Annotated in this window: 108 protein-coding genes, 2 rRNA genes and 1 pseudogene (2 of these 111 running past the window's edge); 61 read left to right on the top strand and 50 right to left on the bottom strand. The window is 74.5% G+C overall.

Annotation, left to right across the window (positions count from 1 at the left end; all coding sequences use genetic code 11):
• The 6 genes from H7X46_RS08700 to H7X46_RS08725 form a co-directional block, all read left to right on the top strand.
• Positions 1–2762 (top strand): 23S ribosomal RNA (locus H7X46_RS08700) (it extends 325 nt beyond the left edge of the window).
• Positions 2763–2878: 116 nt separating this feature from the next.
• Positions 2879–2995: ribosomal RNA gene (rrf, locus tag H7X46_RS08705) — 5S ribosomal RNA — on the top strand.
• Positions 2996–3179: 184 nt separating this feature from the next.
• Positions 3180–3611 carry a VOC family protein gene (locus H7X46_RS08710; RefSeq protein ID WP_186358922.1) on the top strand — a complete coding sequence of 144 codons (432 nt, stop codon included), beginning with the start codon at positions 3180–3182 and terminating at the stop codon, positions 3609–3611.
• Positions 3612–4295 (top strand): GntR family transcriptional regulator, encoded by a 684-nt coding sequence (locus tag H7X46_RS08715; protein WP_186358923.1) that lies wholly within the window; start codon positions 3612–3614, stop codon positions 4293–4295.
• A 4-nt stretch (positions 4296–4299) separates the two neighbouring features.
• The gene (locus tag H7X46_RS08720) at positions 4300–4695 is read left to right on the top strand and encodes a zf-HC2 domain-containing protein (protein WP_186358924.1); all 396 of its coding nucleotides are present in this window, start codon (positions 4300–4302) and stop codon (positions 4693–4695) included.
• A 164-nt stretch (positions 4696–4859) separates the two neighbouring features.
• Positions 4860–5354, top strand: coding sequence for a hypothetical protein (locus H7X46_RS08725; RefSeq protein ID WP_186358925.1), 495 nt, complete (start codon positions 4860–4862; stop codon positions 5352–5354).
• Positions 5355–5406: 52 nt separating this feature from the next.
• On the opposite strand, the gene H7X46_RS08730 is transcribed toward H7X46_RS08725, so the two are convergent.
• Positions 5407–6054 (bottom strand): TetR/AcrR family transcriptional regulator, encoded by a 648-nt coding sequence (locus H7X46_RS08730; protein ID WP_186358926.1) that lies wholly within the window; start codon positions 6052–6054, stop codon positions 5407–5409.
• 55 nt (positions 6055–6109) lie between these two features.
• On the opposite strand from H7X46_RS08730, the gene H7X46_RS08735 reads away from it, so the two are divergent.
• The 4 genes from H7X46_RS08735 to ygiD all read left to right on the top strand — a co-directional run bounded on the left by H7X46_RS08735 (position 6110) and on the right by ygiD (position 9021).
• On the top strand, positions 6110–6574 hold the full coding sequence (locus H7X46_RS08735; RefSeq protein ID WP_370588664.1) for a VOC family protein: 465 nt from the start codon (positions 6110–6112) through the stop codon (positions 6572–6574).
• 85 nt (positions 6575–6659) lie between these two features.
• The gene (locus H7X46_RS08740) at positions 6660–7547 is read left to right on the top strand and encodes an alpha/beta fold hydrolase (protein ID WP_186358928.1); all 888 of its coding nucleotides are present in this window, start codon (positions 6660–6662) and stop codon (positions 7545–7547) included.
• Positions 7507–8130, top strand: coding sequence for a TetR/AcrR family transcriptional regulator (locus tag H7X46_RS08745; RefSeq protein WP_186358929.1), 624 nt, complete (start codon positions 7507–7509; stop codon positions 8128–8130). The genes H7X46_RS08740 and H7X46_RS08745 overlap by 41 nt, the downstream gene beginning before the upstream one ends.
• A gap of 21 nt (positions 8131–8151) precedes the next feature.
• Complete coding sequence (ygiD, locus tag H7X46_RS08750; protein WP_370588665.1) at positions 8152–9021, top strand: 4,5-DOPA dioxygenase extradiol; 870 nt, start codon at positions 8152–8154, stop codon at positions 9019–9021.
• Between the two features lie 7 nt (positions 9022–9028).
• On the opposite strand, the gene H7X46_RS08755 is transcribed toward ygiD, so the two are convergent.
• Positions 9029–9475, bottom strand: coding sequence for a MarR family winged helix-turn-helix transcriptional regulator (locus tag H7X46_RS08755; protein WP_370588666.1), 447 nt, complete (start codon positions 9473–9475; stop codon positions 9029–9031).
• 48 nt (positions 9476–9523) lie between these two features.
• Here H7X46_RS08755 and H7X46_RS08760 point away from each other — a divergent pair, with 48 nt between their 5' ends.
• Genes H7X46_RS08760 through H7X46_RS08775 form a run of 4 tightly spaced genes read left to right on the top strand, consistent with a single transcriptional unit; the run spans position 9524 to position 12826 of the window.
• Positions 9524–9916, top strand: coding sequence for a DUF5313 family protein (locus H7X46_RS08760; RefSeq protein ID WP_186358930.1), 393 nt, complete (start codon positions 9524–9526; stop codon positions 9914–9916).
• A gap of 59 nt (positions 9917–9975) precedes the next feature.
• Complete coding sequence (locus H7X46_RS08765) at positions 9976–11190, top strand: aminotransferase class V-fold PLP-dependent enzyme (RefSeq protein ID WP_186358931.1); 1215 nt, start codon at positions 9976–9978, stop codon at positions 11188–11190.
• On the top strand, positions 11187–11978 hold the full coding sequence (locus tag H7X46_RS08770) for a PaaX family transcriptional regulator C-terminal domain-containing protein (RefSeq protein ID WP_186358932.1): 792 nt from the start codon (positions 11187–11189) through the stop codon (positions 11976–11978). Before H7X46_RS08765 ends, H7X46_RS08770 begins: the two co-directional genes overlap by 4 nt.
• Positions 11975–12826, top strand: coding sequence for a tryptophan 2,3-dioxygenase (locus H7X46_RS08775; protein ID WP_186358933.1), 852 nt, complete (start codon positions 11975–11977; stop codon positions 12824–12826). Before H7X46_RS08770 ends, H7X46_RS08775 begins: the two co-directional genes overlap by 4 nt.
• Positions 12827–12832: 6 nt before the next feature.
• Here the strand turns inward: H7X46_RS08775 and H7X46_RS08780 are convergent, their stop codons facing one another.
• The 4 genes from H7X46_RS08780 to H7X46_RS08795 form a co-directional block, all read right to left on the bottom strand.
• Entirely contained in the window at positions 12833–13558 is a 726-nt protein-coding gene (locus H7X46_RS08780) for an alpha/beta fold hydrolase (protein ID WP_186358934.1), read from the bottom strand.
• A gap of 101 nt (positions 13559–13659) precedes the next feature.
• On the bottom strand, positions 13660–14586 hold the full coding sequence (locus tag H7X46_RS08785) for an AraC family transcriptional regulator (RefSeq protein ID WP_186358935.1): 927 nt from the start codon (positions 14584–14586) through the stop codon (positions 13660–13662).
• 72 nt (positions 14587–14658) lie between these two features.
• Positions 14659–16044 carry a M20 family metallopeptidase gene (locus tag H7X46_RS08790; protein WP_186358936.1) on the bottom strand — a complete coding sequence of 462 codons (1386 nt, stop codon included), beginning with the start codon at positions 16042–16044 and terminating at the stop codon, positions 14659–14661.
• Positions 16041–17324, bottom strand: a complete 1284-nt coding sequence (locus H7X46_RS08795) for an MFS transporter (protein ID WP_186358937.1) — start codon at positions 17322–17324, stop codon at positions 16041–16043. Before H7X46_RS08795 ends, H7X46_RS08790 begins: the two co-directional genes overlap by 4 nt.
• Positions 17325–17452: 128 nt before the next feature.
• Between H7X46_RS08795 and H7X46_RS08800 the strand changes: the two genes are divergently transcribed.
• Entirely contained in the window at positions 17453–18349 is an 897-nt protein-coding gene (locus H7X46_RS08800; protein WP_186358938.1) for a LysR family transcriptional regulator, read from the top strand.
• Between the two features lie 3 nt (positions 18350–18352).
• Here the strand turns inward: H7X46_RS08800 and H7X46_RS08805 are convergent, their stop codons facing one another.
• Genes H7X46_RS08805 through H7X46_RS08825 form a run of 5 tightly spaced genes read right to left on the bottom strand, consistent with a single transcriptional unit; the run spans position 18353 to position 23258 of the window.
• Entirely contained in the window at positions 18353–18724 is a 372-nt protein-coding gene (locus H7X46_RS08805) for a thioesterase family protein (protein ID WP_186358939.1), read from the bottom strand.
• Positions 18721–21015, bottom strand: a complete 2295-nt coding sequence (locus H7X46_RS08810) for a bifunctional salicylyl-CoA 5-hydroxylase/oxidoreductase (protein ID WP_186358940.1) — start codon at positions 21013–21015, stop codon at positions 18721–18723. Before H7X46_RS08810 ends, H7X46_RS08805 begins: the two co-directional genes overlap by 4 nt.
• The gene (locus H7X46_RS08815; RefSeq protein WP_222131243.1) at positions 21012–21908 is read right to left on the bottom strand and encodes an acyl-CoA thioesterase II; all 897 of its coding nucleotides are present in this window, start codon (positions 21906–21908) and stop codon (positions 21012–21014) included. The genes H7X46_RS08810 and H7X46_RS08815 overlap by 4 nt, the downstream gene beginning before the upstream one ends.
• A complete protein-coding gene (locus H7X46_RS08820) occupies positions 21905–22360 on the bottom strand; it encodes a cupin domain-containing protein (protein ID WP_186358941.1) in 456 nt (151 codons plus the stop codon). The genes H7X46_RS08815 and H7X46_RS08820 overlap by 4 nt, the downstream gene beginning before the upstream one ends.
• Entirely contained in the window at positions 22353–23258 is a 906-nt protein-coding gene (locus tag H7X46_RS08825) for a fumarylacetoacetate hydrolase family protein (protein WP_186358942.1), read from the bottom strand. Before H7X46_RS08825 ends, H7X46_RS08820 begins: the two co-directional genes overlap by 8 nt.
• A gap of 212 nt (positions 23259–23470) precedes the next feature.
• On the opposite strand from H7X46_RS08825, the gene H7X46_RS30570 reads away from it, so the two are divergent.
• Both H7X46_RS30570 and H7X46_RS08835 read left to right on the top strand, forming a co-directional pair.
• A complete protein-coding gene (locus H7X46_RS30570; RefSeq protein WP_186358943.1) occupies positions 23471–24799 on the top strand; it encodes an AMP-binding protein in 1329 nt (442 codons plus the stop codon).
• Between the two features lie 21 nt (positions 24800–24820).
• Positions 24821–25078: a hypothetical protein gene (locus H7X46_RS08835; protein WP_186358944.1), complete on the top strand. Its 258-nt coding sequence runs from the start codon at positions 24821–24823 to the stop codon at positions 25076–25078.
• Between the two features lie 43 nt (positions 25079–25121).
• Here the strand turns inward: H7X46_RS08835 and H7X46_RS08840 are convergent, their stop codons facing one another.
• From H7X46_RS08840 to H7X46_RS08850, 3 genes are read right to left on the bottom strand one after another with little or no spacing between them, the layout of a single operon-like run.
• Positions 25122–26090, bottom strand: a complete 969-nt coding sequence (locus tag H7X46_RS08840) for a C-terminal binding protein (protein WP_186358945.1) — start codon at positions 26088–26090, stop codon at positions 25122–25124.
• On the bottom strand, positions 26087–26857 hold the full coding sequence (locus H7X46_RS08845; RefSeq protein ID WP_186358946.1) for an aldolase/citrate lyase family protein: 771 nt from the start codon (positions 26855–26857) through the stop codon (positions 26087–26089). The genes H7X46_RS08840 and H7X46_RS08845 overlap by 4 nt, the downstream gene beginning before the upstream one ends.
• On the bottom strand, positions 26854–28146 hold the full coding sequence (locus H7X46_RS08850) for an MFS transporter (RefSeq protein WP_186358947.1): 1293 nt from the start codon (positions 28144–28146) through the stop codon (positions 26854–26856). Before H7X46_RS08850 ends, H7X46_RS08845 begins: the two co-directional genes overlap by 4 nt.
• 145 nt (positions 28147–28291) lie before the next feature.
• On the opposite strand from H7X46_RS08850, the gene H7X46_RS08855 reads away from it, so the two are divergent.
• The 4 genes from H7X46_RS08855 to H7X46_RS08870 all read left to right on the top strand — a co-directional run bounded on the left by H7X46_RS08855 (position 28292) and on the right by H7X46_RS08870 (position 33490).
• Positions 28292–28978: a GntR family transcriptional regulator gene (locus tag H7X46_RS08855; protein ID WP_186358948.1), complete on the top strand. Its 687-nt coding sequence runs from the start codon at positions 28292–28294 to the stop codon at positions 28976–28978.
• 194 nt (positions 28979–29172) lie between these two features.
• The gene (locus tag H7X46_RS08860) at positions 29173–31338 is read left to right on the top strand and encodes an indolepyruvate ferredoxin oxidoreductase subunit alpha (RefSeq protein ID WP_186358949.1); all 2166 of its coding nucleotides are present in this window, start codon (positions 29173–29175) and stop codon (positions 31336–31338) included.
• Entirely contained in the window at positions 31338–33086 is a 1749-nt protein-coding gene (locus tag H7X46_RS08865; protein ID WP_222131244.1) for an indolepyruvate oxidoreductase subunit beta family protein, read from the top strand. The genes H7X46_RS08860 and H7X46_RS08865 overlap by 1 nt, the downstream gene beginning before the upstream one ends.
• A complete protein-coding gene (locus H7X46_RS08870; RefSeq protein ID WP_186358950.1) occupies positions 33083–33490 on the top strand; it encodes a RidA family protein in 408 nt (135 codons plus the stop codon). The genes H7X46_RS08865 and H7X46_RS08870 overlap by 4 nt, the downstream gene beginning before the upstream one ends.
• Before the next feature lie 116 nt (positions 33491–33606).
• Here the strand turns inward: H7X46_RS08870 and H7X46_RS08875 are convergent, their stop codons facing one another.
• Positions 33607–34056, bottom strand: coding sequence for a nitroreductase/quinone reductase family protein (locus H7X46_RS08875; RefSeq protein ID WP_222131245.1), 450 nt, complete (start codon positions 34054–34056; stop codon positions 33607–33609).
• A gap of 82 nt (positions 34057–34138) precedes the next feature.
• Between H7X46_RS08875 and H7X46_RS08880 the strand changes: the two genes are divergently transcribed.
• Both H7X46_RS08880 and H7X46_RS08885 read left to right on the top strand, forming a co-directional pair.
• The gene (locus tag H7X46_RS08880; protein WP_222131246.1) at positions 34139–34612 is read left to right on the top strand and encodes a MarR family winged helix-turn-helix transcriptional regulator; all 474 of its coding nucleotides are present in this window, start codon (positions 34139–34141) and stop codon (positions 34610–34612) included.
• Between the two features lie 87 nt (positions 34613–34699).
• A complete protein-coding gene (locus H7X46_RS08885; protein WP_186358952.1) occupies positions 34700–35293 on the top strand; it encodes a dihydrofolate reductase family protein in 594 nt (197 codons plus the stop codon).
• A gap of 18 nt (positions 35294–35311) precedes the next feature.
• Here the strand turns inward: H7X46_RS08885 and H7X46_RS08890 are convergent, their stop codons facing one another.
• Together H7X46_RS08890 and H7X46_RS08895 are read right to left on the bottom strand one after the other, a co-directional pair.
• The gene (locus tag H7X46_RS08890; protein ID WP_186358953.1) at positions 35312–36184 is read right to left on the bottom strand and encodes a PaaX family transcriptional regulator C-terminal domain-containing protein; all 873 of its coding nucleotides are present in this window, start codon (positions 36182–36184) and stop codon (positions 35312–35314) included.
• A 37-nt stretch (positions 36185–36221) separates the two neighbouring features.
• A complete protein-coding gene (locus H7X46_RS08895; RefSeq protein ID WP_222131247.1) occupies positions 36222–37559 on the bottom strand; it encodes an MFS transporter in 1338 nt (445 codons plus the stop codon).
• A 200-nt stretch (positions 37560–37759) separates the two neighbouring features.
• Between H7X46_RS08895 and H7X46_RS08900 the strand changes: the two genes are divergently transcribed.
• On the top strand, positions 37760–38902 hold the full coding sequence (locus tag H7X46_RS08900) for a thiolase family protein (protein ID WP_186358955.1): 1143 nt from the start codon (positions 37760–37762) through the stop codon (positions 38900–38902).
• Positions 38903–38916: 14 nt separating this feature from the next.
• Here the strand turns inward: H7X46_RS08900 and H7X46_RS08905 are convergent, their stop codons facing one another.
• The gene (locus tag H7X46_RS08905; protein WP_370588667.1) at positions 38917–39714 is read right to left on the bottom strand and encodes a cyclase family protein; all 798 of its coding nucleotides are present in this window, start codon (positions 39712–39714) and stop codon (positions 38917–38919) included.
• A gap of 224 nt (positions 39715–39938) precedes the next feature.
• Between H7X46_RS08905 and H7X46_RS08910 the strand changes: the two genes are divergently transcribed.
• The 3 genes and pseudogenes from H7X46_RS08910 to H7X46_RS08920 form a co-directional block, all read left to right on the top strand.
• Complete coding sequence (locus H7X46_RS08910; RefSeq protein ID WP_186358957.1) at positions 39939–40757, top strand: IclR family transcriptional regulator; 819 nt, start codon at positions 39939–39941, stop codon at positions 40755–40757.
• Between the two features lie 55 nt (positions 40758–40812).
• Positions 40813–41145 (top strand): hypothetical protein, encoded by a 333-nt coding sequence (locus H7X46_RS08915; RefSeq protein WP_186358958.1) that lies wholly within the window; start codon positions 40813–40815, stop codon positions 41143–41145.
• An 8-nt stretch (positions 41146–41153) separates the two neighbouring features.
• Positions 41154–42698 (top strand): annotated as a pseudogene (locus H7X46_RS08920) (ATP-dependent acyl-CoA ligase); the annotation flags it as partial.
• Here the strand turns inward: H7X46_RS08920 and H7X46_RS08925 are convergent.
• Positions 42632–44305, bottom strand: coding sequence for an NAD(P)/FAD-dependent oxidoreductase (locus H7X46_RS08925; protein WP_186358959.1), 1674 nt, complete (start codon positions 44303–44305; stop codon positions 42632–42634). The pseudogene H7X46_RS08920 and the gene H7X46_RS08925 sit on opposite strands and share 67 nt — an antisense overlap.
• A gap of 15 nt (positions 44306–44320) precedes the next feature.
• Entirely contained in the window at positions 44321–45100 is a 780-nt protein-coding gene (locus H7X46_RS08930) for an SDR family oxidoreductase (RefSeq protein ID WP_186358960.1), read from the bottom strand.
• A 122-nt stretch (positions 45101–45222) separates the two neighbouring features.
• On the opposite strand from H7X46_RS08930, the gene H7X46_RS08935 reads away from it, so the two are divergent.
• The 3 genes from H7X46_RS08935 to H7X46_RS08945 all read left to right on the top strand — a co-directional run bounded on the left by H7X46_RS08935 (position 45223) and on the right by H7X46_RS08945 (position 48678).
• The gene (locus H7X46_RS08935; protein ID WP_186358961.1) at positions 45223–46200 is read left to right on the top strand and encodes an AraC family transcriptional regulator; all 978 of its coding nucleotides are present in this window, start codon (positions 45223–45225) and stop codon (positions 46198–46200) included.
• An 85-nt stretch (positions 46201–46285) separates the two neighbouring features.
• Positions 46286–47059 (top strand): cyclase family protein, encoded by a 774-nt coding sequence (locus tag H7X46_RS08940; RefSeq protein ID WP_186358962.1) that lies wholly within the window; start codon positions 46286–46288, stop codon positions 47057–47059.
• Positions 47060–47061: 2 nt separating this feature from the next.
• Positions 47062–48678, top strand: coding sequence for an NAD(P)/FAD-dependent oxidoreductase (locus tag H7X46_RS08945; protein ID WP_186358963.1), 1617 nt, complete (start codon positions 47062–47064; stop codon positions 48676–48678).
• A 118-nt stretch (positions 48679–48796) separates the two neighbouring features.
• On the opposite strand, the gene H7X46_RS30575 is transcribed toward H7X46_RS08945, so the two are convergent.
• The 7 genes from H7X46_RS30575 to H7X46_RS08980 all read right to left on the bottom strand — a co-directional run bounded on the left by H7X46_RS30575 (position 48797) and on the right by H7X46_RS08980 (position 55911).
• Positions 48797–49759: an AraC family transcriptional regulator gene (locus tag H7X46_RS30575; RefSeq protein WP_186358964.1), complete on the bottom strand. Its 963-nt coding sequence runs from the start codon at positions 49757–49759 to the stop codon at positions 48797–48799.
• 10 nt (positions 49760–49769) lie between these two features.
• Positions 49770–50870, bottom strand: a complete 1101-nt coding sequence (locus tag H7X46_RS08955) for an LLM class flavin-dependent oxidoreductase (RefSeq protein ID WP_186358965.1) — start codon at positions 50868–50870, stop codon at positions 49770–49772.
• Positions 50871–50980: 110 nt separating this feature from the next.
• The gene (locus H7X46_RS08960; protein ID WP_222131248.1) at positions 50981–52270 is read right to left on the bottom strand and encodes an aromatic acid/H+ symport family MFS transporter; all 1290 of its coding nucleotides are present in this window, start codon (positions 52268–52270) and stop codon (positions 50981–50983) included.
• Positions 52271–52374: 104 nt separating this feature from the next.
• Entirely contained in the window at positions 52375–53031 is a 657-nt protein-coding gene (locus tag H7X46_RS08965) for a maleylpyruvate isomerase family mycothiol-dependent enzyme (protein ID WP_186358966.1), read from the bottom strand.
• Between the two features lie 118 nt (positions 53032–53149).
• Positions 53150–54379: a nitrate/nitrite transporter gene (locus H7X46_RS08970; RefSeq protein ID WP_186358967.1), complete on the bottom strand. Its 1230-nt coding sequence runs from the start codon at positions 54377–54379 to the stop codon at positions 53150–53152.
• Positions 54380–54400: 21 nt separating this feature from the next.
• Positions 54401–55195 carry an alpha/beta fold hydrolase gene (locus H7X46_RS08975; RefSeq protein WP_186358968.1) on the bottom strand — a complete coding sequence of 265 codons (795 nt, stop codon included), beginning with the start codon at positions 55193–55195 and terminating at the stop codon, positions 54401–54403.
• A 233-nt stretch (positions 55196–55428) separates the two neighbouring features.
• Complete coding sequence (locus H7X46_RS08980) at positions 55429–55911, bottom strand: MarR family transcriptional regulator (protein WP_186358969.1); 483 nt, start codon at positions 55909–55911, stop codon at positions 55429–55431.
• Positions 55912–56169: 258 nt separating this feature from the next.
• Between H7X46_RS08980 and H7X46_RS08985 the strand changes: the two genes are divergently transcribed.
• Complete coding sequence (locus H7X46_RS08985) at positions 56170–57327, top strand: NAD(P)/FAD-dependent oxidoreductase (protein WP_186358970.1); 1158 nt, start codon at positions 56170–56172, stop codon at positions 57325–57327.
• A gap of 269 nt (positions 57328–57596) precedes the next feature.
• On the opposite strand, the gene H7X46_RS08990 is transcribed toward H7X46_RS08985, so the two are convergent.
• The gene (locus H7X46_RS08990; RefSeq protein WP_186358971.1) at positions 57597–57797 is read right to left on the bottom strand and encodes a hypothetical protein; all 201 of its coding nucleotides are present in this window, start codon (positions 57795–57797) and stop codon (positions 57597–57599) included.
• A 308-nt stretch (positions 57798–58105) separates the two neighbouring features.
• Here H7X46_RS08990 and H7X46_RS08995 point away from each other — a divergent pair, with 308 nt between their 5' ends.
• The 4 genes from H7X46_RS08995 to H7X46_RS09010 all read left to right on the top strand — a co-directional run bounded on the left by H7X46_RS08995 (position 58106) and on the right by H7X46_RS09010 (position 61748).
• The gene (locus tag H7X46_RS08995) at positions 58106–59518 is read left to right on the top strand and encodes a fatty acid desaturase (RefSeq protein WP_186358972.1); all 1413 of its coding nucleotides are present in this window, start codon (positions 58106–58108) and stop codon (positions 59516–59518) included.
• 1 nt (position 59519) lies between these two features.
• Entirely contained in the window at positions 59520–59714 is a 195-nt protein-coding gene (locus H7X46_RS09000) for a ferredoxin (protein WP_186358973.1), read from the top strand.
• Between the two features lie 73 nt (positions 59715–59787).
• The gene (locus tag H7X46_RS30580; protein ID WP_186358974.1) at positions 59788–61008 is read left to right on the top strand and encodes a helix-turn-helix domain-containing protein; all 1221 of its coding nucleotides are present in this window, start codon (positions 59788–59790) and stop codon (positions 61006–61008) included.
• A gap of 155 nt (positions 61009–61163) precedes the next feature.
• Entirely contained in the window at positions 61164–61748 is a 585-nt protein-coding gene (locus H7X46_RS09010; protein WP_186358975.1) for a hypothetical protein, read from the top strand.
• Here the strand turns inward: H7X46_RS09010 and H7X46_RS09015 are convergent.
• Positions 61718–61987: a hypothetical protein gene (locus H7X46_RS09015; RefSeq protein WP_186358976.1), complete on the bottom strand. Its 270-nt coding sequence runs from the start codon at positions 61985–61987 to the stop codon at positions 61718–61720. The two genes, H7X46_RS09010 and H7X46_RS09015, sit on opposite strands and share 31 nt — an antisense overlap.
• A 156-nt stretch (positions 61988–62143) precedes the next feature.
• On the opposite strand from H7X46_RS09015, the gene H7X46_RS09020 reads away from it, so the two are divergent.
• Positions 62144–62722, top strand: coding sequence for a type 1 glutamine amidotransferase domain-containing protein (locus tag H7X46_RS09020; protein WP_186358977.1), 579 nt, complete (start codon positions 62144–62146; stop codon positions 62720–62722).
• A 74-nt stretch (positions 62723–62796) separates the two neighbouring features.
• On the opposite strand, the gene H7X46_RS09025 is transcribed toward H7X46_RS09020, so the two are convergent.
• A complete protein-coding gene (locus tag H7X46_RS09025) occupies positions 62797–63153 on the bottom strand; it encodes a TraR/DksA C4-type zinc finger protein (protein ID WP_186358978.1) in 357 nt (118 codons plus the stop codon).
• 243 nt (positions 63154–63396) lie between these two features.
• Between H7X46_RS09025 and H7X46_RS09030 the strand changes: the two genes are divergently transcribed.
• Positions 63397–64194 carry an SDR family oxidoreductase gene (locus H7X46_RS09030; protein ID WP_186362535.1) on the top strand — a complete coding sequence of 266 codons (798 nt, stop codon included), beginning with the start codon at positions 63397–63399 and terminating at the stop codon, positions 64192–64194.
• 25 nt (positions 64195–64219) lie between these two features.
• Here the strand turns inward: H7X46_RS09030 and H7X46_RS09035 are convergent, their stop codons facing one another.
• From H7X46_RS09035 to H7X46_RS09045, 3 genes are all read right to left on the bottom strand, one after another.
• Complete coding sequence (locus tag H7X46_RS09035; RefSeq protein ID WP_255426101.1) at positions 64220–65137, bottom strand: SigB/SigF/SigG family RNA polymerase sigma factor; 918 nt, start codon at positions 65135–65137, stop codon at positions 64220–64222.
• A gap of 89 nt (positions 65138–65226) precedes the next feature.
• Positions 65227–65412: a DUF1508 domain-containing protein gene (locus H7X46_RS09040; protein WP_186358979.1), complete on the bottom strand. Its 186-nt coding sequence runs from the start codon at positions 65410–65412 to the stop codon at positions 65227–65229.
• A gap of 105 nt (positions 65413–65517) precedes the next feature.
• Positions 65518–66717: a DNA glycosylase AlkZ-like family protein gene (locus H7X46_RS09045; RefSeq protein ID WP_186358980.1), complete on the bottom strand. Its 1200-nt coding sequence runs from the start codon at positions 66715–66717 to the stop codon at positions 65518–65520.
• Between the two features lie 88 nt (positions 66718–66805).
• Here H7X46_RS09045 and H7X46_RS09050 point away from each other — a divergent pair, with 88 nt between their 5' ends.
• Both H7X46_RS09050 and H7X46_RS09055 read left to right on the top strand, forming a co-directional pair.
• Positions 66806–67876 (top strand): SDR family oxidoreductase, encoded by a 1071-nt coding sequence (locus H7X46_RS09050; protein WP_186358981.1) that lies wholly within the window; start codon positions 66806–66808, stop codon positions 67874–67876.
• A 147-nt stretch (positions 67877–68023) separates the two neighbouring features.
• On the top strand, positions 68024–68440 hold the full coding sequence (locus H7X46_RS09055) for a DUF3040 domain-containing protein (RefSeq protein ID WP_186358982.1): 417 nt from the start codon (positions 68024–68026) through the stop codon (positions 68438–68440).
• A gap of 36 nt (positions 68441–68476) precedes the next feature.
• On the opposite strand, the gene H7X46_RS09060 is transcribed toward H7X46_RS09055, so the two are convergent.
• Entirely contained in the window at positions 68477–68878 is a 402-nt protein-coding gene (locus tag H7X46_RS09060; RefSeq protein WP_186358983.1) for a VOC family protein, read from the bottom strand.
• An 87-nt stretch (positions 68879–68965) separates the two neighbouring features.
• Positions 68966–69958: a LysR family transcriptional regulator gene (locus H7X46_RS09065; protein WP_255426102.1), complete on the bottom strand. Its 993-nt coding sequence runs from the start codon at positions 69956–69958 to the stop codon at positions 68966–68968.
• Positions 69959–70073: 115 nt separating this feature from the next.
• On the opposite strand from H7X46_RS09065, the gene H7X46_RS09070 reads away from it, so the two are divergent.
• Positions 70074–71330 (top strand): Glu/Leu/Phe/Val dehydrogenase dimerization domain-containing protein, encoded by a 1257-nt coding sequence (locus H7X46_RS09070; protein ID WP_255426103.1) that lies wholly within the window; start codon positions 70074–70076, stop codon positions 71328–71330.
• Positions 71331–71413: 83 nt separating this feature from the next.
• Here the strand turns inward: H7X46_RS09070 and H7X46_RS09075 are convergent, their stop codons facing one another.
• Complete coding sequence (locus tag H7X46_RS09075; protein ID WP_186358984.1) at positions 71414–74362, bottom strand: AAA family ATPase; 2949 nt, start codon at positions 74360–74362, stop codon at positions 71414–71416.
• A 233-nt stretch (positions 74363–74595) separates the two neighbouring features.
• Here H7X46_RS09075 and H7X46_RS09080 point away from each other — a divergent pair, with 233 nt between their 5' ends.
• From H7X46_RS09080 to H7X46_RS09095, 4 genes are read left to right on the top strand one after another with little or no spacing between them, the layout of a single operon-like run.
• The gene (locus tag H7X46_RS09080; RefSeq protein ID WP_186358985.1) at positions 74596–74838 is read left to right on the top strand and encodes a hypothetical protein; all 243 of its coding nucleotides are present in this window, start codon (positions 74596–74598) and stop codon (positions 74836–74838) included.
• A gap of 37 nt (positions 74839–74875) precedes the next feature.
• Entirely contained in the window at positions 74876–75727 is an 852-nt protein-coding gene (locus tag H7X46_RS09085) for a M43 family zinc metalloprotease (RefSeq protein WP_186358986.1), read from the top strand.
• A gap of 17 nt (positions 75728–75744) precedes the next feature.
• On the top strand, positions 75745–76935 hold the full coding sequence (locus tag H7X46_RS09090; RefSeq protein ID WP_186358987.1) for an acyltransferase: 1191 nt from the start codon (positions 75745–75747) through the stop codon (positions 76933–76935).
• A complete protein-coding gene (locus H7X46_RS09095) occupies positions 76932–77645 on the top strand; it encodes a hypothetical protein (protein ID WP_186358988.1) in 714 nt (237 codons plus the stop codon). The genes H7X46_RS09090 and H7X46_RS09095 overlap by 4 nt, the downstream gene beginning before the upstream one ends.
• A gap of 13 nt (positions 77646–77658) precedes the next feature.
• Here H7X46_RS09095 and H7X46_RS09100 read toward each other — a convergent pair whose 3' ends face one another.
• Positions 77659–78069, bottom strand: coding sequence for a DUF5313 family protein (locus tag H7X46_RS09100; protein ID WP_186358989.1), 411 nt, complete (start codon positions 78067–78069; stop codon positions 77659–77661).
• 341 nt (positions 78070–78410) lie between these two features.
• Here H7X46_RS09100 and H7X46_RS09105 point away from each other — a divergent pair, with 341 nt between their 5' ends.
• The 5 genes from H7X46_RS09105 to H7X46_RS09125 all read left to right on the top strand — a co-directional run bounded on the left by H7X46_RS09105 (position 78411) and on the right by H7X46_RS09125 (position 84178).
• A complete protein-coding gene (locus H7X46_RS09105; RefSeq protein ID WP_186358990.1) occupies positions 78411–79319 on the top strand; it encodes a crotonase/enoyl-CoA hydratase family protein in 909 nt (302 codons plus the stop codon).
• Between the two features lie 12 nt (positions 79320–79331).
• Positions 79332–79613 (top strand): rRNA adenine N-6-methyltransferase family protein, encoded by a 282-nt coding sequence (locus tag H7X46_RS09110; RefSeq protein WP_186358991.1) that lies wholly within the window; start codon positions 79332–79334, stop codon positions 79611–79613.
• Positions 79614–79813: 200 nt separating this feature from the next.
• Positions 79814–81136, top strand: a complete 1323-nt coding sequence (locus H7X46_RS09115) for an MFS transporter (protein WP_186358992.1) — start codon at positions 79814–79816, stop codon at positions 81134–81136.
• Positions 81133–82497 (top strand): LLM class flavin-dependent oxidoreductase, encoded by a 1365-nt coding sequence (locus H7X46_RS09120; RefSeq protein WP_186358993.1) that lies wholly within the window; start codon positions 81133–81135, stop codon positions 82495–82497. The genes H7X46_RS09115 and H7X46_RS09120 overlap by 4 nt, the downstream gene beginning before the upstream one ends.
• A gap of 124 nt (positions 82498–82621) precedes the next feature.
• Positions 82622–84178, top strand: a complete 1557-nt coding sequence (locus tag H7X46_RS09125) for a phosphodiester glycosidase family protein (protein WP_186358994.1) — start codon at positions 82622–82624, stop codon at positions 84176–84178.
• Here H7X46_RS09125 and H7X46_RS09130 read toward each other — a convergent pair.
• The 4 genes from H7X46_RS09130 to H7X46_RS09145 all read right to left on the bottom strand — a co-directional run bounded on the left by H7X46_RS09130 (position 84159) and on the right by H7X46_RS09145 (position 88738).
• Positions 84159–84761 carry a TetR/AcrR family transcriptional regulator gene (locus H7X46_RS09130; protein ID WP_255426104.1) on the bottom strand — a complete coding sequence of 201 codons (603 nt, stop codon included), beginning with the start codon at positions 84759–84761 and terminating at the stop codon, positions 84159–84161. The two genes, H7X46_RS09125 and H7X46_RS09130, sit on opposite strands and share 20 nt — an antisense overlap.
• A gap of 152 nt (positions 84762–84913) precedes the next feature.
• Positions 84914–85933, bottom strand: coding sequence for a PDR/VanB family oxidoreductase (locus H7X46_RS09135; RefSeq protein ID WP_186358995.1), 1020 nt, complete (start codon positions 85931–85933; stop codon positions 84914–84916).
• Positions 85930–86826 (bottom strand): metal-dependent hydrolase, encoded by an 897-nt coding sequence (locus tag H7X46_RS09140; RefSeq protein WP_186358996.1) that lies wholly within the window; start codon positions 86824–86826, stop codon positions 85930–85932. Before H7X46_RS09140 ends, H7X46_RS09135 begins: the two co-directional genes overlap by 4 nt.
• Positions 86827–86845: 19 nt before the next feature.
• Positions 86846–88738: an SDR family oxidoreductase gene (locus H7X46_RS09145; RefSeq protein ID WP_186358997.1), complete on the bottom strand. Its 1893-nt coding sequence runs from the start codon at positions 88736–88738 to the stop codon at positions 86846–86848.
• Positions 88739–88791: 53 nt separating this feature from the next.
• Between H7X46_RS09145 and H7X46_RS09150 the strand changes: the two genes are divergently transcribed.
• Positions 88792–89574 carry a crotonase/enoyl-CoA hydratase family protein gene (locus H7X46_RS09150; RefSeq protein WP_186358998.1) on the top strand — a complete coding sequence of 261 codons (783 nt, stop codon included), beginning with the start codon at positions 88792–88794 and terminating at the stop codon, positions 89572–89574.
• Between the two features lie 28 nt (positions 89575–89602).
• Here H7X46_RS09150 and H7X46_RS09155 read toward each other — a convergent pair whose 3' ends face one another.
• From H7X46_RS09155 to H7X46_RS09165, 3 genes are all read right to left on the bottom strand, one after another.
• Positions 89603–90229, bottom strand: coding sequence for a YigZ family protein (locus H7X46_RS09155; protein ID WP_186358999.1), 627 nt, complete (start codon positions 90227–90229; stop codon positions 89603–89605).
• 385 nt (positions 90230–90614) lie between these two features.
• The gene (locus H7X46_RS09160) at positions 90615–90911 is read right to left on the bottom strand and encodes a hypothetical protein (RefSeq protein ID WP_186359000.1); all 297 of its coding nucleotides are present in this window, start codon (positions 90909–90911) and stop codon (positions 90615–90617) included.
• A 16-nt stretch (positions 90912–90927) separates the two neighbouring features.
• Positions 90928–92613 carry a sodium:solute symporter family protein gene (locus H7X46_RS09165; protein ID WP_186359001.1) on the bottom strand — a complete coding sequence of 562 codons (1686 nt, stop codon included), beginning with the start codon at positions 92611–92613 and terminating at the stop codon, positions 90928–90930.
• 342 nt (positions 92614–92955) lie between these two features.
• Here H7X46_RS09165 and H7X46_RS09170 point away from each other — a divergent pair, with 342 nt between their 5' ends.
• Together H7X46_RS09170 and galT are read left to right on the top strand one after the other, a co-directional pair.
• Entirely contained in the window at positions 92956–93759 is an 804-nt protein-coding gene (locus H7X46_RS09170) for a DeoR/GlpR family DNA-binding transcription regulator (RefSeq protein ID WP_186359002.1), read from the top strand.
• A gap of 8 nt (positions 93760–93767) precedes the next feature.
• Positions 93768–94847 (top strand): galactose-1-phosphate uridylyltransferase, encoded by a 1080-nt coding sequence (gene galT, locus H7X46_RS09175; protein ID WP_370589060.1) that lies wholly within the window; start codon positions 93768–93770, stop codon positions 94845–94847.
• A gap of 64 nt (positions 94848–94911) precedes the next feature.
• Here the strand turns inward: galT and H7X46_RS29065 are convergent, their stop codons facing one another.
• Entirely contained in the window at positions 94912–96093 is a 1182-nt protein-coding gene (locus H7X46_RS29065; protein ID WP_222131251.1) for an NlpC/P60 family protein, read from the bottom strand.
• Positions 96094–96649: 556 nt separating this feature from the next.
• Here H7X46_RS29065 and H7X46_RS09185 point away from each other — a divergent pair.
• Positions 96650–98287 carry a glycosyltransferase gene (locus H7X46_RS09185; RefSeq protein WP_186359004.1) on the top strand — a complete coding sequence of 546 codons (1638 nt, stop codon included), beginning with the start codon at positions 96650–96652 and terminating at the stop codon, positions 98285–98287.
• Between the two features lie 56 nt (positions 98288–98343).
• Here the strand turns inward: H7X46_RS09185 and H7X46_RS09190 are convergent, their stop codons facing one another.
• Positions 98344–99504 (bottom strand): glycosyltransferase family 4 protein, encoded by a 1161-nt coding sequence (locus tag H7X46_RS09190; protein WP_186359005.1) that lies wholly within the window; start codon positions 99502–99504, stop codon positions 98344–98346.
• A gap of 102 nt (positions 99505–99606) precedes the next feature.
• Here H7X46_RS09190 and cobF point away from each other — a divergent pair, with 102 nt between their 5' ends.
• Both cobF and H7X46_RS09200 read left to right on the top strand, forming a co-directional pair.
• Positions 99607–100401 (top strand): precorrin-6A synthase (deacetylating), encoded by a 795-nt coding sequence (cobF, locus tag H7X46_RS09195; RefSeq protein ID WP_186359006.1) that lies wholly within the window; start codon positions 99607–99609, stop codon positions 100399–100401.
• Positions 100402–100605: 204 nt separating this feature from the next.
• Complete coding sequence (locus H7X46_RS09200) at positions 100606–101112, top strand: DUF5709 domain-containing protein (RefSeq protein WP_186359007.1); 507 nt, start codon at positions 100606–100608, stop codon at positions 101110–101112.
• A 4-nt stretch (positions 101113–101116) separates the two neighbouring features.
• On the opposite strand, the gene H7X46_RS09205 is transcribed toward H7X46_RS09200, so the two are convergent.
• Together H7X46_RS09205 and H7X46_RS09210 are read right to left on the bottom strand one after the other, a co-directional pair.
• The gene (locus H7X46_RS09205) at positions 101117–101527 is read right to left on the bottom strand and encodes an SsgA family sporulation/cell division regulator (protein WP_186359008.1); all 411 of its coding nucleotides are present in this window, start codon (positions 101525–101527) and stop codon (positions 101117–101119) included.
• A gap of 206 nt (positions 101528–101733) precedes the next feature.
• On the bottom strand, positions 101734–102432 hold the full coding sequence (locus tag H7X46_RS09210) for a hypothetical protein (RefSeq protein ID WP_186359009.1): 699 nt from the start codon (positions 102430–102432) through the stop codon (positions 101734–101736).
• Between the two features lie 186 nt (positions 102433–102618).
• Between H7X46_RS09210 and H7X46_RS09215 the strand changes: the two genes are divergently transcribed.
• A complete protein-coding gene (locus tag H7X46_RS09215; protein ID WP_186359010.1) occupies positions 102619–104340 on the top strand; it encodes an AMP-binding protein in 1722 nt (573 codons plus the stop codon).
• Between the two features lie 16 nt (positions 104341–104356).
• Here the strand turns inward: H7X46_RS09215 and H7X46_RS09220 are convergent, their stop codons facing one another.
• The gene (locus tag H7X46_RS09220) at positions 104357–104986 is read right to left on the bottom strand and encodes a flavin reductase family protein (protein WP_186359011.1); all 630 of its coding nucleotides are present in this window, start codon (positions 104984–104986) and stop codon (positions 104357–104359) included.
• Positions 104987–105038: 52 nt separating this feature from the next.
• On the opposite strand from H7X46_RS09220, the gene H7X46_RS09225 reads away from it, so the two are divergent.
• Positions 105039–106211, top strand: a complete 1173-nt coding sequence (locus H7X46_RS09225; RefSeq protein ID WP_370588668.1) for a cobalamin biosynthesis protein — start codon at positions 105039–105041, stop codon at positions 106209–106211.
• Between the two features lie 265 nt (positions 106212–106476).
• Here the strand turns inward: H7X46_RS09225 and H7X46_RS09230 are convergent, their stop codons facing one another.
• A complete protein-coding gene (locus H7X46_RS09230) occupies positions 106477–107415 on the bottom strand; it encodes an SURF1 family protein (protein WP_370588669.1) in 939 nt (312 codons plus the stop codon).
• Positions 107416–107456: 41 nt separating this feature from the next.
• On the opposite strand from H7X46_RS09230, the gene H7X46_RS09235 reads away from it, so the two are divergent.
• The 4 genes in view from H7X46_RS09235 to H7X46_RS09250 are tightly spaced (at most 16 nt apart) and all read left to right on the top strand, a layout consistent with a single transcriptional unit that may run on beyond the window.
• Positions 107457–109004: a cobyric acid synthase gene (locus H7X46_RS09235; protein WP_186359013.1), complete on the top strand. Its 1548-nt coding sequence runs from the start codon at positions 107457–107459 to the stop codon at positions 109002–109004.
• The gene (locus H7X46_RS09240) at positions 108989–111211 is read left to right on the top strand and encodes a putative cobaltochelatase (protein WP_370588670.1); all 2223 of its coding nucleotides are present in this window, start codon (positions 108989–108991) and stop codon (positions 111209–111211) included. Before H7X46_RS09235 ends, H7X46_RS09240 begins: the two co-directional genes overlap by 16 nt.
• Before the next feature lie 16 nt (positions 111212–111227).
• Complete coding sequence (cobO, locus tag H7X46_RS09245; RefSeq protein WP_186359014.1) at positions 111228–111842, top strand: cob(I)yrinic acid a,c-diamide adenosyltransferase; 615 nt, start codon at positions 111228–111230, stop codon at positions 111840–111842.
• On the top strand, positions 111836–112921 hold the 5' portion of the coding sequence (locus H7X46_RS09250) for a cobyrinate a,c-diamide synthase (RefSeq protein WP_370588671.1). The gene runs 291 nt beyond the window's last position; the window shows 1086 of its 1377 coding nt (coding positions 1–1086); the start codon lies at positions 111836–111838; its stop codon lies beyond the right edge, outside the window. Before cobO ends, H7X46_RS09250 begins: the two co-directional genes overlap by 7 nt.

Genomic DNA, 112921 nt, shown 5'->3' on the forward strand with positions numbered 1-112921 from the left:
GTGTCGTTCGTCCTCTGCCGGGGGCGGGACGGTGTGGGTCGGTGTTAGCGGAACGTCTCTGGGATGGGCGGCCGTAGTGGGTGAGAGCCCCGTACGCGAAAACATTCGATTCTGCTGTGGGCGTGTTCTCGAGTAGCAGCGAGCTCGTGGAATTTGCTGTGAATCTGGCGGGACCACCCGTCAAGCCTGAATACTACCTGGTGACCGATAGCGGACGAGTACCGTGAGGGAAAGGTGAAAAGTACCCCGGGAGGGGAGTGAAAGAGTACCTGAAACCGTGTGCTTACAAGCCGTCAGAGCCTTGTGGGGTGATGGCGTGCCTTTTGAAGAATGAGCCTGCGAGTTATGCTTCGTGGCGAGGTTAACCCGTGGTGGGGTAGCCGTAGCGAAAGCGAGTCCGAATAGGGCGTGTGAGTCGCGGGGTGTAGACCCGAAGCGGAGTGATCTACCCATGGCCAGGGTGAAGCGTCGGTAAGACGTCGTGGAGGCCCGAACCCACCAGGGTTGAAAACCTGGGGGATGAGTTGTGGGTAGGGGTGAAAGGCCAATCAAACTTCGTGATAGCTGGTTCTCCCCGAAATGCATTTAGGTGCAGCGTCGTGTGTTTCTCGCCGGAGGTAGAGCACTGGATGGCCTAGGGGGCCGACAAGCTTACCGAAGTCAGCCAAACTCCGAATGCCGGTGAGTGAGAGCGCGGCAGTGAGACTGCGGGGGATAAGCTTCGTGGTCGAGAGGGAAACAGCCCAGATCACCGGCTAAGGCCCCTAAGCGTGCGCTAAGTGGGAAAGGATGTGGGATCGCCGAGACAACCAGGAGGTTGGCTTAGAAGCAGCCATCCTTGAAAGAGTGCGTAATAGCTCACTGGTCAAGTGGTCCTGCGCCGACAATGTAGCGGGGCTCAAGCGTACCGCCGAAGCCGTGGCAATGACACTGTTTGGTGTTGTTGGGTAGGGGAGCGTCCTGCGTCTGGTGAAGCCCGGGAGTGATTTACGGGTGGAGGGTGTGGGAGTGAGAATGCAGGCATGAGTAGCGAATGCAGAGTGAGAATCTCTGCCGCCGGATGACCAAGGGTTCCTGGGCCAGGTTGTTCCGCCCAGGGTGAGCCGGGACCTAAGGCGAGGCCGTCAGGCGTAGTCGATGGACAACGGGTTGATATTCCCGTGCTCGTGATAGTGCGTCCATGCCGAGGCTGGTGATGCTAACCATCCGATCCCACCTCGGTTCCTTCGGGAGCCGTGTTTGTGGGGGAGCGTGGGGTCCGATCTGGTAGTAGGCAAGTGATGGGGTGACGCAGGAGGGTAGCTCCGCCACGCGGTGGTTGTCGTGGTGTAAGCCTGTAGCCTGATCTTCCAGGTAAATCCGGAGGGTCGTGACGGGTGAGAGGTGATGCGTAGCCGTTGAGGTGAAGAGGGTGATCCCATGCTGTCGAGAAAAGCCTCTAGCGAGTGCTGTTGCGGCCCGTACCCGAAACCGACACAGGTGGTCAGGTAGAGAATACCGAGGCGATCGAGCGAACTGTGGTTAAGGAATTCGGCAAAATGCCCCCGTAACTTCGGGAGAAGGGGGGCCACCTGCCTTGAAGCTCTTGACGGGCTAGGGGTGGGTGGTCGCAGAGACCAGGCCCAAGCGACTGTTTACTAAAAACACAGGTCCGTGCGAAGTCGCAAGACGATGTATACGGACTGACGCCTGCCCGGTGCTGGAACGTTAAGAGGACCCGTTAGCCCTTTTGGGGGCGAAGCGGAGAATTTAAGCGCCAGTAAACGGCGGTGGTAACTATAACCATCCTAAGGTAGCGAAATTCCTTGTCGGGTAAGTTCCGACCTGCACGAATGGCGTAACGACTTGGGCGCTGTCTCGACCACAGACTCGGCGAAATTGCATTACGAGTAAAGATGCTCGTTACGCGCGGCAGGACGGAAAGACCCCGGGACCTTTACTATAGCTTGGTATTGGTGCTCGGTTCGGCTTGTGTAGGATAGGTGGGAGACTGGGAAGCGGTCACGCCAGTGGTCGTGGAGTCGTTGTTGAAATACCACTCTGGTCGAATTGGGTGTCTGAACCTCGGGCCATGATCTGGTTCAGGGACAGTGCCTGGTGGGTAGTTTAACTGGGGCGGTTGCCTCCTAAAGGGTAACGGAGGCGCCCAAAGGTTCCCTCAGCCTGGTTGGTAATCAGGTGTTGAGTGTAAGTGCACAAGGGAGCTTGACTGTGAGACTGACGGGTCGAGCAGGGACGAAAGTCGGGACTAGTGATCCGGCACCTCCTGGTGGAAGGGGTGTCGCTCAACGGATAAAAGGTACCCCGGGGATAACAGGCTGATCTTGCCCAAGAGTCCATATCGACGGCATGGTTTGGCACCTCGATGTCGGCTCGTCGCATCCTGGGGCTGGAGTAGGTCCCAAGGGTTGGGCTGTTCGCCCATTAAAGCGGTACGCGAGCTGGGTTTAGAACGTCGTGAGACAGTTCGGTCCCTATCCGCCGCGCGCGTTGGAGACTTGAGGAAGGCTGTCCCTAGTACGAGAGGACCGGGACGGACGAACCTCTGGTGTGCCAGTTGTCCCGCCAGGGGCACGGCTGGTTGGCTATGTTCGGGAGGGATAACCGCTGAAGGCATCTAAGCGGGAAGCCTGTTCCAAGATGAGGTCTCCCACCACCTTGAGTGGGTAAGGCTCCCAGGAGATGACTGGGTTGATAGGCCGGAGATGGAAGCCTTGTGAGGGGTGGAGTTGACCGGTACTAATAGGCCGAGGGCTTGCCATGACGTGTTGTTCGCATCCACTGTGTGACCCTGAGTCCACAACCGTGCCCGTGTCGGGGTGGTTGTGTGGGTTGGTCCCTGCGGGGTTTCTTGTGGGGTTTATTTTTGGATAGTGTTGTCGGTGGTTATGGCGGTAGGGGAACGCCCGGTCCCATTCCGAACCCGGTAGCTAAGCCTTCCAGCGCCGATGGTACTGCACTCGTCAGGGTGTGGGAGAGTAGGTCGCCGCCGACATTCAACCTCAGAAGGAGCGCCCCGGAACCGGTGAACGGTTCCGGGGCGCTTTTTCGTGTGTCCAGGACCGGGCCGGGCGGGGCGCGCCGGTGCCGGGGCGTGGCTGACGGCCACTGATGTATGCGGATCGCTCATTTGTATACTTGTGCTGCCGGAGGGTCCGGCACCGCGTCGAAAGGCCGTCATGAGCACCGCAACGCCCGCCCGTCCCTGCTTCCACCTCGCGATCCCGGTCGACGACCTCGTGGCGGCCCGCCGCTTCTACGGCGAGGTCCTCGGGCTGTCCGAGGGGCGCTCGTCGGACCTCTGGGTCGACTGGAACTTCCACGGCCACCAGGTCGTCACGCACGTCGCCCCGCGTTCGACGCTGCCCGCGCACAACCCTGTCGACGGCCACGACGTGCCCGTCCCGCACTACGGGCTGGTCCTGTCCGTGCCGGCGTTCCACGAGCTCGCGGACCGGCTCCGGTCGGCCGGCACGCGGTTCGTCATCGAGCCGTACCAGCGGTTCGCCGGCGAGCCGGGGGAGCAGTGGACGATGTTCCTCACCGACCCGGCCGGCAACAACCTCGAGTTCAAGGCGTTCGCCGACGAGTCCCAGATCTTCGCGAAGTAGATGCCACCGACCAAGGCCGACGCGATTCACGACGCGCTGCGCGACGACATCGTCGCCGGCCGTCGCGCGCAGGGGTCGGTTCTCGACGAGGCCGAGCTCGCCTCGACGTTCGGCGCCTCCCGGACCCCGGTCCGGGAGGCGCTGCGCCGCCTGCAGAGCGAGGGCCTGCTCACGACCGGCAGCCGCCGCCAGATGCGAGTGGTCGACCTGTCCGGGCACCGCAGCGACGCCCAGCGGCGCGAGGTCGCGCTGCTGCGCGTCGCGCTGGAGGGTGCCGCGGCGACCGAGGCCTGCCGGGTGCACGCCGACACGGATATCGACCCCCTGCGCGTCGCGGTGCTGCGGCAGCGACGGACGGCGGCGACCGGTGACGTCGAGGCGTTCCTCGCCCTCGACGAGGAGTTCCATCGCGAGCTCGCCGCACTCGCCCGGATGCCGACGCTCTCCCTGCTGCTCGACCAGCTGGGCGCGTTCGTCCGGCTCGCCCGGCAGGGCGTCCCCACCGACACCGGGCACATGCTCGGGCTCGCCGACGAGCACGAGCGGCTCCTGGACCTGCTCGAACGCCGTGACCCGGCCACGCTGCGGGAGGCGCTGGCCGCCCACATCGACGACGTCGGACCACGCGGCGCTGCTCCGAACGGGGGTCGGGTGGAACCGGACGGGCCCGGTGTACGACAGTGAGGGCATGACCTGTCAGCAGTGCCGCGAGGTGGTGTCCGCGTCCCTGGACGGTGAGGCGGGCGCCGCCGATCGGGCCGCCGCGGCCGCCCACCTCGAGGGGTGCCCGGCATGCCGCGCCTACGCGGAGGGAGCCGAGCGGGTCGGCCGGCTCGCCCGGGTCGGGCCCGCGGAGCAGGTGCCCGACATCGCGGGGGCGCTGCTGGCCTCCCTCGGGATCTCCGCGCCGGAGCCGGTCGATGCGCCTCCGGCACCGCCCGCGCTGAGCTGCCTGCCCGGCGGCTGCTGCGGCAGCGCCTCGGCCGACACCGCGACGACCCGGTCGGCGTGCGGCTGCCCGTCCACCTGCGGCTGCGGCTGCCAGGACGGCGCACCCTGCCGCTGCGGCACCCGGGCAGCCTGACCGCGTCGACCGTGCTGCGTGACCGCGTCGACCGCGCCGCGTGACCGCGACGACCGGGCCGCCTGACCGCGACCACCGGGCCGCTCGGCGCCGCCCGGGTTCCCGGGCCGCGCACCGGCGTGATGGGATGCGTGTCGTCCCGGCGAGGAGCGGATGAGGACCCCATGAGCGAGCGCCGCCCCTCCGGCCCGGTAGCCACGGCCGAGCTGGAGAAGGAGCTGACCCGGATCGCCTGGCGCGTGGAGCGCTGGATCGACCCGGGCCCGTCCGCGGTGGTGGCCGGCGCCGCGTCCGCCGCGGTGGCGGCGTCGCTGCTCATGCCGTGGTCGGACCCGTTCACCGGCTGGCAGGTGCTCACCGGCCAGGCCGGCCTGGGCCCGCTCCCGCGGCTGTTCGCTCTGGTCACCATCACCGGCCTGGTCGTGTCCGCGCTGGCGTTGCTGACCCGGTTCTGGCCACTGGCCTGGGCGGCGACGACGGTCTCGGCGGCCGGCACCGTCACCGGGCTGTGGGCCGTCTGGTCGCGGCAGACCGGGACGGCCGACGCCGACATCGGGCCCGGGCTGGTCGTCGCCGTGATCGGGTTCTGCGTCCTGCTCGTCACCTGGGTGCGGATCCTGCTGACCGCCTGTCCGCGGGACGGCGCCCCGCCGGCCTGACCACGCGTCGCCCGGCAGGCGCTCGGAGGGCCCATTTGCGCGCCCGGGAGGCTCACCGGCCGCCGCGGGAGGCGGCGTCGGCGAGCCGGGTCCAGGTCGTGACGAGCCACGCCTCGTAGGTCTGGTCGTCCCAGCCGGTGGTCCGGTCCAGCAGAAGGTAGGTCTCGGCCTGGCCCAGGACGGACCCGGTGTCGGCGAGCCAGTCGATCTCGGCGTCCGCCGGGAGCAGCCCGTCCGCGGCCATGTTGCGCCAGAAGCCGTCGAGGGCCCGGCGCGTCTGGTCCCGGGCTGCCTCCGCGCGGGCGGCGATCTCGGGTTCGAGGGCTTCGGCCTGCTGGGCGACGCGGAGCAGCGGCCCGGACCGGGCCATGAGCCAGGCGGTGATCCTGGCCATCTCCCGTATCCGGTCGGCGCGGCCCGGCGCGGTCATCGCGGCCCGGAACCAGTCCCGGTCGGGGACGGCGATGTCCCGGGTGTCGCCGCCGATCGCCACGTCGAGACACCGCTGCAGGAGTGCGACCTTCGTGGCGAACCGGACGTACACCGTGCGGGGGGCGACACCGGCCCGGGCCGCGACGTCGGCGAGCGTGGTGGCGACGTAGCCCCGTTCGACGAACAGCTCGGTCGCCGCGCGGACCAGCCGTGACTCGGTGTCGGCGCGCCTGGCGGCGCGCAGGTCTCGGTTGACTTCTCCCGCCATGAGTTGCAGTATAGCTGCATAAATGCAGTTTCACTGCAAATTCCTGGAGGTCCCCGTGAGCGACGTCCCTCGCCTCGACGGCATCCACCACCTGAAACTGCCCGTCGCCGACCTCCGGCGTTCCCTGGCGTGGTACCGCGCCCACCTGGGTTACGAGCCGATGATGGAGTTCGTGGAGGACGGCGTCCTGATGGGTGTGGCGATGGCCCATCCCGCGGGCGGGCCCGATCTGGCACTCCGGTGTGACCCGGAGCGGGCTGCGGCCGCCGCCGGGTTCGACTACTTCGCCATCGGCGTGCCCGGAAAGGACGCCCTCGAGGCGCTCGCCGCCCACCTCGACGGCCACGACGTCGCCCACGCCGGCGTGCACCGCACACAGGTCGGCTGGATCCTGCCGGGGGTTCACGACCCGGACGGGCACGAGGTGCGGTTCTACACCGTGCCGCTCGAGCGGCCCGCCGGAACCGCCGGGCCGGGCATCGGGCACGATCTCCGCCCGGCCGTCGACGTGCCGTCGTGACCGCCGGCGCCCGGGACCCGTCCGGCGTCGGCGCGAGCGCTGGGCCCGCGTTGCAACCAAAACATACATGCTGTATGTATGTTTTATGGCGTTCAGCGATGCACTGGGCACGGAACGAGAGGTCGTGCTCGCCGGCGGCCGGATCCGGTACCGGGAGCGGGGTGAGGGGCCGCCGGTCGTGTTCGTGCACGGCCTGCTCGCCAACGCCGACCTGTGGCGGGACGTCGTGCCGGGGCTCGCCGCGACCGGGCTGCGTTGCGTGGCACCGGACTGGCCCTTCGGGGCGCACACCGTCCCGGTCCCGGACGCCGACCTGAGCCCGCCGGGCGCGGCCGCGCTGATCGGGGAGTTCCTCGAGCGCACGGACCTGCGCGAGGTCACGCTCGTCGCGAACGACACCGGCGGGGCGATCGTGCAGATCCTCATGGCGTCCCGGCCGGAACGCGTCGCACGGGTCGTCCTGACACCCTCGGACTCGTTCGAGCGGTTCTTCCCGCCGCTGTTCGGCTACCTGCCGCACCTGGCGCGGGTGCCCGGGACGGTCGAGCTGTTGCTCCGGGCGATCGCGGTTCCGGCACTCGCGCGGTTGCCGTTCGCGTTCGGCGGGCTTGCCCGTACCCGGCTGCCGGACGACCTGATCGCGGGGGTGACCGTGCCCGGACGCCGGGACCCCGCGGTGCGCGACGACCTGCGTCGCTTCCTGCGCGGGGTGGATCGGCGGCACACCATCGCCGCGGCACGGGCGCTGTCCGGCTTCGACCGCCCCGTCCTGCTGGTGTGGGCGGTGGAGGACCGGATCTTCCCGATCTCGCTGGCGCACCGGCTCGCCGGGCTGCTGCCCCGGGCCCGGATCGTGGCCGTCCACCGATCCCGTACGTTCGTCCCGATCGACCGGCCGGACCGGCTGATCGAGGAGATCCGGGAGTTCGTGCGTGCCGAACGAGTCGACGTCACCGAGGCGGACCCAGGCTGACCGCCGCCGGGCGACCCGGGACGCCCTGCTCGCCGCCGGACGGCGCCTGTTCGCCGAGCGCGGCGTCGGCGCGGTCGCGGCGGCCGAGCTGGTCGAGGCCGCGGGAGTCACCCGCGGGGCGCTCTACCATCACTTCGACGACAAGAACGACCTGTTCCGGGCGGTGTTCGAGGGCATCGAGCGGGACCTGCGTGACGAGTTCACCGCGCGTGCGGACGCGGCCGGCTCGGCCGTCGAGGGCCTGGTCACCGCGGTCGGGTGGTTCCTCGACGCCTGCGAGCGCCCCGAGGTCCACCGGATCTGCCTGCTCGACGCGCCGGCCGTGCTCGGGTGGGAGCGGTGGCGCGCGATCGAGCGTGAGCATGCCCTCGGTGCCCTGACCGAGCGGCTCGGCGCGGCCGCCGCGGAGACCGGTACCGAGTTGCCCGGGCCGGTGGACGTCGTCGCGTCGCTGCTGTTCAGCGCGGTGATCGAGGCCGCGCTGGCGATCGGGCACGCCGCCGACCCGGCTGCCGAGCGCGCCCGGGTCGAGCCGGCGCTGTACGGGCTGGCGGCGCGCACGCTGGGGATCCGCCCCGGCTGAGCGAGCGCTACGCTCCGCCCCGTGGCAGCGCAGCTGATGCCGGCGGCGTTCTTCGGGCACGGCAACCCGATGAACGCGCTCGCGACGAACCGGTACACCACCGCCTGGCGGGCGTTCGGCGCGGCCGTGCCCCGCCCGCGGGCGATCCTGGTGATCTCCGCGCACTGGTACGTCAACGCGACCGCGGTGACCACGATGCCGCGGCCGCGCACCATCCACGACTTCTTCGGCTTCCCGCAGGAGCTGTTCGACGTCCGCTACCCCGCACCCGGCCTGCCCGAGCTGTACGACGAGGTCGCCGAGATCGCGAAGCCGACCTGGGTCGGGGCGGACGTCGACAGCTGGGGCATCGATCACGGCACCTGGTCGGTGCTGGTGCACGCCTTCCCGGACGCGTCGATCCCGGTCGTGCAGCTCTCGATCAACGCCGAGAAGCCGCTCGACTACCACCTCGATCTCGGGGCCAAGCTGGCCCGGCTGCGCGAGACCGGGGTCCTCGTCGTGGCCAGCGGCAACGTCGTCCACAACCTGGGCGGGCTGGACCGCACGCGGCCGGACAGCGGCTTCGACTGGGCCGAGCGGTTCGACGAGGCGGCCCGCGAGGTCATGCTCGGCGCCCCGGCGGAGTTCGCGACCCTGGACCGGCACCGCGACTACCGGCTCGCCGTCCCGACCGCGGACCACTTCGTGCCGGCGCTGTACCTGGCCGGGGTGGCCTCGGCGGACCCCGGCGGCGGCGCGCCGGAGGTTCTGGTCGACGGCTACGCCTACGGCTCGCTGTCGATGACCGCCTACACCCTGGGCCTGTCGTGCCCGGAGGTCCCGGGCGCCGAGACGGGGACGGCCCCCGCGCTGCCGGACGGGCCGCCGCCGGAGTCGTCGAACATCTGACCCGCGCTCACGCCCTGGACCCCGCCGACGCCGCGATCACCCGGTCGAGCACGGCACGCAGGTCCTCCAGCTCGGACAGCGGCATGCCGAGCCGGTCCACGATCGCGGGCGGGATCGCCTCGGCCCGCTCGCGCAGGGCCCGGCCCTCGTCGGTCAGCGTGACCGCGAGCGTCCGCTCGTTACCGGGCACCCGGCGGCGATCCACCAGCCCGGCCGCCTCGAGGCGCTTGAGCAGCGGCGACAGCGTGCCCGGGTCCAGCGCGAGCACCTGGGCCAGCTCGCCGACCGAACGCGGCGCGCGCTCCCACAGCGCCAGCAGCACCAGGTACTGCGGGTGGGTGAGCCCCATCGGCTCGAGCAGCGGCCGGTACAGCGCGATCACGTTCCGGGCGGCGACGGCCAGCCCGAAGCAGACCTGGCGGTCCAGCCGGAGCAGGTCGGGGTCGGTGTCCACGACCCGGTATCGTACATTGTTGGTGCACCAAGAATTGGGAGGCCAACCGTGGACGCACCGATCCGGCCGAATCCGCTGCGCTGGCTGCTGTACGTCTTCGGTGCCGGCCTGCCGGCCCGGCACCGCACCTGGGTGCTGCACGACGTGACCGCGCCGACCTGGCGGCTGCGCCATCTCGTGCGGGTCACCGTGCAGCTGGCGCCGATCGGCGTCGCGCTGTACCTGCTGATCCCGGGCCCGGCGCACGTCAAGGCGCTCTCGGTGCTCGCGGGCGCGCTGCTGGGCTACTTCTACTCGCTGGCGTACATGCAGGAGTCGGCCGAGCACCGGGTCGCGAAGGCCGGCTACCCCGTCGGGTCCGCCGCGGCCGTCCGCGCCGAGGCGGAGGAGGGCGGCCGCGCCGCCGCGCGGGAGCGGTACGCGCGCCGCTGGAGGGGCTGACAGTCGGTCGAGCTTTCACTATTCTGTCGACCGACAAGAATGTGAAAGGGAGGCCCGGGGTGGACGATCTCGACGCGGAGGCGAAGCGGCTCGACGCGGAGGACCCGCTCGCCGCGTACCGCGACCGGTTCCTGCCCGCCGACGGCGTCGTCGCCTACCTCGACGGCAACTCGCTCGGCCGCCCGCTGCGCGCCGCCGCCGACCGGGTCGCCCGCTTCGTCCACGACGACTGGGGCACCCGCCTGATCCGGGGCTGGGACGAGGGCTGGATCGACCTCCCGCAGCAGCTCGGCGACCGGATCGGCCGGATCGCGCTCGGTGCCGCGCCGGGCCAGGTCGTCGTGGCCGACTCGACCACCGTGCTGCTGTACAAGCTCGCCCGCGCGGCCGTGGACCACGCCCTCGCCGCCGGGCGCGACGAGATCGTCGTCGACACCGACAACTTCCCGACCGACCGCTACGTGCTGGAGGGCATCGCCGCCGAGCGCGGCGCCGTGCTCCGCTGGATCACCTCCGACCCCGCGTCCGGGGTGACCCCGGAGCAGGTCGCCGCCGTGGTGGGCCCGCGCACCGCGCTGGTCCTGCTGAGCCACGTGGCCTACCGCTCCGGGTTCCTCGCCGACGCCCCGGCGATCACCCGGATCGCGCACGACGCCGGCGCGCTCGTCTGCTGGGACCTCTCGCACTCGGTCGGCTCGGTGCCCCTGGAGCTCGACGCCTGGGGCGCCGACCTGGCCGTCGGCTGCAGCTACAAGTACCTGAACGGCGGCCCCGGGTCGCCCGCGTTCGGCTACCTCGCCACCCGGCACCTCGGCGTGCTGGCCCAGCCGGTGCAGGGCTGGTTCGGGCACCGCGTGCCGTTCGAGATGGGACCCGGCCACGAGCCGGCGCCGGACGTGCGGGCACTGCTGTCCGGCACGCCGCCCGTCTTCGCGACCGTGCCGCTGCAGGCCGGGCTGGACCTGCTGGAGGAGGCCGGGATCGCCGCGGTCCGGGCCAAGTCGGTCGCGCTCACCGGGTTCGCGCTGCGGATCGCGGACGCCCTGCTCGTCCCGCACGGCGTCGAGGTCGCGACACCGCGCGACCCGGACCGCCGCGGCGGGCACGTCACGCTGCAGCGGGCGGGTTTCGCCGAGGTCACCGCGCGGCTGTGGGCGCGCGGGGTGATCCCCGACTTCCGGGCGCCCGACGGCATCCGGATCGGCCTCGCGCCGCTGTCGACGTCGTTCGCCGAGCTGCTCGCCGGGCTCCGGGCCCTCGCAGGCGAGCTGTGAGCGCCGGGTCGCTGCTGCGCTCGTTCCTCGGCGCGCACGTCCGCGGGCTCGGCGGCAGCGTCGCCGCCGGCGACGCCGTCACCCTGCTGGGTGCGGCGGGCTGCTCGGAGAACGGCGTGCGGACCGCGCTGTCGCGGCTCAAGGCCCGCGGCACGCTGCTCGCCGAGGACGGCCGCTACCGGCTGTCCCCGGCGGCGCTGCGGGACCTGGAGCGCGGTGACCGGCGGATCTACGGCTATCACCCGATGGCCGAGGACGACCCGTGGATGGTGGTGCTGTTCTCGGTCCCGGAGAGCGACCGGCCGGTGCGGCACCGGCTGCGCAGCGAGCTGACCCGGCTCGGGTGCGGGGCGGTCGCGCCCGGCTCCTGGGTGGGGCCCGGCCACCTCGCCGACGAGGCCGTCGAGGTCCTCACCGAGCAGGACCTGGCCCGCTACGTCACCGTGTTCCGTGCCGCCCGGCCGGTCACCGCGGCCGACCGCGTCCCGAGCTGGTGGGACCTCGACGGGCTCGCCCGCCGGCACCACGCGTTCCTGGACGAGATGGGCCCGATCGAGCGGCGCTGGTCCGGCGACGGCGGGACGGACGAGCAGGCCTTCGTCGACCACCTGAACCTGGTCGACGCCTGGCGCGAGCTGCCCTACCTCGATCCCGGCCTGCCGGAGTCGCTGCTGCCGCCGGGCTGGCCGGGCCGGGAGGGCGTCGCGCTGTTCGCCCGGCTGAACGGCCGGCTGGAACCACCGGCCCGGGCGCACGTCCGGGCCGTGATCGAGGGAGGCGCCCCATGAACGACAGCACCCGACCGCTGGAGGAGGGCATCGTCCGCGACTTCGCGGAGGACACCGGGAACCTGTCCTACGGCCGCTACCTGCGCCTGGACCGCATCCTCGACGCCCAGCAGCCGCGCAGCCGGCCCGAGCACCACGACGAGATGCTGTTCATCATCCAGCACCAGACCTCCGAGCTGTGGCTCAAGCTCGTGCTGCACGAGCTGCGCACCGCGGCCGAGGACATGGCCGCCGACGACCTCGGGCTCGCGCTCAAGCGGCTCGCCCGGGTCAAGCACATCCAGCGCACGCTGATCGAGCAGTGGTCGGTGCTCGCGACGCTCACCCCGACCGAGTACGTCCAGTTCCGCGGCGCGCTCGGGACGTCGTCGGGGTTCCAGAGCTACCAGTACCGGGCGGTCGAGTTCGTGCTCGGCAACAAGGACGCGGCGATGCTCGAGATGTTCACCGACGACGCGCACGCGCACGGGATGCTCAGCGAGGCGCTGCACGCGCCCAGCCTCTACGACCAGTTCCTGCGGCTGCTCGCCCGGCGCGGCTTCGCCGTCCCGGCCGACCTGCTCGAGCGGGACGTCACCCTCGCCCACACGTTCCACCCCGGCCTGGTCCCGGTGCTCGCCGAGGCCTACGCCGACACCGAGCACCACTGGGACGTCTACGAGGCCTGCGAGCAGCTCGTCGACATCGAGGAGAACTTCCAGCTGTGGCGGTTCCGGCACCTCAAGACCGTCGAGCGGACGATCGGGACGCGGTCGGGCACCGGTGGGTCCAGCGGCCGCGACTTCCTGCGCCGGGCCCTGGAGCTCACGTTCTTCCCGGAGCTGTACGCGGTCCGCACGGCGCTGTAGGCGCCGTCAGTCCCGACCGGCCTCGACGATCTTGCGGGCGAGCAGCTCCGGTGCGGTGAACATGACCTCGTGGCTGCCGGGGAGCTGGACGAGGCGGTAGGCACCCAGCCGGGACGACATCCGTGGGTGCCACCCCCACTCCCCGGGTGGGAGCGCGGTGTCCTCGGTCGCGTTGATGTAGGACTTCGGGAGCTCCAGCTCGTAGAAGCGGGTCAGGTCCAGCGGGTCGTCGAACGGCCGGAACGGCTCGGGGGACAGCATCGCGTACGTCGACTCGGCGAGTTCCAGGTCGGCGTCCTGGATGAACGCCTCCCGCCAGATCGGGAACGGGAGCGTGACGGTGTTGTCGTCGCTCGCCGCGGCCAGCGACCGGAACAGCTCCCGGTAGTGCGGCGGGCACTCGTCGAGCAGCGAGTGGCCCGGCCGCGGGACGAACGCGTTCCAGAAGACCAGCCGCCGCAGCCGGTCCGGGACCTCCTCGGCGACCCGCGCGATGACGGTCCCGCCGAAGCTGTGGCCGAGCAGGACCACGTCGGTCAGCTCGTTCTCGACGAGGTAGCCGGTGATCGAGCGGACGCAGTCGTCGTGGTCGACGGCCTTGTCCACGCCCGCCCCGTGACCGGCCACGGTCGGGGTGTGGACGGTGTGGCCGTGCCCGCGCAGGGCGTCCGCGACGGGACCCCACAGCGCGCCGTCGTGCCAGGAGCCGTGGACCAGGACGTAGGTGCTCATCGGTGTCGCCTCCGGGTTGGTGTGACTGCCGGCAGTGAAGCCTCCGGCGGCCGTGCCGGCGAGCCGCTGCGCGCGGATGGCCGCGGAACGAGGCGGCGGGGTCAGCCCGGACGCCGGTCCTCGCTCGGCAGGCGGCCGAAGCGGCGCCGGTAGGCGGCCGCGAACCGCCCGAGATGACCGAAGCCCCAGTCGTGGGCGACCTCGGCGACCGGCCGCCCGCCGGACCGCAGCTCGGCGCGGACCCGGTCCAGGCGGACATTCCGCAGGTGGGTCAGCGGGGTGGTCCCGAGCCGCTGCCGGAACGTCTCCTGCAACGAGCGCGGCCCGACCCCGGCCGCGGCGGCAACGGCAGCCAGGTCGACGTCCCGGTGGGCGTGCGCGTCGATGAACTCGAGGGCGCGGTCCAGCGCGGCGGTGCCCCCGGCCGCGGCGGGGACCGTGGTGAAGGACGCTGCCGCGGCGGACGCGACCAGGTCGGCCACGTGCCGGCGCAGCGGGGAGTCGTCGGCGATCAGCCCGTGCGGCACGGCCTCGGCCAGCAGGAACCGGGTGACCGCGTCCCAGGCTGCGGGAGCACCGGACCTGCCGGTGACCAGCCGGTTCCCGGTGCCGGGACCGGCTGCGCCGACCCGGCACAGTGCGCGGGTCGAGACCTTGACGGTGAGGAGCCGGCAGCCGGGACCGAAATCCAGCCGGTGCGCGTCGTCCGGGCCGAGCAGTACGGCCTCGCCGCGGCCCGCGGTCGTCGTCCCGTCCGTGCCGCTGACCGTGAGCGCCCCGGACAGGGGGCGGGAGATCAGCACGAAGTCGCGGAACTCCTCGGCCCGGATGTGCACCGGCTCGCTGCCGTAGCCGAGCCGGAACACCCCGACGTCGGGTCCGTCGGCAGCCGCGTGCCGGGCCCGGAACCCCGTGCCGCGGCCCCGCACGGTGATCATGTGCGGGCAGTAGGACCTGGCCACCTGCGCACGGGCCTCGTCGAGGTCACGCGAGTCGAGCACCTCGAGCAAGGGGTCGGTGACGCGCATGCTGACCCTCCCGGTGACGGTCGCCGCAGCGTACTCCCGGGGCCGGGCGCGCTCCGCCGCCGAGCGGTGCTCCTAGCGTCCCGGCGGCGGGTGTGCAGTGCCGCCCAGGTCGGCGAACAGGCTGGTCATCGCGGCGACGGCCTCCCGCAGCACCGGGACGAGGACGTGCTCGTCCGGCCCGTGCTGCCCGCAGCCGGGGTGCGCGTGCGGGATCCACACGGTCGGCAGGCCGAGGACGTCGGCGAACACGTCGTTGGGGATGGTCCCGCCGAGGTTGGGCAGCAGCACCGGTTCCTGCCCGGTGCCGCGGGCGAGCGCCGCCAGCGCCCACCGCACCCACGGGTTGCCCGGGTCGGTGCGGGTCGGCGGGCGCGTGGGGCCGACGTCCACCTGCACCATGTCCAGGCCGTGCGCGGCCAGGTGCTCGGCGAGCGCCGCGCCGATCCGGTCGACGTCCGTGCCGACCACGGTGCGCAGCTGGCAGTGGGCGGTCGCGGATCCCGGGATGGCGCCGACCGGGCGTGCCGGGTCGCCGGCGTCGAGGGCGAGCACCTCGAAGCTGTTCCAGGCCAGCACCCGCTCGGCCGCGGTCAGCCCGGGTTCGCCCCAGGACGGGTCGACCAGCGGGGCGCCGGCGCCGCCGCCGACCGGCACACCGGCCAGCGCACGGCGCACCGCCGCCGGGGGCTCCGGCGGCCGCAGCCCGGGCACGAGGATCCGCCCGTGACCGTCCACGACGGATGCGATCGCGGCGGCGAGGGTGGTGGCCGGGTTGCGCAGCAGGCCACCCCAGTTGCCGGAGTGGTGCGCGCCGACCCGCAGCGGCACGGACAGGGTGAGCATCGTGACGCCGCGTGACCCGAGGAACACCGTCGGGCGGTCCGGGGCGACGCGCGGGCCGTCCGAGGCGATGAGCACGTCCGCGGCCAGCGCGGCCCGGTGCTGCGCGCACGCCTCGGACAGCCCGGGGGAGCCGCGCTCCTCACCGGTCTCGACCAGCACCTTCAGGTTGAACCCCAGCCGGCCGCGGGTCGCGAGGACCGCCTCCAGGGCGAGCAGGTTGACCGAGTGCTGGGCCTTGTTGTCGGCGCTCCCGCGGCCGTACCAGCGGTCGCCGTCGGCGGTGAGCCGCCAGGGGTCGAGGTCCACCCGCCAGCGCGCGGGTTCCCCGTCGACGACGTCGGCGTGCCCGTAGAGCAGCACGGTCGGCAGCGTGTCGTCCTCGTGCCGGGTGCCGAGCAGCAGCGGGCACTCGGGCAGCACCGGGTTGTCGAGGACGCGGACCGCGCAGCCCAGCCCCGCCAGCGCCGGGACCATCTCCTCGTCGAGGTAGCGGCGCAGCGCCGGGGCCGGGTCGGGCGCGTTGCTCTCGGTCCGGTGCGCGACCCGCCGGGCCAGGGTCTCCCGGAACCCGCCGCCGTCGAAGACGCGGAGCGCCCGGTCCAGTGCGGCCGTCATCGGATGATCGATCCCTTCCGGCCGGTGGCCAGCGCCGCGAGGCTGAGCACGGCCGCCACGGCGACGACGACACCGGGCACGGCGTTGCTGCCGGTCCCCGCGATCAGCGCGGTCGAGATCAGTGGCGTGACGCCGCCGAACAGGACGACCGCGGCGTTGTAGCTCAGCGACAGGCCCGACGCGCGGGTCGCGGACGGGAAGCAGGCCGCCATCAGCGACGGCAGCGGGCCGTAGTACGCCGCCTTCAGCAGCCCGATCCAGGCCATGACCGCGATCAGCAGCGGGAGCGCGGGCGCGGCGGTGAGCACGAAGAACAGCGGCAGGGTCGTCGTCGCGATGAGCACGCCGGCCACCGTCATCACGCGGATCGCGCCGAACCGGTCGGCGAGGTGCCCGAACCACGGCGTGGCGACCAGCAGGATCGCGCCGGTGACCAGGGTGGCGACGAACCCGGACGAGGCGGGCAGGCCGAGCTCCTTGCTCGCGAACGTCGGCACGTAGAGGATCACGTAGTTGACCACCGTGGACACGACGAGCGCGCCCCCGGCGACGAGGAGCCGTGTCTTCTGCCCGCGGACGATCTCCCGCAGCGGCGACGCCTCGGTCTGCCGGTTCGCCACCGCCGACTCCGGTGGCTCCGGGAGGTGCCGGCGCACGTACCACCCGACCGGACCGATGAGCAGGCCGAACGCGAACGGGATCCGCCAGGCCCAGCCGGTCAGCTGCTCCGGGGTGAACAGCGTGGTGAGGGCGGTGCCGAACCCGGCCGCGAGCAGCGTCGCCAGTCCCTGGCTCGCGAACTGCCAGCTGCCCAGGAAGCCCTTGCGCGGGTTGTCCTGCTCGACGAGGAACGCCGTGGCACTGCCGAACTCCCCGCCGGCGGAGAAACCCTGGACGAGCCGCGCGACCAGCAGCAGGACCGGCGCGAGCGCGCCGAGGGTGGCGTAGCCGGGAAGCACGACGATGATCGCGGTCCCCAGCATCATCAGCCGGATGGAGAGCATCAGGGTGGCCTTGCGGCCGTGCCGGTCCGCGTAGCTGCCGAGCACGATCGCGCCCAGCGGGCGGACCACGAACGACACCGCGAACGTGCCGAAGGTCAGCAGCAGCCCGACGGTCGGGTCGTCGGACGGGTAGAAGACGGCGGCGAGGGTCGCGCCGAGGAACCCGAAGATCGCGATGTCGAACCACTCGAGCGCGTTGCCGATCGATGCGGCGACGACGGGGCGCATCGCCGAGCGGCGGGTCGGGGTCGAGCGGGCGGTGGACTGGTCGGTCATGGGGCCTCCTGTCGGCGGAGCAGCCGGATTCGCAGGAAGCTACCGACGGGCGTCCGCCGGGAACACACGATTCGAAAGCCCATACGATGTCGTTGCGTTTCAGGCAAAGCTCCTGCTGAGGAGGCCCGATGCAGGTCCTGTCCCCGGCACTGCGATACCTGCTCGAGGTGGCCGCGACCGGGTCGATCACCGAGGCCTCGGCCTCGCTGCGGGTCGCGGCGTCGTCGATCAGCCGCCAGATCACGCGGCTGGAACAGCAGGCGGGCGTGCCACTGTTCGAACGGCACCCGGGCGGGATGCGCCCGAGCCCGGCCGGGCGGTTGCTGATCGAGGCCGCCCGCCGCTGCCGGGCCGAGGAGGAGCGGGCCGAGGCCGCGATCGCCGGGCTGACCGATGCAGCCCGGACCACCGTGCGGCTCGCGGCCTCCGAGGGCTTTGCCGCCGGGCTGCTGCCCCAGGTGATGGCGCGGTTCCGCCGCGCGCACCCGCGGACCCGGTTCGAGGTGCACGTCGTCGAGCCGGCCACCGCGACCGAGCTGGTGCGGGAGGGCACCGCGGACGTCGCGCTCACCTTCAGCCTGGCCCCGCAGCGCGACGTGGAGGTGCTGCACTCCGAGGTGCTGCCGGTGTCGGCGGTCGTGGCCGACGACCACCCGCTGGCCCGGCGGGACGCGCTGTGGCTGGCGGACCTGCAGCCGCACCCGCTGGCGCTGCGGCGCAGCCCCTCCACGTTGCGCCAGCTGTTCGACATTGCCTGCAGCCTGCAGCAGCTGAGCTTCGAGGTCGCCGTGAGCAGCGACAACCCGTGGCTGCTGCTCGACGTCACCCGGCACGGCCGGCTGGTGACCCTTGCCGGCCGGTACTCGGTGACCGGGCCGCACGCGACCGGGCTGCGGCTGGTTCCGCTGCGCGACGAGGTGCTGCAGCAGCGGGTGGTGCAGGTGCAGGCACTCGCCGGCCGGCACCCGGAGCCGGTCGTCGAGGAGTTCGTGGAGCTGCTGGTCGGCGTGCTGGCGCGGGAGTGAGCCTCAGCGCCCCGGGCTCACCGCGGCCGGAACCGGCCAGGGGGCGGGGCGGCCGTCGCCGTCGACGTGCACGACGGTGTGCCCGCCCTCGACGCACACCTCGCCGTCGCGGGTCACCTGCCAGCCGTAGGTGACCGAGGTCCGGCCGGTGCGCACGACGTCGAGCCGGATCTCCACCTCGTCCCCGGCCGCGAGCCCGCGCAGGTACGACACCTCGGCGGCCCGCCGCGGGAACGGGCCGACGTCGACGACCCCGGCGGCGCGCAGCAGCTCGTGCTCGGCGAGCTCCACCCACCGGAACACCGACGACCAGTGGATCCGGCCGCTGGCGTCGGTGTCGGCGAACGGGACCCGGTGGGTCAGCGTGTGGCTCACGGCGTCTGCGCGCGCCGGCGGGCCGAGAGCCCGGACCGGTACTGCTTCGGGAACGGGTGGCCCCGGTAGTCCTGGTCCAGGGCGGCGTTCATCGTCCAGTACGGGTCGACCAGGTGCGGGCGGGCGATCGCGCACAGGTCGGCGCGGCCGCTCGCGATGATCGTGTTGGCGTCCTCCACCGACGACACCGCGCCGACGGTGATCGTCGGGACGCCGGTCTCCTGGCGGATCCGGTCGGCGAACGGGGTCTGGTAGAGCCGCCCGTACGCCGGCTTGGCGTCCACACTGGTCTGCCCGGTGGAGACGTCGACGATGTCGGCGCCGTGCGCGGCCAGCATCGGGGCGAGCGCGACGGCGTCGTCGCCGTCGAAGCCGTCGTCCACCCAGTCGGTGGCGCTGATCCGGACGCTGATCGGCTTGTCCGCGGGCCAGACCTCCCGGACCGCGTCGAGGATGCGCAGCCCCAGCCGGGCCCGGTTCTCCAGGCTGCCGCCGTAGTCGTCGGTGCGCCGGTTGGACAGCGGGGACAGGAAGCTCGACACCAGGTAGCCGTGCGCGAAGTGCAGCTCGAGCAGGTCGAACCCGGCCTCGTCGGCGCGGCGCGCATTGGCCACGAAGTCGGCCACGACCCGGTCGAGGTCCTCGGCGGTGGCCTCCCGCGGGACCTGGCTGTCGGGCCGGTACCGGATCGGTGACGGCCCGAGGATCTCCCAGCTCCCCGACTCCAGGGGCTCGTCGATGCCCTCCCACATGACCTTGGTCGAGCCCTTGCGCCCGGAGTGGCCGAGCTGCGCGCCGATCTTCGCGTCGGTGCGGTCGTGCACGAACCGCACGACCCGCGCCCAGGCGTCGCGCTGCTCGTCGGTCCAGAGCCCCGGGCAGCCCGGGGTGATCCGGGCATCCGGCGAGGTGCAGATCATCTCGGTCATGACCAGGCCCGCGCCGCCCTGGGCGCGGGCGCCGAGGTGGACCAGGTGCCAGTCGTCGGGGACCCCGCCGGTGGCGGAGTACTGCGCCATCGGGGAGACGACGATCCGGTTGGGCAGTTCCAGCCCGCGCAGCCGGTAGGGGTGGAACATCGGCGGGGTGCCGGGCTCGACGTGGAGGCCGAGCTCGCGGGTGCGGTCGGCGAGCCAGGCGTCGACCCGGCCGACGTAGGCGGCGTCGCGCAGCTTGAGGTTGTCGTAGGTGACCCGCTGCGAGCGGGTCAGCAGCTGGAAGGTGAACCGTTCGGGGGCGAGGTGCCGGTAGCGGCGGGCGCCCTCGAACCACTCCAGGCTGGTCTGTGCGGACCGCTGCAGCGACTCGACGAGCGGCTTGCGGTCGTCCTGGTACGCCTTGAGCGCGGCCTCGACGGTCGGCTCCCGGTCCACGGCCGACGCCAGCCCGATCGCGTCCTCGAGCGCGAGCTTGGTGCCCGAGCCGATGGAGAAGTGCGCGGTGTGCGCGGCGTCGCCGACGAGGGCGACGTTGCCGGCCGTCCAGCGCTCGTTGCGCACGACGCCGAAGCTCAGCCAGCCGGAGTTGTTGCCGATCAGCGGGTGACCGTCGAGCAGGTCGGCGAAGATCTCCTCGCAGAACCGCATCGAGCGCTCGTCGTTCTCGCCGGGCTTGCGCGGGACCTCGGCGAACCGGTCCAGCCCGGCCCGGCGCCACGTCTCGGAGTCGGTCTCGACGATGAACGTGGAGCGCTCGCCGTCGTACGGGTAGATGTGCGCCCAGAACAGGCCGTGCGGGGTCTCGACGAACTGGAAGGTGAAGCAGTCGAACGGCCGGGTGGTGGCGAACCACACGTACTTGGCGGTCCGGCGGTCCACGCTCGGCCCGAACGCGCCGGCCAGCTCGGTGCGGATCGCGGAGTTCACGCCGTCCGCGGCGATCACCAGGTCGTGCCCGCGCCGCAGCTCCGCCAGCGGTGGCGCGGGGGTCGCGTAACGGACGTCGACGCCCAGCTCGGCGGCGCGCTCGCCGAGGATCGCGAGCAGGCGCTTGCGTTCCAGGGCGGCGAACGCGTGGCCGTCGGAGCGTTCCCAGGTGCCGAGGAAGTCGACGTCGATCGCCGACCAGTGCCGGAACTCCGCGGCGATCCGGCCCAGCGACTCGGGGTCGGCCGACTCGATGTTCTCCAGGGTCTCCTGGGAGAACACGACGCCGAAGCCGAACGTGTCGTCGGCCCGGTTGCGCTCGTAGACGGTGATCTCGCGGGCCGGGTCGGCCTTCTTGAGCAGGATCGCGGAGAACAGCCCGCCCGGGCCGCCCCCCACCGAGACGATCTTCCGTGCGGCGGTCACGGGATCTTCACCAGCCCTTCCTGGACGACCGAGGCGAGCAGCCGGCCGTCGGCGGAGAAGAGCCGCGCCCGGCCCAGCCCGGTGCCGCGGGTCGCGACCGGGGAGTCCTGCACCAGCGCCACCCAGGAGTCCATCCGGCCGTCGTGGTGCCACCACATGGCGTGGTCGAGGCTGGCGGTGACGACGCCGTCGTCGGCCCACGCGGCCCCGTGCCGGCGCAGGATCGGCTCCAGCAGCGTGTAGTCGCAGACGTAGGCGAGCGCGCTGCGGTGCGTGCCGGGGTCGTCGGGCAGCCGCTCCCAGGCCTTCAGCCACACCGTCTGCCGGCTCACCCGCTCGCCGCCGGCGTCGGTGTAGATCGCCGACGGGGCGTGCCGGATGTCGAAGCTGCGGTGGAAGCGCCAGTACTCGGCGTCGCGGGTGTCCACACCGGTCAGCACGTCGGCGGTGCTCGGCAGCTCCTCGGGGGCCGTGCAACCGGGCGGCAGGGCCTCCGGCGGCAGGGTCTCGGCGTGGGACACGCCGTCGACCGGCACGCCGAACTGCGCCATCGCCCGGAAGATCTCCTTGCCGTTCTGCACGCCGCGGACCGCGCGGTGCGAGAACCCGCGGCCGTCGCGGACCCGCTCGACCTCCCAGCGGGTCGTCTCGTGCACGTCACCCGCCCGCAGGAAGTAACCGTGCAGCGAGTGGATCCGGCGGTCGTCGTCGCAGGTCAGCGTCATCGCACGCTCGGCCTGCGCGACGAGCTCGCCGCCGTAGGCCCGGCCGCTCGGGATGACCTGGTGGGTGGCGGTGAACGCGTCGTCGCCGTCCTTGGTCAGGTCCAGCGCGGCGAGCAGCGGGGCGACCGAGCGGGCGGTGGCCCCGGGCATCGGGATCGTGGAGCTCATGCGCGGCGGTACCCCTCGAGGATCGCGTCGTCGACCTCGGGGAGGTTGACGACGATGTTGTCCGGCGTCCGGCAGGTCAGCCACACGAGTTCCTCGGTGGTGGACATGTTGCCCTCGACGTGCGGCATGTAGGGCGGGACGAACACGAAGTCGCCCTCGGTCATCTCGATCCACTGCTGGTAGTTCTCGCCGAACCAGATCCGGCCGGTGCCCTTGAGCACGTAGCCGCCGGTCTCGGCCTCGCCGTGGTGGTGCGGCAGCGAGCGGTAGCCGGGCTCGTTGGACACCTTGCCGTACCAGATCCGGGTGGCCGGGGTGTGCTGCGGCGAGACGCCGGAGACCCGGACTGCGCCACCGGACTGGCCGGTGTGGCCGTACTCCTCGCCGGCCCGGGTCACCACCGGGACGGCCGCGAGGTCGAGCTCCGCGTCCACCGTGCTCTGCTCACTCATGCGCTACCTCCACTACACGGCCGGGACCGGCGGTCCCGGGGAACGGGTCGGTCCGATCGATGCGGATCGGGGTGGTCAGGACGCCGACACCGGCCAGCTCGGTCTCGACGACGTCGCCGTCGTCGAGGAACCGCGGCGGGATCCGCCCGGCGCCGACCCCGGCCGGGGTGCCGGTGAGCACGACGTCGCCGGGACGGAGCCGGGTGAAGGCGGAGACGTAGGCGACCAGCGCCGCCGCGTCGAACACGAGGTCGGCGGTGCTGCCCCGCTGCACGATCTCGCCGTTCACCCGGCAGGTCAGCTCCAGCCCGGCCGCCGGGTCCAGCGCGTCCGCGGTGACCAGGACGGGGCCGAGCGGGGTGGTCGCGTCGAACGCCTTGCCCGGCAGCCACTGCCCCGTGTGCTGCTGCCAGGAGCGCACCGAGAGGTCGTTGGCCGCCGTGTACCCGGCGATCGCAGCGGCCGCCTCCGCCCGGGAGGCCCGGTGCAGCGGCGCCCCGACGACGGCGGCCAACTCGGCCTCCCAGTCCAGGCGCTCGGCCCACGCCGGGACCGTGACGGTGTCGTGCGCCCCGGCAAGGGTGTCGGCGTACTTGGTGAACAGCGTCGGGTGCCGGGGCAGGTCACGGCCCATCTCGCGGATGTGGCCGGCGTAGTTGTGCCCGCAGCAGACGACCTTCGCGGGCCGGGGGACCACCGGGCCGAACGTGACCCCCGGGGCCAGCGGCGGGAGCGGGGCGCCGGCGGGACCGTCCGGTCCCGCCGCCCGTGCCGCGGCGACACCGGTCGGGGAGGCCAGCAGGGCGCCGACATCGCGCTGCGGGAGCAGCACCCAGTCGCCGCCGGCGGCGACCGCCGCGACGGTGCCGTCGCCGGTGCGCAGGGTGGCGAGCCGCATCCCGACCTCCGTATGTCGTTCAACTGACGTACGTAACTGAAACACGATGAACGGCCGCTGGCAAGAGGGGGGATCCCGGCCGCGCCGGTCCGCTCCGAGGGGCGTCCGGGGCGGGATCCCCAGGACATGGAGGGTTGTCCGGCGGCGCCGACCGTGCTCTGATGACTGGCGTCACGTCTGCGACATACGTCGAGCCGCCCAGGAGGGACGCCGTGACCGACCAGCCGTTCTGGAATCCCAAGACCGAGCTCATGCCGCGCACCGACCTGCGCGAGCTGCAGCTGGCCAAGCTGCGGCGCGTCGTCGCGTGGGCCAAGGAGCGCAGCCCGCACTACCGGCGCACGCTCGCGGGCGTCGACCCGGACCGGCTCCGCACCTGGGCCGACATCGACCGCATCCCGTTCCTGACCCGGGACGAGTGGATGGCCTCGCAGGACACGCACCCGCCGTTCGGCGAGCTCCCGGTCACCGGTGCGGAGAACGCGATCCGGCTGCACACCACGTCCGGCACCTCGGGCCGGACCCCGCTGCGTGCGCTCGACTCCCGCAAGGACTGGTCCTGGACGGCGGAGATGTGGTGCTACGCGCTGTGGGCCGCGGGCGTCCGGCCGCGCGACATCGGCTACGTCGCGTTCGGCTACGGCTCGTTCATCGGGTTCTGGGGCCTGCACAACGCGCTGGAGAAGATCGGCGCGCTGACCATCCCCGGCGGGGCGCAGACCACCACCCAGCGGGTCCGCCAGATCCACGACTTCGGGGCGACCGTCGTCGCGTCCACGCCGACCTACGCGCTGCGGCTGGCGGGCGAGGCCGAGGAGATCGGCATCGACCTGGTGAACGGTCCGGTCCGCACGCTGATCCTCTCCGGCGAGCCGGCCGGGTCCATCCCGGAGACCAAGGCGCTGATCGAACGGAAGTGGGGCGCCCGGGCGTTCGACACGGCCGGCATGACCGAGGTATCGACCATCGTCATGTTCGAGCCCGCCGAGCAGCCGGGCGGCTGCCACGTGATCGAGGACCACCTGCTGGAGCAGGTGATCGACCCGGAGACCGGCCGCGAGGTCGGGTACGGCGAGCGCGGCGAGCGGGTCTGCACGTCGTTCGGGCGCTCGGCCATCCCGCTGCTGCGCTACCGCACCTCGGACCTGGTGGTGAAGGTGCCGCACACCCGGGCGTCGTCCGGGCGGACATGGGACCTCTACGCGGGCGGGATCATCGGCCGGGTCGACGACATGAAGCTCGTCCGCGGCACCAACGTCTACCCGGGTGCGGTCGAGGCCATCGTCCGCGGGTTCGACGGCATCGAGGAGTTCCAGATCCGGATCTCGCGCCCGGCCGAGCGCGACGAGATCGAGCTGCTCGTCGAGACCCTGCCGACCGTCGACGACGCCGGCTGGGCGCTGATGGCCGACCGGCTCACCGCCGAGCTGGCCGACGCCCACGAGGGACTGCGCTTCCACGTCCGCCGCGCCGCCACCGGGGAACTGCCCCGGTTCGAGCTGAAGGCCAAGCGGCTCACCGACCTGCGCCCCGCCGGCTGACCTCGCGAAAGGGGAGACACGATGACGACTCCGACCGCACCCGCCGTACCGGCCGCACCGCAGCCCGGCCAGCAGGGCGTCACCGACCTGCTCGGCCACCCGCTCGCCGACCACGAGCGCGCCCTCCTCGAGGTCTACACCGGACTCGTCGAGACGCTGAGCCGGGACGACCTGCCACCCTGCGTGGCCGCGAACCTGCGCGCCGCGCTGGCCCCGGTGGCCGTCGCCGTGACGGACCTGGGCCTGCGCTTCGAGCACCTGACCGACCTGGGCGTGTAGCCGGCGCCGGACCGTGCCGTCCCACGCCGGCTCACGCCCGGGGTCACACCCGGTTCACGGGATGACGAGGTGGTTCCCCGCGCAGCACCCGGGCGACGTCGGCGAACGCGGTGCGACGGGTCTCCTGGTAGGAGTCGGCCGAGTAGTGCGCCGCGTGCGGGCTGAGCAGCACGTTCGGCAGGCCCCGCAGCGGGCTGTCGGCCGGCAGCGGCTCCTGCGCGAACGTGTCGAGCCCGGCACCGGCCACGTGGCCGCGGCGCACGGCGTCGGCCAGCGCCTCCTCGTCGACGAGGCCGCCGCGGGACACGTTGACCACGACGACCCCTGGCCGGGTGCGGGCCAGTGCGGCGGCGTCGAGGATTCCCCGCGTCCGCGGGGTGAGCGGCAGGTGCAGCGAGAGGACGTCCGAGGTCTCGACGACCTCGTCGGCTCCGGCGGGACGGGCACCGGCGGCGACCACCTCGTCGTCGGGTTTCCCGGGGTCGTGGACCTGTACGTGGAACCCCACGGCGGTGAGCGCGGCGGTGACCCGCCGCCCGATCCGGCCGAACCCGAGCAGGCCGACGGTCTGCTCACCCGGCCGCCGGATCTCGCCGTGGGGTGACCGGAAGTTCCAGCCGCCGGCGAGGACCTCGTCGTGGTAGCCGGGCAGACGGCGGGTCAGCGCCATGATCATGGCGACCGCGTGCGCCGCGACCTCGGTGATGTTGGCGGCAGGCACGTTCGTGACCTGGACGCCGCGCCGGGTCGCCGCGTCGACGTCGATCGTGTCCAGCCCGATCCCGAACCGCGAGACGACCCGGCAGGCGGGGAGCGCATCCAGCACCCGGGCGGTGATCGGCTCACGCAGCACCAGCAGCCCGCTCGCGTCGGCGCAGGCGTCGACCAGCTCGTCCTCGGTCAGGCAGGTCCGCTCCCGGAAGTCGACCTCCTGGCCGGCGAAGACGTCGACGTCGCCGGGCTCCACCTCGAGCAGCCCGTCGGTCTTCACCACGATCGGCCGGGCGCTCACGACCGCACCTGCGCCTCGAGCACGGCGGCGGCCGCGTCGCGCGCCTGCGTGGCGGCGGCGCCGAGGAGACCGGCGTCGGAACCCATGACGAGCATCCGGACGCCGCGGCGGGCGAAGCGCTCCACCTGCTCGGGGTCGAGGCAGAACATACCGGTCGAGCGACCGGCCGCCGTGGCCGCGGTGAGGATCTTCTCCACCGCTGCGTCGTGTGCGGGTGACCCGGGCGGGGCGCCCATCGAGACGGCGAGATCCCCCGGCCCGACCATCACGACGTCGAGCCCCTCGACCGCGCAGATCTCCTCGACGGCCTCGACGCCGGCCACCGTCTCGACCTGTACGGCGCACAGGACGCGCGCGTTGGCGGTGGCCACCTCCTCCGGCATCGTCGTGCCGTACCGGGCGGCCCGGCCGGGGCCGGCGCCGCGTGCACCGTCCGGGGGGTAGCGGACCGCGGAGACGACCGCGCGGGCCTGCTCCGCGGACTCCACGCGGGGCACGAGGACTCCCGCGGCGCCCAGGTCCAGTACCCGGCCGATGTCGGAGCCGTGGTCGGGGACCCGGACCAGGACCGCGGCGCCGACGGCGTCCGCGGCGCGGATCATCGAGGCGATGGTGGACGGGTCGAGGGCGGAGTGCTCGGCGTCGACGCAGACGGTGTCGAAGCCGGCCCAGCCGAGCACCTCGATCGCCGCGGTGCTACCGAGCCCGGCGAAGGTGGTCAGCAGCGGGGACTCGAGGATGCGGGAACGCAGGTCGTGCACGGTCACGTGGTCTCTCCGGAGTGGGGGGTGGTCGTTCGTTCGGTGATCGGTCCGGGCCGGCTGCGGCCGGTGCGGAAGGTCAGGAGCCCGCCGAGCAGCAGCGGCACGGCGAGCGCGGCGAGAGCGAGGTCGAAACTGCCGGTCGACTCGCGGATCCAGCCAGTGAGGTAGGGGCCGACGAAGCCGCCGAGATTGCCGAAGCTGTTGGCCACGGCGAGCGCGGCGGCACCGGCCGCACCGGTGACGAAGCGGCGAGGGAGGGCCCAGAAGGCGCTGGCTCCGGTGTAGACGGCGAACGCCGCCACGCTCAGCAGGAACATCGACATGACTGCGCTGTTCACCCAGGCACCGAGCAGGAAGGCGACGGCACCGGCCCCGCACGGCACAACGGCGTGCCAGACGTACTCGCCCGTGCGGGTCGTGTGCCGTCCCCACCAGACCATGCCGGCGGCGGCGACCGCGAACGGCACGGCGGTCAGCCACCCGGTGGCCACGGTCGAGACACCGAGGGCCTTGATGACCTGCGGCAGCCACAGCACCAGGGCGTAGCTGCTGGTCATGATCAGGAAGTACTGCAGGCTCATGAGGACCGTCTGCGAGTCGGTGAGCGCCTCGCGCAGCCGGACGTGCCCGCTCGTCGGGTCCGGGAGCTGTTCGCGCACCTCGTCACGCTCGGTGGGAGTGAGCCACCGCGCGTCCTCCACCCGGTCCGGCAGGTACCTCAGGACCACCACCGCGAGCACGACGGCAGGCACGGCCTCGATGACGAACACCCACTGCCAGCCCAGCGTCACCAGGATCCAGGTCGAGATCGGCGCGCTCAGCGCGTTGGCGGCGGGACCGAACGCGGACATCCCCGCCAGGACACGGGCGAACTCCCGCTGGCCGAACCACTGCCGCAGGTAGTAGACGACGCCGGGGAAGAAGCCCGCCTCCGCCGCGCCGAGCAGGAAGCGCAGCACGTAGAACGAGGTCGGGCCGTCGACCAGCGCCATGCCCGCCGAGATCAGGCCCCAGGTCAGCATGATCCGGAAGATCCAGCGCCGCGCGCCGTACCGGTCGAGCGCCAGGTTGGACGGCAGCTCGAACAGGAAGTAGCCGATGAAGAAGATCCCGGCACCGAGGCCGTACGCGGCGGCCGACAGACCGATGTCGGCGTTCATCTCGAGCGCGGCGATGGAGACGTTGGTGCGGTCGATGATGTTGATGAAGAAGCAGACGCCGAGGAGGGGGACGAGCCGGCGCGCGGCCTTGCGCACCCCGGGTGCTGTCTCGGCAGGAGGGGAACTGGTCACAGGGACTCCGATCCGACGAGGCGACGTCGACCGACGGAGGGCGGAAGACGGAGGGCTGGAGACCGGACGCGGTCGTGCCCGATGGCACGGAAGGGTGGTCAAAAGTGTCGACACTTGTCAAGAGTGTCTATGACATCATCGGAGGATGACTGAGGTTCCTCCTGTGCTCGACCGCCCGACCGAGGTGCCGGCCGGCCGGCCCGGCCGCCTCGTCGAGCAGGTGCACGCGCGGTTGCGCCGCGCGGTGCTCGACGGGGAGCTGGAGGTCGGGGAGCGGCTGCGCGACTCCGTGCTCGCCGAACAGCTCGGGGTGAGCCGGGCGCCGGTGCGCGAGGCGCTGCGCATGCTCGAGCAGTCCGGGTTGCTGCTCAAGCCGCCGAACCGCTCCTACGTCATCGCGCGGTTCACCGAGTCCGACATCCGCGAGCTCGCCCGGATGCGGGTCGGGCACGAGACCCTGGCGGTCCGGGTCGTGGTGCGCGAGCGGCTCTCGCTCGGTCCGGCCGCGGCAGCGCTCGAGGACCTGCGCGTGGCGGCGGACTCCCGGGTCGAGGCGACGGTCATCGCCGCCGACCGGGCGTTCCACGAGGCGCTCGTCGCCTGTGCCCGCCAGGCCCGGCTGGACGCGTCCTACGGCGCCCTGCGGGACCAGGTCGAGCTCGCGATGCGGCAGACCGATGCCTACGGCCGAGGCCGTGAGGGGCTGGTGCGGCGGCACGCGGACCTGCTCGGGACGCTGCGCGGGGCCGTGGCCGCCGGTGATCCGCAGGTCGCGATGGAACAACTCGAGCGGCACATCCTGGAAGGGATGGCCTGCCCGGACGCGCTCTGACCGATCGGACCGGCGGTGGGGCGCGCCCGCTGCCGGTGGAGTGTTGTGGGCCGGCCTGCATCGTGCTTTCATTACGGACGTCGACTAGACGCTATACCTGCCTCGACGGCTCGTCGCGCGCGTTCGCCCCGCACGTCCGGCGGGGAGGCGGGTCCGGCCGAGCGCCGCACGACCATCACGACGAGGAGTAGTCCATGGCCGAACGGTCCTTCGCCGCCGAGGTGCAGAAGCTGCGCGCCGGCGCGGGCGAGACCCTGCACGTCGAGGGGATCCTGGCCGTGACGAAGGCGCTGCTGCAGTCCGGCGTCGCCTACGTCGGCGGCTACCAGGGTGCCCCCATCTCGCACCTGATGGACGTCCTCGGTGACGCCCGCGAGATCCTCGACGAGCTCGACGTCCGGTTCGAGAACTCCGCCTCCGAGGCGACCGCGGCCGCGATGCTCGCCGCCTCGGTGCACCACCCGCTGCGCGGCGCGATCACGTTCAAGTCCCCGGTCGGCACCAACGTCGCCTCCGACGCGCTGGCCAACCTCGCCTCCGGAGGCGTGACCGGCGGCGCACTGGTGATCCTCGGCGAGGACTACGGCGAGGGTTCGTCGATCATGCAGGAGCGCTCGCACGCGTTCGCGATGAAGTCGCAGATGTGGCTGCTCGACCCACGGCCGAACACGACCGCGATCGTCGACGCCGTCGAGGCCGGCTTCGAGCTGTCCGAGGCGTCGCACACCCCGGTGTTCCTGGAGCTGCGGCTGCGGTCCTGTCACCTGCACGGCGGGTTCGTCGCCAAGGACAACCGGCGACCGCCGATGACCGTCGCCGAGGCCGCCGACGACCCGCGGCGGTCCGTCGACCGGATCGTGCTGCCGCCGGCGAGCTTCGCCCACGAGAAGGAGAAGCTGGAACAGCGCTGGCCGAAGGCCGTCCAGTTCATCCGCGAGCGCGGGATGAACGAGGTCTTCCCCGGTTCCCCGGAGGCGTCCGAGGTCGGGATCCTCGTCCAGGGCGGGCTGTACAACACGCTGAACCGGTCGATGGAGCTGCTCGGCTGCTCCGACGCGTTCGGTCGCACCCGGGTCCCGACCTACGTCATGAACGTGACCTACCCGGTCGTCGACTCGGAGATCATCGAGTTCTGCTCCGGCAAGCGTGCCGTGATCATGGTGGAGGAGGGCCAGCCCGACTACATCGAGCAGAACCTGCACGCGATCCTGCGCCGCGCCGGGGTGACCACGGTGCTGCACGGCAAGGACATGCTCGCGGCCTCGGGGGAGTACACCTCGCAGGTCGTGACCCGCGGCCTGGACGAGTTCCTGACCAAGTACACCCCGGACGTCGTCACCCACCGGCCGTCGCTGCTGCTCGACCCGGCCGACCCGCGCAGCCCGCTCGCCCCACGGGTCGCCGCCGAGGTCGTCCGGCCGCGGCCGCCCGGCCTGTGCACCGGCTGCCCGGAACGGCCGATCTTCTCCGGGCTGAAGCTGGCCGAGCGGGAGACCGGGCAGCACCAGATCTCCGCGGACATCGGCTGCCACCTGTTCGCGATCAACGCGCCCTTCGACATCGGGGCGACGACGATGGGCTACGGGATGGGCGCGGCCGGAGCCTCCGCGCTGGCCGGCGGGAAGTCGTCGCAACGCCCCGTCTCGATCATGGGCGACGGCGGGTTCTGGCACAACGGGCTGGTCTCGGGCGTCGGGAACGCGGTGTTCAACAAGTCCGACCAGGTGATGGTGGTCGTCGACAACGACTACGCGGCCGCCACCGGCGGGCAGGACGTGCTGAGCTCGCACGCCGAGTCCGAGCGCCGCTCGACGCGGCACCCGATCGAGAAGGCCGCCCGCGGCCTCGGGATCACCCGCGCGACCACGATCGACCACACCTACGACGTTCAGCGGGTCAAGGACGCCTTCCTGGCCGCGTTCCGCCGCAAGGAGTCCGGTCCCGAGCTGCTGGTCATGCAGTCCGAGTGCCAGCTGAACCGGCAGCGGCGGGTGAAGTCCGAGCGCGCCGCGAAGCTGAAGCGCGGCGAGCGCGTCGTCCGGGAGCGGTTCGGCGTCGACCCGGAGACCTGCACCGGCGACCACGCCTGCATCCGGATCTCCGGATGCCCGTCGCTGACGATCACCGACAACCCGGATCCACTGCGGACCGATCCGATCGCGACGGTGCTCGACAGCTGCGTCGGCTGCGGGGTCTGCGGTAACAACGCGCACGCCGCGGTGCTCTGCCCGTCGTTCTACCGCACCGACGTCGTCGACAACCCCACCGTCTCGGAGCGGCTGCTGGCCCGGCTCCGGTCGTGGTGGATCTCGCTCGCGTCCCGGGGCATCGAGGCCCGGGCCGCCCGGATGGAGGCCTGATGCCCACCGTCATGCCCGCGCCTGCGGAGACCGGTTCGTGGTACACCGGCGCCCGCCCGATCACGATCGCCGTGCTCGCCATGGGCGGCGAGGGCGGCGGCGTGCTCGCCGACTGGATCGTCGCCGTCGCCGAGCGGGCCGGCCACCACGCGCAGTCGACGTCGGTCGCCGGTGTCGCGCAGCGCACCGGGGCGACCGTGTACTACGTCGAGCTGTACCCGCCGACGTCCGACGTGGACGGTTCCGGGCGGCCGGAGCCGGTGCTGAGCGTGTTCCCGTCGCCGGGCGAGGTCGACGTCGTCGTCGCGTCCGAGCTGATGGAGTGCGGTCGCGCGGTGCAGCGCGGGTTCGCCACCCCGGACCGGACGACGCTGATCGCCTCGACCAACCGGGTCTACTCGATCGACGAGAAGATGCACCCGGGGGACGGCCGGGTCGACTCCGCGCAGCTCCTGGCGGCCGCCGCTCAAGCCGCGAAACGGCTCGTCGCGGCCGACTTCGCCGCGATCGCCGCGGAGCACCGCAGCGTGATCTCCGCGGCCCTGTTCGGCGCGGTCGCCGGCTCGGGCGCGCTGCCGTTCACCCGCGAGCAGTGCGAGCGGGCGATCCGCGACGCGGGCAAGGGGGTCGAGGCCAGCCTCGCCGCGTTCGCCGGAGGGTTCGACGCGGCGCGGTCGGCGCTCGACCGGCCGTCCGGTGCTCCCGCCGAGGGCGCGCCGGACGCGGGAGCCGGAACGGGACCCGTTCCGGTCGAGCTCGCGCCCCCGCCGCGCCGCCCCGCGCCGGTCGACATCACGATCGGCCCGCGACCGGTGTCGCCGGAGGAGGAGAAGGCGAGGGAGGAGGCCCGCCGGAACGCGATCGCCGCGTCCGACCCGGAGTCCCTCGTCGGACCGGACCTGCGCCCGCTCGCCCGCGCCGTGGCCGGCCTTCCCGCGGCGGCCCGGTCGACGGTCCTGCACGGGCTCGTCCGCACCGGCCTCTACCAGGACGTCGACTACGCCCGGCGCTACCTCGACCGCGTCCGCGCGTTCGCCGCCGCCGACCCGGATCCGGGCGGCGACGCCCGGCTCACCACCGCGGCGGCCCGGCACCTGGCGCTGTGGATGTGCTACCAGGACACGATCCAGGTGGCGCTGCAGAAGACCCGCCGGCAGCGGCTCGAGCGGGTCCGCGCCGAGGCACACGCATCACGGGCGCAGGTGAGCCAGGTCCGGGAGTACCTGCACCCGCAGTCCGAGGAGATCACCGACACGCTGCCCTACCGGCTGGGGAAGATCCTGCGCCGGTCGCGGGCGTTCACCCGCGCCGTCGACCGCGCCACCCGGGACGGGATGGTCCTCAACACGACGTCGGCCACCGGCTACACGATGCTGTCCACGATGGCCCGGCTGCGACCGCTGCGCCCGCGTTCGCTGCGCTTCGTGGAGGAGCAGGGCGCGATCGAGGACTGGATGTCGCTCGCGCTCGACGTCGCCGGAACCGATACCGCGCTGGCCGGCGAGATCGTCGAATGCCAGCAGGTCCTCAAGGGCTACGGCGCCACCTACGCACACGGCAACGACAGCTTCGCCCTGCTCATGGGCGCGGCCCGGCGGCTGCGCGGGACCGACGACGCCGCCGCGGTGCTCGCCCGGCTCCGCTCCGCCGCCCAGGCCGACGAGGACGGCGCCGCGCTGCGCGCGCAGCTGTCCGGCGCCGGCCTCCCCACGACCCCCGACACGAGGAAGAAGAGGACCAGGTCATGACCGGAACCACCGACATCGAGCTCATCAACCCGGACACGCTGGCGAAGCCGTCCGGCTTCACCCACGCCGTCCGGCACGCCGACACCGTCCACCTCTCCGGCCAGACCGCGATGGACGCGAGCGGGGCCATCGTCGACGGCGACATCGTCGACCAGTTCCGTCAGGCCCTGTCCAACGTGCTCGCCGCGCTGCGGGCCGCCGGTTCGGAACCGTCCGACCTGCTGTCGGTGCGGATCTACCTGACCGACATCCCCGGATACCAGGCCCGCGGCAAGGAGATCGGCGCCGTCTGGAAGGAGCTGTGCGGGCGGACCTACCCGGCGATGACGGGGGTCGGGGTCACGGCGCTGTGGCAGCCCGAGGCGATGATCGAGATCGAGGCGGTCGCGGCGCGCCGGGCCTGACCGAGAGGCACGCATCCGTCCCGGTCGGGGCGGGAGCGTGCTGATCGACTCGGTCCGGCGCCGACACCGCGTGCCACTGCCGGGCGGGCGGGCGCTACCGGTCGCACGTGCCCCGGTCATGCGGGCCGCAGACGGATCAGGGCCAGGCCGCGGGCGAGCGCGCGGCGCAGGTCGTCACGGTGGACCGAGCCGTCGGGGCCGACCCGCAGCTGCTGGAACCGGGCGTGCGCCCGGTTGCCCGCGACGATGTGCGGGTACAGGGCGGCGACGGTGTCCTCGTCGGTCACCCGCTGCGGGTACAGCTCGCGGCGGCGGCCCCGTACCGTCGCCGTGACCGGCCGGTCGGGCGTCAGGTTGTGCAGCCACCTCGCTTCCGCGACCCCGATCAGCACCTCGTGGCCGTGCTCGCCGTAGGCGATCGGGATGGTGTAGCGCCTGCCGCTCTTCCGTCCGGTGACCTCGAGCAACATGATCTTCCGGCTCAGGACGCCGTGCAGGGGCGACCGCAGCAGCCTCCGCATCGCGGCGTCGACGTACTTCTGCAGCGGGCCGGTCGTGGTGGTCATCGCCGTACCTCCGTGTGCCGTCGTGACCACTCCCAAAGTACGCACTCACGGTGACTATCACCACCGAGTACTATCAGCTTCCGTGAGTTCCTTGACGGACCGGCCCAGCTTCCTGCTGTCGCAGCTCGGCTTCCACGTCGCCGCGGAGTTCGGCCGGCGGCTGGAACCCCTGGACCTCCGGCCGCGCCAGTTCGGGATGCTGACCTACCTGTCGGCCGGCGGGAACGTGACCCAGCAGGAGCTCGGTGCCCGGCTCGGCATCCACCGCAACGTCGTGGTCGGCCTGATCGACGACCTGGAGCGGCGTGGGCTCGCCGAACGCCGCAAGCACCCGGACGACCGCCGCGCGCACGCCGTCCGGCTCACCGACCTCGGGCGCGAGCTCCTCGGGCACGCCGAGCGGATCGCCGACGAGCTCGACGCCGAACTGCTCGGCGACGACGACCGGCAGGCGCTCCTGCACCTGCTCCACCGCGCGGCCGCGCGGGCGGGGCTGCAGCACGGCGTCCACCCCGGACTGCAGGCCGGACCCGGGAACGCGCCCGGAGCGTGCTGACCCCGGGTAATCAACCGATGAGTTGAGCAGACGAGGGCGGTCTGCTCCCGTGTCGGGATCCGCATCGCACACGGCAGGGGAGCGGTCATGGGCAAGGTACTGATGGGAGCGGTGGTCTCGCTCGACGGCTTCGTCGCCGCCGAGGACGACGGCGTCGGACCGCTGTTCGACTGGTACGGCAACGGCGACGTCGAGGTGACCCTCGGCGATCCCGACCGGGTGTTCCGGGTGAGCGCGGCCAGCGCCGCCTACATCCGGTCCGAATGGTCGGGCGTGCGCGCGACCGTGATCGGGCGCCGGCTGTTCGACATCACGAACGGCTGGGGCGGTGTGCCCGCAGCGGGGGAGCACGTCTTCGTCGTCACCCACCAGGTGCCGGCGGACTGGCCGTACCCGGACGCGCCGTTCACCTTCGTCACCGACGGCGTGGCGAGCGCGATCGCGCAGGCGCAGGCGTTCGCCGGTGACGGGGACGTCTCGGTCACCGCAGGGGACGTCGGTGGACAGGCCCTCGCACTCGGACTGGTGGACGAGGTGCACTCGGACCTCGTCCCGGTCGTGTTCGGCAGCGGCAAGCGGTTCTACGGCTCGTTCACCGGCGGCCCGCAGCTGCTCGAGGACCCGCGCGTCGTCGTCGAGGGCGACCGGGTCCTGCACCTGGTCCACCCGGTCCGCCGGTGACCGGCGGACCGGCCCGTCTCAGGAGCCGAGGACCCGGCCGACGTGCTCGCGGGCCGGGCCGGCCAGCCGGGCGCGCAGGCTCCCGAACAGCTCCTCGGCCCGGCTGCCGACCCAGTTGTCGGGCAGCGCCTCCAGCGGCAGGCCGGGGTCGAGGTAGGGCAGCCGCCGCCACACCGTCACCAGCGTGACGAAGTCGGCGAACGCCTGCGCGGGCGTCCCCTCGGAGGACTGCCATTTCCGCAGGACCGGCTCCTGCTGCTCCAGGAACGCCGCGTACTGGGCTTCGAGGGCCTCGAGGTCCCACCACGAGGCGACCGTCTCGTGCAGCGGCCGGCCCGCCACGTGCCGGCTGCGGAACAGCTCGGTGTAGCCGCGCAGGCCGGCCCGTTCCAGGGCGTGCGAGGTCTCCGCCTCCAGGTGTGCCGGGGCCACCCACAGGCCGGGCGCGACGGTGCCCAGCCCCAGCCGGATCAGCAGGCTCCGCAGCTGGTGGCGCTGGTCGCGCGCGCTCTCCGGCACCGAGAACGCGACCAGCAGCCAGCCCTCGTCCGCGCCGGCCCGGCGGCGGGAGAAGATCCGCTCGTCGCCCTCGGCGAGGAGGTCGGACGCCGCCGCCGACAGCCGGTACCCGGCCGCGCCGCCGACCCGCTCCGGTTCGAGCAGCCCGCGCCGTTTCAGGCGGGACACCGCCGAGCGGACCGCCTGGCCGTCGACCCCGAGGTCGCCGAGCAGGCGGACCAGCGACGCGACCGACAGCGCGCCACCGCGCTCGCGGGAGTACAGGCCGTAGACGCTCACGATGAGCCGGCGTGGCGGGGGGACGGCGGTCAGCTCGCTCAGGGATCCGTCGCGGCCCTCACCCGGCTCTAGCGCATCGGCGACTGTCGTCACAGGAGAGATGATACGAGGTCGGGCGGCCGGCCCGCGGTCAGCGCGCCGGTTCGGGGTCGCGGACCGCGGGCCCCGGTCGGCGGCCGGTGAGGCCGGCCGACCGCCACGTGACCAGCAGCGCCACGATCGTCACCAGTGCCAGGCCGATCACGTACAGCGCCACCGGCACCGAGCTGCCGGTCGTCGCGAGCAGGGCGGTGGCGATGAGCGGGGACAACCCGCCCGCGAACACCGCGGCCAGCTCGTGGGCCAGCGACAGGCCCGAGTAGCGCACCTCCCGGCTGAAGAGCTCGGTGAAGAACGCGGGCTGCGTGCCGATCATCGCCGCGTGGCACAACCCGTTGCCGAGGAAGAACGCGAGCAGGACCACGGCCGGCATCCCGGTGTCGATCATCCAGAAGAACGGGAAGGCGAGCAGTGCCAGGCCGGTGGCCCCGCCGAGGTAGACCGGGCCGCGCCCGACGCGGTCGGAGAGGTGGCCGAAGAACAGCATCGTGCCGATCGCGGCCGTCATCGAGGTCATGACTCCCAGCAGGAGCAGCTCCTGGGGCACCCCGACGTGCTTGCCGTAGACGAGGGCGAAGGTCAGGAAGATGTAGGACCCGCCGTTCTCGGCGACCCGCAGCGCCATCGCCAGCAGCAGGCTGCGCCGCTGCGTGCGGAACACCTCGACGACGGGCAGCCGCGGCGGGGCGTCCTGTGCGGAGGTGTCGTGGCCGCCGTGCTCGGCCGGGATCCGGAACCGGATGTAGATCCCGGCCCCGACCACGACCACGCTGACCAGGAACGGAACCCGCCATCCCCAGGCGAGGAACGCCTCGTCGCCGAGCATCACCTGGGTGAGCAGGAAGACACCCGACGACAGGACGAAGCCGAGCGCGAGGCCGGCCTGGCTCCAGGCCGAGAGGAACCCGCGGCGTTCCGCCGGCACGTTCTCGCTGATCATCAGCACCGCGCCGCCCCACTCGCCGCCCGCGGCCGTGCCCTGCAGCACGCGCAGCACGACCAGCAGCGCCGGCGCCAGGACCCCGGCCGTCTCGTAGGTGGGCAGGAGGCCGATCGCGAACGTCGCGACACCCATGATCGCCAGCGTGGCGACCAGGGCGCTGCGCCTGCTGAACCGGTCCCCGATGTGGCCGAAGATCACGCCGCCCAGCGGGCGGGCCATGAAGCCGACCGTGAGCCCCGCGAGCGAGGCGAGGGTGCCGATCAGCGGGTCACCGGTCGTCGGGAAGAACAGCGGGCCGAAGACGATCGACGCGGCGGTCGCGTAGAGGAAGAAGTCGTACCACTCCAGCGCGTTCCCGACGACGGAGGCGACGCCGTACCGGCTGGTCGACGGGGGCGGTGTGGGCGGGCGGGACGGAGTGCTCACGGTGTGGCCTTTCGGGTTGGTCGGACGGGAGCCGGTCGGTGGCTGTGCCGTGTGCCGGGTTCGCTGAGCGGACCGTGGCGCCCGGGAAAGCGCCGGAGCCGGGTAACACATGCGGCCGGTGCTGCCGCGCGATCGTGGTGGTGCGGGCGCGTTCGCGGGTCGGAGCGAGCGTCCTTCGTGATCCGCCGGAAGGAGTGGCCATGACCGCCGTCGTCACGGGTGCCTACGAGGTCCCCTACAGCAGGCATCCCGATCCCGGTTGCTCGACCGGCGGGCTGCTCGCCGGGGCGGTGCTCGGTGCGGTGCGTGCCGCGGGGATCGACCTGGACCGGGTGGACGGGCTGGGCCTGAGCAGCTTCACCCTCCGGCCGGACCACGCCGTCGACCTGGCCTGGCGGATGGGGCTGACCCTGCGCTGGCTGGTCGAGGACCCGCACGGCGGCGCGAGCGGGATCAACCTGCTCATGCTGGCCCGCCGCGCGGTGGAGGCCGGGGACGCCGACTGCATCGTCCTGGTGGCGGGTGACCGTTTCGGACCCGCCGACTTCGCCGACCTGGTGGACAACTACAACACCGCGACCCGCGACCACCTCGCACCGCTCGGCTTCGGCGGGCCGAACGCCGCGTTCGCCCAGCTCACGACCCGGCACGCGCGGGCGACCGGCCTCACCGAGACCGACTACGCCCGGATCCCGGTCGCCCAGCGCCGGTGGGCCGGCCGGAACCCCGGCGCCGTCTACCGCGACCCGATGACCGTCGAGGACTACCTCGCGGCCCCGGTCGTGACCACCCCGCTGCGCCGGCTCGACTGCGTGCCGGTCGTGTCCGGGGCCGACGCGATCGTCGTCGAACGCGACGCGGACGCCGCCGGCCGCCCGCGGGCCCGGGTCCGGGCGCTGGCCGGGCGGCACAACCCCGACCAGCAGGACGGCGACGGCCTGCAGACCGGGCTCGCGCACGTCCGGGACCGGCTGTGGGACGGCGCCGGTGTCGGTCCGGAGGACCTCGACCTCGCCGGCGTCTACGACGACTACCCGGTGATGGCGCTGATCCAGCTCGCCGACCTCGGCTGCGTCCCCGGTGACGACCTGCGGGCCTTCCTGCACGACCGGATCGACCGCGCGGGCTGGCCGCTCAACACCTCGGGCGGCCAGCTGTCCGCCGGGCAGGCCGGAGCCGCGGGCGGCATGCACTTCCTGGTCGAGGCCGTGCTGCAGCTCCAGGGCCGGGCCGGGGACCGCCAGGTTCCGGACGCCCGGCACGCGCTCGTGACCGGCTACGGCATGGTCCTGTACCGATACGGGGCGATGGCCAACGCCGTGGTGCTGGAGGCCGGCCGCTGACCGGGAGGTCATCGTCATCCCCGGCCCGGGACGAACGCCAGCACCCGGGCCGGGCTCCCGGTGCCCCCGACGATCGGCAGCGGCGCGACCACCACGACGGCGCCGGTGGCCGGCAGGAGCCCGAGGTTGCGCAGCGACGTGACGCCGTACCGGTCGTTCGCGAGCAGGTGGTGGTGGGCCGGCATCGGCGGGTCGAGGGAGAACCCGTTCCCGGCGTCGATCCCGACCGTCTCCACCCCGAAGCCGGCGACGGGAGTCTCCTCGGCGAGCCAGCGTGCGCACTCGGCCGAGATCCCGGGGGTGCGGGACACACCGTCGACGACGTTGAGGAACGCGTCGCGGTCGCCCCCGCGGGATTCCCAACCGGTGCGGTAGAGCAACCAGCCGCCCGCGCGGAGCGGACCGTGCTCGGCCTCCCACTCCCGGAGGTGGTCGACCTCGAGCAGGAAATCCGGGTCGCGGGCAGCGTCGGCGGAGCGGTCGACGACCATTGCCGGGCCGACCAGGCGGGTCACCGGGACCGAGGCCACGTCGTCACCGTCGGCGTGCGAGATCCAGTGCCGGGGCGCGTCGAGGTGGGTACCGACGTGCTCCCCGGTGTGGATGTTGTGGTGCCGCCAGAGGGGGCCGCCGCCGTCGAACGCGCTGACCTCCTCGAGGCTGAAGTCGATCAGGTTCGCGTACGGGGCGGGCAGCTGCAGGGTGGGTGTGTCGGCGCTCAGCGGGGTCGTCAGGTCGACGACGTCCAGCAGGCCGTCCCGCAACACGGAGGTCAGGTCGTGCAGGACGTCGGTCCCGGTCGTGGATGTCACGGTCGTCCTCCCGAGTCGTGCGCCGGCCCTCGTCGGACGGCGCTCCGCTTCCCGCTCGGGCCACCGGGCGGGGGCGCCAGGCAATGCCAGCGGGCCGTCCCTGTCGAGCATCCGGTTCGCTGGCCGGAACGCCGCCTGCGCGCCCGGTCGGCAGTAGCATCGCCCTCCACCAGGTCGGCCGCGGCACACCGCCGTCGCCGCGGCACGGTGCGGGAGGGTCGGTGATGACGTCGGACCCGGAACCGGCGGACGAGGCCCGGAAGAGCGTCCTGGGTAAGGTCCAGCTGCTGTTGAGCGCCTTCCACACGGGCCCGCTGCAGATGCGGCTGACCGAGCTGAGCCGCCGCTCGGGCGTCCCCAAGGGCACGACCTACCGGCTGGCCCAGGAGATGGTGCGGTGGGGGCTGCTCGAGCGGGTCGGGGACCGCTACCAGATCGGGGTGCGGATGTTCGAGCTCGGGCAGCGGGTCCCGATCGCCGCCGTGCTCCGCGCGGTGTCCCGCCCGGTACTGACCGACCTCTACGCCGACACCCGGGCCAGCATCCACATGGCCGTGCTCGACGGGATCTGCGTGCGCTACGTCGAGAAGATCACCGGTTCGGCGCACGTGGTCACGCACTCCGACGTCGGCCGGCATTTCCCGGCCACGTGCACCTCGTCGGGCAAGGTGCTGCTCGCCCTGCACCCGGACTCCGAGCGGGTCTGCGCGGAGCTCGCGACGACACCGTTCGCCCGGATGACCTCGCTCAGCGTCGGGTCGTGGCCGGACCTGCGGGACCAGCTCGACACGATCCGCCGGCGCGGCTTCGCGCTGGAACGGCAGGAGGCGGCCGCCGGGTTCGGCAGCGTCGCGGTGCCGGTCGCCGGCCCCGACGGCGCGGTGTACGCGGCCGTCTCGGCGGCCCAGCCGTTGCCGCAGTTCCACGTCGACCGGCTGGTGCCGCGGCTGCGGGAGGCGGCCCGCGGGGTGTCCCGGGCCGTCCACGAGCGGCTCGCCACCGCCCCGGGCGGGTTCGGTCCGCTCACCGGCCCGCCCGATTGACCGTCGCGTCGGGTGCGGCCGATCGTCGCCGGTGTTCGAGGTGACGGAGGAACGCATGACGATCGAGACGGGGCCCGGGGTCCGGGTGTGGTGGTGCGGGCGCGGGCACGCCTGCTTCCCGCGGCGACTGGTCTGCCCGGTGTGCCGGGACACCGGGTCGAGCCCGCGCGCCGCACGGGAGGGTGTGGTCGAGGAGGTGACCGACGCGCCGGGGACCGGCGTCCGGATGGTGACCGTCCGGCTGCCGGAGGGGCCGCGCCTGCTGGGACGGGTGGAGGCCGAGGCGGGACCCGGTGACCGGCTGCCGCTGAGCGCGGTGCCCGGTGTGCCCGGTGCCGTGCACGTCCCGGACCCGCACGACCGCACGACCGGGACGGTGGGCCCGTGAACGACCGCGTGACGACGACACCGCGGCCGGTACGGGACGGCGTCCCGGTAGCACCGCTGCGGGACCTGCCCCCGGAGCTGCGCACCGTTCCGGGGCTGCTGCGGTACCAGGCCGAGCGGTACGGCGACACGCCGCTGCTGCGGACCGACGACCTCGAGCGCAGCTACGCGGAGACGGCCGACGCGGTCGCGGCCGCGGCCGGCACGCTGCGGGCCGCCGGGATCGGGGAGGGCGACCGGGTGGCGCTGATGTGCGAGAACCGGGTCGAGATCCTCGACCTGACGTTGGCGTGCGCGTGGCTCGGTGCCGTCGCCGTCCCGCTGAACACCGCGCTGCGCGGGCCGGGGCTGAGCCACCAGCTCGTCCACTCCGGGGCGGTGCTGCTGGTGACGGACTCGGCGCTGGTGGAGGCACTGGGGCCGATCGCGCCGCCCCCCGCGCTGCGGGAGGTCTGGGCGCTCGATGGTGTCCCGGCCCGGGTGCCGGAGAACTACCGCGTCGTCGCGCCGCCGGCGCCCGCAGGCCCGGTGGCGCCGGCCGCGGTGACCCCCGGGACGACCGCGGTGATCCTCTACACCTCCGGGACCACCGGACCGGCCAAGGGCGTCGAGTGCCCGCACGCGCAGTTCTACTGGTGGGGGATCCTGGTCTCCGAGTCGCTCGGGATCGGCCCGGACGACGTGCTCTACACCTGCCTGCCGCTGTTCCACACCAACGCGCTCAACGCCTTCTTCCAGGCACTGGTCAGCGGGGCCACCTTCCACGTCGGGCCGCGGTTCTCGGCGTCCCGGTTCTGGTCGCGGCTCGCCGCGTCCGGCGCGACCGTCACCTACCTGCTGGGTGCGATCGTGAACATCGTCCACGCCACCGCACCCTCCCCGGCCGATCGTGCGCACCGGGTGCGGATCGCGCTCGCGCCGGGGACGCCGGCGTCGGTGATGGAGCCGTTCCGCGAGCGGTTCGGCGTCCGCCTGGTCGAGGGATACGGCTCCACCGAGACGAACGCCTGCATCGCGGCCCCGCCCGAGGAGCAGCGTCCGGGCTGGATGGGGCGGGTGCGCACGGGGTTCGCGGCCGCGGTCGTCGACGCTTGCGACAACCCGGTGCCCGACGGGGTGGTCGGCGAGCTCGTGCTGCGGTCCGACGAGCCGTTCGCCTTCGCCACCGGCTACCACGGTGAACCGGCCACGACCGTCGAGGCGTGGCGCAACCTGTGGTTCCACACCGGGGACGGCGTGGTCCGCTCGCCCGAGGGATGGTTCCGGTTCGTCGACCGGATCAAGGACGCGATCCGGCGGCGGGGCGAGAACATCTCGTCGTTCGAGGTGGAGCAGGTCCTGCTCGCCCACGACGACGTCGAGCTCGCCGCCGCCTACGCGCTGCCCTCGGAGCTCGGTGAGGACGAGGTCGCCGCCGCGGTCGTGCTGCGGGACGGCAGCATGCTCACCCCCGACGAGCTGGTCCGGTGGTGCGAGCCGCGGCTGGCCTACTTCGCGATCCCGCGGTTCGTGGGTGTCCTCGACGAGCTGCCCCGCACGACCAACGGCAAGGTCCGGAAGGCGGAGCTGCGGGCGCGGGGCGCGGACGGCCTGTGGGACCGGCAGCGGGCGGCCGCGCCGGCCGGGTGAGGCGATGCGGCCCGGGCCGGTCTCAGCGTGCGGAGACTGGCGGGGTCCCGGCCCGGGCCCGCGACCGGCCCGGGTGCGTGCCGGGCCATCAGCTCCGCCGCCACCCGGGCGTAGGCGCCCGGGTTCACCGGCAGCAGCCACTCCACCAGCCGCCGGCGCCGGCCGATGCCCGCACCCAGGTCGGAGAGCATCTCGTCGATGTTGTGCAGCGAGAACGGGATGATGTTGGTCCCGCGGGCGTGCCGGCCCTCGGTGCGCTCCTCCATCCACCGCAGCCGCTGCTGCACGAACTCCCGCCGCTGCGGCAGCGGGGGCAGGTCGATCCCGCCGGCCAGGTGGACGCCGATCCACAGCGCCGCGACCTCGGCCGAGAGCGGCGACAGGAACGACGAGTTGTACCCGCAGAAGCTCAGGTCCGGCACCGTGTGCGGGTGGATCTGCCGGTACAGCTCGAAGTTGCCGCGCTCGTCGACGAGCCGGTCGCGGACCTCGGGCGGCAGGAACGGCACCCGCTGGTGGAACCCGGTCCCGGCGACGACGACGTCCGCCGGGATCTCCGTGCCGTCCGCCAGCACCGCGACCGGGCGGCCGTCCCGCGCGCCCAGCGAGCCGATCACGGTGTCGCGGTGCACGGTGATCGAGCCGTCGGCGACGCCCTCGTAGAAGCCCTCGGTCGCGAGGCTGACGGTGCTCCGGGCGATGTCCTCGAGCGAGCCGTGCGGGACGAGGCCGAGGTCCGCCAGCTTGAGCTGGCGCACGATCTGGGCCTGCAGGCCGGCCATCATCCCGTCCCGTACCCCCTTGCCGGGGCCGTGCAGGAACCGCTCGAACCCGGCGAGCCGGGCGTAGCGGAACAGGCCCTCGCCGAGCCGGGTGAGCAGCAGGTACTTGTAGTTCAGCGCGCCGCCGATCCGGCGCGGCATCTTCCACAGCAGCTCCCGCGCGACGACCGTCGTCGAGGCCGACACCGCGTCGAGCGCGACGGCGACGTCGCAGGAGGACTTGCCGTAGCCGATCACGACGACGTGCCGGTCGCGGGCGTCGGCGAGGTCGGTGAACTCCGCGGGCGGGCAGTAGCGGCCGCCGGCGGCGCGGAAGGCTCCGGTGCCCGGGAACTCCGGCAGGAACGGCTCGGAGAAGATCCCGTTGGCGACGACGAGGTGGTCGAACCCCTCGGTGCCGTCGCCCGTGGTGACCGTCCAGCCACCGCCCGGGCGGGGCTCGGCGGACACGACCTCGGTGGAGGTGCGGACCCGCTCCCGGATCCCGGTGTGCCTCGCGTACGACTCGAGGTACTCCTGGACCTGCTGACCGGTGGGCCACTCGGGGTAGTGGCGCGGCATCGGGTAGTCCGACAGCGAGTACGTGCCCTTGTCGTTCTGCGTGGTCAGCCCCGGGTAGCGGCGGGTGCGGCTCCAGACGCCGCCCACGTCCGGCGCCTTCTCGAACACGGTGACGTCGTGGCCGAAGCCGGTGAGCACCTTGGCCGAGGAGAGGCCGGCGAACCCGGCCCCGACGATCGCGATCTTCATGGGTGGTCCACCTGTTCAGTCGGCGAGCTGCGGGATGGCCGGGACGGCCCGTTCGGGGCCCATGGCGGAGTAGCCGCCGTCGACGGCCCAGTCGGCACCGGTGACCGCGGACGCGGCGGGGGAGAGCAGGAAGGCGACGACCGCCCCGACCTCGTCCGGGTCGGCGGTACGGCCGGTGAGGTGGAACGGCGCGGCGACCCGGTCGGTCTTCGCGCGGTCACCGCCGCTGAGCTCGTCCATGATCTTGGACCAGGTCCAGCCGGGGCTGACCGAGTTGACCCGGATGCCGTCGCCGGCCAGGTCCATGGCCATCGAGCGGGTGAGCTGGACCAGCGCCGCCTTGGCGGCCGGGTAGACCCAGCGGCCGGTCTGGGCGACCTTCGACGAGATCGAGGTCAGGTTGACGACGGCGCCGCCGGTGGCCGCGAGGTGCGGCCGCGCGGCCCGGGTGACCTGCACGGCGGACACCACGTTGACGTCGAGCGCGCGCAGCCAGTCGGCACGCCCGGTGTCGGGGCCCTCGTCGAGGTAGCTGCACGCCAGGTTGACCAGGCCGTGCAGGCCGTGCGCGGCCGCGGCGGACACGGTCGCGGCGACCGCGTCGTCGTCGGTGATGTCGGTGGGGTGGAAGGTGGCGCGCGGACCGAGCTCGTCGAGCAGGGGCCGGGCTCGCTCGGTGTCGACGTCGGCGATCGCGACGGTCGCGCCGGCCGCGTGCAGGGCGCGGGCGACACCGTGCCCGACCAGGGTGGAACCGCCGGTCACGAGGACCGTGCGGCCGTGCAGGGCGCTCATCGGAACCTCCGGGACAACGAACTGCATCTAGCGGAATCGTGAATGCGGTCATGATTTAGATATATGGTGGGCGTGACTATCCCCACTGCGCGGGCGCTGTCCGCCGGGCGCGAGGAGGTGCCGTGGCCGAGGTGCTGAACGGGTACCGGCGGGTGCGCTCGCCCGACCTGGACGAGGCGCGCGCACGGGTCGCGGAGGTGTTCTGCCCGCACCGGCTGGAACCGGTTGCGCGGTCCACGCCGGCGCCGGTGCGCTTCAACTCGGCGAGCTTCGGCGCGATCGGGCTGTCCTATCTCGCCTACGGGACGACGGTGCGGATCCGCCCGGAGCCGCTGCGGACGTTCCTGCTCGTGCAGATCCCGCTGTCCGGCCGCGCCCTCGTGCGCACCGGCGGGACCGACGTCGTCTCCGACCCGGCGACGGCGTCGGTTCCGGACCCGGACGCCGGCCTCGACATGACCTGGGAGGCCGGCAACGAGCAGCTGATCGTCCGGGTGGACCGGGCGGCCCTCGACGCGCAGCTGCGGCGGATGCTCGGCCGGCCGCCGAGGACGCCGCTGCGGCTCGCCGCCGGCCTGGACCTGACGACGCCGTCGGCCCGGTCGTGGCTGTCCACCGTCGACCTGGTGCGGTCCGACCTGGACGGTCCCGGCGGGCTGGCGCACCCGGTGCTGCGTGCCCAGGCCGAGCAGCTGGTGCTCGGCCAGCTGCTCGCGGCCGTCCCGCACTCGGCGTCCACGGAGCTGCTCGAGGAGGCCGCCGACCCGGGCCCCGCCGCCCCGAAGGTGATCCGCCGGGCCGCGGCGCTGATCGACGACCACGCCCGCGAGCCGCTGACCGTCGACGACGTCGCCGAGGCCGTCGGGCTGTCGGTGCGGAGTCTGCAGGAGGGCTTCCGGCGGCACCTCGACACCACGCCGACCGCCCGGCTGCGCGAGGCCCGCCTGGCCGGGGTGCGTGCCGAGCTGCGCGCGGCCGACCCGACCCGGTGCACCGTCTCCCGGGTCGCCGCCGACTGGGGTTTCCACCACCTGGGCCGGTTCGCCGTCGCCTACCGCCGGCGGTGGGGCGAGTCGCCGTCGGCGACCCTGCGCGGATAGCGGACACCGGCCGCGCGGAACGGATGGCCGCCCGCGCGCCCGGTGCCGGATCCTTCCCCGCACGCCCGCCCGACCCGGAGGTCCCATGCCCGTGCTGCCCGCCCTGCTCGACGCCACCCGGTCCGGCGCGGTCCGGATCGTCGACCTGACCACGCCCCTGCAGGAGTCCACCCCGATCCTGGAGCTCCCGGCCCCGTTCGCGAACACCAGCCGGTTCCGGCTCGAGGAGCTCTCCCGCTACGACGACCGCGGCCCGGCCTGGTACTGGAACGACATCCACACCGGCGAGCACACCGGCACCCACGTCGACGCCCCGAACCACTGGATCACCGGCAAGGACGGCCTCGACGTCTCCCGGGCACCGCTGTCCACACTGGTCGCTCCCGCGGTGGTGATCGACAGGACCGCGGAGGCGGCGAAGGACGCCGACTTCCTGCTCGAGATCGCCCACGTGCAGGAGTGGGAGGCCGAGCACGGGTCGCTGCCCGAGGGCGGCTGGCTGCTCTACCGCACCGGCTGGTCCGCGCGCGGCGACGACGCGGCCGCGTTCGCCAACGCCGACGAGCACGGTCCGCACACCCCGGGCGTGTCCCCGGAGTGCGCGCGGTGGCTCGCCCGCGAGACCCCGATCACCGGGTTCGGCGTGGAGACCGTCGGCACCGACGCCGGGCAGGCGCCCGCGCTGGAGCCGGCGTTCCCGTGCCACTCCGAGCTGATGGGGGCCGGCAAGTGGGGGCTGACCAGCCTGCGCCGGCTCGACGAGCTCCCGGCCACCGGCGCGGTACTGGTGGTGTGCCCGCTGCCGATCGTCGGCGGGTCGGGCAGCCCGGCGCGGGTGCTCGCGCTGGTCGAGGGGTGAGCGTGGCGGCACACCGCGGCCGGGCCGACGCGGTCGTCGTCGGCGCCGGGATCAACGGGCTCGCCGCAGCCGCCCGGCTCGCCCGGGCCGGATGGTCGGTCGCCCTGGTCGACGACCACGACCGGATCGGCGGGTTCGTCGCCGCCCGCGAGCGGGACGGGTACGTACACGACACCTGGTCGAGCTGGCATCCGCTGTTCGTGACCGGTCCGGCGTACGCGGCGTTCGGCGCCGACCTGCACCGGCACGGGCTGGCCTACGCCAACACCGACGGACCGCTGACCGCGACGGTCACCGCGGGCGGGGAGGTCGTGCTCGCGTACCGCGACGTCGCCGGGACCGTGGCCGGGTTCGCCGAGCCGGCCGACCGGGACGCCTACCGGGCCATGATCGAGCGGTTCGGCGCGCACGCCGCCGGGATCGGCGGGCTGCTCGGCGCGGAGCTGCACGCGCCGTCGTCGCTGGGGCCGGTCGCGACGCTGGCGCGGGCGGCCGGCCGGGCCGGGCTCGGGTCCTACGCCCGCGACGCGTTGACCTCGGGCCGCTCCTGGCTGCGCTCCCGGTTCGCCGGGCCGGAGACCGACCGCCTGTGGGCGCCGTGGCTGCTGCACGCCGGGCTGGCCCCGGACTCGGCCTCCGGCGGCCTGATGGTGCCGGTCCTCGCGGCGACCCTGCACGGTGCCGGGCTGCCGGTCGTCGCCGGGGGCGCCGGGAACTTCCTCACCGCGTGGGAGCGGCTGCTCGACGAGCTCGGCGTCTCCGTCCACACCGGACGGCGGGTGGAGCGGATCCGGACCGACGGCGGGGCGGCCGCGGGCGTCGCGGGGGACGGGTTCGAGATCCGCGCCGAGCGCGCGGTGCTCGCCTCGGTCACCCCGCCCGCGCTGTACGGCACGCTCCTGCCCGCCGGCGCGGTGCCGCCCGGGGTCACCGCCGCGGCCGGCCGCTACCGGCCGGGCCGGGCCGCGATGCAGATCCACGTGGAGCTGTCGGGCCCGGTGCCCTGGGCCGATCCCCGCCTGGGCGGCGTGCCGCTGGTGCACCTCTCGGACGGGTCGTCGTCGACGGCCATCGCCTGCGCAGAGGCGGAGGCCGGGCTGCTGCCCCGGCGGCCCACCGTCGTCGTCGGGCAGCAGCACGTGCTCGACCCGTCCCGGGTGCCCGAGGGCGCGGCCGCGCTGTGGCTGCAGCTGCAGGAACTGCCGTGGGAGCCGGTCGGCGACGCGGCCGGCGAGCTGGACACCACGGGCGGTTGGGGTCCCGCGCTCGCCGAGGCCTACGCCGGGCGGGTCCTGGACCGGATCGCCGCGCACGCACCGGGCCTGCGCGACCTGGTCCGGGGCGTCGAGGTGACCGACCCGGCCGGGATCGCGGCGTACAACCCGAACGCCCTGTGCGGGGACCCGTACGGCGGCTCGGCCGAGCTCGACCAGAACTTCTGGTGGCGCCCGCTGCCGACCTCGGGCGGCCACGCGACCCCGGTCCGGCGGCTCTGGCAGATCGGTGCGTCCACCCATCCCGGCCCGGGACTGGGCGGGGCGTCCGGCTACCTGGTGGCGGACCGGCTCGCCACCCCGGGCGCGTTCGCCCGGCTGCGGTCCCGGCTGCGCGGGACCTGATCCGCCGTCGGGTCGTGCGCGCCGGCCGCGCCCGGCGCACCGGGCGGCTCGGGCGGCGCATCGCACCGCCGCCCGTGTGCCGGGCGCCCGGGGGAGCCGGCGGCTCCTCCCGGGCCGGTCACCGGCCGCGGTGGGCCGTCTGCGACGGCAGCTCCCCGTAGCGGACCCGGTAGTCGTGGGCGAAGCGGCCGAGGTGGCCGAACCCGCACGCGTGGGCGACCTCGGCGACCGGTGCCTCGCCGGCGGCGAGGGCACGGCGGGCGCGGGCCAATCGGATCTCGCGGAGTGCGGCGGCCGGGCCGCTGCCCCGCCGCCGCCGGAACTCCTCCTGCAGCCGCCGGGTGCTCACCCCGGTGGCCCGGGCGAGGCCGCCGACGGTGACCGGCTCGGCATGGTGCTCCTCCAGCCAGGCGAGGGCACGGTCGACCAGATCGGCCGGTGCCGCGCGGGTCCGGTCGTCGTGCAGGGCACCGCTCGCGGTGTGCGGCAGGGACAGCAGGACCGCGGTCAGCAGCTGCTCCTCGAGCACTCGCGCGAGCATGCCCGCCGGACGGCCACCGCTGTCGCGCAGCACCCGGCACGTCGTCCGCCAGGCCTCGTCCAGCAGCGACGGCGGAGCGGGCGTCGGGACCGCGCCGGCCGGCAGGAACCGCACGGCGGGCCCCGGTTCCCGGCCGGTGAGCGTGCGAAGATGGTCCTCGATCCGGGCCGAGCCGGTCGAGACGACCAGCGCCCCCGCGTGCGGGTCGGGTTCCATCACCGTGTGCCGGTCGCCGGACAGCACGAAGGCACCCGCCGCGACGCCGCCGTCGTAGAGGCCCCGGGCGCGGACCCGCATCGGCCCGAGCGGCACGGTGAGGGCGAACCGGGTGCGCGTCGGGAACGCGTCGACGGTCACCTCGGCGCCGTAGCGCACGAACGCGACGTTCGTGGCACCCAGCTCGGCCACGGCGACGGCGCCGTCCGGGCGGCCGCGCCGCACCCCGATCTCGTGCACGACCGTCACCCGCTGCACCCGCTCGCGCAGCTCGGCGAGCTCGTCGCTGCGCCGCGCCGGCACCGGCGTGTCCGATCCGTGCACGAGCACCTCCTCAGACCGGGGCGCGGACGCCCCGCGCCTCCAACCTCGGGAGCACCTCCTGGGCGAAGTGCTCCAGCTCCGAGACGTAGTCCACGAAGGACAGCGTCATTCCGGCGAACCCGGCCTCGTGGAACGCCGCGATCGCGTCGGCGACGTCGTCCGGGGTCCCGACCAGCGGGCAGGAGCCGTGCCCCGCGGCGAAGCGGGCACGGTAGGTGGACAGCATCTCGGGGGTGAACGACTGCGCGTGCAGGCCCTGCAGGCGCATGAGGTTGTCCACCGCGGCCCAGTCGGCGTGCTCGTCGGCGTAGTGGCGCAGGAAGTCCTCGGCCTCGGCCCGGGTCGGCCGGCAGACGACGTGCCCGAGCGTGAAGACCCCGACCGTGCGGCCGTACCGGGTGCGGGCGGCGTGCCCGATCTCCCGCACGATCCCGGCACCGTCCTCTGGTCCGCCGACGATCGTGAAGGCGACGTCGGCGTTGCGGGCGGCGAAGCCACGCCCCTGCCCGGAGGAGCCCGCGTTGAGGACCGGGAGCGGGCCGTCGTGCGGTTTCGGCATGCTCTCGACCCCCTCCAGCCGGAAGAACCGGCCGTCGTGGTCGAACCGCCCGTGCTCGGTCCAGAGCCGGCGGATCACGTCCCACCACTCCTGGGCGAGCGCGTAGCGGGCGTCGTGGTCGGTGGGCAGGTCCGCGCCGAGCGCCCGGTACTCGGGCTCGTTCCAGCCCGCCACGATGTTGATCCCGGCCCGCCCCGCGCCGATCCGGTCCGCGGTGGCGAGCTGCTTGGCGACGACCACGGGGTGGTGGAACGCCGTGTGCACGGTGGAGAACACCGTGATCCGGCGGGTCCGGGCGAGCAGGGCCGACGCGAGCGTGGTCGGGTCGAGCACGCCCTCGTGGAAGTTGGTCTCGCCGCCGTAGCCGATCCAGCGGGCGATCGGGAGCAGGAAGTCGATCCCGGCGTCGTCGGCCAGCTCGGCGAGGCGCAGGTTGTCCTCCCAGCTGCCGGACCAGCGCTCCGGGACGCGGGTGACGGCGAGTCCGGACGAGCAGTTGGCGGAGAAGAGCCCGAGCTTGAAGCCCTTGCCGTCCGCGACGGGCTTGACCATGGTCGCTCCTGGTGGGTGCCGGTATGAGGTGCGCCGAGTCTCGGCCCGGCAGCGGCGCGCCCACGATCCGATTCGCGCGCCCGGTGGCCGATCCGCGTCCGGAAACGCGTTCAGGTCCCGGTCGTCACCCGGCGCGGGACCAGCGCCATCACGACCGCACCGAGCACGGCGGGGATCGCGAACGCCAGGAAGTTGGCGGCGAACCCGGCCCCGGTCGCCATGACCACACCGCCGTACAGCGGTCCGGCGATCGCGCCGATCCGGCCGATGCCCAGCGCCCAGCCGAGCCCGGTGGCGCGCAGGTGCTCCGGGTAGAACGTCGCGGTGTAGGAGTTGACCAGGATCGTGGTGCCGATCGTGCAGGCGCCCGCGACGGCGATGAGCGCGAGCAGCACCGGCGTCGGGAACCGGATCATCAGCAGCAGGATCGACGCCCCCGCGGTGAGGAACATGCCGGTCACGACCGGGCGGGGACCGATCCGGTCGGCGACCGAACCGAGCAGCGGGGTGCCGAGGATCGCGCCGAGGTTGAGCGCGAGCAGGAACGCCAGCGCGCCGCCGAGCGGGTAGCCGGCCTGCCGCATGATCTGCGCGAGCCAGGTGTTGAGGCCGTACACGAGCAGCAGCCCGAACCCGGTGCCCAGCCAGAACAGCAGGGTGCCGCGCAGGTGCTCGCGGGCCAGCAGCGCCCGGACGCCCCCGGCCGGTGCCCCGGTCTCGGCGATCTCCGGGACGGGCATGCCGTACCGGCCGGCCAGCGCGGTGGCCTCCTCACGCCTGCCCCGCGCGGCCAGGTACGCGACCGACTCGGGCAGCGCGACGGTGACGACCGCGACGAGCGCGGCACCGACCCCGGCGCCGATCCAGAACAGGGCGCGCCAGCCGAGCTGCTCCAGCAGAGCGATGCCGGCCAGTGCGGCGAGCACCCCGCCGACCGAGTAGCCGGAGAACATCAGGGCGTTGGCCGCGTTGCGCCGGCCCGGCGGGGCGTACTCGACGGTGAGCGCGATCGCCGTCGGCACCACGCCGCCGAGCCCGATGCCGGCCACGAACCGCAGCAGCCCGAAGACCTCCGGGTTCGGGGCGAGCGCGCAGAACAGCATCGCCACCGAGAACCAGCTGATGCAGAGGATCATCAGGCGGCGGCGTCCGATCCGGTCCGTGACGATCCCGGCGAGCAGGGCGCCGACCAGCATGCCGATCAGGGCCATCGAGCCGATCCACCCGGCCCGGCCGGGTGCCAGCGCCCACTCGCCCGAGATCAGCGCGGGCAGCACGGTGCCGTAGACGATCAGGTCGTAGCCGTCGACGACGATCGCCGTCCAGCACAGCGCGATCACCCAGGCCCGGGAGCGGGTTCCGGCCCGCGGTGGTGCGGACGTGCGGGTCACGTCGGTCATGGCGTTCCTCCTCGGTTGTCACCCGGTCGGGAAGCACCATATGGCGTAGGTATGCCGAACGTCACGCAAACAGCATGAAATTGTCATCGGCGGACGCGCGAGCGTCACCCGATCGGTCGCCCGGGCTCGAGGGTGGTGGTCAGCCGCTGGGCGCCGGGCCCGGCCAGCTGCGGCAGCGCGGCCGTCGTCCGCCCGGTGAGCAGCAACAGCAGCGCCTGGACCGGCCCGCGGACCTCGGCACCCTCGCCCACCCGCCAGTCGGCGTCGGTGGCGGTCAGGCGCAGCCCGCGGAGCCTGCGGCGGGCCCAGAACGGCCAGCCCATCCGCCACACCCGGTCGAGACCCTCCCGTGCGGCGCCGGCCGGCATGGCGACCGTGCGCCCGAGCGGGACGGCGACGTCCTGGATGTGCACCATCGTGTCGAACAGCAGGTTGTCGAGCGTGGTGATCGCCGGCTTGGCCCTGCTGCCGGCGAGCGTGCGGAGCTCGTCGACGAGCTCGGCGGCGGGCCGGGCGGCGTGCGCGACGGCCATGTCCCGGTTGACGGCCTGGAGGTCGCCGCGGGCGCGCACGCCCATCGCGAGGATGCGGACGATCCCCGGCGACTGCGGGGTGAGCGCGACGTGCGCCGCGACGTCGCGCACCCGCCACTGCGCGCACAGCGAGGGCCGCTCCCACTCCTCCGGGGTCAGTCCGGCGAGGAGGTCGGCCAGGACCCGGCGCTGGTCGGCGATCACGGTCCACTTCTCGTCGCGGTCCACCGCGGAACCCCCTGACCGGTCAGAGTCTCTGACCAAGTGGTCAGAGTTTCTTACGATCCGAGTGGCGCGTCAAGCCGGGGGTCGGCCGGACGTGGGTGGCGGTAAGAACCGCGGAGCGTCAGGGCACCGCGGGAGCCGCCCGGGGCGTCCGCACCTGCCGGCGGCGGACGGGGGTCGCGACGGCCGCCAGGCAGGCGAGCGTCCCGATCGCGACCGCCGTCCAGGCGGCGGGGTAGCCGTGCCCGGGTGTCAGGGCCCCGACCGCCCACGGGACGGCGAACCCCCCGACTCCGCCGACGGTCAGGAGCAGCCCGACCGCGGTCCCGACGTGCTCCGAGGGCACCCCCGCGACATCGGCCGGGATCGTCTGCCAGATCGCGAAGCAGCCGTTGAACCCGAAACCGACCAGGAACGCCGCGAACCACAGCCCGCCCGGGCCGAGGAGCGGGAGGAGCAGCGTGCCGGCCGCCTGGAGCACCAGGAACGCGGTGAACCAGGCCCGGCGGCGCCGGGAACGGTCCGAGAGCCATCCGGCGACCAGGCTTCCGGGTAGCCCGGCGACGCCGGCCATGAGGGCGGCCAGCGCCGCCACCGACGCCGGGTAGTCCGCGTCGAGGGCGAACGTGCCGACCAGCTGCGCCACCGCGAAGTAGCCGCCATACCCGACGAAGAACGCCAGGCCGAAGCGCCACAGCGCCGTGTTGCCGAGCACGGCCCGGATCGACCCGCGGGTCAGCACGGTGCCGCGCAACTCGGCGGTCCCGTCGGGGGCCCGGTACACCGACCCCACCAGGACGGCCACGGCGAACGCCGTGCCACCGGCCGCGGCCAGGCCGGCGCGCCAGCCGAGCGCGTCGAGCACGGGTGTCCAGAGGTAGAGGCCGACGGCGACCCCGACGCTGAACGACGCCGACACGACCCCCATGGCCAGCGCGTGCTCGCGCTCGCGGAACCAGGCACTGACCGCGGCGATGCCGATCCCGGCGAACACGGAGGCGGCGAGGCCTGCGACCAGTCGCAGCACCAGCAACGTCCGGTAGTCGGGGGCCAGCGCCGCGAGCGCGGTGGAGGCCCCCTCCAGGGCCAGCCCGGCCGTCATGGTCGACCGCAGTCCGAACCGGACGGCCAGGAAGCCGGCCGGGATGTGCATCACCGCGTAGCCGCCCACGAACGCGGACAGCAGGAGGGCGAGCTCGGGCAGGCCCGAGGAGAACGCCTGAGCGACACCACCGAACGTGCCGGGCATGACGAACCAGTTGAAGGTGAACGCGACGAAACCGAGTGCGGTCACGCCCAGCATCAGCCACCGGCGGCCCGAATCCGGGCCGGCCGCAGGTGTAGGGGACATCGTCGTCTCCTCGGCCGGTGGTCAGGCGTAGAAGGACCGGACGGCCTCGGCCACCGCGGCCGGGCTCTCCAGGGTGGGGAAATGGGTCCGGCCCGGGATGTGCACGGGCTCGAACCACGGATTCTGTCGAGCGAAGTCCTCCTGGAACTGCCGGTACCCGGCTGCGAGCGGCTGGGAGTACACGTGCCGCACCCGGAGCCCGTCCTGAAGGCGTGTCATCCGCTTGAGCGGGTCGCCCCACTCGGCGTAGCTCTTCTGGATCTCCCGGCACGCGCGCATCCACATGCGTTCGCCGAACCAGGTCATCTCGCGGTTCACGTGGTCGATGACGTCGATGTTGTCGGTGCCCTCGGTCCACTCGTCGAACAGGCCCCGCCGGGCGGCGACGACGGTCTCCGGGGCGCACCCCTCCCGGATCAGGGTATGGAAACCCTCGAAGGGCTGCATCAGCCAGTCGACCACGACCGTCCGGCCGATCGATCGCGCGCCGAGCCGGTCGTGCACCTCGATGTTCACCCAGCATCCGTGCGAGGTGGACAGCATCCGGACGTCCTCGAGTTCGAGCCGGTCGATCACCTCCAGGACGTCCTCGGCGAGATCGTCGGCGGTGAAGTCCCCGACGTCGGTCAGCCGCCCGTCATGGCCGCGGAAGTTCAGGCAGAGCACCCGGTGGTCCTCGGCGAGCAGCGGCGCCAGGTGCCGGAACAGTCGGTGGTCCTGTGCCCAGCCGTGCAGGAGCAGCAGGGGCGGGGCTCCCGCGTCGCCGTACTCGACGTACTCGAGCGGGACCGTGCCGCGGGTCAGCGTCTTGATCATGATCTGGTCCTTCCGGAGCCGACCGGCCCCGGGCACGGCGGTGCCCGGAGGCGTGCAAGGGATCGGTGCACCCGCCGCGCGGAAGGCGCACACGGCACCGTCCCTCCCGACGTGGGGGCGGTGCGGAGGAGCGGGCAGACGCTCCGTCGATGTGAGCGAGGTCGTGTTGTCGACGGCCACTGACGACGGTAAGAGGGGCGACAGAGACAGTCAATAGCGCGCTATGAACTTCTTCACTTCTCGGCGATCTGCTCTTCGATGATCTCGACCAGGCGGCTGAGCACGGCCACGACGTCCGCGCGCTGCTCCGCCGGGAACCGGAGCAGGGAGTCCCGTTGCCAGTGGCGCAGCAGTGCGTACTTGGCCTCCCACAGCTCGCGTCCGGCCTCGGTCAGCTCCACCAGGACGACCCGGTCGTCGTGCTCACCGGGGATCCGGCGGACGACCCCCTGCCGCTCCAGGCCGTTGATCATGCGGGTGACCGTCGGCTGGGCGATGCCCGCCTGGCGGGCGATCACGCCGACCGGGAGCGGGCCCTGATGGGCCACCGACTCCAGGGTGGCGACCTGGGCCTCGGTGAGGTCGGTGCCGGCTCCGCGCCTGCCGACCGTGCCACGTCCGCGCTTGAGAACGCGGTAGATGCCGTTGCAGGCCTCGGCCCAGGCGTCCTCCAGATCCGCGGGGAGGTCGGGGGTCTCGTCGTGCCGGTCGCTCACCTGTCTCCGCCTCCTGGTCTGCCCGCACCCGCTGCCGTCCGGACGAGCTGCGATCCGGGGCTGGCGGCGGATCGCATAGCAAGCTATGTTCTGTCCGTCGAACCGGGCCACCCGACGTACGGGCCCGGTGGAACCCGCGACCGGTGGCAGGCCGGGCGGGCTCCCGGTCTCCGAACAGTACGGACCGCCCGTCCGCGCGGTCCCGGTGAGGCGCCCCGCGGACGGTCCGTGTCCGGAGGGGACGGAAGGACGTTCGACATGTCGTCACGCACGCCGCACGCGGAGGTGGTCGGGGCCGGTATCGGCGGACTGACCGCGGCCGCCGCGCTCGCCCGTCGCGGCTGGTCGGTCACGGTGCACGAACGCGAGGACACCGTGCGCGCGTTCGGCTCGGGCATCTACCTCTGGAGCAACGGGCTGGGCGTCCTCGGTGACCTCGGTGTGCGTGAGCGCACCGTCGAGGGCGCCCACCACGGCCCGTCGATCCAGACCCGGGACCGCCGCAACCGGACACTCGCCCGGCTCCCCACGAACGGGCCGGGCCAGGTGCAGGTGCTCACCGTGCTGCGCGAGCGGCTGATCTCCGCGCTGGTCGCCGCCGCGACCGACGCGGGTGCGGAGATCGTGACCGGCTCGGCAGCGCACGCCGTCGACCCGCGCGGCGCGATCGTGCTCGACGGTGGCGAGCGACGCGCGGCCGATCTCGTCGTCGTCGCCGACGGCGTCGGATCCCGGCTCCGAGACGGGCTGGGACTGCTCGGTCGCCGCCGGCGGCTGGGCCAGCGCTGCGCGCGCGTGCTCATCCCGCGGGACACCGATCTGCTCCCGGCCGCCGACGCCGACCACTACATCGAGTGGATGTCCGGGCGCCGGTTCCTGCTCTACACCCCGAGCAGTGTCACCGACGCCTACATCGCGCTGGTGTGTCCCGCCGGCGACCGGGAGGCCATGGGGGCCGAGATCCCGCGGCCGGTGTGGGAGCGGGCCTTCCCGCACGCCGCATCCATCGTGTCCCGCATCGGCCCGGTCGCCCGGTGGGACGAGTTCGAGTGGGTCGAGCTGCGGTCGTGGTCCACCGGCCGGGTCGCCGTGCTCGGAGACGCCGCGCACGCCCAGCCGCCGTACCTCGGGCAGGGAGGCGGATGCGCCATGATGGCGGCCCACGGGCTCGCCCATGCGATGAGCTGCGGTGCCGGAACGCCTGCCGAACGGCTGGCCCGCTGGGAACGGACCGAGCGACCGCTGATCCGGCACACCCAGCGGTTCTCGTACGGAATCGGCAGGCTCAACGACGTGCCGGAGCTGCCGCGCCGGCTCTTGCTCTCGACCCTGGGGCGTTCGCGTTCGTTCGGCCGTTCCCGGCTCCGTGCCGCGCAGGCGGTCCCGACCGGCCTCCCGCGGGCGTCCGGTCGTTGAGGACGCGCGCCCGGGTCCCGGACCGGCACACCCTCAGCCGGTCGACTCCTCGTCGATACCGGTGCCGGAGTCGTCGTCGACCGGGTCCTCGCCCTCGTGACCGGGCTCGCCGGTCCGGCTGCCGGTGACCCGCTCCTCGAGCTCGTCCACCACGGTCTCGGGGTCGAGCGGGGCGCGCCCTCCGGTTCCGGATCGTCCCTGGGGTGCTGCGATGTCACGGGTTCCGGGTACCCCGCTCGTGCGGCAGGCACACCGGACCGGCCGCACGGTCAGACGTCGGCCCTCGGTGCGGTCAGCCGGGCACGGGCCAGCCGCTCGACGAGCTCGGGCATCGCCCCGGCCGGGCTGCCGCGCAGGTCGTCGCAGGCCTTCCGGACGGCCGCGGTCACCTCCTCCCGGGAGACGTCCGGGCCGAGCTCGGCGAGCAACCGGTCGATCGCCTCGGCCGCACGGGTGAGATCCGGTGTCATCCGGGCCTCCCGGGCCGGACCGCACGTGCGGGACACGGACGACACGCCCCCGCGTACCGACCCCGACCGCGACGCATCGGTGTGCGACCCATGACGACCTCCTCGTGGCCTCGGTGTGCCCGGGAGGGTTACCCCGTCCGTGGTCCGTCAACCGCGCGGGCGACGCGCCCACCCCCGAGCCCGCGTCCTGGTCCGCCGGACCGAACGGTGCCGCCGGCTTCGTTCCCGGGACCGAAGGACTCCCGCCGTGATCTCCCTACCGTCTCCCACCAGTCCCGTCAGAGCCGACGCGAGGGGAGACCGGAGCCGTGAAGACCTACCCACTGTCCCGACCGGTGGACGGAAGGGACACCTGGCACGACGGCAAGCGCCACGCCTGGCTGCTGGGCCTGGTCGTGCCCATCCTGCCGTTCCTCGCGATCGGGTTGCACCTGCTCACCGGGCTGTCGGTGATGCTGTGGCTCGGCCCGGTCGTCGTCCTGGTGATCGTCCCGGCGATCGACCTGGTCGCCGGGCACGATCCGACGAACCCGCCGGACGAGGTGATGGAGCAGCTCGAGGAGGACCGCTACTACCGCTGGGTCACCTATGCGTACCTCCCGCTGCAGTACGCGGGCCTGTTCACGGGCACGGGGTACATCGCGTACGCCGGGGCCCCGTTGATCGGGAACATCGGCATGGCCGTCACCCTCGGCACCGTCGCCGGGGTCGCGATCAACACGGCGCACGAGCTCGGCCACAAGCGCGAGGACGTCGAGCGGTGGGCGGCCAAGATCGCCCTGGCGCCCAGCTTCTACGGGCACTTCTACGTCGAGCACAACCGCGGCCACCACGTCCGCGTCTCCACTCCCGAGGACCCCGCATCGGCCCGGATGGGGGAGAGCTTCTACCGGTTCTGGCCGCGTACCGTCCTCGGTTCGCTGACCAGCGCCTGGAAGCTGGAGCGCAAGCGCTACGCCCGCCGCGACCGGCACCCGTTCCGGATCGGCAACGACGTGCTCAACGCCTGGCTGATGTCGGTGGTCCTGTGGGGCGTGCTGATCGCGTCCTTCGGCTGGAGGCTGCTGCCGTACCTGCTGATCCAGGCCGTCGTCGGGTTCACCCTGCTCGAGCTGGTCAACTACATGGAGCACTACGGGATGCTGCGCCAGCAGGTCGGCCCGCCGGACCGCCGCCGCTACGAGCGGGTCACCCCGGCGCACTCGTGGAACTCCAACAACATCGCCACCAACGTGCTGCTCTACCACCTGCAGCGGCACTCGGACCACCACGCGAACCCGACCCGGCGCTTCCAGACCCTGCGCGACTTCCCGGAGGCCCCGGTCCTGCCGACCGGCTACACCGGGATGATGCTCGCCGCACTCGTGCCGCCGGTGTTCCGGCGGCTGATGGACCCGCTGGTGCTCGCGCACTACGACGGCGACCTGCGGCTGGCGAACCTGCAGCCGGCGAAGCGCGAGCGGCTGCTGGCCGCGTACCCGCCGCCCGCCGACCCGGTCGAGACCGAGCTCGCCGACACCGCCCGGCAGAAGCAGGTCGACGGTGTGACCGCCGCCCGCTGCCCCGGCTGCGGTTACACCTACGAGGTCGCCGCCGGCAACGAGGCCGAGGGCTTCCCGGCCGGCACCGCCTGGTCGGAGATCCCCGACGACTGGACCTGCCCCGACTGCGGGGTCCGCGACAAGGTCGACTTCGTCGCCCTGACGACCGAGGAGGTCTGAGATGAGGATCGTCGCCGACACGGGGGCCTGCGAGGGCTTCGGGATGTGCGAGGCCATGGCCGACGACTACTTCGAGATCGGGCCCGACGACGTGGTCGTCGTGCACGACGACCACCCGCCGGCGGCCGACCGGGAGCACGTGCACGCGGCCGTGCAGGCCTGCCCCGCTCGGGCGCTGCGCCTCGACGACAACTGAACGGCACCCCCGCCGACGCCCGTCCGGCCCGCTCCGGGGCCGGGCGGGCGCCGGCGCGCGCTACGGTCCCGTCGTGCCCCCGGTGACCGACACCCTCGCCCGCCTCGCCGGCGCGGTCCGGGACGACGCCGGCGCCCTCAACGGGCGGGTCCTTGCCGAGATCGACGCCGGGCTTCCGGACCTCGGCCGTGACCCGCGCGTGCGGGAGCTGCTGGTCGCGACGGTCGAGGGCTCGCTGGACGGCGCGCTCGCCGTCCTCACCGGTGGCGGGGACCCGGACGACGCACCCGTCCCGCCGGCTGCCGTCGACATCGCCCGCCGGCTCGCCCAGCAGGGCGTCCCGGTCACCGTGCTGCTGCGCGCGTACCGGCTCGGGCAGGCCGCCTTCCAGCAGGTGCTGGTCGCACGGATCGCGGCGGCCGGGCTGGCCGCGGACGAGGTCGCGGCGGTCGTCCGGGAGCTGTCGTCGGTGGCGTTCGGCTACGTCGACCGGGTCTCCGAGGAGATGGTCGCCGTGCACCAGGCCGAGCGGGACGGCTGGGTGCGCCGCCGTGACGCGGCCCGGCTGTCCATGGTGGACGCCGTGCTCGCCGGCCGCGGCGGGACGACCGCCGAGGTGGAACGGGCACTCGGGCACCCGGTGACCGGCGAGCACCTGGCCGCGGTGATCTGGTCCGCGCCCGGGGCGCCGGACCCGGGCCGGGCCATGGAACGTGCGGTCGGCGCCGTCGGCGACGCGCTCGGGTGCACCCGCCCGCCGTTGGTCGTCGCGCCGGACGCGGCCACCCTGTGGGCGTGGTACCCGGCACCCGTGGCCGCCGATGCGGCGCTCGAGCCGGGCGAGGTGTTCGTGGCGCTCGGGAGCCCGGACCGGGACCTCGACGGGTTCCGCCGCTCGCACCGGCGCGCCCGGCAGGTCCAGGCCGTCGTGACCGCGGCCGCGCCGGACACCCGGCACGCGGTGACGACGCCGGCCACGCTCGGACCGCTCCTGCTCCTCGGCGCCGACACCGACCTGCTCGGCTCGTGGGTGCGGGAGGTCCTGGGCGGGCTCGCGACCGACGACGAGCCGCACGCGCGGCTGCGCGACACCCTCGACGCCTACCTGGGGGCGGGCGGCAGCCTGGCCGCGGCGGCGGCCGAGCTGCACCTGCACAAGAACTCGGTGCAGTACCGGCTGCGCCGCGCCGAGGAGGCCCGGGGCCGAGCCCTGTCGGACCGCCGGCTCGACCTCGAGGTGGCGCTACGGGCCTGCCGGGTGCTGGGGAGCGCGGTGCTGCGCCCCGCGGACTGACACCCGGTCGGCGGTCCGCGGGCGCACGCACGGGCGTGCCGGCCGCCGGCCCTGCCCCCGAACGGGCGAACTGCTCGGCCGAACGGCAGCCCGGCCGGGTCACCGTGCGTGCTTCGGGGCGCCGATGCGCCCGGACCCGGCTAGCGTGAGGAGCCATGAGCCGTTCCCGGTCACTGGTCCTGCGGACCGTGGCCTGGTGCGTGGGTGTGCTGCTGGTGGGCGCGGGACTGCTGACCGCGGTCGTCGTCGGCGCGGGGACGCTCGTCGGGCCGGCCGAGGCCCGCGCCGGCAAGCAGATCGACGGTCCCGCCGGGGCCGCCGGGGACTTCGCCCGCCTCGCCGCCGCCGATCCGGAGGCCGCGCTCCGCTCCTGCACGCCGGCCCGGGGGACCGACTTCGACGCCCTGGTCGGCGCGTTGCCCACCGGCGCGGTCCCGGCCGGGGAGCGCTACGCGGTGACCGACGGCGACGTCGTGTTCCTGTCCGCGCCGGTGGTGGGGGAGGACCTCGCCGTCGCCGACGGGGACCGCGCGGTGTGGGCCTACGGACGGCAGGGGTTCGCCGCGGTCACCGACGACGCCCGCGCGCTCTCGGCGGACCTGCCCGGCCCGGAGCTCTACGGCCTCGACGCCGCGAGCCCCGGCGTCGTCCGGGTCGCGTCCTGTGTGGACGCCGCGCAACGCGTGGCGGGGACCGCGCCGGAGCCGGCTCAGCCGGGCTCGCCCCGCCACTTCCGGTAGAGGATCCAGCACAGGTCGGCCAGCGCGATCACGGCGACCACGACCAGCACGACGGCGAACCACCGGATCCCGGCCCCCCAGGCCAGCACCGCGCCGACGGCGGAGACGACCAGCCCGAAGCCGGCCAGCACCGCCCGGAGGGTCAGCGCGCTGCGCGCCGGTGACGCCCCGCCGATCCCGGCGGTCGGATCGTGGTGGTCGGGCAACCCCTCGCGGTAGCGCTCGCGGTCAGGACTCATCGGCTCCTCCCGGACCGGACCGGTGTGGGCCCCGCGGATACCCGGCGCGGGGGCCCGGCACACCTGCCCTGTGACGGGGCCGGCGCAGGTGAATGCGGCGCGCCGCAGCGGGAACCCCCCATGGGACCGCGCCGCACCGAAGAGAGGAGGACCACGGTGGCGAACGAACTCGAGGGCCGGACCGTCGCGATCCTGGCCGCGGACGGGGTCGAGCAGGTCGAGCTGACGCAGCCGCGGGAGGAGCTGCGCCGGGCCGGTGCCCGGGTGGACGTGGTGTCCCTGTCCACCGAGCCGATCCAGTCGATGAACTCCGACATCAACCCGGCGGAGAAGATCGAGGTCGACCGGGCGGTCACCGACGTCTCGGCCGACGACTACGACGCCCTGGTGCTGCCGGGCGGCACCGTCAACCCGGACAACCTGCGCGCCGACGAGAACGCCGTCGCGTTCGTGCAGGCGATCTTCCGGGCGGGCAAGCCGGTCGGCGCGATCTGCCACGGACCCTGGACGCTGGTCGAGGCCGACGTCGTCAAGGGACGCACGGTGACCTCCTACCCGAGCATCCGCACCGACCTGCGCAACGCCGGCGCGACCGTCGTCGACGAGCAGGTGGTCTGCGACGAGGGCCTGGTGACCAGCCGCAACCCCGGCGACCTCGACGCGTTCTGCGCGAAGCTCGTCGAGGAGTTCGCGGAGGGCAGGCACCCGGTCCACCCGGAGGGCGCGACCGCCTGACCGGCCCGCACGCCACCCGCACGGCACGACGACGGCCCGGGACCCGCCGGTCCCGGGCCGTCGTTGCGTGCCGGTCAGGGTTCCACCGGCCCGGGCATCTGCGCGTCGTCCTCGGGGTGCTCGCGGCAGCGGTCGGTCTCCGGCCGGATCTCGAGGCGCTCGTCGTCGATCTCGGCGCCGCACACGGCGCAGCGGCCGTACTCGCCCCGGTCCAGGCGGGACAGCGCGGCCCGCACCCGCTCGCGGCGGCCGTCCCGGGCACCGACGGCGAGGTCGTGGTCCATGGTCTCGGTGGCCCGCGACCCGGCGTCGCCGAAGTCCAGGCCCGCGGCGGAACGGTCGTCGCCGGGGGCCGGCTGCTCGCTGCCGACACCGCCGTCGAGGCGCTCGAGCTCGTCGGTCAGCAGGGTCCGTGCCCGCTCCGGGTCCATCGGCTCTCCTTCCCTCGTGCCCGGCCCTCCGGCCGGGGCGGTGCGGGACTACCCCGGTCGTCGCGGGGGCATGCGGGACCGTTTGTGCAGGGACGCACCGGGTAACCGTGCAGCGCCGGCGGGCCCGGGCATGTCCCCCCGCCCGCGCCCGCCGGCGACCAGCACCGACGAGCACCCCGGGAGGACCCCGTGCCCGAGAGCCCGCCCGCCCAGCAGCAGCCCCCGCCCGGCGGCACCGGCCCGATGGACCCGCACCCCCGGGACGAGATGCGCGGCTACCGCGGGCGCGACCTCCTGGCCGGCACGGTCGCGCTGGTCACCGGCGGGGACTCCGGGATCGGCCGAGCGGTCTGCGTCGCCTTCGCCAAGGAGGGCGCCGACGTCGCGCTCGCCTACCTCTCCGAGGACGGCGACGCCGAGCACACGGCCGGGCTCGTCCGGGCCGAGGGACGGCGCTGCCTCATGCTGCGCGGCGACCTCGGCGACGCCGGGCACTGCACGGAGGTCGTCCGGCGCACCGTCGGCGAGCTCGGCCGGCTGGACACGGTGGTCAACAACGTGGCCACCCAGGAGCCGTACGACTCGCTCACCGACATCTCCGACGAGCAGTGGCTACGCACGTTCGAGGTCAACGTGCACAGCTTCTTCCGGGTCACCCGGGCCGCGCTGGAGCACCTGCCCGACGGTGGCGCGATCATCAACACCGGATCGGTCAACGGGTTGCGCGGCAACAAGTCCCTGCTCGACTACTCGGCCACCAAGGGGGCGGTGCAGTCGCTGACGTACTCGCTGGCCCAGTCGCTCACGCCGCGGAACATCCGGGTCAACTGCGTGGCACCCGGCCCGGTCTGGACGCCGCTGATCCCGGCCACGATGCCGGAGGGCAAGGTCGAGGGGTTCGGCGAGCAGACCCCGATGGGCCGGGCCGCCGACCCGGACGAGGTCGCGCCGTCCTACGTGTTCTTCGCGGCGCCCGCGCTGTCGTCGTACTACACCGGGGAGGTCCTCGCCCCGGTCGGGGGCGAGACCATGCCGGGTTGACCGGCGCGCGTCGTCCCGGTCCGGCTCATCCCTGCTCGGTCAGCTGCTCGCGCAGCCGAGCCAGCGTGCGGGACAGCAGCCGGGACACGTGCATCTGGGACAGCCCCATCCGGGCCGCGATCTGCGACTGCGTCTGGTCCCCGAAGAACCGCAGCATGAGGATCGTCCGCTCGCGCTCCGGCAGCTCGGCCAGCACGGCGTGCAGCTCGGCCCGGTGCGCGGCGAGGTCGAGGCCGGGATCGTCGGTGCCCATCCGCTCGCCGAGCGGGAGGTCGTCGCCACCCTCGGAACCGTCGCCGGTGGGGGCGTCGAGCGAACGGGCGTGGTGCGAGTCGAGTGCGCCCAGGGCGTCGACCACCTCGTCGGTGCCGACGCCGAGCTCGCGCGCCAGCTCGGACGGCCGCGGCGCGCGGCCGAGCCGCTGCCCGAGGTCGTCGGCGGTGCTCCGGACCCGGACGGCGAGCTCCTTGAGGTCCCGCGGCACCCGCACCGACCAGGACCGGTCCCGCAGGTGGCGCTTCATCTCCCCGCGGATGCTCGGGACCAGGTAGCCGAGCGGCCCGCCGGTCGCGGCCCCGGGGTCGTAGCGGTCGACGGCCTTGACCAGGCCGAGCATGCCGGCCTGCTCGACGTCCTCGGCGCCGTTCCCGCCCGGCGCGAAACGGCGGGACAGGTTGCGGACGAGCGGGCGGAACTCCCGGATGACCTGCTCGCGCAGGGCCTGCCGGTGGGGCGCGCCGTCGGGGGTGGTGGCCAGCCGCTCCAGGTCGCGGACGACGCGGTCGTAGCCGTGCCGGCCGTCGCGGTCGGTGTCGACGGGAGCAGGGCGGGTGGACGTGCGCATGGGGTCCCTCGCGTTCGCCGGTGGCAGGTGCGGGGTCCGCTGCGTGTTGAACGGATCGGACGGTCCGGCGGCGGCGGTGCCGCGGGCGAACCGGATCATCGACCGTAACGGTGAGGATCGGGCGGGCACAAGCCCGCGGGGGAGAGGGTCCTGCACCTCGGCGCGGGCAGGACCCTTTCCCCGGCGGATCAGGCGTTGGACGCCTCGACGACCTCGGCGCCCTCGGCGGCGCGCTGCACCGACTCGCAGCCCTTCTTCGCCGCGGCCTTGTTCTCGTAGGCCTCGCCGGTGGCGACGACCTGACCGTTCGACGCCTTCAACCGGAAGCGGAACTTGCCGGCGCGGTCCTCGTACACCTCGAACTTGCCTGCCATGACGGCCTCCTCGTCTCGTGCCGGACCGGCCGGACGCCGGTCCTGCCGACGGCCGCGGAGGCTAGCCCATTCGGTGTAGTGATGCGGCGCGAAACGCCGGGCTCGTTACCCCTGCCGCACGACGGGGCGCAGCGTCCGGCCCAGGACGCGGCCGAGCACCGCGGCCTCGGCGGCGAGGGCGTCGCGGGGGAGGGTGGTCCCGGGGAAGGGGGCGACGAGCAGGTCGGCCCCGCCGTCGCCGGGGCCGTCGCCGCCGGTCTCCCAGGTCCCCGCGACCCGGCCGCGGTGCAGCACGACCGGCGCGATCCAGCCCGCGGCCCGGCTCACCCGCGACCGGTGCGCGGGATCGAGGACGTCCGGGTCGGCGGTGCCCGGGCCCAGCAGGAACTGGTCGAACGCGGGCAGCAGCCGGAGCTCCTCGTGCGGCCGCGCGGCGGCCAGGCCGTCGACGTCGGCGGTCCGGGCCCAGCGGGTCCCGCCGCCGACCCGGACCGGGGTGATGAGGCCGCGGGCGGCCACGGCGTCGAACCAGCCGCGTAGCACCCGCTTGCCGACCGCGCCGCGCAGCAGCCACGCCCCGAACGTCTCCGGGGTCGCCGGACCGTGCGCGCCCAGGTAGGCGGGGATCGCGACGGCGGCTGCGTCCTCGACCGCCGGGAGCCGCCCGGCCCACGGCGGCGCGGTGAACCGGACCGTCGTGCCGTCCGCCGGGCCGGCGGCCGCATGGCACAGCAGGCCCTGCCAGGCGAGCGGTTTGAGGACGGCGCCCCAGCCGGAGCCGAGCCGCTCGGCGAGCGAACCGTCGCCGGTGCGATCGGCGTAGGCGCCGGCCAGCTCGGCCCGGGTGAGCCGTGCGCCGGGCAGCACCTCGGCGGCGACCTCGGCCAGCGCGGCCACCTGCCCGGCCGTGGCGAACTCCCGCTGCCACGGCGGCCGCTCCCAGCTCCGCACGGACGCCAGCAGCGCCAGGTACGAGGGCGCGTCCGCCGGGTGCAGCAGGTGCAGCGTGCCGCGCTGGCCCCACACCCGCACCAGGGCACCCGACGCCAGCGCCTCCGCGGTCCCGCCGACGGCCTCCGCGCGCCGGACCGCGACCGCCTGCTCGGCGGCCGAGGGCACCTGGGCCTGGACTCCGGCGAGCCGGCGCACGACGTCCGCGGCGGCGAGGCCGTGCGGGCGGTCGAGGTGCTGGCGGCGCGAGCGCCAGGCGAGCACCGCGGAGACGTCGATGTCGCGGCCGGGGCCGACGCCGGCTTCTGGACCGCCCGTCGCGCCGGGCGTCCCCGCCGGCCGTGTCCGCGGCATCGAAATCCCCTCTCGTCCGGCCGGAACGCTACCCGGGTGCGCGGCGTTCTCAGGGCCACCACAGCGTCCCGCGCCTACCGTGCGCGGCATGCCGACAGCACTGGTCACCGGGGGAAGCCGCGGGCTCGGCGAGGCCTACGCGCGCGAGCTCGCCGAGCGGGGGTACTCGATCGTCCTCGTCGCCCGGGACGCCGACCGGCTCGCCGACGCGGCCGAACGGATCGGGCGGGCCACCGGGGCGATCGTGGAGACGCTCGCCGCCGACCTCACCGACCCCGCCGGGCTGGCCGCCGTGGAGCGGCGGGTCACCGACCCGGCGGTGCCGGTGGAGCTGCTCGTCAACCACGCGGGCGCCGGGACCGGCCCGGTGGTCGCCGGCGCGTCGTCCGACGCGCTCACGGCCGGGGTGGAGCCGGCCGTGGAGGCGGTGCTGCGGCTGACCCGGGCGGCCCTCCCGGTGATGACCGCCCGCGGCCACGGCGGTGTCCTCAACGTCGCGGGCCTCGCCGGCTACCTGCCGTCCGGCGGCCACGCCCGGGCCGCCGCGCAGTCGTGGGTGCTGGCCTTCACCGACGGCGTCGCCGCGTCGCTGCGCGGCACCGGGGTGACGGTCACCGCCGTCGTCACCGGCCGGATCCGCGGGCCGCACGAGCCGGGCGGGCCGTTCCGCCCGGCGCCGGAGACGGTCGTCCGCCGGTCGCTCGACGACCTGGCCCGCGGCCGCACGCGGTCCGCTCCGGGCTGGGCCTGCCGCGCCCTCGTCGGGTACCTGGAGGCGCCGCGGACGGTGCTGCGGCTGGCGGCGAGGGTCACCGGCCGGGGCCGGGAGCGGCCCGCCCGGCCCGGTGAGGGTCCCGCCGCCACCGGGCCCACCCGCCCGTCGCCGGTGCCGACACCGTTCCGCGACGCGCACCTCCCGGTGCGCGCGCTGCCGCCCGGTGCCGGCTCGCTGCCCGCGCTGCCCGAGCTCCCGGCCTGCCCGGCGCACGTCCCGGCCGAGCGGCTCCCGGCGCCCCGGATCTCGGGCACCGGCCCGCTGCCCGTGGTGACCCCGGCCCGCCCGCACGGCCGGGCCGGTGTCCGGCGGCTGCCCGCGCCGCCGCGCCCGGTCCAGCCACCGGCCCGCGACGCGCGCACCGTGCGGCTCGCCGCCGGGTGAACCGGGGCCGGACCGGGTACACGGCCGGTGCCGGCGATGCGGTTGTGCCAGCACGGATGGGGAGCGGGGTTTTGTCCGGTTCGATATCATGTGCGGGGTACGGGTAGCTCGGATCGTCGGTGTGGGCCGGCACCGAGGAGGAAGATCATGTCTGTCACGCCACCGCTTCCGCCCCCGCCGCCGTCGCAGCCGCCCGGTGGCGCCCCGGACCCCGGGCCGCGGCCGTCTGCCCGCCCGCTGAACCGCACCGAGGAACGCACGCTGTCCCGGCTGGAGCAGGAGCTGCGCCGGTCGTACCCGGACCTCGAGTCCGAGATGTCGTCGCTGGAGTCCGCAGGGGCCGGGCGCGGCGAGGCCCCCGGCGTCCCGCTCGACCGCATCCTGCAGGCCGTCGCGATCGGCGTGATCGTGCTGGCGCTCGTCCCGAAGGAGTGGCTGGCGGCGCTGCTGTCGATCGGGCTGCTGCTCGGCATCCCGTTCGCGATGGCGCTGATCGCGGTGCAGGCCAAGTGGGACGGCCTCGGTGAGGACGGGAACGGCGAGGGAGAGGACCGCCGCCCCTGACCACCCGCGGGCCGGTGGTGCGGACGGCGCCGGTCCTCAGCTCTCCGGGAAGGCGAACAGCTCGAGCGCGATGCCGTCGGGGTCGCGGAAGGAGATGCCGCTGCCGTAGTGGGCCGTCTTGATGCCGTCGTGGGCGATGCCCAGGTCGGTGAGCCGCTGCGCCCACCGTTCCAGCTCGGCCCGTGAGCCGACCGCGAAGCCGACGTGGTCGAGGCCGGTGCGTTCCTCGTCGAAGCGGTCGCGGGACTCGCGGCCCTGGTGGGTGTGCAGGCCGAACAGCATGCCGCCGTCCAGGGCGAACACGGTGTGGTGGAAGCGCCCGCCCTCCTCGTCCTCGTCGAGGACGGGGTCGGCTCCGAACAGCCTCGCGTACCACTGCGTGCTGCGCTCCAGGTCGCTGACGGTCAGTGCGACGTGCTGCAGTCCCGGGAAGGCCACCGTGAAGCTCCCTCGCTTCTCGCGTGCAGATGTCGCGATGTGTCTATCAGCCGGGTCCGGGCCGTGTGCCCCTCCGAGTGGAGGGGATCAGCCCAGGCGCAGACCGTCGCCGGTGATCTCGAGATCCGCGCCGGGGCCGGCCTCCGCCGCGGTCGGCGCGGGCAGCGCCGTGTCGGCGCCCAGTCCCTTCTCGGCGGCCGCGGTGCGGACGGCGTCGACGACGAGCAGCAACGCGGCCCGCCGCGCGGAGTTCGTGCGGTAGGCCAGCGAGACGGTCCGGGTGAGCGGCTCGGCGAGGGCGACGACGTCCACCCCCGGGGGGCGCAGTGCCAGGCCCAGGTCGGACACGAGCGTCACGCCCAGCCCGGCGGCCACCATCGCCATCGCGGTCGCCTGCTCCTCCACCTCGTGGTCGATCCGCGGCGCGAACCCCGCTGCCTGGCAGGCCAGCCGGGCCGCCTGGCCGAAGTGCGAGCGGGCCGGCGACATGATCCACGGGTGTTCGGCGAGCTCGGCGAGCGTCACGCTGGCCGCGGGCACCGCCCCGGCCGGGACGGCGGCGTAGAGCCGCTCGACGGCGATCACGGCGCGTTCGAGGCCGTGATCCCAGGTCATCGGGTAGTTCGAGTAGTCGAGGACGAACGACAGGTCGAGCGCGCCGTCGCGGACCGCGGCCGCCGTCTCCTCCGGGGCCAGCTCGCGGGTTCGGACCACCACGCCCGGATGGCTGCGCGCCAGCGCGGTGAGCGCGTCCGGCAGCAGCCCGGACGCCACCGAGGCCCACACCCCCGCTGTGACCTTCGCCGCTATCGACTCCCCGGCACCCTCGAGCGCCTGCGTCGCCCGCTCCACCGACGCGAGGATCTCCTCGGCGTGCTCGGCCAGCAGCACACCGAGGTCGGTGAGCTGGACGCGGCGCCCGCGCCGCTCGAACAGCCGCGTCCCCACGTCGCGCTCCAGCTGCGCGAGCTGCTGCGACACCGCGGACGCCGTGTAGTGCAGGGCGGCCGCGGCGGCGGTGATCGTCCCCCGCCGATGTAGCTCACGCAGCATCCGCAGACGCGGGAGCGAGAGGTCCATGCGAACGAGCCTAGGCGCCTCTGCAGGAACCCTGAACAGTGCCGTGAATGATCCGTAAATGGACGCCGCGGCGGAGGCGGCCGCAGGCTGAGGTGGACGAAGGAGGTGGGTCGCCATGACGACGATGCAGAACCCGGCGGGGGGCACTCCGCAGCTGACCGCAGGGGCCGTTCCGCACGCCACCGGGGCCGCCGCGGTCGCCCCCGCGATCCGCCGCTCCGAGCCGTACCTGCGGCTGCAGTGGAACGACTCGGTCACCGGGGCGGTCGGCTACCTCGTCGTGCACACCCTGCGGGCCGGCCTGGCCACCGGCGGCACCCGGATGCGGGCCGGCTGCACGCTGAGCGAGGTCGAGGACCTCGCCCGCGGCATGGCCAACAAGACCGCCACCTTCGACCTGCCCGTCGGCGGGGCCAAGGGCGGCATCGACTTCGACCCGAAGGACCCCCGTGCCGTCGAGGTGCTGGAGCGGTTCTGCGAGGCCATGCGCCCGTGGCTGGACCGGCACTGGGTGACCGCCGAGGACCTCGGCGTCCCCCAGCACCTCATCGACGAGGTGTTCGAGAAGCTCGGCCTGGGCCAGAGCTTCCACGCCGCGATCAGCCGTGCCGACGACCCGGCCGCCACCCTCGAGCGGGTCCGCCGCGGGCTGAACGCCGAGGTCGAGGGCGGGTTCCTGCTCGGCGACGTGATCGGTGGCTACGGCGTCGCCCACGCCTGCCTGGCCGCCGCCGTGTCCTGGGGCCAGATCCCGGCCGAGACGACCGTCGCGATCCAGGGGATCGGCACGATGGGCGGGGCGTGCGCGTACTACCTGCACGAGGCCGGCATGACGGTGACGACGGTGGCCGACGCGGCCGGCACCCTGCACTGCGCCGACGGCCTCGACGTGCCCGCGCTGCTGGACCTGCGCGACGGCTACGGCGAGGTCGACCGCTCCCGGCTGCCCGCGGGGGTCGAGCAGCTGCCGCGCGCCGCGATCCTGTCCGCCGACGCCGACATCCTGGTCCCGGCGGCGATCTCCTACGCGATCACCCCGGACAACTCCTACGACGTCCGGGCACGGGTGATCGTCGAGGCCGCGAACGCCGCCACCACCCCGGAGGCGGAATCCATGCTGGCCGCCCGCGGCATCCCGGTCCTGCCGGACTTCGTCGCCAACGCCGGCGCCGTCGCCTGGGCCTGGTGGCTGCTGCTCGGCGAGGTCGACGACGACCCGGAGACCTCGTTCGACCGGCTCCGCACCGTGATGCACGCCAAGGTCGCGCAGCTGCTCGCCGCGTGGACCGATGAGGGCGTCACCCCGCGGGAGACCGGCCACCGCTGGGCCGACGACCCGGCGCCGAGCACCGAGCCGGTCGTCATTCCCTGACCGCTCGGCCCACTTCTCCAGGCACACACTCATGGAGCTTCGGTCCCGTGGCACAGGACCGAAGCTCCATGAGTGCGAGGGGGCTAGGCGCGCACCCGCCCCACAAACTCGGCGACCGCCGCCCGGGACGAGACGCCGAGCTTGGCGAAGACCTTCGCGAGGTGCGTCTCGACCGTCCGGTCGGACACGAACAGGGCGCGGCCGATCTGCCGGTTGGTCCGCCCGTCCGCCACGAGCTCGGCGACCTGGCGTTCCCGCCGGCTGAGCGCGTCGACGCCGCCGGCCGGGCCGGTCCGCCGCCGTGGCCGGCCGCCGCGGGCGACGGGCCGGCCGAGGCGGCGCAGCTCGCGCGCGGCCTCGTCGCGGAGGCGGCGGGCACCGCAGGCGGCCGCGGTCGCCTCGGCCGCGCCGAGCTCGTCGACGGCACGCGCGGTGCAGCCCTCCCCGGCCAGGGCGCGGCCGGCGAGGATGCGGGCGCGCGCACCGGCGAGCGGCGCGCCGGCCAGGTCCGCGAGGTCCCCGGCACGCCGCGCCGCCACCGTGGCGGCGCCGTCCGCGGTCGCGAGCGCGACGGCAGCCCCGGCCAGGGCGGCCTCCGCCGCGCGGAGCGGGATCGGGACGGGCCCGTCGGCAGCCTTCCCGGCACGCTCCGCCCAGCCGGTGGCCGCGGGCAGGTCGCCGACCGCCAGCTCGGCCCGGGTCAGCAGCTCGTACCACCGGGGCCGGTACGCGCGCTCGATCAGCGGCAGGTCCGGGCCGCCGGCGGCGCCCAGCAGCTCGTCCCGGCCGCGCTCCGGCTCGCCGGCCTCGACGCGGGCCTCGGCCAGGGCGTACCGGGCCGTCGCGGTCACGACGTCGGGGTCCTCGCCCGCGCAGGCGACCGCGTCCTCGCCGTGGCGGACGGCCGCGTGAACGTCCCCGGCCAGCAGGGCCGACCACGAGCGAGCCGCGGTCGCGAGGACCAGGAACAGGGTGTTCCCCGAGAACAGGGAGGCGTCCAGCGCGGTGTCGGCCGACCGGCCCGCCTCGGCGAGCCGTCCGCTCCAGACCAGGGCGTACACCCGGCCGACCTCGACCAGCGGGACCAGGTGCGCCTGCCCGGAGGCGCGGGCCGCCGCCGCGACCCGGTCCAGACCGTGCAGGGCACCGGGGAGGTCACCCAGGTGCGCCTGCGTCCAGCCGAACCAGGTGAGCGCCACGAGGTGGGGGCTCAGCGCGTCGTCGTCGACCGTGTCGAGCAACCGGACCGTCTCGGCGGCCGCGGCCCGGGCGGCCCCGATGTCGGCCGTGAGGTACTCCGCGCCGGCGACGAGCCCGGTCGCGGCGGCCAGGAGCGCGGGGTCGCCCAGCGCGATCGCGTCCTCGCGGGCGTCGCGCTCCCAGCGGCGCATCTCGTCGAAGTCGCCGGCGTAGTAGCAGCCGGCGGCCAGGCCGATCCGGACCCGCGCGGCCTCGGCCCGGTGCCGGTCGTCGAGCGCGCCGAGCGCCTCGAGCAACCGGGCCCGCGCCCGGCCGGGCTGGCCGAGCAGGTTGTCCAGCCCGGCGCAGGTCGCCAGCATCCGGGCCCGCCGGGCGACGTCGCCACCGGGCAGCATCGCCAGGCCGGCGTCGAGAACGGTCCGGGCCTCGGCCAGCCGCCCCGCGGCCGACAGGGCGCGGCCGCGGTCCAGGGTCAGCTCGAGGCGCCGGGCCGGATCGGTGCCGGCCGGTAGCGTGCGCAGTGCCGCGGCGAACCAGTGCGCCGCATCCGCGGGCGCACGCCCCATGCTGCTCGCACCGGCCCGCGCGAGCAGGTCCGCCGCGGCCGGATCCGCACCCGCGGTGGACCGCTCGACGTGCGGAGCACGCACGACGACGTCCGCCCCGGCCGCCGCGAGGGCGCGGGCGGTCCGGTCGTGCGCGCCCAGCAGCCAGCCGGCGCCTGCCGACCCGTAGACCGCGGCGCGCACGATCGGGTGCCGGAACGCGAAGCGACCGGGCAGCTGGGTGGGCCGGATCAGGCCGGCGGCGGCCAGCTCGTCGAACGCGGCGAGCACGACGTCGTGGCCCAGCTCGGCCGCGGCCGCCACCAGCTCGGGCGCGAACTGCTCGCCGACCACCGCCGCGGCCTGCGCGACGTGCCGGGCGGCCGGGGTGCGCTCGGCGATCTCCTCGGCGGTGGCGGCGGCCACGACCGGTGGCACACCGGGCAACCCGGTGCCGTCACGTGGGCCGCCCCGGTCGGCGCCGGACCGGCCCAGTTGCAGCAGGTAGAACGGGTTGCCGCCGCTCGCGCGGTAGACGGCGGCACGCCCGTCCGGATCGAGCCGGAAGTGCTCGGCCAGCAGCGCGTGTGCCGCGCCAGCCGGGAGAGGCTCGAGCTCGAGCCGGTGGCCGTCGCGGGCGCGCCCGTCGTCCCGGTCGGCCGTGGCCAGCGCCGTGGCCAGCACGGGCGGCATCGTCGCGGTGCGGGCGGCGAGCGCGAGCAGGACCCGCGCCGCGGGTGGGCGGCGCAGCAGGAAGGCGACCAGCTCGACGGTCGCGGCGTCCGCCCAGTGCAGGTCGTCCAGCGCCAGCACGAGGGGGCGGGGGCCGGCCAGCCGTTCCAGCAACGCGCGGATCGCGCGGTGCGTGCGGTACCGCTCGGCCGGCGCGACGGCGGCGGCGGGCGGTGTGCGCGGGCCGAGATCCATCGCCGCCAGCGCGGGGAACACGGCCGTCAGCTCGGCGAGCCGCTCGCGACCGAGCACGCTCAGCCGGCGCGGCTCGAGCGAGCCGAGGTAGTCGTCGAGGGCGTCCACCAGGACGCCGAACGGCAGGTCGCGTTCCAGGTCCACGCCGTGGCCGTCCAGCACGAGGTGCCCGCATGCGTCCGCGTGCCGGCACAGTTCGGTCAGCATCCGGGTCTTGCCGATACCCGGCTCGCCGCACACGGCCAGCCACCGGGAGCGCCGGCACCCGTCCAGCCGGGCGACGGCGTGCTCGAGCGCGGCGAGCTCGGACACCCGCCCCTGCAGGTCCGGCTCCCGGCGAGCCGGGTCTCCGGTCGTCATGGTCGTCGGTCATCCCTTCGGCGTCGCCGCCGACTTCGTGGCGCGAGCGGTCGGCGTTACCGGGGGACACGGGGCATTTCCCGGATGTTGTGCCCGCCGGATCGGCGGAACGCTCTCCCCGGTCCGGCCCGCCGCGGCCGGTCGGGGGAAGGAGGGCCACCGATGCGGGCATCCGTCATGGACGGCCGCGGCCGGGAGCCGGCGGTGATGGCGACCGGTCCGGGGCGGTCGCCGTGACGCGGTTCCTGCTCGCGCACCGGCACGAACCGGCCGACTGCCGGTTCACCTACGCCGCGTGGCGGGGGTTCGACAGCCCGCTGCGCAGGCGGCCCGCCCTCTCGAGCTGCCGCTCGGGCGGGCACCAGCTGTGGTGGGTGGTCGAGGCCGCCTGCACCGCCGAAGCGCTCGCGCAGCTCCCGCCCTACCTCGCTCGGCGGTCCGACGCCACCGAGGTCGAGCACGTACCGATCCCCTGACCCGGCCGGGTCGGGAACGACGTCCGAGGAGGACGGAATGGCCATCACCCTGTTCCAGGACAAGAACTTCCGCGACCGGTCCATGGTCGTCACCCGCAGCGTCGCCGACCTCAAGGACGTGTCCATCGGTGCCAACCCGAGCTCGGTGCGGCTGACCGGTCCGGACGAGGCGGTCCTGCTCTACACCCAGCGGGACTGGGACGGCGACGTCCACTACATCCGGGGGCCGGCCTCGGTGGCCGACCTCGGCGCCGCCGCGTCCGGCGGCGAGTTCGGGTTCGGCAACAACGTCCGGTCGGTGCGGATCACCCCGTTCCGGCTCCGCCTCAACGTCAACGTCATCCGTAACGAGTCCGGCGAGCTGCCTGCCCGGTGGGCTCCGGGCACCGAGCGGCAGCGGGCCGCGGCGATCGTCGCCCGGGCGAACACCCTGCTGTTCGCGCAGCGGACCCTGCTGACCCTGGAGATCGCGCGGGTCACGCTGCGGACCTCCAACGCGAAGTACAACCTCTCGCTCACCGACCAGTTCCACTTCCCGAACGAGTGGCGCAACCCGCACGAGGTCGACGTCATGATCGTCAACCAGTTCGAGAAGGACACCCTGGTCGGCGTCGGTAAGTTCCCGCACTTCGGGCGGACCGTGATGGTCGCCGCGACGTTCGTCGACTCCGCCGGTGCCGAGCACGAGCTGCCCGACGCGTTCATGGGCCTGGTGCTCACCCACGAGCTCGGCCACTACCTCGGCCTGCAGCACAACACGGCCGGTGGCTCCGCCGCGAACCTCATGGCACCGGAGGCCGGGGGCAGCGTGCTCACCGCGGAGCAGGTCGAGGAGATGCAGCAAAAGTTGACCAATCCGCTGGCCAGGGGCGGCGACCGTCACGAGTGAGGGAACCGGGGGGCACGATGCGCCGGACGGGGGAGCGGCCGGCCGCGGCCGGGGAACCGCTGGTCGAGCAGGCCGGCCGGCCACGGATGGCCCGCGTGGAGTCGTTGCGGGCCCTGGCCGTCCTCGGCGTGGTGCTCGCGCACACGATGTTCTGGTCGTCCACACCACCGCGGGCCGCCGACCCGGTCGAGCGGACCCTCGTGCTCGGCTCGCAGGTCGCCCCGTTCGTGCTGTTCGTGCTGTCCGGGTGCCTGCTCTACGGGCCGTTCGCCCGGCGGGACCTGGGCTCCGGCGGGCAGATCTGCCTGCGCCGGTACGCGCTCAACCGGGCCGTCCGCATCCTGCCCGTGTACTACGCGGCGCTGGTGGCCGCGCTGCTCGTCAGGGGTGGTGGGACGGCACGCGAGTGGCTGCTCTACGCGACGTTCGGCCAGAACCTCGTGATCGCGCCGAACGACCAGGTCAACCGGGTGATGTGGTTCATGGTCATCGAGGTGCACTTCTATCTCGCGCTGCCGCTGCTCGCCGCCCTGGTCGGCCGGCTGGCGCGGGGGTCGCGGGCGCGGGCCGTCGTCGTGCTGGCGGTGTCCGGCGCGGCGAGCTTCGGACTGTTCCACGTCGTCTGGCACGTCGACCCGGACCCGTGGACGGCGCTGCAGTTCTCGCTGCCGTCGACGTTCTTCTTCCTCGCCGCGGGGATGGCACTCGCCGTGCTGCGCCTGCACTGGGACGAGCGGCCCGGCACCGTCCCGGGCGGCGTGCTCGGGTCGGCCGACGTGTGGATCGGGGCGGCGGTGCTGCTGGTCGCCGTGCTCGTCGTCGGGCGGCTGCAGGTCCCGGCCACGGGCGCGATGGCCGTGCTGACGGCGATCGGGGTGCTGCTCGTCGGGGCGTGCGTGCTGCCGCTGCGCCCCGGCCCGCTGGTCCGGATCCTGCGGGCGCGCCCGCTCGCCGTGGTCGGCGTCGCCTCCTACAGCCTGCTGCTCTGCCACGAACCGATCCTCGAGGCTCTCGCGACGTCCGGCTGGTCCCCCTCGTGGTCCGGACTGCTCGCCGTCGGGCTCCCGCTGAGCCTGCTGACCGCGTGGCTCGGCTACGTGCTGATCGAGGCGCCGTTCCTGCGGCTGCGGCGCCGGTGGATCGGGACCGGCTCCGCCACCCCGGCCCACCCCGTCCCGAGCCGCACACCGGAGGGAGACAACCCATGAGGACACCCGTACGGACGGTGCTGATCGGCGCGGCCGTCGCCGCGCTGCTCGCCGTGGGTGGCTGCGCCGGCGCGGCGCCCGCGCCCACGGCGTCCCCGCCCGCCGCTGCCGCTCCTGCGGCGCCGGCCGCGACCGGTGTGCAGGAGTTCGTCGGCCCGGTCGGCGACGGCGCGTTCTACGTGGCGTTCGCGCTGAAGCCCGGCGGTGCGGTGGAGGCCTACGTCTGCGACGGGACCGGCCAGGCCGAGAACTTCACCGGCAACGTCGTCGGCGACCGGATCCAGCTCACCTCGGCCGACGGCGACTCGACGCTCACGGCGACCTCCGCACCGGACCGTGTGACCGGCACGCTCGTCCGCGCCGGGGCGACCCGCGAGTTCTCGGTGCCGAAGGTGAACCGTGCCGGTGGGCTCTACGACCTCGACGCCGTCGTCGACGGCGGCACGGTCCGGCTCACCGGGACGTCCCGGGGCGGGAACGTGGTGACGTCCGAGATCCGCGGTGCGACGGCGACCGGAACGATCGCGCTGGTGAGCGGCGGGACCGCGCCGCTCGACCCGATGGCCGGCCGGACGCCGCCCGAACTGAACGACTTCCAGGCATACCGCGTGCTCATCGCCGACGACGGCACCCGGCGTGGCAACCCGAAGCCGGGTGCCCGCAAGACCACCACCGGCGGGTCGTACACCTGCCCCTACCTGATCGACTAGCGGCGCCGGCCGGTCAGCCCGTCCGGTCCTCCCGGCTGCGCTCGTCGCCGTACAGCTCGTCGAACCGCATCCGCGCGTCGACGTGCTGTTCGGCGCGCCGGGCCTCCCTCGTCGCCGCGGCCGCACCCACCGGGTACCCGGCCTTCATCACCCGGGTCTCGGACGCCTCGACCACGTAGACCATGGAGTAGAAGTAGCCGATGACCGCGCCGGACGCGACCGCGCCCAGCCGGACCCACGACGGGCCCGGGACGACCAGGTAGAGCAGCGCGACCAGCGGGACCAGCTGCACCGTCGTGCGGGCGAGGTGGCGCAGCCACCAGGTGCGGCAGGTGACGTCGTGCAGCACCCAGCGCCGGTGGCGCTCAGGCAGCCGGGCGCCGAAGGCGTACGCCAGCCAGCGGAAGGGGTTCGGACGGTCCATGGCGGCCTCCAGTTTAGGTGAGCCTCACCAGCACGACGAGGCGGCACCTGACGTTCCCCGGAGCCGGATTCCCTGATCGGGGGCGCCCTACACCCAGGGTTCCACGAGCGTCCGGTCCTCGCCGGGGTTCCGCGCCTCCGCCGATCACCGGTGAGAAGCACGCATTCGCCCTCGGCGGGGCCGGATCGTGCTGATCGACCCGTGCGCGGCGTTCGAGACGCGCGTTGTCGCCCTGTCCGGGGCATCAACGTGCAGATCGACCCGACCCGCACGCCGGGGCTGCGCGTCGTCGCCCGGTGCGGCCTACCGCCGCGCGGGCGTCCGGGGCAGACTCGGCGATCATGAGCACCGCCGCTCCCGCCTTCACCCAGATCGCCTACGACGTCGCGGACCGGGTCGCGACGATCACCCTCGACCGCCCGGACCGGCTCAACGCGTTCACCCCGACGATGGCCCGGGAGCTGATCGCCGCCTACGACCTGGCCGACACCGACGAGGGCGTCCGCGCCATCATCGTCACCGGGCGCGGGCGTGGGTTCTGCGCCGGCGCCGACCTCGGGCGGGGCGGTGCGACGTTCGACGCGACCGACCCGCAGCGGGCGGCCGACCGGGCCGGGGTCGGGACGATCGGCGGCGCTCCCCGGGACGGCGGCGGCACCGTCACGATGCGGATGGCCGCCCTGCGCACGCCGGTGATCGTCGCCGTGAACGGCCCGGCCGTCGGGATCGGGGCGACCATGACGCTGCCGGCCGACATCCGGCTGGCCGCCGCGTCCGCGAAGTTCGGGTTCGTCTTCGCCCGCCGGGGGATCGTGCCCGAAGCCGCGTCCAGCTGGTTCCTGCCCCGCATCGTGGGGATCTCGCAGGCCATGGAGTGGGCCGCGACCGGGCGCGTGTTCGGCGCCGAGGAGGCGCTGGCCGGGCGGCTCGTGTCGCGGGTCGTGCCGGACGACGAGCTGCTGCCCACCGCCCGCGGGATCGCCGCCGAGATCGCCGAGAACACCTCCGCGGTGTCGGTCGCGCTGACCCGCCAGCTGCTGTGGGGGATGCTCGGCTCCCCGACCCCGTGGGACGCCCACCGCGCGGACTCGGCCGCGATCTTCCACCTCGGGCAGGGCCGGGACGTCGCCGAGGGCGTGACGTCGTTCCTGGAGAAGCGGCCGCCGGAGTTCCCGGACACCGTACGCGACGACTACCCGGCGCACGTCTGGCCGCAGTGGCCCGCGCCGCCGCAGGACCTGGGGGAGTAGGTATCCGGGTGCGTGGCCCGCCCGGTCCCCTCGGTGGACGGCGGGGTGCTGGAGATCGTCCGCCGGGAGCGCGCACTGGTCGACGGCCCGGTGCGGCCCTACCAGGAACTGGTCGACGCGGTGTTCACCGGCCGGGGCCGCTGGGTGGTCGACGTCGTCGGACGCCGGTACGGCCGCGGGGCCGCCCGGGCGTGGGCGGACCGCCGCGGCGTCGACGCCCGGGCCCTACCCCGTGACCTGCGCGCCGAGGACTGGGCGGACCTCCATCGCCGGGTCCGGGCACCACGGGCATGAGGGCGGCCCCGGTCACTCTCCGTTGCGCCGGGGACCACCGGTCTGATCGGCTGTCCGGGTGGAGTGGACGGAGCTGACCCGGCGGCGGTGGCTGGACCACGGCCGCCTGTCGTCGCACGGCTGTCGTTGAGGGCGCACGTCCCGTCACCGACTCCGCAACCGGGCCGTCCGCGGCCCGTCGAACCTCCGGCAGGTCACCCGTGTCCAGCACGTCCCTCGCGGCGCGCCCCGGTGCCACCCCGCACCGGGCCGCCGTCGCCAGCCTCGTCGGCACCACCATCGAGTGGTACGACTTCTACCTCTACGCCACCGCGGCCGCGCTCGTGTTCGGGCCGCTGTTCTTCACCGACGCCGACCCCGCCACCGGGGTACTGGCCTCGTTCGCCACCTACGCCGCAGGCTTCGGCGCCCGGCCGGTCGGCGCCGTCGTCGCCGGGCATCTCGGCGACCGGATCGGCCGGCGCGCGGTCCTGGTCGGATCCCTGATCCTCATGGGGGCCGCCACCACCCTGATCGGCGTCCTGCCCACCTACCCGGCGGCCGGCCTGCTCGCGCCGGTGCTGCTCGTCGTCCTGCGGCTGGCCCAGGGGGTCGCGGTCGGTGCCGAGTGGGCCGGCGCGGTGCTGATGGCCGTCGAGCACGCCGCGGGCGAGCGCCGCCGGGGGCTGTTCGGCAGCTTCCCACAGATCGGCTCGTCGGCCGGGATGCTGCTGGCGTCCGGCGTGTACGCCTCGGTGCTCGCGATCGCCGGGAAGGACGCGTTCCTCGCCGGTGCGTGGCGGATCCCGTTCCTGCTCAGCATCGTGCTGGTGGGCGTGGGCCTGGCGATCCGGCTGACCCTGGCCGACCCGGCCGTGTTCGCCGAGGCCCGGGAGACCGGCACGCTCGCGCGGCGCCCGGTGCTGGAGGTCCTGCGGACCGAGTGGCGCACGGTGCTGCTGACGATCGGCAGCCGGATCGCGCAGAACTCGGTCTACATCCTGGCCACGACGTTCGCCCTCACCTATCTCGCGCAGGGAACCGAGGCCCCCGAGGGGGCCGGGCTGACCGCCGTCATCGTGGCCTCGGCGATCGGGCTGTTCTCGACGCCGCTGTGGGCGGTGCTGTCCGACCGGGTCGGCCGGAAGCCGGTCTACCTGGTCGGCGCGGTCGGGGCGCCGCTGTTCCTCGGCGTGTTCTTCCTGCTGCTCGACACCGGCTCCACCGCGCTGATCGTGGTCGCGATGGTGGTGCTGGTGAACCTGTTCCACGACGCCATGTACGGCCCGCAGGCCGCCTGGTACGGCGAGCTGTTCGCCACCCGGGTCCGCTACAGCGGCGCCTCGCTGGGATACCAGATCGGGTCGGTGATCGGCGGGACGACGCCGCTGGTCGCGACCGCGCTGCTGCTGGCGGGCGGCGGGCGGCCGTGGCTGATCTGGGGGTACTTCGGGCTGCTGTTCGGCGTCACCATCGTCTCGACCGTGCTGTCGCCGGAGACCCACCGGACCGGCCTGGGCCACGACGCGAGGAGCTCCGCATGACCGGCCGCATCCTGCTCAACGCCTTCGACATGGCGTGCGTCGGCCACCAGTCCGCCGGGCTGTGGCGGCACCCGTCCGACGAGGGCCACCGCTACACCGACCTGGACCACTGGACGTCGCTGGCCCGGATGCTGGAGGACGGCGGGTTCGACGCGCTGTTCCTCGCCGACGTCCTCGGCGTCTACGACGTCTACGGCGGCTCCCGGGACGCCGCCGTCCGCGCCGCGGCGCAGGTGCCGCTGGCCGACCCGCTGCTGCTCGTCCCGGCGATGGCCGGGGTGACCTCACGGCTCGGGTTCGGCGTGACCGTCTCGGTCGCCTACGAGCACCCGTACGCCCTGGCGCGGCGGTTCACCACGCTCGACCACCTCACGCGGGGGCGGGTCGCGTGGAACGTCGTCACGTCCTACCTGGACTCGGCCGCGCGGAACCTCGGCCGGTCCGGGCAGATCCCGCACGACGAGCGCTACGAGCTCGCCGAGGAGTTCCTGGAGGTCTGCTACAAGCTGTGGGAGGGGTCCTGGACCGACGACGCGGTGGTCCGCGACCGCGAGCGCGGGGTGTTCGCCGAGCCGTCCCGGGTCCGGGACGTCGGCCACCACGGCCACTGGTTCGACGTGCCGGGGCCGTTCCTGTGCGAGCCCTCGCCGCAGCGCACGCCGGTGATCTTCCAGGCCGGGGCGTCGCCGCGCGGGGCCCGGTTCGCCGGCACGCACGCCGAGGCCGTGTTCGTGTCCGGTCCCTCACCGGCCGTGGTGCGCCGCTCGGTGGACGCCGTCCGCGCCGAGGCCGGGCGGGCCGGCCGTGACCCGCGCTCGGTGAAGGTATTCGCGATGCTCACCGCGATCGCCGGTGAGTCCGACGAGGCCGCGGACGCCACGCTCCGCGAGTACCTGGCACTGACCGACCCGCGGGCCGCACTCGCCCTGTTCGGCGGCTGGTCCGGTGTGGACCTGTCCGGGGCGTCGCCGGAGCAGAAGCTGGAGTACGTGCAGACCGAGTCGACCCGGTCGGCGCTGGCGTCGTTCACCGGGCCGGACCGGGACTGGACGGTCGGCGAGCTCGCCGAGTTCGTCACCGTCGGCGGGCGGGGCCCGGTCGTCGTCGGGTCCGGGGCGACGGTCGCCGACGAGCTCGAACGGTGGGCCGACGAGGCGGACCTGGACGGCTTCAACCTCGCCTACGCGGTGACGCCCGGGACGATGGCCGGTGTCGTGACGCACGTGGTGCCCGAGCTGCGCCGCCGCGGGCGGGTCCCGGAGCCGGCCGCCGCCGGCGGTCCGACCCTGCGGGAGCGCTACGGCACCGGCGACGGGGCCCGGCTCGGGAAGGACCATCCCGCCGCGCGGTACCGCCCCTGAGCGGCCGTCCGACGTGACCGGGATCGCGCCCGGCCACGCCCGGGCTACCCACGTCCGGGTGGACGCGGTGTCGCGCGGCCCGATCTCCGCACCACGCCCGTGACCTCGTGATCGTCTCTCCCCGATGGGGATCGGGGAGCACGGAAGGGCCAGGGCGGCGGCGCACGGCCGGGTCGCGGGACTGATGACCGCGGCCACGATCGCCGCGCTGCTGCCGTCCGATGTGGGCGGTCCGGACGTGCACGGCGGGTCCGGGACGCACCACGCGGCCGGCGGCGGTGCCCGCACGGCCGGCGCTCGTGATGCGGGTGCGGACCCCCGCGTGGCGGCGGCAGAGCCGGGAGCAGGCGTGCCGGGCGTCGGGGTCACGCGGGGCACGGTCGCGGCGCCGGGTGGTGCCCTCGCCGTGCCCGGCGGCCGGCACCAGGCGTTGCCCGTCGCGGGCGTGGCCGGGGTGCCGGGCGGCCCGCGGGCCGGGGCGCCCGTGGCACCAGGAGCCCCGGTGGCACCGGGAGCCCTGGCAGCCCTGGGAGCCCCGGCCGCCCTGGAAGCCCCGGGAGTCCCGGGAGCTCCGGCTGCACGGGGAGGGCCGGGGGCCCCGGGAGCTCCGGCCCCGGCCCCGGCGGCCCCTGCGGTCACCCACCGGGAGGAGCGGATCACCACCCCGGCGGGGCCGGTGACCACCGACGTCGTCGTTGCCGACCTCCGCCGCCCGGGCGTCCGCGCCGGCCTGCTCACCGGCGCGACCGTGGGGGAGCGGGCCACCGTGCCCGTGCACGGCGAGCGGGCCGGTGCGGTCGCCGCCGTCAACGGGGACTTCTTCGACCTGGCCCGCAGCAACGCCCCGGCCGGGCCGTCGGTGCGCGACGGCCGGCTGCTCACCTCGGCGGTCCCGCCCGGGCGGCGGCTCGCGCCGCCGGTGCCGGGCAGCGCACCCGGCGACGTGCTCGCCGTCGACGCCACCGGCACGCCCCGGCTGGACCGGCTCACCCTCGCCGCGACGGCCGCCGGGCCCGGCGGCACCCTTCCGGTCCGCACGCTCAACGCCTACGCCGTCCCGGTCGGCGGCATCGGCCTGTTCACCGGCGACTGGGCGGGCGACCGGGCCGCTGCGCTCTGCGGCAGCGACACCGACCACCGCGCTCCGTGCGCGCCGGACCGGGTCGAGATCGTCGTCCGCGACGGCGCGGTCACCGCGGTCCGCCCGCCCGGCGCCGGACCGATCCCGGCCGGCGAGCAGATCCTCGCGGGGCGAGACGAGGGCGCGGCGGCGCTGCGCCGGTTCGCCGTCGGCGACCGGGTCGCGCTGCACCTGCGGGTCACCAGCGCCTCGGGCGTGCCCGCCGAGACCGCCGTCGGCGGCAGCCCGATCCTGCGTGACGGCGCGCCCGTCCCCGGGCTGGACGACCGGCGGCGGGATCCGCGCACCGCCGCCGGCATCACCGCGGAGGGACGCCTGGTGCTGCTCACCGCGGACGGCCGCGAGTCGACGAGCGCCGGCATCACCCTCGCCGAGACCGCCGAGCAGCTGCGCCGGGCCGGCGCGGTCGACGGGGTGAACCTCGACGGTGGCGGCTCGTCGACGATGGTGTTCGGGGGCCGGGTGGTGAACGCGCCGTCGGAGGACGCCCACCGGCTCGTCCCGAACGCGCTCGGGATCCTCACCGGTGGCGGTCGGTGACCTCCAGCATCGCGAGGAGCTCCGCCACCAGCCAGTCCCGCAGCACGGTGCGGTCCGGTTCCCGGCCGGACTCCAGCCAGGCCAGCACCGAGCCCTCGACCAGCGCGATCCAGCCGCGCAGCGTCATCAGCTGCAGCGGTGCCGGGTCCGGCACCCCGCCGCGTTCGCAGAGCAGGGCGACCATGTGGTCGCGCACCTCGTCGACGAGCGCGTCGGTCGCCCCGGTCGAGACGACCGAGCCGCTGCGCAGCAGCGCCACGTAGGCGCGGGCGTGCCGCTCGACGACGTCGAGGAACACGTCCAGCGCGCCCGCCAGCTGTGCGTCCGGCGGGCCGTCGCCGGACAGCGCGACCCGGGAGACGAGCTCCTCGGTGACCGTGCCGAGCACGGCGACGTGCAGCTCCTCGATCCCGGAGAAGTACCGGTAGAACAGCGCCCGGGAGACGTCGGCGGCGCGGGTCACGTCCTCCACCGCGACGTTCTCCGGGGAGAGCCGGCCGTAGAGGTCCAGCGCCGCGGACACCAGCTGGGCACGCCGCGCCTCCGGCGCCATCCGCCGGGGGGAACGGGTCGGGGAGCTCATCGCCGCCGAGGATACTGAGGCCCGGCGGTCGAGGGCCGAAGCATCAGTACTGAGGCCCGGCGGTCGGGGGCCGACGCCGACACCGCGGCCCGGCGGTCGGGGCCGACGCCGACACCGCGGCCCCGCGGTCGACGGCCGGCGCCGATACCGCCCTACCGGCCCAGGTCGACGACGACACGGTAGCCCTCCGCCCGGCCGACGCACAGCGCGGTCCGGCCGGGCCCGGCCGGGTCGCCGGTCGTCGTCCCCTCGACCAGCCGGACGTGGCAGGTCCCGCAGAACCCCTGCCGGCACGAGTACGGGATGTCCGGGCGCACCTCGCGGACCGCGTCCAGCGCGCTCCGGTCGGCCGGCACCGCGATCTCCGGGCCGCCGGCGATCCGCACCGTGAACGGCCGGCCGTCCCGGATCGGAGGCGGGGAGAACCGCTCGGAATGGAACCGCCGGTCGGCGGGCAGCGCGCGGCGCACCGCCTCGATCATCGGCGGTGGCCCGCAGCAGTAGACCGCCGCGTGGGCGTCCACACTGGACAGGAGGTCGTCCGCGCCGGGAACGGAGCCGTCGTCCGGCCGGCGCACCACGCGGTCCGGCGCGAGCGCGACCAGCTCGTCCGACAGCGGCATCGAGGCCAGGTCGCGTCCGGTGTGGACGAGCCGCCACGGCAGCCCGGACGCGTGCACCGCCCGCACCATCGGGGCGATCGGGGTGATCCCGATGCCGCCGGCGAGGAACAGGTAGGACGGTGCCGCGGCCAGCGGGAACGCGTTGCGCGGGCCGTGCAGCCGCAGCCGCGCCCCCGGCGCGAGCCGGTGCACCTCGGCCGATCCCGCGCCGCCGGGCACCGCGCGCACCGCGATCCGGTACGCCGAGCGGTCCGCCGGGTCGCCGCACAGCGAGTACTGGCGCCTCCGCCCGGACGGGAGGTCGACGTCGACGTGGGCGCCCGGCCGCCAGCCCGGCAGGAGCGCCGGTGCCACCGGCACCAGCTCCAGCTCGGCCACGTCCGGGCACGGTCGCCGGACGGCGCGGACCTCGACCGGCAGCGTCCGGTCGACCGGGCCGGCCGGGCGGCGGCGCCGGCCGCTGCGGACCGCCATCCGCTGCGCGGCCGTGGTGACCGTGGCGAGCGCCGTCGCGCCGCGGTTCGGGTACGGCGGCGGGGAGATCGTCATGCCGCGCCGTCCGCCTGCTCCTCGGCACGCCGGGCCGCGGGGGACACCGCGAGGTACGCGACGGCGGCGTCGGTGTCGCCGTGCCGGGCGGGATGGAACCGCGGGCTCAGGTAGGTCAGCACGGCCCTGGCGAGCAGCCACGGTCCCGGCACCAGGCCCCGGCGGGCGGCCCGGAGGTAGTCGCGGAGCCGGACCTTCTGCCGTGGTGTCCCGCGCAGCTGCGGGTCCCGGGCGCACAGCTGCGCCACCCCGTCGGCCCACAGCTTCGCCAGTGCCGGCCCGCTGACCGCCATGGACCGGATCCGGCGCAGGTAGCGGCCGTCCAGGTGGGTGTACAGGTCGTGCGCGACGCTGCGGTGCTCGACCTCCTCCGCGCCGTGCCAGCGCAGCATGTCGAGCATCTCGGCGTCGGCGCCCGCCGCGTCGAGCGCGGGGGAGTCCAGCACCCACTCGCCGAGCACGGCCGTGAAGTGCTCGATCGCCGCGATCAGCCCGACTCGCTCGACCAGCCACTCCCGGGCCTCGTCGCCGCTCAGCCCGCGGTCCCCGAGCAGCTCGTGGAAGATCCACTCGACCTGCTCGACGTAGCGGGAGACGTCCACCCCGGCCTCGAGCAGGTGGTCGAGGGCGCCCTGGTGGGAGGCCGCGTGCACCGCCTCCTGGCCGATGAACCCGCGGACGTCCTCGGCGACGGCGTCGTCGCGCACCAGCGGCAGCGCCTGCGAGAACACGTCGACGAACCACCGCTCGCCCTCGGGCAGCAGCAGGTGCAGCACGTCGACGAAGTGCGAGGCGAACGGCTCGCCGGGGATCCAGTCGGTGCGCAGCCCGGTGAAGTCGAACCGGACGTCGCGGGCGTGCAGCGCGATCCGGTCGTCGTCGGCGGTGGTCATCGGGTGCTCCTCTCGTGGGTCAGCGGGGGGCCTCGACGCGGGCGAGCGCGCGCACCAGGCCGGGGGACAGCCGGGAGGCGAGCAGCCCGGCGTGTGCCTCGGCGGTGACCGGGGCGAGCGGCCGGTCGCGTTCCACGGCCCGGACGAGCCGGGCCGCGACCCGCTCGGGGGTGTAGCCGCGCCGGGCGTACGCGGCGGCGGCCGCCTTCCGGCGGGCGTCCTGGGTGGACGCGTCGGTGCCGGCGAACCGGGTGGCGGTGGTGATCGGGGTGTTCACGAACCCCGGGCAGAGCGCGGTGACGCCGATACCCCGGCCGGCCAGCTCGGCGCGCAGGCACTCCGAGAGCATGAGGACGGCGGCCTTGGTGGTCGCGTACGCGGGCAGCGCCCGGGACGGCAGGTACGCCGCGGCCGACGCGGTGTTCACGAGGTGCCCGCCCTCGCCGTGCTCGGTGAGCAGCCTGCCGAAGTGCCGGCAGCCGTGCACCACGCCCCACAGGTTGACGTCGACGATCCGGTGCCACTCGTCGAGGGTGGTGTCGGCGAACGGCCCGGCGACGGCGATCCCGGCGTTGTTGACGACGACGTCCGGCACGCCGTGCTCGGCGGCGACCCGGGCGGCGAGCTCGGCGACGGCCGCGTCGTCGGAGACGTCCACGGTGTGCGCGACCGCGCGGCCGGCGCCGTGCCGGCGGGTGATCAGCTCGACCGTCTCGGCGGCGCCGCGCTCCGAGAGGTCCGCGACGACGACCCGGGTTCCGCGGTCGGCGAACGCGCGGGCGGCCGCCCGGCCGATCCCGCTCCCGGCTCCGGTGACGACGGCGAGCCCGCCGTCCCAGCGCACGGCCCGGTTCCGGCGCCCGCCGGAGGCGACCAGCGCGGCTCCGCGGGCCCGAGCCCTCGTGAGCGCGGGCGCGATCCGGGCTCCGGCGCCGGCCGCGCTGTCGCCGGTGCGAGCCGCGGCGGGGCCGTCGCCGGTACGCGCTGCGGCCGGTCCGCCGGCGGTGGGCGGCGCGGGCGGTCCGGGTTCGGCCGGATCGGACCGGGCGTCGCCCGGGTACGCCGCGACCATCTCCCGGACGCACCGCGCGATCACGTCGGGCCGGTGCCGGACGATCCAGTGCCCGCCCGGCAGGTACCGCACCCGCAGGTCCGGGGCGAACTCCGCCGCGGACGTCGCCAGTGCCGGGGTCACGTAGGCGTCCCCGCGCGGCGCGAGGACCTGCACCGGGACGCCGGTCCGCCGGGGCTCCGGCCGGCCCAGGCGCCGGGGCAGGTTGCGCCGGTACAGCTCGAGGCCGTGCACGGCGTCGCGGACCGACGGCCGGGGAACGGCCTCGGTGCGGGCCAGCACCCGGCCGAGCAGGCCGGTGCGGATGAGCAGCTCGGGCAGCACGGGCAGCCGGAACGCGAGCGTGTACCAGGAGTGCGCGGCCTGCGCGAGCACCGGCCGCAGGTCCCGGCGTGCCCGGCGGCGCAGGAACGCCGCTACGTGGTCGAGGCAGGGCCCGGAGATCGAGGTGAACGACGCGACCCGGCCGGCCAGCGCGTCCCCGGTCACCGCGTGCCAGGTCTGGATCCCGCCCCAGTCGTGCGCGAGCAGGTGCACCGGCTCGTGCGGGGAGACCGCGTCGCACACCGCGCGCAGGTCGGCGGCCAGCAGCTCGAGGTCGTAGCCGGCCCGGCCGTGCGGCGCCTCGGAGGCGCCGTGGCCGCGGACGTCGTAGGTGACGACGTGGTGGTCGGCGGCGAGCAGGCCGGCGACGGCGTCCCAGACGTGGCGGTCGTCCGGGTAGCCGTGCACGGCGACCACCGTCGGCCGGGACCGCTCGCCCCGCTCCTCGACGGCCAGCCGGAGCCCGTCGGGGGTGAGGACCGTCCGGGTGCGTTCCGCCACCACGCTGTGAGACACATTGTCATCATAGAAAGTGTGTCAACAAGCCGATGAGGATCTACGGTGACGGCATGACTGAGCAGTCAGCGGTGACCGTTTCCGAGGTTCTGGTCGAGCGGCGCGCCGGCGTCCAGCTGATCACCCTCAACCGGCCGCACGCGAAGAACGCGATCAACGAGAACGTCGCGCGAGCGGTCGCCGCTGCCGTCGACGAGCTGGACGCCGACGACGACCTGCGGGCCGGTGTCCTCACCGGCGCCGGCGGCGTGTTCTCCGCCGGGATGGACCTCAAGGCGTTCCTGAAGGGGGAGCGTCCCTCGCTGCCCGGCCGCGGGCTCTGCGGGATCACCCAGACGCCGCCGCGCAAGCCGATGATCGCCGCCGTCGAGGGCTGGGCGCTCGCGGGCGGGTTCGAGATCATGCTGGCCTGCGACCTGGTGGTCGCCGGCCGGGGTGCCCGGTTCGGGGTGCCGGAGGCGAAGCGCTCCCTGGTCGCCGCCGGCGGCGGGGCCCTGGAGCTGGCGAACCGGGTGCCGCGCGCGCTGGCACTGGAGATGCTGCTGACCGGCGACCCGATCGACGCCGCCCGGGCCGAGTCCGCCGGGCTGGTCAACCGGGTGGTCGACGACGGCGGCGCGCTCGACGCCGCGTGCGAGCTGGCCGGGCGGATCGCCGCCAACGGACCGCTGGCGGTCGCCGCGTCGAAACGGGTCGTGCTGGAGAGCCCCGGCTGGGGGCAGGATCGCTGGGAGCGGCACGCCGAGATCGTCGAGCCGGTGCTCGGCTCCGAGGACGCCCGGGAGGGTGCGACCGCGTTCGCCGAGAAGCGCGACCCGGTCTGGCGGGGGCGCTGACCGCGCAGGTCGCGGCGCACGACAGCGGTCAGGGCAGGTACAGGTCGCAGCGCCCGGCGTCGACGGCCTCGACGGCGCCGCCGGTGTGCGCGGCGAGCCAGTCGGCGAACCCGTCCGTCCCGGACGGTTCGACGGCCACCGTGAACGTCACGTCCGCGCCGTGCGTCACGTCGCGCAGCCGGTACGGCGAGTGGCGCAGGTCGTGCTCCAGCCGGCCCGCCCGGTCGTGCGGCACGGCGAGCAGCAGCTCCCGGTGCGGGACCCGGCGGAGCACGCCGACCACGTCGAGCGTCTCGGACAGCGCGCCGGAGTAGGCGCGGACCAGGCCGCCCGCGCCGAGCTTGGTGCCGCCGAACCACCGGGAGACGACGGCGACCACGTCGGTCAGCTCCCGGCGGGTCAGTACCTCCAGCATCGGGACGCCCGCGGTGCCGGAGGGTTCGCCGTCGTCGCTCGAGCGGGCGGTGAGGTCCCCGGTCGCCGGGTTCCCGACCCGCAGCGCGGTGCAGTGGTGGGTGGCGTCCGGGCCGGCCCTGCGGACCCGCTCGACGACGGCTGCGGCGTCGTCGACGCCGGACACCCGGGCGACCGTGCAGCGGAACCGGGAGCGCTGGATCTCGATCTCGTGCTCCCCATCCCGCGCTATCACCCGCACGGCGGTACCGGGGTACAGGTCACAGCGTGACCGCGCTCGCGATCGGCGGCGCTACGGGATCGATTCAGCGCACACTGGGGACGTCCGGTGAGGAGGCCGCCCGCCTCACCCGGCGGGGCGTCCCCTCGCATCGCACCGATGAAGGGAACTCCACCCATGAGCACCACCCTCCGCAGCCTGCGCACCGGTCTCGTCCGGATCGCCCGCCGTATCGATGCCTACACCCTGCAGGCGTTCAACCCGGTCTACCCGACCCCGGCGACCACGCAGCGCTGACCCCGGTCGCCGTGACGCCCCGCCCTCGTGACCACACGCCACGAGCGGGCCGTTCGTGGCACCAGCTGCCACGAACGGCCCGCTCGTCGGAGAGGGGCGGACGGTGCGCTCAGTCGCCGGGCGGCGGCGCCGACGGCAGCTGCAGCGGGCGCAACCGCACCCACAGCACGAACAGGGCACCGATCACCACCATGACGATCCCGGTGCTCAGGTTCAGGTTCAGCCCGCCGGTCTTGGCCAGGTTCTCCGGGTCGTTCCCCGCGACCAGCCCCATGATCACCAGCACGATGCCGTAGACCCCGAACAGCAGGGCGATCACCGAGCGCAGGTCGAACAGGTTGGTCGCGGTCGCCGAGACCGGGGCCTCGGCCCCGGCCCGGACGTCGTCGGGGTTGTCGTCGCTCATCGGAAGTCTCCTCCGCTCAGCCGGTCACGACGTAGAGGACCACGGTCAGCACGAGCACCGCGACGGCGAGCATCGCCGGGGAGCGGTACCAGCCCGCGTCGTCACCCTCGGTGGTGTGCGTGCGGGCCTCCTTCGGGGTGAGGCTCCACACCAGGCCGGTCAGCTCGGCCTCCGGGCGCGGCGCCGTCACCATCGAGACCGCGCCGGCGACACCGACGCCGACCACGAACGCGGCGATCGCGCCGAGGAAGCTGCCGGCCTGGCTGGACATCGCCAGCACCTCGAGCCGCACCAGCAGGTCGATCGTGACCGCGGCGGCGGTGCCGGACAGCAGCCCGATCCAGGCCGACGGCCCGGTCATCCGCTTCCAGAACAGGCCGAGGATGAAGATCGCGAACAGCGGCGCGTTGAAGAAGCTGAACAGGGACTGGATGTAGTCCATCAGGTTCTCCGAGCCGGACGCGATGAACGCCGTGCCGATGGCCAGGATGCAGCCGATGATCGTGACCAGGCGTCCGACCTGCAGGTAGTAGTGGTCGTCGCGGCCGGTCCGGACCCAGTCCTGCCAGATGTCGTAGGTGAACACCGTGTTGAACGAGCTGATGTTCGCCGCCATGCCGGCCATGAAGGCGGCGAGCAGGCCGGCGATCGCGACGCCGAGGATGCCGTTCGGCAGCACCTCCTTCATCAGCAGCGACAGCGCGTTGTTGTACGTGATCCCGTCGACCGCCTCGCCGCCGCCCGCCTTGACCTGGCTGATGTGCGGCACCAGGATCCCGGCGATCATGCCGGGGGTCACGATGACCAGCACGACCAGCGCCTTCGGGAAGGCGCCGATGATCGGCGTGCGCCGGGCCGCCGACATGCTCTTCGCCGACAGCGCGCGCTGGACCTCGGCGAAGTTCGTCGTCCAGTACCCGAAGGAGAGCACGAAGCCGAGGCCGAACACGATGCCCAGCACCGACAGGAACGGGTTCGCGACCTCGGTCAGCGGGGTGCCCGGCCAGGCGTCGAGGTCGGCACCGCCGCTGGGGCCCTCGGTGACCCCCCGGATCAGGCCGTCCCAGCCGCCGACCCGGGCCAGCCCGGCCACGGTCAGCGGGACGAGCAGCGCGAGGATCACGAAGAACTGCAGGACCTCGGTGTAGATCGCCGCGGACAGCCCGCCCAGGCTGATGTAGGCGAGCACGACGACCGCGGCCACCGGGACGGCGACGTAGAGCGGCCAGCCGAGCAGCGCCTCCAGGACCAGCCCGAGCGAGAACAGGTTGACCCCGGCGATGAGGATCGAGGCCACGGCGAAGACCACGGCCTGGACCCGCTGGGTGGTCTTGTTGAACCGTTTGAGCAGGAACTCCGGGACGCTGCGGGCCTTCGAGCCGTAGTAGAAGGGCATCATCACGATGCCGAGGAACACCATCGCGGGGATGGCGCCGAGCCAGTAGTAGTGCACGGTCGGCACGCCGTACTGGGCGCCGTTGGCGACCATGCCGATGAGCTCGATCGCGCCGAGGTTCGCCGAGATGAACGCCAGCCCGGTGATCCAGGCGGGCATCGACCGGCCCGACAGCAGGAAGTCCAGGCTGGACGAGACCGAGCGGCGCGCCGCGTAGCCGATGCCGAGCACGAGTGCGAAGTAGAACGCCACCAGCAGGTAGTCGACGATGTTCGGGTCCAGGCGGAGGATCTCCGAGGACGTCATGCCCCGACCCCCCGCCGTCCCTCCCGGGCCCGCGCCGGGGCCGTCCCGCAGTGGTCCATCTCGGACTCCTCGCCGTCGAGTGTCAACGTGCTGCCGGCGGCGCCGCCGCTGCGGGCGGGTGGCCACAGGCCACCGCACAAGCTAGACCGAGGTCGGACAGAAGTGAACACGTTCGCTCGGATCCGATACCGAGCAGTGATCTTTACGCCCGAATCTGCCCGCTCGGGCGGATCCGGGACCGGAACGGCGTCTTGTATGCCGTTCGGATTTGTTGCATTCTGTGCGAGTGATGGCTGTTCCCGCGCGGGCGAGGAGAGGCCGCGACGACGAGCGGCGGGAGCGATGAGCCTGCTCGCCGAGCAGCGGCGCGAGGTCATCGTCGAGCGGGTCCGCTCGCAGGGTGCGGTCCGGGTCTCCGAGCTGGCCGAGCACCTCGGCGTGTCCGAGATGACCGTGCGGCGCGACCTCGACGTGCTCGCCCGCCGGCGCCTGGTGGACAAGGTGCACGGCGGCGCGACGGCGATCGGCGAGCACACCACCGAGGAGCCCGGTTTCTCGGCGAAGTCGGTGCGCGAGCTCGAGGAGAAGGACGCCATCGCCGCCGAGGCCGCCCGTCTCGTGACACCGGGGTCGGCCGTCGGCCTGTCCGCGGGGACGACGACCTGGCGGCTCGCGCACCGGCTCGCGAGGATCCCGCGGCTGACCGTCGTCACCAACTCGCTCGCGGTCGCCGAGGCGCTGCACACCGGGGGCGCGGAGTCCCGCGGCACGACGGTGATCCTCACCGGCGGGGTGCGGACGCCGTCCGAGGCGCTGGTCGGGCCGGTCGCGATCGCCGCGCTCCGCTCGCTCAACCTGGAGATCGTCTTCCTGGGCGTGCACGGGATGAGCGCCGCCGCGGGGTTCTCGACGCCGAACCTGACCGAGCGCGACACGAACCGGGCGCTGGTCGACGCCGGTCAGCAGCTCGTCGTCGTCGCCGACCACACCAAGTGGGGCACGGTCGGCATCTCGACCATCGCCGAGCTCGGCGAGGCGGACGTGCTGGTCACCGACTCCGGCCTGGCCGACGCCGACCGCGCGGTCCTCGAGGGCGAGGTCGACCGCGTCGTCATCGCCCGGACCGCCCGACCTGGAAGGCAGTGATGGAGAAGGTGCAGAAGCTCTCGACGCGGATGGCCGACGGGCGGGAGATCATCTGGTTCGACGGCCCCGGGCACCCTCCACGTGACCCCGCGCGGCTGGCCGACCCCCGTGACCTGCCCGCGGTCACCCCCGCCTCCCAGCTGCGCCACGACGCGCTGGCCGGGGAGTGGGTGACGATCGCCGCCCACCGCCAGGACCGGACCTACCAGCCGCCGGCCGACCAGTGCCCGCTGTGTCCGAGCCGGGACGGCCGGCACACCGAGGTCCCGTCGCCCGAGTACGAGGTCGTGGCGTTCGAGAACCGGTTCCCGTCCTTCGGGTCCGCGCCCGGGACGCCGCCGCCCGCGGACCTGGCCACCCCGGTCGCCACCGCGGGCCGCTGCGAGGTCGTCTGCTTCACCGACGACCACGCGATGCCGTTCTCCCGGCTCTCCCCGGAGCGGGTGCGGCTGGTGCTGGAGGCCTGGGCGGACCGGACCGCCGAGCTGGGTGCCCGGCCCGGGGTGCGGTACGTCTTCCCGTTCGAGAACCGCGGCGCCGAGATCGGGGTGACGCTGTCGCACCCGCACGGCCAGATCTACGCCTACCCGTACGTGCCGCCGTTCCCGCAGCGGATGCTGGCGCACGTGGCCGCGCACCGCGCGGCGACCGGCGAGAACCTGTTCGACGTGCAGCTGGCGGCCGAGCGGGCGGGGACGCGGGTCGTCGTCGCCGGCGAGCACTGGACCGCGTTCGTCCCGGAGGCGGCGCGGTGGCCGGTCGAGGTGCACCTCTACCCGCACCGTCCGACGCCGGACCTGCCGGCGCTGGACGAGGCGCAGCGCGACGAGTTCGCCTCCGTCTACCTCGACGTGCTGCGCCGCCTCGACGCGCTCTACGACGACGAGCTGCCCTACGTCGCGGGCTGGAACCAGGCCCCGGTCCGGGAGGCCGACGGCCGCGCCGACGCCCGGCTGCACCTGCGCGTGCACTCGATCCGCCGGGCCCCCGGCAAGATCAAGTATCTGGCGGGGTCGGAGTCCGGGGCGGGGGCGTTCATCTCCGACGTGCTGCCGGAGGCGGTGGCGGAGCGGCTGCGGTCGCTCTAGCCGCGTCCGGGTAGGCGTCGAGGCCGGTCCCTCCCCAGGGACCGGCCTCGGACGACAGTGGACGTCAGACCCGGACGGCGTTGTGGAACGGCATGTCGTCGATGTCGGAGTACTTCACCGGCTCGCCGCTCGTGGAGGCGTGCAGGACCTTGCCGTTGCCCGCGTAGATGCCCACGTGGCTGACCGGCGAGTAGAAGAACACCATGTCACCGGGCTTGAGCTCGTCCTTCGAGACGTCCTGACCGTCCATCTGGGACTGCGCCTTGGAGGTCCGGGGCAGGTCCACCCCGACCTTCTCGAACGCCCAGACCATGAGACCGGAGCAGTCGAACGCGCTCGGGCCGGTGGCACCCCACTGGTACGGCGCCCCGAGCTTGCTCTTGGCCGCGGCGAGGGCCTGCAGGCCGTTCGCGGAGCCGCTGAGGTCGGTGACCGGGTCGCCGGCGACCGTGCCGGTGCCGGCGCCGTCACCCGAGGAGGACGCAGCGGACGACCGGGCCTGCGCGGCGCGCTCGCGGGCGTCGGCCTCGCGCTGCTCGGCCTCCCGCTTCGCGACCGCCGCGATCCGGGCGGCGTCGGCCTGCTCGAAGGCCTGCGGGACGGCGGCGGTGACGTGCTGCAGGCCGCTGTGGACGGTGCTCGCCGCCTGGCTGGTGCCCGCGCCGCTGCCCCGGTCGGCGCCGGCCGCCGGCACCGAGAGCTTCATCGTGGCCTGGTTGTCCACTCCGGCCAGGTCGACGCCGGAGGACTGCTCGTCGGCCGCATCGTCGGGGGAGCCGAGGCTGGACACGACGCCCAGCACGGCCGTCGCGCCGACGAGGGTCGCCGACATCGTCGCGGCGACCGCGCGCGGGCGGGTGCCCAGCGGACCGGTGTCGGACGGGCCGCGGACCAGGCCGATCGCCGACCGGGCCGTGACACCGGCGGGCAGGTCGTGGGTGACGACGGTGTCGCCGTCACCGGGGGCGGTCTCCGGTCCGGCGGTGGTGCCGGGCGCGGGGAGCTCGGCCGGGGTGTCGATCCGCTCGAGGTCCGGACCGAGGGCGCCGCCCTCGCGGGCCGTCCGGGCGGCGCGGCGGCCGCCGGAGGCGGGGGTGTCGAAACCGGCCTCGGCGTACCGGGCGAGCAGCTCGCTCGCCGAGATGCCGGCGGCCGCGTCGCGGTCACGACGACGGCGCGGAGTGAGGGTGTCGGCCGTCGGGGCGTCGGCCGGATGCCGTTCGGTGGTCTGCAGTGCTGTGGTCATGCGGGTTCCTCGCCGCCCCGGCCACACCGGCTCTTCGGGGTCGAGCCGGACGCGTGTCCGCCCCCGCCACGTGCTGGGTGGGCGCCAGGGGGAACGTCGGCGGGCGGGGGAGCGGGCGGCCGACCAGGCGCACCAGCCGACGTCTCGCCGGCCAGCACGAGGGACCGTAACCGGTCCGTGACTGACATGCGTGTCGGCACCACCGCGCGTGCGACGAGCGGACGCTCCTGCGCGATCCGCGTGGTGATCTCCCGCTGAACGGTCGGTCCGCTACGCCGTTCGAGTCAGGCGGGTGATCGTCTGCGACGAGCGGTCGGCGCGACCGGGTGACAGGGCCGGGCGTGGCAGCGGCGAATCCGCCGGACGGGGGGACACCCGCTCGGCCGTACGTGCGGGCACGGCGTTCCGCACGGTATCCGGGGGCGGTCGTGACGGGCCCGTGAACGCCTTCTGCCACGATCGTGGCGGAGCCGTGCCGGCGCCGAGCCGGAACGTCGTCCCTGCCCGTCCCGAGTTGAGACCGAAGACAGCCGACTACCGGCGGAGGCCTACCGCAGTGCCGGACCGATCACCCGGACCGATCTGGGTCGGGGAGACCACCCATCACCGGGCCGCGGGCAGCGCCCCGGCGCCGGACCTGCGCGTCCCCGCGCGGTTCGCGGCCGCCCGGCTGCTGGTCACCGACTGCGGCGTGCCGGTGGGGCAGGTCGACGTCCCGCTGCGCGACGGCCACGCGACCGCGCAGGAGGTGGCGCGGGCCGCGGCGGCGGTCGCCGGGGATGCGCCCCCGGCGTTGCCCCCGACCTCCGGCGAGCCGGTGACGGTCGTCGTGGCCACCCGCGGGCGCCCGGACAGCGTGCGGCGCTGCGTGCGCGCGATCCTGGCCGGCGACCACCCGGCGGTGACGGTGCTCGTCGTCGACAACGACCCCCGGGACGACCGGACCCGCGCCGCCGTCGAGGCCGTCGCGGACACCCGGGTCCGGTACGTCCGCGAGCCCCGCCGCGGGGCCTCGGTCGGCCGCAACCGGGGCCTGCACGAGGCACGGACCGGCATCGTCGCGTTCACCGACGACGACACCGAGCCCGACCCGCGCTGGGCGTCCCGGATCGCGGGTGCGTTCGCCGCCGATCCGCAGCTCACCGGCCTGAGCGGGCCCGTACTGGCGGCCCGGCTGGATACCCCCCAGGAGCGGGCCGCCGACGTCGCACTGGCCTGGAACAAGGGTTTCGTCCCGCGCCGGTTCCGGCTCGACGACCCGCCGTCGGACACCCCGGTGTTCCCGTTCTCGCCGGGCCTGTTCGGGATCGGAGCGAACCTCGCGGTGCGGGCCGGGCCGGTCCGCGCGCTGGGCGGGTTCGACGAGGCGCTCGGCCCTGGCCGGCCGACCCGCGGCGGGGAGGACATCGAGCTGCTCGTCCGGATCGTGCTCGCCGGCGGCACGCTCGGCTACCTGCCCGCGGCCTACGTGTGGCACCACCACCGTCCGTCCGACGAGGAGCTCCGCGACCAGCTGGCCGGCTACGCGCTCGGACTGGGTGCCTTCCTGGGCAAGGTGGCGATGGACCCGCGGGCGCGCCGGCTCGCGATGCGCCGGTTCCCGGCCGGGATCGCGCGGCTGCGGGAGATCGTCCGCCGGGAGTCCGCGGGGCGCCCGGGGGAGGGGGCGCCCCGGTCGGCGTCCGGTGCCGGGTCGAGGCGGGCCCCGGTGGGCGGCGGTGTGCCGGTGGACCCGCCGGTCGGTGGACCGGGCGCGCAGCCCGTGGATCCGGAGGTCGGTGGACCTGGCGCGCAGCCCGTGGATCCGCCGGTCGGCGCGCCGTGCCCGCTGCGGTCCGTCGACCCGCCGGTCGGTCCCGGCTCGAGGGTGCTGCCGGCCGACCGGGCGGTGTCCGGGGTGCCGGTGCCCGGCGGCGGGCCGGGCGGCGCCGCCCCGGCCGCGATCGTGCCGGCGGAGGCCGGACCCGGCCGGCCCGCCGGCGAGCCCGGCGGCGACGCGGCCGGCGCGGCGGCCGAGGTCCCCGTGGGCCCGGCGCGGCGGCACGACGAGACCGTCGCGCTGCCGGGCGGCGCGGCGCGCCGGAAGCTGCGCGGCCTGGTGTCCGGTCCCGCGCTCTACCTGCGCACCCGCCGCCAGGTCCGGGACGAGGGCGGGGTGTCGCCACCGCTCACCGGCGGGCCGCCGGTCCGCTGACCGGGGCCTACCGGGCCGGACCGGCCGGCCCGTGCCGCGACGCCGGCGACCGCGGGTCAGCCCTGCGCCACCGGTTCCGGCGAGTCCAGCTCGGCGGCGGCCGGGGCGTCGGCGTACCCGAGCGCGCTGCGGTAGACGTCGCGCAGCCGGGCGGCCCAGCCGGAGGCCTCGAACCGGTCCAGGAACCGGGCCCGCGCGGCCGTGCCCCGGCGTGCGCGGAGCTCCGGATCGCGCACCATCCGCACCAGCTCGTCCGCGATCGGGGACGACGACACCGGCGTCAGCGCGCCCGTCTCCCGCGTGACGATCTCCGGGATGCCACCGACCCGGGTCGCGACGGCCGGGGTGCCGGTGCCCTGCCCCAGCACCAGCGCCCGCGGCATCGTGTCGTCGCGGGTGGTGTGCAGCTGGACGTCGGCGGCCCGCAGCAGCTCGACCGGTGCGGCGGCCCGGCGGAACGTGACCCGCGCGGACAGTGCCGGGTCCGCGGCCACCCGGGACTCCAGCCACGGCCGCAGCGGGCCGTCGCCGCAGAGCACGACGGTGACCGGCTCGTCCGGCGGGAGCTCCGCGACGGCGTCGAGCAGCATGTCCTGGCCCTGCCCGCGGCGCATCGGGGCCACCGACACCGCGACGACCTCGTCCGCGCCGACCCCGAGCTCGCGCCGGAACCGGGTGGCCTCCTCCGGCGTCCCGACACCCGGGTCGGTCGCGCCGTCCGGGATGACCGACAGCCCCGCCGTCGAACCGGCGACCTTGCGGTACCAGTCGCGCTGCAGCGCCGACGTCGCGATCGTGCGGGTCATGAACCGCTTGCGGGCCAGCACCTTCGCCGTCCGGCGGAGCTGGTCGCCGCGGTCGGCGGGCTGGGCGTGGATGTGGTGCAGCGTCGAGATCGCCGGTATCCGCAGCCGGGCCGCGGCGGCCGAGCCGACGAGGTCCGGCCGCGCGCCGTGGGTGTGCACCAGGTCCGCACCGTGCGTGCGCAGCACCCCGACGACCTGGAGCACCGCCCGCGGGTCCCACGGGGCCACGTTCAGCTCCACCGGGGCCGCGCCTGCCCGTTCGAGCCGGCCGGTGACCGCGGAGTGCGCGGACGGGGTGAGGGCGACCACGACGACCTCGAACCCGGCGGCGGGGCCGGCCTCGGCCAGGTCGGCCAGCGCCGCGGCCACACCGCGGTCGTCCAGGGACTCGACGAGATGTGCGATCTTCACGTGCGCGGCCTCCCGGAGGTGGAACGGGGATGAGGGTCGGCAAGCCCTTCACCCTACCGAGTGGTATCGGTGCCGCGGACCGCATCCATTACGGTCACCGGTGTGCGCACGGTGCTGGTGATCGGGATCGGGGCGGGCGACCCGGAGCACCTGACCCTCCAGGCGGTCGCCGCCCTGCGGCGGGCCGACGTCGTCTTCGCCGTCGACAAGGGCGACACCAAGGACGACCTCCTCGCGCTGCGCACCGAGATCCTGCGCCGGCACCGCCCCGACGACGGATACCGGCTGGTCACCGCGCCGGAGGTCGACCGCGACCGCGGGGCCGAGGTCGCACGGGACGGCGGGCGGTACCGCGACGTCGTCGTCGACTGGCAGGACCGCCGGGCCGAGCTGTACCGCGCGATGCTCACCGGCGAGCTCGCCGAGGGCGAGACCGGCGCGTTCCTGGTCTGGGGCGACCCGTCGCTCTACGACGGCACGCTGCGCCTCCTGGACCGGGTCCTCGACGGGATCGCGGGGGAGTGGGCCGTCGAGTCGGTCGCTGGCATCTCCAGCGTCGCCGCGCTCGCCGCGGCGCACCGGCTGATCCTCAACCGGGTCGGCCGGCCGGTCCTGATCACCACCGGCCGCCGGATCGCGGACGGGATGCCCACCGACGTCGACGACGTCGTCGTCATGCTGGACGGCCGCACCGCGTTCGCCGCGCTGTCGCCCGACCAGCGGGCGGAGCTGCACATCTACTGGGGCGCCTACCTCGGCACCCCCGACGAGCTGCTGGTCGCGGGGCCGCTGGACGAGGTGTGCGACGAGATCCTGGAGACCCGCGCGGCCGCGCGGGAGCGCAAGGGCTGGATCATGGACACCTACCTGCTGCGCCGGGGCGCGGACGAGCGCTGAACCGCCCGCACCCCGGTCACGCCCCGGCGCGCGGCCGGTCGCGGCCCCGGAGCCGCATCACACAGCTCGCGTCCCCGTCAACCGGCATCGTTCGATGCACGAGCAGGTCGCGCCCGGTCCCGCATGACGGGGCCGGTGGCGGGGTACGCCCCGGCAGTCCGTGAACGAGACCTCCGCCGACCGACGCAAGGAGACCCGCTTCCCATGGCCGCTGGCGAGCAGAACGAGCCCCAGCCCGAGGCGCCGGACATCGCGTCCGCGCTGCAGCTCGACACCGACGAGGCGCTGACCGGCCCCTCGGACACCGATCCGCTGGACTCCGGCTACGTCCCGCCGGACCGTCCGTACGGGACCGAGGACACCGCCGTCACCCCGGCCGGGGAACGGGCCGGCGAGAGCCTCGACGAGCGGCTGGACCAGGAGGTGCCGGACGACGTGCCGCCCGAGGCGAGCGACCGGTCCGGGCGCCTGGTGGCGGACGACTCCGAGACCCAGGCCGCGGACGTCGGCGTCGACGGGGGCGCGGCCGGTGCGGAGGAGGCCGCCGTACACGACGCGGACGAGCCCCTGACACCGGTCGACGACGAGTCCCCGGCCGAGGATCCCGAGGTCAGCGCGCAGCTGGCCGAGGACGCCGCGCGGGCCGACGAGGCGGCCGCCGACGCCGAGTGGGACGAGGACCGGAGCGCGCGGGAGGACCCGCTGCGCTGACCGGTCAGGCGGCGCTGCCGATCAGCCGGGCGATGGCGGTGTCCAGGTCGAGGTGGTCGTTCTCCTCACCCAGGTCGACGATCTCGAGCGTCGCGTCGACGAACTGGGCCAGCAGGTCCCGGTCGACCTCGAGAACGGCCGAGCCACCGTCGGACCGGATCTCGATCTCGATGACGTCGTAGCCGTCGACCCGGCGGGGTGCCAGCCGGATGTCCCCGATGCCGGTCGCGGTGGTGAGGCCCTCGATGACCAGGTCCCGGGCGACGAGCCACTCGATCCAGCGGTCCGGCGAGCGGCGCACCGAGAACGAGATCGCGAACGGGTCGGACGCGCGGAACGCCCAGCGGCTCACGATCGGGGAGGCCTGCCCGTGCAGGACCGTGAAGACGTCCTGCTGGATCGAGTCGCTGGTCATCGTGCTCGCCCTCCCGGAGGCCGCCCGGTTGCAGTGGTGGTGTGGCGGTCTCATCCCGAACATCGTCGGAAAGGCCACCGACGCTGCACGTTCCGCGCTGATTCACCCGTTCGCGCACGTGTCGGCCGGGTCACGCCCGGACGGGCGCACAGGGTGTCACGGCTGCGCGTACCCGGCGTGACCCGGGTGCGGTCCGGCTCTCCGGTTCAGCCCCGGTCGACCTTGGTCACGAGCCAGATCCCGCCGGGCCCCTTCCGGACCGTCTGTTCCAGCGTGACCGTCACCCGGGCGGCGGAGCGGCCGTCCGAGGCGGCGTAGATCCCGGTGCCCAGCCGGGTGACCGTCGGGTCGCGGAAGCCCAGCTCGGCGCCCACGTAGGAGATCGTGACCTCCTCCGGGTCGAGCAGCCACGGGTCGCTGCCGCGGTCGGCCTGCTGCTGCATCCGCTGCGCGGTGGCCGCGTCGCCGGCCGGCCACAGCGGGGTGGAGTCGCGGGGGTGCGCGTGGTTCCCGCCGGCGGCGCCACCGCCGCCGTGGCCGCTGCCGTGCCCGCCGTCGTGCCGGCCGCCGGACCAGGTGCCGTCCGGTGTGGGCGTCTCGGTCGTCGCGCGGGTCGGCGTGGGGGTCGTGCGGGTCGTGGTCGGGGTGGGCTGCGGGGTCGGTGCAGGCGTCGTGGGCGGCGGTGCCGTCGTCGGAGCGGGCGCCGGTGGCGCCGCCGGCAGCGCACCGTTCCCGCAGCCGGCGAGCAGCAGCACGAGCACCAGGAACGCCACGGCGACCAGCCCGCCGCGCAGCAGCTGGCGCGGGCCGTAGGGACCGATCCGCACGCGCGACGGTCCGGACCGCCGCACGGTCGCGGCCGGCGCGGCGGACGGCGTCACCCTCGGCAGGTTCGGCGCGGTCACGCGGGCAGCCTACGAGCCGGGACCGCCCCGGCGGGGCAGTTCCGACGACCACGTTCCGGTGATCACGACGGGCGGTACGCGTGCTCGGCGTGCGCAGCCCTGACTCCGGCGTCCCGGAGTGATTAGGGTCCCCGTGACGGCCGGGACCGGCCCGGAACACGCACGAGCCCGACGAGGTGCACGCACATGACATCGGCAACCGGAGCTGCCGGAACGGAGGCGACGGAGAGGTTCCTCGCCGCCCGTGACTTCCTGCTGGCCCATCGTGAGGACTACGCGACCGCGCAGCGGGACTTCCGCTGGCCGGAACTCGACGAGTTCAACTTCGCGCTCGACCACTTCGACGTCGTCGCCGCCGATCCCGAGCGCGGTGCCCGGCGGGCACTGTGGATCGTCGAGCAGGACGGGTCGCAGGCGTACTGGACGTTCGCCGAGCTGGCCGAGCGCTCGAACCGGGTCGCGAACTGGCTGCGCGCACAGGGCGTGGCCCGCGGCGACCGGATCATCCTCATGCTCGGCAACCAGCTGGAGCTGTGGGAGACGTTGCTCGCGGCCATGAAGCTGGGCGCGGTCGTCATCCCGGCCACCACCCTGCTCACCCCGGCCGACCTGCAGGACCGGGTGGACCGGGGCCGCGCGCGGCACGTCGTCGTCGGGGTGGGGGACACCGGGAAGTTCGACGACGTCGCCGGCGACTACACCCGGATCTCGGTCGGAGGCTCGGTCGGTGGCGCTGCCGAGGGCTGGCGGGACTACACCGAGGCCTACGACGCGCCGGCCGCCTTCCAGCCCGACGGCGTGACCCGCGCGTCCGACACGCTTCTGCTCTACTTCACCTCCGGCACCACGGCGAAGCCGAAGCTCGTCGAGCACACGCACACGTCCTACCCGGTCGGGCACCTGTCCACGATGTACTGGATCGGGCTGGAGCCCGGCGACGTCCACCTCAACATCTCCTCGCCCGGCTGGGCCAAGCACGCCTGGTCGAACGTGTTCGCGCCGTGGATCGCCGAGGCCACGGTGCTCGTCATGAACTACGCGAAGTTCGACGCCGAGTCGGTGTTCTCGGTGCTCACCGGCTGTGGCGTGACGAGCTTCTGCGCGCCGCCGACGGTGTGGCGGATGCTCATCCAGGCCGACCTCTCGTCGGTGCCGACGCCGCCCACGAAGGTCGTCGGGGCGGGGGAGCCGCTCAACCCGGAGATCATCGAGCAGGTCGAGAAGGCCTGGGGGCAGCGGATCCGCGACGGCTTCGGGCAGACCGAGACCACCCTGCAGATCGGCAACCCGCCCGGGCAGCCGGTGAAGCCGGGTTCGATGGGCCGGCCGATGCCGGGCTTCGTCGTCGCGCTGGTCGACCCGGCCACCGGCCGGCCTGCCGAGGAGGGCGAGATCTGCCTGGACCTCGGCCACCGCCCGACCGGGCTGATGGTCGGCTACGCCGACGACCCCGAGCGCAACGCCGAGGCCATGGCCGGTGGCTTCTACCACACCGGCGACGTCGGCTCCCGCGACGAGAACGGGTACATCACCTACGTCGGCCGCGCCGACGACGTCTTCAAGGCCAGCGACTACCGGATCAGCCCGTTCGAGCTGGAGAGCGTGCTCATCGAGCACCCGGCGGTCGCGGAGGCCGCGGTCGTGCCGTCGCCGGACCCGGTGCGGCTCGCCGTCCCGAAGGCGTACGTGGTGCTCGCCAAGGGACACGAGCCGACCGGGGAGACCGCCCAGGACATCCTGCGGTTCGCCTACGACCACCTCGCGCCCTACAAGCGGATCCGCCGCCTGGAGTTCTTCGACCTGCCCAAGACGATCTCCGGCAAGATCCGCCGGGTGGAGCTGCGCACCCGGGAGGGCGAGCTGCACGCCGACCCCCAGGCGCAGCCGCCGACCGAGTACACCCTGTAGCCGACGAACGGCCGGGTCACTGCCCGAAGTGGCCCGGCCAGTCCTTGTACGGGATCCGGGTGATCTCGAGGATCTCCCCGAGCCGCGACCACTCGTTGCGGCCGAGCCGGGCCAGCGGGGCGAGCCTGCGGACGTCGGGCAGCGAGTTGCCGCGGGCGTCGGTGACGAACACGTCCTCGTCGATCGCGGCGTGCGTCACGCGGCCGATCACCACGGTGGAGTTGCCGAGCTCGATGTTGGCGTGCAGCACGCACTCCAGCGCCACGGGTGATTCGGCGACCCGGCTCGGCGTGACCGTCGCGCTCGGCTCCGGCGTCAGCCCGACCGAGGAGAACTCGCTGATCTCGGTGGGGAAGTCGGTGGCGGTTGCGTTGATCTTCTCGAACATCGGCTCGCCGGCCAGGCAGACCACGAACTCCCGGGTGGCGGACACGTTGCGCAACGAGTCCTTCTTCCCGACCGACGTGAACTGGATCATCGGCGGGTCCACGCAGGACACCGTGAAGAACGAGTGCGGGGCCAGGTTGTCGACGCCGTCGGGCGAGCGGGTCGACACCCAGGCGATCGGGCGGGGGACGACGACGCTGGTGAGCAGCTTGTAGAACGGGCCGGAGCCCACCTCGTCCGGCTTCAGGTCCGTGCGCATGGGGGAGATCCTGCCTCCTGCGGTCACGGCGGGCCGATCTACGGTCGGTGGCGTGCGTGGACGTGCCCGGGCGGCCGGGCTGACGGTCGGGATCCTGGCGGACGCCGTCCTGGGCGATCCGCGGCGGGGCCATCCGGTCGCCGGGTTCGGGATGCTCGCCGCCGGACTGGAACGGCGTGTCTACCGCGACTCCCGTGCCGCCGGTGCCGGCTACACCGTGGTGCTGGTGGGGGGCGCGGTGCTGGCCGGCGCCGGCGCGGAGCACGCGCTCGCCGGGGCGGCCCGGAGCCGGTGGGCGTGGCGCGGTGGCGCCGGCGGTGCGGCAGGCGGTGCCGGCCGCATCCGCGCGGCGGGGCGTGGTACCGGCCGGACCCGCGCGGCGGGAGGTGGCAGCGGCCGGGCCGGTGCGGTGACCGGTGGCGGCCGGGCCCGCGTCGCGGCGCAGGTCCTGCTCACCGCCGTGACGACGTGGGCCGTGCTCGGCGGGACCTCGCTGACCCGGGAGGGCGCGGCGCTCGCCGGTGCCCTCGACGCGGGAGACCTCGCCGCCGCGCGGGCCCGGATCCCGAGCCTGTGCGCCCGCGACCCGGAGCTGCTCGACGCCGCCGGGCTGGCCCGCGCGGGGGTCGAGTCGCTGGCCGAGAACACCTCGGACGCCGTCGTCGGCCCGCTGGTCTGGGGCGCCGTCGCCGGGCTGCCCGGCCTGCTCGGGTACCGCGCCGTGAACACCCTCGACGCGATGGTCGGGTACCGGTCGGTGCGCCACCTCCGGTTCGGGTGGGCGTCCGCGCGGCTCGACGATCTGGTCAACCTCGTGCCGTCCCGGGTGGCGGCACTCGTCACGGTCGCCGTGGCACCCCTGGCCGGCGGCTCGCCGCGGGCGGCGCTGCGGGCGTGGCGGCGGGACGCGGCCGGGCATCCCAGCCCGAACGCCGGCCCGGTCGAGGCCGCTGCCGCCGGGGCGCTCGGCCTGCGGCTGGGCGGGACCACGACGTACGCCCACGGGGTGGAGGAACGCCCCGTGCTGGGCGACGGACATCCACCGGGCCCGGCGGACCTGCACCGTGCCGTCCGGCTGTCCCGCCTGGTCGCGGGGGTGAGCGCAGCACTCGCGGTGGGGACGGCGTGGGCGCTCGCCGCCCGCCGGGCCGACACCGGCCTCCGCCGCGCGGTGACCAGGGCGCCGGGGAAGGCGGCCACGTGCAGTGGGGCTACCGGGAGATGAGCTGATCTGCACGATCGCGCCCCCGAGAGGGCACCGTCGTGCGTGTGGGGTCGTGGGCGCGGGTCGATCTGCACGGTCGCGCCCGGGCGAGGGCGGGATCGTGCCTCCCGAGCGTCGAGGCCGGCCCGATCTGCACGGTGTGGCCGCCGGTAGGGCGTGATCGTGCCGCCCGAGCGCCGTGCCCGAGTCGATCCGCGCGATCCCGCCCTCCCCGGGACGAGTGCGTGCCACTCGGCTCGGTGCTCGGCCTCGGGTGGCGCCGGGCTCAGCGACGCCCGGCGCCCGGGGCCGCCCCGTCCGCGCCGCGAGGGCTGTCCGCACGGCCGGCCTCGTCCGTACGGCTCGCCCGCCCCGGCAGGCCTGCCCCGTCCGCGCGGATCGGGTCGTCCGCCGCGGCGTCCTCGGCGGGGCTCGACCAGCCGTCCCGCCCGGACAGCTGGTCGCGCAGGCTCCCGGCGCGCTCGCGGCGCCCGCGCCGCTGCAACAGCTCGAGGCGGATGAACAGGCCGAGCGCGACCAGCGCGACCAGCCCGAACGTCAGCCACTGCAGCGCGTAGGAGAAGTTGCTGAACGGCGCGCCACCGCCGGGCGGGGTGACCGGGATCGGAGTGAGCACCCCGGCCTGGCCCGCTTCCAGCGACACGACGCCCTCGAGCGGGGTCGTGCCGGTCGCCCCGGCGAGCGCACGGGAGTCCGCGGCGTAGATCTGACGGGTGCCGCCCTCGTGCAGCGGCGGGCGTCCCTGCGGGTCGCTCTCGTTCAGCCGCAGCCTGCCCTCGACGGTCACCGATCCGGTCGGGGCCGGCGCGTACTCCGGGACACGTCCGCCGTCTCCGGCCGGTACCGACCCCCGGTTGACGACGACCAGGCGGCCGTCGGTGAGCCGCAGCGGCGTCAGCACCTCGTAGGCGGGGGCGCCGTCGACGACACGGAGCCGGACCAGGGTCTCCGCGGCGCGGTCGTACGTGCCGGTCAGCGTGACCCGGCGCCACACGTCGTCGCCGGACACCCCCGCGCCGGCCGGGACCAGCTCGGCGAACGGCACCGCGGGTGCCGCGTCGGCGGCGGCGATCGCGCGCTGCTGGGCATCCCGCTCGGCCTCCCGGCCGAACTGCCACGGGGCGAGCAACGTGTAGCACGCGACCACGAACGCCAGCACGGCGACGACGGCCGCGATCCACCCGGGACGCAGCAGGAAACGCACGCTCCCAGGGTAGACACGGCCGCCGGGGCGATACTGCTCGCGTGGTTGATCTCAGGGGAGCGGTGCTGATCGCCGGGACGACGTCGGACGCGGGCAAGAGCGCCGTCGTCGCCGGCATCTGCCGCTGGCTGCACCGGCGCGGGGTGTCGGTGGCGCCGTTCAAGGCCCAGAACATGAGCAACAACTCGGTCGTCACCCCGGACGGCGGCGAGATCGGCCGCGCCCAGGCCATGCAGGCGTTCGCGTGCGGGATCACGCCCGGGGTCGATCTCAACCCGGTGCTGCTCAAGCCGGGCAGCGACCGGACCTCGCAGGTCGTCGTGCGGGGCCGGGCCGACGGGCAGGTGTCGGCGCTGTCGTACCGGCACCGGACGGCCGCGCTGGCCGAGGTCGTCGCGGACGCGCTTGCCGGGCTGCGGCGCCGCTACGACGTCGTCGTCTGCGAGGGAGCGGGCTCCCCGGCGGAGATCAACCTGCGCGCCACCGACCTGGCCAACATGGGCTTCGCGCGGCGCAACGGGCTGCCGGTGCTCGTCGTCGGCGACATCGACCGGGGCGGGGTGCTCGCGCACCTGTTCGGCACCCTGGGCGTCCTCGACCCTGCCGACCAGGCCCTCGTCGCCGGGTTCGTGATCAACAAGTTCCGGGGTGACCCGCGGCTGCTCGCGCCCGGGTTCGCGCAGCTGCGCACGCTGACCGGGCGGCCGACGCTGGGCGTCCTGCCGTACGCCGACGGGCTCTGGCTCGACGCCGAGGACTCGCTGTCCGCCCCGGCCGACGGGGTGCTCGGCCGGCCGGCCCCACCGCGCGGCGGGCAGTGGCTGCGGGTGTCGGTGGTGCGGTTCCCGCGGATCTCGAACGCCACCGACGTGGAGGCGTTCGCCTGCGAGCCGGGCGTGGCCGTCCGGTACGTGACCGAGCCGTCCCGGATCGCGGACACCGACGTCGTCGTCCTGCCCGGGTCGAAGTCGACGGTCGCCGACCTGGCGTGGCTGCGGTCGTCCGGGATGGCCGACGCCGTGCGGGCGCACGCCGCGGCCGGACGCCCGGTGCTCGGCATCTGCGGCGGCTACCAGATGCTGGGCCGCGCGATCACCGACCCGGACGGTGCCGAGGCCCCGCCCGGCACCCGCGTCGACGGGCTGGGCCTGCTCGACCTGGAGATCGCGTTCGACCCGGTCAAGCACCTCGGGACCCCGGCGGCGACGGCCTGGGGGGAGCCGGTGACCGGGTACGAGATCCACCACGGCCGGGTGGTGCGCTCCGGCGATCCCGGTCTCGTCGGCGACGAGGGCAGCGACCGCGGGCACGTCCTCGGCACGCACTGGCACGGCCTCGCCGAGAACGACGGCTTCCGCCGCCTGCTGCTCGCCCGGCTCGCCGCCGAGGCCGGCCGGGACGGGTTCCGGGTGGCGGACGACACGTCGTTCGCGGCCGAGCGGGCCCGGCAGGTGGATCTCCTGGCCGACCTGGTCGAACAGCACCTCGACACGTCGTCACTTGAGCATGTGATCCGAAACGGGGCGCCCGCCGATCTCCCGGTGCTGACCTCGGGTCTGGCAGCCTCGCACCCGTGCGCACTGCCGTGAGCTCCCCCCGCTTCCCGTTCTCTGCGGTCGTCGGCCACGACGACCTGCGGCTGGCGCTGCTGCTCAACGCCGTCCACCCGGGCGTCGGCGGGGTGCTCGTGCGCGGGGAGAAGGGCACCGCGAAGTCGACGGCGGTGCGGGCGCTGGCGGCACTGCTCCCCGAGCTGCAGGTGATCGAGGGCTGCCGGTTCGGCTGCGACCCGGCCGAACCGGACCCGGCCTGCCCGGACGGGCCGCACCCGGCCGCGCCGGTGCCGTCGCGCACGACCCGGCCGGCCCGGCTCGTCGAGCTGCCGGTCGGCGCGACCGAGGACCGGCTCGTCGGTTCGCTCGACCTGGAGCGCGCGCTGTCCGAGGGCAAGCGGGCCTACCAGCCCGGCCTGCTCGCCGAGGCGCACCGCGGCGTGCTCTACGTCGACGAGGTCAACCTGCTGCACGACCACCTCGTCGACCTGCTTCTGGACGCCGCGGCCATGGGGCGGGCACACGTCGAGCGCGACGGCGTCTCCGTCTCGCACGCGGCACGGTTCCTGCTGGTCGGGACGATGAACCCGGAGGAGGGCGAGCTGCGCCCGCAGCTGCTCGACCGGTTCGGGCTGACCGTGGAGGTGCGGGCCTCCCGCGACGTCGACACCCGGGTCGAGGTGACCCGCCGCCGGATGGCGTTCGAGGACGACCCGGCCGGGTTCGCGTCCCGGTTCGCCGGCGCCGAGGCCGACACCGCCGAGCGGCTGCGGGCCGCCCGGGAACGGGTCGGGTCGGTGCGGGTGTCCGACCGGGAGCTGCACCGGATCGCGTTCGTGTGCGCCCGGTTCGACGTCGACGGCATGCGGGCCGACCTCGTCATCACCCGGGCCGCGGCCGCGCACGCCGCCTGGGAGGGCCGGGCCGCCGTCATCGAGGACGACGTCCGCGTCGCCGCCCGGCTCGCGCTGCCGCACCGCCGCCGCCGCGACCCGTTCGACGAGCCCGGCCTGGACGAGAAGGACCTCGAGGAGGCCCTGCGGGACGCCGAGTCCGAGCTGGGGCCCGAGGATCCTGACGACGACCCCGGCGGCCCGGACGGGGGTGGCCGGCCCGGCGACACCCCGGATGACGCGTCCGGTCCCGATGACGCGGGCGGTTCCGGCGGCCCGGACACGTCCGACGGTTCGGACGCCTCAGACGGCCCGGACGGTTCCGGCGGCGCCGAGTCCCACGGCGGCACCGGCGGCTCCGGGCCCGCCGACGCGGGTTCCCGGCCCCCGTCCGACCCCACGAGCGGACCGGTCGAGGGAACGGACGCCACGAACGGGCCGTTCGCGGCATCCGACGATCCTGCGCCGGAGGGGTCCGGGTCCGGTGGCGACGGGGAGGGCCGCGCCGTCGTCCTCGGGGACACCGCCCGGCTGCGCCGCGCGACGGTCCGCGCGTTCACCGTCCCCGGCCTCGGCGCGGGCGCGCCCGGCCGCCGGTCCCGGGCCCGCACCGACACCGGCCGCGTCGTCCGGCCCACCGGGTCGGCCACCACCCGGGCCGCGGACCTGCACCTGCCCGCGACCGTCGCCGCGGCCGCCCCGCACCAGGCCGCGCGCGGCCGCCGCGGGCCGGGCCTGCTCGTCCGGCGGGGGGACCTGCGCCGTGCCGAGCGGGAGGGCCGAGAGGGCAACCTGGTGCTGTTCGTCGTCGACGCATCCGGGTCGATGGCCGCGCGGAAGCGGATGACCGCCGTCTCCGGGGCGGTCCTCGGTCTGCTCCGGGACGCCTACCAGCGACGGGACAAGGTCGGGCTGGTGACGTTCCGGGCCCGGGACGCCGAGCTGGCGCTGCCGCCGACGTCGTCGGTGCCGGCCGCGCAGCAGCGCCTCGCGACGCTGCGCACCGGCGGGCGGACCCCGCTCGCCGCGGGGCTGCTCAAGGCCCGTGCCGTGCTCGCCGCCGAGCGGCGCCGGGACCCGCGGCGCCGCCCGCTGCTCGTCCTGCTGACCGACGGCCGCGCCACCGTGCCGGTCCTTCCCGGGAGCGACCCGGTGGCGGACGCGCGCCGGGCCGCCGGGCTGCTGGCGGCCGACGGTGTGCACACCGTCGTCGTCGACTGCGAGGGCGGGCACGTCCGGCTCGGGCTGGCCGCGCCACTCGCCGCCGCGGCCGGTGGCGAGCGGGTCACCCTCGACGACCTGACCGCCGACAGCGTGGGGGACCTGGTGCGGTCCGCCCGCGCTGCATGACCGAGAGGAGAGCGCCGTGCCGCAGGGACAGGTGAGCGTCACCCCCGACGACGGGCTGACCACCCGCCAGCGCCGCAACCGGCCGTTGCTGGTGGTGCACACCGGCGTGATGAAGGGGAAGTCGACGGCCGCGTTCGGGATGGCGCTGCGCGGCTGGAACCAGGGCTGGTCGATCGGCGTGTTCCAGTTCGTGAAGTCGGCCAAGTGGAAGGTCGGCGAGGAGGAGGCGTTCCGCGCGCTCGGGACGGTGCACGATCGGACGGGGCAGGGCGGGCCCGTCGAGTGGCACAAGATGGGCTCCGGCTGGTCCTGGTCGCGCCGCAAGGGCACCGAGACCGACCACGCCGCCGACGCCCGCGAGGGCTGGGCCGAGATCCGCCGCCGGCTGGCCGGCGAGCGGCACCGGGTGTACGTGCTCGACGAGTTCACCTACCCGCTGAAGTGGGGCTGGATCGACGTCGACGAGGTCGTCGAGGTGCTCACGACCCGGCCCGGGAACCAGCACGTGATCATCACCGGCCGGGACGCCCCGCAGCAGCTGGTCGACGCCGCCGACCTGGTGATGGAGACGACGAAGATCAAGCACCCGATGGACGCCGGTCAGAAGGGGCAGCGGGGGATCGAGTGGTGACCCCTCGCGCCCTGGTGGTGGCGGCGCCGTCGTCGGGGAGCGGGAAGACCACGATCTCCACCGGGCTGATGGCCGCGCTGCACCGGCGCGGCACCCGGATCGCGCCGTTCAAGGTGGGGCCCGACTACATCGACCCCGGCTACCACACCCTCGCGGCGGGCCGGCCCGGGCGGAACCTCGACGTCGTGCTGCAGGGCCGGGACCGGCTCGGGCCGCTCGCCCGGCACGGGGCCGCGGGCGCGGAGCTCGCCGTCGTCGAGGGCGTGATGGGGCTGTTCGACGGCCGCATCGCCGACGGCGCCGGATCCACGGCCGAGGTCGCCGCCGCGCTGGGTGCGCCGGTGGTGCTGGTCGTCGACGTCCGCGGGCAGTCCCGGTCGCTGGCCGCGTTGCTGCACGGGTTCTCCTCGTTCGACCCGTCGGTGCAGGTCGCGGGCGTGATCCTGAACCGGGTCGGCTCGGAGCGGCACGCCGAGGTGCTGCGGGCGGCCGCCGAGGAGGCCGGGCTTCCGGTGCTCGGCGCGGTACCGCGGCGGGCCGAGCTGGCCGTGCCGTCCCGGCATCTCGGGCTGGTCACCGCGGCCGAGCACGGGGCCGCCGCCACCGCGGCCGTGGACGCGATGGCCGGGCTGGTCGCGGCCCACGTCGACCTGGACGCGGTCGTCGCGCTGGCCCGCCCGCTCCCGTCGGGCCCCGTCTGGGACCCGGCCGCCGAGATCGCCGCCGCGCGTGCGGTGGCCGGGGGAGGCGGGGGCGCGGTGCCGCACGCAGGACGGCGCCGCCCCGTCGTCGCCCTGGCCGGCGGGCCCGCGTTCGGGTTCGGCTACGCCGAGCACGCCGAGCTGCTCGCCGCGGCCGGGGCCGAGGTCGTCACCGTCGACCCGTTGCGGGACCCGGCGTTGCCGGACCGCACCGCCGGGCTCGTCCTGCCCGGCGGCTTCCCCGAGGAGCACGTCGGCGCGCTCGGGGAGAACGCGCCGCTGCGGGCCGAGGTGGCGCGGCTGGCCGCGTCCGGTGCGCCGGTGCACGCCGAGTGCGGCGGCCTGCTCTACCTGTGCCGCGAACTGGACGGCACGCCG

The organism is Pseudonocardia sp. C8 (assembly GCF_014267175.1).
Classification (GTDB): domain Bacteria; phylum Actinomycetota; class Actinomycetes; order Mycobacteriales; family Pseudonocardiaceae; genus Pseudonocardia.

Bases quoted from the DNA above. Each gene is read 5' to 3' on its own strand.
- H7X46_RS08960 (WP_222131248.1), bottom strand. From the start codon at position 52,270: ATGACCGACGTGACCCGCACGTCCGCACCACCGCGGGCCGGAACCCGC.
- H7X46_RS08715 (WP_186358923.1), top strand. From the start codon at position 3,612: ATGCCACCGACCAAGGCCGACGCGATTCACGACGCGCTGCGCGACGAC.
- H7X46_RS09105 (WP_186358990.1), top strand. From the start codon at position 78,411: ATGAGCACCGCCGCTCCCGCCTTCACCCAGATCGCCTACGACGTCGCG.
- H7X46_RS08815 (WP_222131243.1), bottom strand. From the start codon at position 21,908: ATGAGCTCCACGATCCCGATGCCCGGGGCCACCGCCCGCTCGGTCGCC.
- H7X46_RS09165 (WP_186359001.1), bottom strand. From the start codon at position 92,613: ATGACGTCCTCGGAGATCCTCCGCCTGGACCCGAACATCGTCGACTAC.
- H7X46_RS08875 (WP_222131245.1), bottom strand. From the start codon at position 34,056: ATGACCACCACGACCGGCCCGCTGCAGAAGTACGTCGACGCCGCGATG.
- H7X46_RS08835 (WP_186358944.1), top strand. From the start codon at position 24,821: ATGACGACTCCGACCGCACCCGCCGTACCGGCCGCACCGCAGCCCGGC.
- H7X46_RS08885 (WP_186358952.1), top strand. From the start codon at position 34,700: ATGGGCAAGGTACTGATGGGAGCGGTGGTCTCGCTCGACGGCTTCGTC.
- H7X46_RS08800 (WP_186358938.1), top strand. From the start codon at position 17,453: ATGCAGGTCCTGTCCCCGGCACTGCGATACCTGCTCGAGGTGGCCGCG.
- H7X46_RS09095 (WP_186358988.1), top strand. From the start codon at position 76,932: ATGAGGACACCCGTACGGACGGTGCTGATCGGCGCGGCCGTCGCCGCG.
- H7X46_RS08955 (WP_186358965.1), bottom strand. From the start codon at position 50,870: ATGGTCAAGCCCGTCGCGGACGGCAAGGGCTTCAAGCTCGGGCTCTTC.
- H7X46_RS08820 (WP_186358941.1), bottom strand. From the start codon at position 22,360: ATGAGTGAGCAGAGCACGGTGGACGCGGAGCTCGACCTCGCGGCCGTC.
- H7X46_RS09050 (WP_186358981.1), top strand. From the start codon at position 66,806: ATGCCGACAGCACTGGTCACCGGGGGAAGCCGCGGGCTCGGCGAGGCC.
- H7X46_RS08780 (WP_186358934.1), bottom strand. From the start codon at position 13,558: ATGAGCACCTACGTCCTGGTCCACGGCTCCTGGCACGACGGCGCGCTG.
- H7X46_RS08975 (WP_186358968.1), bottom strand. From the start codon at position 55,195: ATGATCAAGACGCTGACCCGCGGCACGGTCCCGCTCGAGTACGTCGAG.
- H7X46_RS09045 (WP_186358980.1), bottom strand. From the start codon at position 66,717: ATGCCGCGGACACGGCCGGCGGGGACGCCCGGCGCGACGGGCGGTCCA.
- H7X46_RS09000 (WP_186358973.1), top strand. From the start codon at position 59,520: ATGAGGATCGTCGCCGACACGGGGGCCTGCGAGGGCTTCGGGATGTGC.
- H7X46_RS08925 (WP_186358959.1), bottom strand. From the start codon at position 44,305: ATGAAGATCGCGATCGTCGGGGCCGGGTTCGCCGGCCTCTCCTCGGCC.
- H7X46_RS08990 (WP_186358971.1), bottom strand. From the start codon at position 57,797: ATGACACCGGATCTCACCCGTGCGGCCGAGGCGATCGACCGGTTGCTC.
- H7X46_RS09100 (WP_186358989.1), bottom strand. From the start codon at position 78,069: ATGGACCGTCCGAACCCCTTCCGCTGGCTGGCGTACGCCTTCGGCGCC.
- H7X46_RS08740 (WP_186358928.1), top strand. From the start codon at position 6,660: ATGGCGTTCAGCGATGCACTGGGCACGGAACGAGAGGTCGTGCTCGCC.
- H7X46_RS09170 (WP_186359002.1), top strand. From the start codon at position 92,956: ATGAGCCTGCTCGCCGAGCAGCGGCGCGAGGTCATCGTCGAGCGGGTC.
- H7X46_RS08720 (WP_186358924.1), top strand. From the start codon at position 4,300: ATGACCTGTCAGCAGTGCCGCGAGGTGGTGTCCGCGTCCCTGGACGGT.
- H7X46_RS08730 (WP_186358926.1), bottom strand. From the start codon at position 6,054: ATGGCGGGAGAAGTCAACCGAGACCTGCGCGCCGCCAGGCGCGCCGAC.
- H7X46_RS09040 (WP_186358979.1), bottom strand. From the start codon at position 65,412: ATGGCAGGCAAGTTCGAGGTGTACGAGGACCGCGCCGGCAAGTTCCGC.
- H7X46_RS09150 (WP_186358998.1), top strand. From the start codon at position 88,792: ATGACTGAGCAGTCAGCGGTGACCGTTTCCGAGGTTCTGGTCGAGCGG.
- H7X46_RS08785 (WP_186358935.1), bottom strand. From the start codon at position 14,586: ATGCGCGTCACCGACCCCTTGCTCGAGGTGCTCGACTCGCGTGACCTC.
- H7X46_RS08860 (WP_186358949.1), top strand. From the start codon at position 29,173: ATGGCCGAACGGTCCTTCGCCGCCGAGGTGCAGAAGCTGCGCGCCGGC.
- H7X46_RS08970 (WP_186358967.1), bottom strand. From the start codon at position 54,379: ATGTCCCCTACACCTGCGGCCGGCCCGGATTCGGGCCGCCGGTGGCTG.
- H7X46_RS09220 (WP_186359011.1), bottom strand. From the start codon at position 104,986: ATGCGCACGGACCTGAAGCCGGACGAGGTGGGCTCCGGCCCGTTCTAC.
- H7X46_RS09125 (WP_186358994.1), top strand. From the start codon at position 82,622: ATGGGGATCGGGGAGCACGGAAGGGCCAGGGCGGCGGCGCACGGCCGG.
- H7X46_RS08930 (WP_186358960.1), bottom strand. From the start codon at position 45,100: ATGAGCGCCCTGCACGGCCGCACGGTCCTCGTGACCGGCGGTTCCACC.
- H7X46_RS09070 (WP_255426103.1), top strand. From the start codon at position 70,074: ATGACGACGATGCAGAACCCGGCGGGGGGCACTCCGCAGCTGACCGCA.
- H7X46_RS08900 (WP_186358955.1), top strand. From the start codon at position 37,760: ATGACCGCCGTCGTCACGGGTGCCTACGAGGTCCCCTACAGCAGGCAT.
- H7X46_RS08775 (WP_186358933.1), top strand. From the start codon at position 11,975: ATGAACGACAGCACCCGACCGCTGGAGGAGGGCATCGTCCGCGACTTC.
- H7X46_RS08940 (WP_186358962.1), top strand. From the start codon at position 46,286: ATGCCCGTGCTGCCCGCCCTGCTCGACGCCACCCGGTCCGGCGCGGTC.
- H7X46_RS08795 (WP_186358937.1), bottom strand. From the start codon at position 17,324: ATGACCGACCAGTCCACCGCCCGCTCGACCCCGACCCGCCGCTCGGCG.
- H7X46_RS09140 (WP_186358996.1), bottom strand. From the start codon at position 86,826: ATGACCACCGCCGACGACGACCGGATCGCGCTGCACGCCCGCGACGTC.
- H7X46_RS09130 (WP_255426104.1), bottom strand. From the start codon at position 84,761: ATGAGCTCCCCGACCCGTTCCCCCCGGCGGATGGCGCCGGAGGCGCGG.
- H7X46_RS09015 (WP_186358976.1), bottom strand. From the start codon at position 61,987: ATGAGTCCTGACCGCGAGCGCTACCGCGAGGGGTTGCCCGACCACCAC.
- H7X46_RS08870 (WP_186358950.1), top strand. From the start codon at position 33,083: ATGACCGGAACCACCGACATCGAGCTCATCAACCCGGACACGCTGGCG.
- H7X46_RS09215 (WP_186359010.1), top strand. From the start codon at position 102,619: ATGACATCGGCAACCGGAGCTGCCGGAACGGAGGCGACGGAGAGGTTC.
- H7X46_RS08710 (WP_186358922.1), top strand. From the start codon at position 3,180: ATGAGCACCGCAACGCCCGCCCGTCCCTGCTTCCACCTCGCGATCCCG.
- H7X46_RS09135 (WP_186358995.1), bottom strand. From the start codon at position 85,933: ATGACGATCTCCCCGCCGCCGTACCCGAACCGCGGCGCGACGGCGCTC.
- H7X46_RS09160 (WP_186359000.1), bottom strand. From the start codon at position 90,911: ATGAGCGACGACAACCCCGACGACGTCCGGGCCGGGGCCGAGGCCCCG.
- H7X46_RS09085 (WP_186358986.1), top strand. From the start codon at position 74,876: ATGGCCATCACCCTGTTCCAGGACAAGAACTTCCGCGACCGGTCCATG.
- H7X46_RS08825 (WP_186358942.1), bottom strand. From the start codon at position 23,258: ATGCGGCTCGCCACCCTGCGCACCGGCGACGGCACCGTCGCGGCGGTC.
- H7X46_RS08790 (WP_186358936.1), bottom strand. From the start codon at position 16,044: ATGACGGCCGCACTGGACCGGGCGCTCCGCGTCTTCGACGGCGGCGGG.
- H7X46_RS09205 (WP_186359008.1), bottom strand. From the start codon at position 101,527: ATGACCAGCGACTCGATCCAGCAGGACGTCTTCACGGTCCTGCACGGG.
- H7X46_RS09200 (WP_186359007.1), top strand. From the start codon at position 100,606: ATGGCCGCTGGCGAGCAGAACGAGCCCCAGCCCGAGGCGCCGGACATC.
- H7X46_RS09035 (WP_255426101.1), bottom strand. From the start codon at position 65,137: ATGATCCGGTTCGCCCGCGGCACCGCCGCCGCCGGACCGTCCGATCCG.
- H7X46_RS09065 (WP_255426102.1), bottom strand. From the start codon at position 69,958: ATGGACCTCTCGCTCCCGCGTCTGCGGATGCTGCGTGAGCTACATCGG.
- H7X46_RS08985 (WP_186358970.1), top strand. From the start codon at position 56,170: ATGTCGTCACGCACGCCGCACGCGGAGGTGGTCGGGGCCGGTATCGGC.
- H7X46_RS09025 (WP_186358978.1), bottom strand. From the start codon at position 63,153: ATGGACCCGGAGCGGGCACGGACCCTGCTGACCGACGAGCTCGAGCGC.
- H7X46_RS09030 (WP_186362535.1), top strand. From the start codon at position 63,397: ATGGACCCGCACCCCCGGGACGAGATGCGCGGCTACCGCGGGCGCGAC.
- H7X46_RS09075 (WP_186358984.1), bottom strand. From the start codon at position 74,362: ATGACGACCGGAGACCCGGCTCGCCGGGAGCCGGACCTGCAGGGGCGG.
- H7X46_RS08910 (WP_186358957.1), top strand. From the start codon at position 39,939: ATGACGTCGGACCCGGAACCGGCGGACGAGGCCCGGAAGAGCGTCCTG.
- H7X46_RS09090 (WP_186358987.1), top strand. From the start codon at position 75,745: ATGCGCCGGACGGGGGAGCGGCCGGCCGCGGCCGGGGAACCGCTGGTC.
- H7X46_RS08855 (WP_186358948.1), top strand. From the start codon at position 28,292: ATGACTGAGGTTCCTCCTGTGCTCGACCGCCCGACCGAGGTGCCGGCC.
- H7X46_RS09120 (WP_186358993.1), top strand. From the start codon at position 81,133: ATGACCGGCCGCATCCTGCTCAACGCCTTCGACATGGCGTGCGTCGGC.
- H7X46_RS08725 (WP_186358925.1), top strand. From the start codon at position 4,860: ATGAGCGAGCGCCGCCCCTCCGGCCCGGTAGCCACGGCCGAGCTGGAG.
- H7X46_RS09010 (WP_186358975.1), top strand. From the start codon at position 61,164: ATGAGCCGTTCCCGGTCACTGGTCCTGCGGACCGTGGCCTGGTGCGTG.
- H7X46_RS08915 (WP_186358958.1), top strand. From the start codon at position 40,813: ATGACGATCGAGACGGGGCCCGGGGTCCGGGTGTGGTGGTGCGGGCGC.
- H7X46_RS09055 (WP_186358982.1), top strand. From the start codon at position 68,024: ATGTCTGTCACGCCACCGCTTCCGCCCCCGCCGCCGTCGCAGCCGCCC.
- H7X46_RS08865 (WP_222131244.1), top strand. From the start codon at position 31,338: ATGCCCACCGTCATGCCCGCGCCTGCGGAGACCGGTTCGTGGTACACC.
- H7X46_RS29065 (WP_222131251.1), bottom strand. From the start codon at position 96,093: ATGACCACAGCACTGCAGACCACCGAACGGCATCCGGCCGACGCCCCG.